Source organism: Pseudoxanthomonas sp. 68-E7, assembly GCF_057773145.1.
In genome coordinates, this window is the sequence record NZ_JBYMTI010000009.1 from 1 (window position 1) to 111,253 (window position 111,253).

At 67.9% G+C, this 111,253-nt stretch carries 107 protein-coding genes, 1 tRNA gene and 2 pseudogenes (1 of these 110 cut by a window edge); 69 read left to right on the forward strand and 41 right to left on the reverse strand.

The window, feature by feature from the left end:
• Positions 1-498 precede the first annotated feature (498 nt).
• A complete protein-coding gene (locus tag AC3DE2_RS18840) occupies positions 499-2,880 on the reverse strand; it encodes a TonB-dependent receptor plug domain-containing protein (RefSeq protein WP_488427399.1) in 2,382 nt (793 codons plus the stop codon).
• Between the two features lie 289 nt (positions 2,881-3,169).
• Here AC3DE2_RS18840 and AC3DE2_RS18845 point away from each other — a divergent pair, with 289 nt between their 5' ends.
• A complete protein-coding gene (locus AC3DE2_RS18845; protein ID WP_488427400.1) occupies positions 3,170-5,143 on the forward strand; it encodes an ABC-F family ATP-binding cassette domain-containing protein in 1,974 nt (657 codons plus the stop codon).
• Positions 5,144-5,167: 24 nt separating this feature from the next.
• On the opposite strand, the gene AC3DE2_RS18850 is transcribed toward AC3DE2_RS18845, so the two are convergent.
• Positions 5,168-6,040: a LysR substrate-binding domain-containing protein gene (locus AC3DE2_RS18850; RefSeq protein ID WP_488427401.1), complete on the reverse strand. Its 873-nt coding sequence runs from the start codon at positions 6,038-6,040 to the stop codon at positions 5,168-5,170.
• 100 nt (positions 6,041-6,140) lie between these two features.
• Between AC3DE2_RS18850 and bla the strand changes: the two genes are divergently transcribed.
• Positions 6,141-7,034 carry a class A beta-lactamase gene (bla, locus tag AC3DE2_RS18855; RefSeq protein ID WP_488427402.1) on the forward strand — a complete coding sequence of 298 codons (894 nt, stop codon included), beginning with the start codon at positions 6,141-6,143 and terminating at the stop codon, positions 7,032-7,034.
• An 83-nt stretch (positions 7,035-7,117) separates the two neighbouring features.
• Complete coding sequence (locus tag AC3DE2_RS18860) at positions 7,118-7,426, forward strand: FmdB family zinc ribbon protein (protein WP_295383250.1); 309 nt, start codon at positions 7,118-7,120, stop codon at positions 7,424-7,426.
• Between the two features lie 48 nt (positions 7,427-7,474).
• Here the strand turns inward: AC3DE2_RS18860 and AC3DE2_RS18865 are convergent, their stop codons facing one another.
• The gene (locus AC3DE2_RS18865; RefSeq protein WP_488427403.1) at positions 7,475-8,425 is read right to left on the reverse strand and encodes a DUF3011 domain-containing protein; all 951 of its coding nucleotides are present in this window, start codon (positions 8,423-8,425) and stop codon (positions 7,475-7,477) included.
• Between the two features lie 141 nt (positions 8,426-8,566).
• On the opposite strand from AC3DE2_RS18865, the gene aspS reads away from it, so the two are divergent.
• From aspS to AC3DE2_RS18965, 20 genes are all read left to right on the forward strand, one after another.
• Positions 8,567-10,327 (forward strand): aspartate--tRNA ligase, encoded by a 1,761-nt coding sequence (gene aspS / locus AC3DE2_RS18870; RefSeq protein WP_488427404.1) that lies wholly within the window; start codon positions 8,567-8,569, stop codon positions 10,325-10,327.
• A 117-nt stretch (positions 10,328-10,444) separates the two neighbouring features.
• Entirely contained in the window at positions 10,445-10,723 is a 279-nt protein-coding gene (locus AC3DE2_RS18875; RefSeq protein WP_488427405.1) for a DNA primase, read from the forward strand.
• Between the two features lie 2 nt (positions 10,724-10,725).
• Complete coding sequence (locus AC3DE2_RS18880) at positions 10,726-11,241, forward strand: GNAT family N-acetyltransferase (RefSeq protein WP_488427484.1); 516 nt, start codon at positions 10,726-10,728, stop codon at positions 11,239-11,241.
• Positions 11,242-11,302: 61 nt separating this feature from the next.
• Positions 11,303-12,025, forward strand: a complete 723-nt coding sequence (locus tag AC3DE2_RS18885; protein ID WP_295383244.1) for an esterase/lipase family protein — start codon at positions 11,303-11,305, stop codon at positions 12,023-12,025.
• Positions 12,026-12,063: 38 nt separating this feature from the next.
• On the forward strand, positions 12,064-12,795 hold the full coding sequence (locus AC3DE2_RS18890) for a YebC/PmpR family DNA-binding transcriptional regulator (RefSeq protein ID WP_295383242.1): 732 nt from the start codon (positions 12,064-12,066) through the stop codon (positions 12,793-12,795).
• A gap of 108 nt (positions 12,796-12,903) precedes the next feature.
• Positions 12,904-13,425 carry a crossover junction endodeoxyribonuclease RuvC gene (ruvC, locus tag AC3DE2_RS18895; RefSeq protein ID WP_141455742.1) on the forward strand — a complete coding sequence of 174 codons (522 nt, stop codon included), beginning with the start codon at positions 12,904-12,906 and terminating at the stop codon, positions 13,423-13,425.
• A gap of 112 nt (positions 13,426-13,537) precedes the next feature.
• A complete protein-coding gene (ruvA, locus tag AC3DE2_RS18900; RefSeq protein WP_488427406.1) occupies positions 13,538-14,122 on the forward strand; it encodes a Holliday junction branch migration protein RuvA in 585 nt (194 codons plus the stop codon).
• 49 nt (positions 14,123-14,171) lie between these two features.
• Positions 14,172-16,109 (forward strand): potassium transporter Kup, encoded by a 1,938-nt coding sequence (locus tag AC3DE2_RS18905; protein ID WP_488427407.1) that lies wholly within the window; start codon positions 14,172-14,174, stop codon positions 16,107-16,109.
• Between the two features lie 90 nt (positions 16,110-16,199).
• Positions 16,200-17,240, forward strand: coding sequence for a Holliday junction branch migration DNA helicase RuvB (ruvB, locus tag AC3DE2_RS18910; protein ID WP_295383237.1), 1,041 nt, complete (start codon positions 16,200-16,202; stop codon positions 17,238-17,240).
• Between the two features lie 38 nt (positions 17,241-17,278).
• On the forward strand, positions 17,279-17,725 hold the full coding sequence (gene ybgC, locus AC3DE2_RS18915) for a tol-pal system-associated acyl-CoA thioesterase (protein ID WP_488427408.1): 447 nt from the start codon (positions 17,279-17,281) through the stop codon (positions 17,723-17,725).
• Positions 17,726-17,752: 27 nt separating this feature from the next.
• Positions 17,753-18,520, forward strand: coding sequence for a protein TolQ (tolQ, locus tag AC3DE2_RS18920; RefSeq protein ID WP_295383235.1), 768 nt, complete (start codon positions 17,753-17,755; stop codon positions 18,518-18,520).
• Between the two features lie 12 nt (positions 18,521-18,532).
• Positions 18,533-18,973: a protein TolR gene (gene tolR / locus AC3DE2_RS18925; protein WP_295383233.1), complete on the forward strand. Its 441-nt coding sequence runs from the start codon at positions 18,533-18,535 to the stop codon at positions 18,971-18,973.
• Positions 18,963-19,973 carry a cell envelope integrity protein TolA gene (gene tolA / locus AC3DE2_RS18930; RefSeq protein ID WP_295383266.1) on the forward strand — a complete coding sequence of 337 codons (1,011 nt, stop codon included), beginning with the start codon at positions 18,963-18,965 and terminating at the stop codon, positions 19,971-19,973. Before tolR ends, tolA begins: the two co-directional genes overlap by 11 nt.
• Positions 19,974-20,074: 101 nt before the next feature.
• The gene (gene tolB / locus AC3DE2_RS18935; RefSeq protein WP_295383232.1) at positions 20,075-21,394 is read left to right on the forward strand and encodes a Tol-Pal system beta propeller repeat protein TolB; all 1,320 of its coding nucleotides are present in this window, start codon (positions 20,075-20,077) and stop codon (positions 21,392-21,394) included.
• Positions 21,395-21,446: 52 nt separating this feature from the next.
• Complete coding sequence (gene pal, locus AC3DE2_RS18940; RefSeq protein ID WP_295383230.1) at positions 21,447-21,962, forward strand: peptidoglycan-associated lipoprotein Pal; 516 nt, start codon at positions 21,447-21,449, stop codon at positions 21,960-21,962.
• Between the two features lie 12 nt (positions 21,963-21,974).
• Complete coding sequence (gene ybgF, locus AC3DE2_RS18945; RefSeq protein WP_295383264.1) at positions 21,975-22,781, forward strand: tol-pal system protein YbgF; 807 nt, start codon at positions 21,975-21,977, stop codon at positions 22,779-22,781.
• Positions 22,782-22,895: 114 nt separating this feature from the next.
• Complete coding sequence (gene queE / locus AC3DE2_RS18950; RefSeq protein WP_488427409.1) at positions 22,896-23,570, forward strand: 7-carboxy-7-deazaguanine synthase QueE; 675 nt, start codon at positions 22,896-22,898, stop codon at positions 23,568-23,570.
• A 126-nt stretch (positions 23,571-23,696) separates the two neighbouring features.
• Positions 23,697-24,362: a 7-cyano-7-deazaguanine synthase QueC gene (queC, locus tag AC3DE2_RS18955; protein ID WP_440470308.1), complete on the forward strand. Its 666-nt coding sequence runs from the start codon at positions 23,697-23,699 to the stop codon at positions 24,360-24,362.
• A 67-nt stretch (positions 24,363-24,429) separates the two neighbouring features.
• Positions 24,430-24,505: transfer RNA gene (locus AC3DE2_RS18960), tRNA-Lys, on the forward strand.
• A 157-nt stretch (positions 24,506-24,662) separates the two neighbouring features.
• Positions 24,663-24,989, forward strand: coding sequence for a hypothetical protein (locus tag AC3DE2_RS18965; RefSeq protein ID WP_295383225.1), 327 nt, complete (start codon positions 24,663-24,665; stop codon positions 24,987-24,989).
• Between the two features lie 152 nt (positions 24,990-25,141).
• On the opposite strand, the gene AC3DE2_RS18970 is transcribed toward AC3DE2_RS18965, so the two are convergent.
• Positions 25,142-26,218, reverse strand: a complete 1,077-nt coding sequence (locus AC3DE2_RS18970) for a hypothetical protein (RefSeq protein WP_488427410.1) — start codon at positions 26,216-26,218, stop codon at positions 25,142-25,144.
• A 183-nt stretch (positions 26,219-26,401) separates the two neighbouring features.
• Positions 26,402-27,100, reverse strand: a complete 699-nt coding sequence (locus tag AC3DE2_RS18975) for a class I SAM-dependent methyltransferase (RefSeq protein ID WP_488427411.1) — start codon at positions 27,098-27,100, stop codon at positions 26,402-26,404.
• 170 nt (positions 27,101-27,270) lie between these two features.
• On the opposite strand from AC3DE2_RS18975, the gene AC3DE2_RS18980 reads away from it, so the two are divergent.
• The gene (locus AC3DE2_RS18980; protein ID WP_295383221.1) at positions 27,271-27,894 is read left to right on the forward strand and encodes a glutathione S-transferase family protein; all 624 of its coding nucleotides are present in this window, start codon (positions 27,271-27,273) and stop codon (positions 27,892-27,894) included.
• A 63-nt stretch (positions 27,895-27,957) separates the two neighbouring features.
• Here AC3DE2_RS18980 and AC3DE2_RS18985 read toward each other — a convergent pair whose 3' ends face one another.
• From AC3DE2_RS18985 to AC3DE2_RS18995, 3 genes are all read right to left on the reverse strand, one after another.
• A complete protein-coding gene (locus AC3DE2_RS18985) occupies positions 27,958-28,431 on the reverse strand; it encodes a hypothetical protein (protein ID WP_295383219.1) in 474 nt (157 codons plus the stop codon).
• Between the two features lie 304 nt (positions 28,432-28,735).
• Positions 28,736-30,529 carry a DNA helicase RecQ gene (gene recQ / locus AC3DE2_RS18990; RefSeq protein ID WP_488427412.1) on the reverse strand — a complete coding sequence of 598 codons (1,794 nt, stop codon included), beginning with the start codon at positions 30,527-30,529 and terminating at the stop codon, positions 28,736-28,738.
• A gap of 182 nt (positions 30,530-30,711) precedes the next feature.
• Positions 30,712-31,248, reverse strand: coding sequence for a Dps family protein (locus AC3DE2_RS18995; protein ID WP_488427413.1), 537 nt, complete (start codon positions 31,246-31,248; stop codon positions 30,712-30,714).
• Between the two features lie 85 nt (positions 31,249-31,333).
• Here AC3DE2_RS18995 and hrpA point away from each other — a divergent pair, with 85 nt between their 5' ends.
• The 3 genes from hrpA to AC3DE2_RS19010 all read left to right on the forward strand — a co-directional run bounded on the left by hrpA (position 31,334) and on the right by AC3DE2_RS19010 (position 39,231).
• Entirely contained in the window at positions 31,334-35,362 is a 4,029-nt protein-coding gene (hrpA, locus tag AC3DE2_RS19000; RefSeq protein ID WP_488427414.1) for an ATP-dependent RNA helicase HrpA, read from the forward strand.
• 99 nt (positions 35,363-35,461) lie between these two features.
• Positions 35,462-37,624 (forward strand): bifunctional (p)ppGpp synthetase/guanosine-3',5'-bis(diphosphate) 3'-pyrophosphohydrolase, encoded by a 2,163-nt coding sequence (locus AC3DE2_RS19005; RefSeq protein ID WP_295382553.1) that lies wholly within the window; start codon positions 35,462-35,464, stop codon positions 37,622-37,624.
• Positions 37,625-37,644: 20 nt separating this feature from the next.
• On the forward strand, positions 37,645-39,231 hold the full coding sequence (locus tag AC3DE2_RS19010; protein WP_488427415.1) for a hypothetical protein: 1,587 nt from the start codon (positions 37,645-37,647) through the stop codon (positions 39,229-39,231).
• Here AC3DE2_RS19010 and AC3DE2_RS19015 read toward each other — a convergent pair.
• Both AC3DE2_RS19015 and AC3DE2_RS19020 read right to left on the reverse strand, forming a co-directional pair.
• Positions 39,203-40,516 (reverse strand): glycosyltransferase, encoded by a 1,314-nt coding sequence (locus AC3DE2_RS19015; RefSeq protein ID WP_295382555.1) that lies wholly within the window; start codon positions 40,514-40,516, stop codon positions 39,203-39,205. The genes AC3DE2_RS19010 and AC3DE2_RS19015 overlap by 29 nt on opposite strands.
• Before the next feature lie 15 nt (positions 40,517-40,531).
• Positions 40,532-41,719, reverse strand: a complete 1,188-nt coding sequence (locus AC3DE2_RS19020; protein ID WP_488427416.1) for a glycosyltransferase family 4 protein — start codon at positions 41,717-41,719, stop codon at positions 40,532-40,534.
• Between the two features lie 198 nt (positions 41,720-41,917).
• Between AC3DE2_RS19020 and mrcB the strand changes: the two genes are divergently transcribed.
• Genes mrcB through tsaB form a run of 4 tightly spaced genes read left to right on the forward strand, consistent with a single transcriptional unit; the run spans position 41,918 to position 47,665 of the window.
• Positions 41,918-44,335, forward strand: a complete 2,418-nt coding sequence (mrcB, locus tag AC3DE2_RS19025; protein WP_488427485.1) for a penicillin-binding protein 1B — start codon at positions 41,918-41,920, stop codon at positions 44,333-44,335.
• Positions 44,332-44,940, forward strand: a complete 609-nt coding sequence (locus tag AC3DE2_RS19030) for a hypothetical protein (RefSeq protein WP_488427417.1) — start codon at positions 44,332-44,334, stop codon at positions 44,938-44,940. The genes mrcB and AC3DE2_RS19030 overlap by 4 nt, the downstream gene beginning before the upstream one ends.
• Positions 44,941-44,942: 2 nt before the next feature.
• On the forward strand, positions 44,943-46,943 hold the full coding sequence (gene yoaA / locus AC3DE2_RS19035) for a DNA repair helicase YoaA (RefSeq protein ID WP_488427418.1): 2,001 nt from the start codon (positions 44,943-44,945) through the stop codon (positions 46,941-46,943).
• Complete coding sequence (gene tsaB / locus AC3DE2_RS19040) at positions 46,940-47,665, forward strand: tRNA (adenosine(37)-N6)-threonylcarbamoyltransferase complex dimerization subunit type 1 TsaB (RefSeq protein ID WP_488427419.1); 726 nt, start codon at positions 46,940-46,942, stop codon at positions 47,663-47,665. The genes yoaA and tsaB overlap by 4 nt, the downstream gene beginning before the upstream one ends.
• 55 nt (positions 47,666-47,720) lie before the next feature.
• Here the strand turns inward: tsaB and AC3DE2_RS19045 are convergent, their stop codons facing one another.
• Positions 47,721-48,089 carry a helix-turn-helix transcriptional regulator gene (locus tag AC3DE2_RS19045; protein WP_488427420.1) on the reverse strand — a complete coding sequence of 123 codons (369 nt, stop codon included), beginning with the start codon at positions 48,087-48,089 and terminating at the stop codon, positions 47,721-47,723.
• 368 nt (positions 48,090-48,457) lie between these two features.
• On the opposite strand from AC3DE2_RS19045, the gene AC3DE2_RS19050 reads away from it, so the two are divergent.
• Together AC3DE2_RS19050 and AC3DE2_RS19055 are read left to right on the forward strand one after the other, a co-directional pair.
• Entirely contained in the window at positions 48,458-48,622 is a 165-nt protein-coding gene (locus AC3DE2_RS19050; protein ID WP_488427421.1) for a class IIb bacteriocin, lactobin A/cerein 7B family, read from the forward strand.
• A gap of 72 nt (positions 48,623-48,694) precedes the next feature.
• Positions 48,695-49,396 (forward strand): hypothetical protein, encoded by a 702-nt coding sequence (locus AC3DE2_RS19055; RefSeq protein WP_488427422.1) that lies wholly within the window; start codon positions 48,695-48,697, stop codon positions 49,394-49,396.
• Between the two features lie 118 nt (positions 49,397-49,514).
• Here the strand turns inward: AC3DE2_RS19055 and AC3DE2_RS19060 are convergent, their stop codons facing one another.
• Both AC3DE2_RS19060 and gshB read right to left on the reverse strand, forming a co-directional pair.
• Positions 49,515-50,390, reverse strand: coding sequence for an energy transducer TonB (locus AC3DE2_RS19060; RefSeq protein ID WP_488427423.1), 876 nt, complete (start codon positions 50,388-50,390; stop codon positions 49,515-49,517).
• Position 50,391: 1 nt separating this feature from the next.
• Positions 50,392-51,339, reverse strand: a complete 948-nt coding sequence (gene gshB / locus AC3DE2_RS19065) for a glutathione synthase (protein ID WP_295375348.1) — start codon at positions 51,337-51,339, stop codon at positions 50,392-50,394.
• 229 nt (positions 51,340-51,568) lie between these two features.
• Between gshB and pilG the strand changes: the two genes are divergently transcribed.
• The 8 genes and pseudogenes from pilG to AC3DE2_RS19105 all read left to right on the forward strand — a co-directional run bounded on the left by pilG (position 51,569) and on the right by AC3DE2_RS19105 (position 63,108).
• On the forward strand, positions 51,569-51,970 hold the full coding sequence (gene pilG, locus AC3DE2_RS19070) for a twitching motility response regulator PilG (RefSeq protein ID WP_141455768.1): 402 nt from the start codon (positions 51,569-51,571) through the stop codon (positions 51,968-51,970).
• Positions 51,971-52,013: 43 nt separating this feature from the next.
• On the forward strand, positions 52,014-52,547 hold the full coding sequence (locus AC3DE2_RS19075; protein WP_295375344.1) for a chemotaxis protein CheW: 534 nt from the start codon (positions 52,014-52,016) through the stop codon (positions 52,545-52,547).
• Positions 52,548-52,584: 37 nt separating this feature from the next.
• On the forward strand, positions 52,585-54,621 hold the full coding sequence (locus AC3DE2_RS19080; RefSeq protein WP_295375342.1) for a methyl-accepting chemotaxis protein: 2,037 nt from the start codon (positions 52,585-52,587) through the stop codon (positions 54,619-54,621).
• A gap of 89 nt (positions 54,622-54,710) precedes the next feature.
• Positions 54,711-58,839 (forward strand): annotated as a pseudogene (locus AC3DE2_RS19085) (Hpt domain-containing protein); the annotation flags it as partial.
• Between the two features lie 773 nt (positions 58,840-59,612).
• Positions 59,613-60,848 (forward strand): annotated as a pseudogene (locus tag AC3DE2_RS19090) (response regulator); the annotation flags it as partial.
• Positions 60,835-62,139, forward strand: coding sequence for a chemotaxis protein CheB (locus AC3DE2_RS19095; protein ID WP_488427424.1), 1,305 nt, complete (start codon positions 60,835-60,837; stop codon positions 62,137-62,139). The pseudogene AC3DE2_RS19090 and the gene AC3DE2_RS19095, both read left to right, overlap by 14 nt.
• 9 nt (positions 62,140-62,148) lie before the next feature.
• Positions 62,149-62,616 (forward strand): chemotaxis protein CheW, encoded by a 468-nt coding sequence (locus AC3DE2_RS19100; protein ID WP_295375335.1) that lies wholly within the window; start codon positions 62,149-62,151, stop codon positions 62,614-62,616.
• Positions 62,617-62,757: 141 nt separating this feature from the next.
• Positions 62,758-63,108: a hypothetical protein gene (locus tag AC3DE2_RS19105; RefSeq protein ID WP_295375333.1), complete on the forward strand. Its 351-nt coding sequence runs from the start codon at positions 62,758-62,760 to the stop codon at positions 63,106-63,108.
• Between the two features lie 36 nt (positions 63,109-63,144).
• Here AC3DE2_RS19105 and AC3DE2_RS19110 read toward each other — a convergent pair whose 3' ends face one another.
• Positions 63,145-63,882 carry a 16S rRNA (uracil(1498)-N(3))-methyltransferase gene (locus tag AC3DE2_RS19110; RefSeq protein WP_488427425.1) on the reverse strand — a complete coding sequence of 246 codons (738 nt, stop codon included), beginning with the start codon at positions 63,880-63,882 and terminating at the stop codon, positions 63,145-63,147.
• Entirely contained in the window at positions 63,873-65,246 is a 1,374-nt protein-coding gene (bioA, locus tag AC3DE2_RS19115) for an adenosylmethionine--8-amino-7-oxononanoate transaminase (protein WP_488427426.1), read from the reverse strand. The genes AC3DE2_RS19110 and bioA overlap by 10 nt, the downstream gene beginning before the upstream one ends.
• 89 nt (positions 65,247-65,335) lie before the next feature.
• On the opposite strand from bioA, the gene nudE reads away from it, so the two are divergent.
• From nudE to AC3DE2_RS19140, 5 genes are all read left to right on the forward strand, one after another.
• Positions 65,336-65,890, forward strand: a complete 555-nt coding sequence (gene nudE / locus AC3DE2_RS19120) for an ADP compounds hydrolase NudE (RefSeq protein WP_488427427.1) — start codon at positions 65,336-65,338, stop codon at positions 65,888-65,890.
• A complete protein-coding gene (gene cysQ / locus AC3DE2_RS19125; RefSeq protein ID WP_295375322.1) occupies positions 65,887-66,708 on the forward strand; it encodes a 3'(2'),5'-bisphosphate nucleotidase CysQ in 822 nt (273 codons plus the stop codon). Before nudE ends, cysQ begins: the two co-directional genes overlap by 4 nt.
• Complete coding sequence (mazG, locus tag AC3DE2_RS19130) at positions 66,692-67,519, forward strand: nucleoside triphosphate pyrophosphohydrolase (RefSeq protein WP_488427428.1); 828 nt, start codon at positions 66,692-66,694, stop codon at positions 67,517-67,519. Before cysQ ends, mazG begins: the two co-directional genes overlap by 17 nt.
• 34 nt (positions 67,520-67,553) lie before the next feature.
• The gene (locus AC3DE2_RS19135) at positions 67,554-67,877 is read left to right on the forward strand and encodes a YnfA family protein (RefSeq protein WP_295375317.1); all 324 of its coding nucleotides are present in this window, start codon (positions 67,554-67,556) and stop codon (positions 67,875-67,877) included.
• 81 nt (positions 67,878-67,958) lie between these two features.
• Positions 67,959-68,261, forward strand: a complete 303-nt coding sequence (locus AC3DE2_RS19140; RefSeq protein WP_488427429.1) for an Mpo1-like protein — start codon at positions 67,959-67,961, stop codon at positions 68,259-68,261.
• Positions 68,262-68,271: 10 nt separating this feature from the next.
• On the opposite strand, the gene AC3DE2_RS19145 is transcribed toward AC3DE2_RS19140, so the two are convergent.
• Positions 68,272-68,883, reverse strand: coding sequence for an NAD(P)H-dependent oxidoreductase (locus tag AC3DE2_RS19145; RefSeq protein ID WP_488427430.1), 612 nt, complete (start codon positions 68,881-68,883; stop codon positions 68,272-68,274).
• 77 nt (positions 68,884-68,960) lie between these two features.
• Here AC3DE2_RS19145 and AC3DE2_RS19150 point away from each other — a divergent pair, with 77 nt between their 5' ends.
• On the forward strand, positions 68,961-69,602 hold the full coding sequence (locus AC3DE2_RS19150) for a TetR/AcrR family transcriptional regulator (RefSeq protein WP_488427431.1): 642 nt from the start codon (positions 68,961-68,963) through the stop codon (positions 69,600-69,602).
• A 9-nt stretch (positions 69,603-69,611) separates the two neighbouring features.
• Here AC3DE2_RS19150 and AC3DE2_RS19155 read toward each other — a convergent pair whose 3' ends face one another.
• Positions 69,612-69,950: a DMT family protein gene (locus AC3DE2_RS19155; protein WP_488427432.1), complete on the reverse strand. Its 339-nt coding sequence runs from the start codon at positions 69,948-69,950 to the stop codon at positions 69,612-69,614.
• A 126-nt stretch (positions 69,951-70,076) separates the two neighbouring features.
• Between AC3DE2_RS19155 and AC3DE2_RS19160 the strand changes: the two genes are divergently transcribed.
• The 7 genes from AC3DE2_RS19160 to AC3DE2_RS19190 all read left to right on the forward strand — a co-directional run bounded on the left by AC3DE2_RS19160 (position 70,077) and on the right by AC3DE2_RS19190 (position 76,867).
• Positions 70,077-70,778 carry a response regulator transcription factor gene (locus AC3DE2_RS19160; protein ID WP_079724910.1) on the forward strand — a complete coding sequence of 234 codons (702 nt, stop codon included), beginning with the start codon at positions 70,077-70,079 and terminating at the stop codon, positions 70,776-70,778.
• 37 nt (positions 70,779-70,815) lie between these two features.
• Positions 70,816-72,084, forward strand: a complete 1,269-nt coding sequence (locus AC3DE2_RS19165) for a sensor histidine kinase (RefSeq protein ID WP_295375308.1) — start codon at positions 70,816-70,818, stop codon at positions 72,082-72,084.
• A gap of 127 nt (positions 72,085-72,211) precedes the next feature.
• Complete coding sequence (locus AC3DE2_RS19170) at positions 72,212-73,732, forward strand: efflux RND transporter periplasmic adaptor subunit (RefSeq protein WP_295375306.1); 1,521 nt, start codon at positions 72,212-72,214, stop codon at positions 73,730-73,732.
• Entirely contained in the window at positions 73,729-74,478 is a 750-nt protein-coding gene (locus AC3DE2_RS19175) for an ABC transporter ATP-binding protein (RefSeq protein WP_295375303.1), read from the forward strand. Before AC3DE2_RS19170 ends, AC3DE2_RS19175 begins: the two co-directional genes overlap by 4 nt.
• Before the next feature lie 70 nt (positions 74,479-74,548).
• The gene (locus tag AC3DE2_RS19180; protein ID WP_295375301.1) at positions 74,549-75,784 is read left to right on the forward strand and encodes an ABC transporter permease; all 1,236 of its coding nucleotides are present in this window, start codon (positions 74,549-74,551) and stop codon (positions 75,782-75,784) included.
• A gap of 42 nt (positions 75,785-75,826) precedes the next feature.
• Positions 75,827-76,459: an RNA polymerase sigma factor gene (locus tag AC3DE2_RS19185; protein WP_295375299.1), complete on the forward strand. Its 633-nt coding sequence runs from the start codon at positions 75,827-75,829 to the stop codon at positions 76,457-76,459.
• A gap of 30 nt (positions 76,460-76,489) precedes the next feature.
• On the forward strand, positions 76,490-76,867 hold the full coding sequence (locus AC3DE2_RS19190) for a VOC family protein (RefSeq protein ID WP_295375297.1): 378 nt from the start codon (positions 76,490-76,492) through the stop codon (positions 76,865-76,867).
• A gap of 65 nt (positions 76,868-76,932) precedes the next feature.
• On the opposite strand, the gene AC3DE2_RS19195 is transcribed toward AC3DE2_RS19190, so the two are convergent.
• Both AC3DE2_RS19195 and AC3DE2_RS19200 read right to left on the reverse strand, forming a co-directional pair.
• Positions 76,933-77,406 carry a VOC family protein gene (locus tag AC3DE2_RS19195; protein ID WP_488427433.1) on the reverse strand — a complete coding sequence of 158 codons (474 nt, stop codon included), beginning with the start codon at positions 77,404-77,406 and terminating at the stop codon, positions 76,933-76,935.
• Positions 77,407-77,511: 105 nt separating this feature from the next.
• A complete protein-coding gene (locus tag AC3DE2_RS19200) occupies positions 77,512-78,216 on the reverse strand; it encodes an SGNH/GDSL hydrolase family protein (RefSeq protein WP_295375365.1) in 705 nt (234 codons plus the stop codon).
• Positions 78,217-78,433: 217 nt separating this feature from the next.
• Here AC3DE2_RS19200 and AC3DE2_RS19205 point away from each other — a divergent pair, with 217 nt between their 5' ends.
• The 5 genes from AC3DE2_RS19205 (at position 78,434) to AC3DE2_RS19225 (ending at position 81,823) form a co-directional block, all read left to right on the forward strand.
• Positions 78,434-78,826 (forward strand): diacylglycerol kinase, encoded by a 393-nt coding sequence (locus AC3DE2_RS19205; RefSeq protein WP_488427434.1) that lies wholly within the window; start codon positions 78,434-78,436, stop codon positions 78,824-78,826.
• A 21-nt stretch (positions 78,827-78,847) separates the two neighbouring features.
• On the forward strand, positions 78,848-79,597 hold the full coding sequence (locus AC3DE2_RS19210; RefSeq protein ID WP_295375288.1) for a TerC family protein: 750 nt from the start codon (positions 78,848-78,850) through the stop codon (positions 79,595-79,597).
• Between the two features lie 160 nt (positions 79,598-79,757).
• Positions 79,758-80,414: a LemA family protein gene (locus AC3DE2_RS19215; protein ID WP_488427435.1), complete on the forward strand. Its 657-nt coding sequence runs from the start codon at positions 79,758-79,760 to the stop codon at positions 80,412-80,414.
• 21 nt (positions 80,415-80,435) lie between these two features.
• Positions 80,436-81,335 carry a TPM domain-containing protein gene (locus AC3DE2_RS19220; RefSeq protein ID WP_488427436.1) on the forward strand — a complete coding sequence of 300 codons (900 nt, stop codon included), beginning with the start codon at positions 80,436-80,438 and terminating at the stop codon, positions 81,333-81,335.
• Positions 81,335-81,823, forward strand: a complete 489-nt coding sequence (locus tag AC3DE2_RS19225; RefSeq protein ID WP_488427437.1) for a TPM domain-containing protein — start codon at positions 81,335-81,337, stop codon at positions 81,821-81,823. Before AC3DE2_RS19220 ends, AC3DE2_RS19225 begins: the two co-directional genes overlap by 1 nt.
• 83 nt (positions 81,824-81,906) lie before the next feature.
• Here the strand turns inward: AC3DE2_RS19225 and AC3DE2_RS19230 are convergent, their stop codons facing one another.
• Entirely contained in the window at positions 81,907-82,506 is a 600-nt protein-coding gene (locus AC3DE2_RS19230) for a hypothetical protein (protein WP_295375278.1), read from the reverse strand.
• Between the two features lie 83 nt (positions 82,507-82,589).
• Between AC3DE2_RS19230 and AC3DE2_RS19235 the strand changes: the two genes are divergently transcribed.
• The 4 genes from AC3DE2_RS19235 (at position 82,590) to AC3DE2_RS19250 (ending at position 85,531) form a co-directional block, all read left to right on the forward strand.
• On the forward strand, positions 82,590-83,270 hold the full coding sequence (locus AC3DE2_RS19235) for a helix-turn-helix transcriptional regulator (RefSeq protein ID WP_488427438.1): 681 nt from the start codon (positions 82,590-82,592) through the stop codon (positions 83,268-83,270).
• A gap of 76 nt (positions 83,271-83,346) precedes the next feature.
• Positions 83,347-84,225 (forward strand): prolipoprotein diacylglyceryl transferase, encoded by an 879-nt coding sequence (gene lgt, locus AC3DE2_RS19240; RefSeq protein ID WP_295377715.1) that lies wholly within the window; start codon positions 83,347-83,349, stop codon positions 84,223-84,225.
• Positions 84,222-85,016 (forward strand): thymidylate synthase, encoded by a 795-nt coding sequence (locus tag AC3DE2_RS19245; RefSeq protein WP_488427439.1) that lies wholly within the window; start codon positions 84,222-84,224, stop codon positions 85,014-85,016. The genes lgt and AC3DE2_RS19245 overlap by 4 nt, the downstream gene beginning before the upstream one ends.
• Positions 85,013-85,531, forward strand: coding sequence for a hypothetical protein (locus AC3DE2_RS19250; RefSeq protein WP_488427440.1), 519 nt, complete (start codon positions 85,013-85,015; stop codon positions 85,529-85,531). The genes AC3DE2_RS19245 and AC3DE2_RS19250 overlap by 4 nt, the downstream gene beginning before the upstream one ends.
• Here AC3DE2_RS19250 and AC3DE2_RS19255 read toward each other — a convergent pair.
• On the reverse strand, positions 85,528-86,529 hold the full coding sequence (locus AC3DE2_RS19255; RefSeq protein ID WP_488427441.1) for a hypothetical protein: 1,002 nt from the start codon (positions 86,527-86,529) through the stop codon (positions 85,528-85,530). The two genes, AC3DE2_RS19250 and AC3DE2_RS19255, sit on opposite strands and share 4 nt — an antisense overlap.
• A 78-nt stretch (positions 86,530-86,607) precedes the next feature.
• Here AC3DE2_RS19255 and AC3DE2_RS19260 point away from each other — a divergent pair, with 78 nt between their 5' ends.
• The gene (locus AC3DE2_RS19260; protein WP_295377726.1) at positions 86,608-87,123 is read left to right on the forward strand and encodes a dihydrofolate reductase; all 516 of its coding nucleotides are present in this window, start codon (positions 86,608-86,610) and stop codon (positions 87,121-87,123) included.
• A gap of 19 nt (positions 87,124-87,142) precedes the next feature.
• Here the strand turns inward: AC3DE2_RS19260 and AC3DE2_RS19265 are convergent, their stop codons facing one another.
• From AC3DE2_RS19265 to AC3DE2_RS19310, 10 genes are all read right to left on the reverse strand, one after another.
• A complete protein-coding gene (locus tag AC3DE2_RS19265; protein WP_488427442.1) occupies positions 87,143-87,826 on the reverse strand; it encodes a DUF1287 domain-containing protein in 684 nt (227 codons plus the stop codon).
• A 95-nt stretch (positions 87,827-87,921) separates the two neighbouring features.
• A complete protein-coding gene (locus AC3DE2_RS19270) occupies positions 87,922-88,770 on the reverse strand; it encodes a symmetrical bis(5'-nucleosyl)-tetraphosphatase (RefSeq protein ID WP_295377732.1) in 849 nt (282 codons plus the stop codon).
• Positions 88,770-89,147 (reverse strand): Co2+/Mg2+ efflux protein ApaG, encoded by a 378-nt coding sequence (gene apaG, locus AC3DE2_RS19275; RefSeq protein WP_295377734.1) that lies wholly within the window; start codon positions 89,145-89,147, stop codon positions 88,770-88,772. The genes AC3DE2_RS19270 and apaG overlap by 1 nt, the downstream gene beginning before the upstream one ends.
• Before the next feature lie 61 nt (positions 89,148-89,208).
• Positions 89,209-90,006: a 16S rRNA (adenine(1518)-N(6)/adenine(1519)-N(6))-dimethyltransferase RsmA gene (gene rsmA, locus AC3DE2_RS19280; RefSeq protein ID WP_295377736.1), complete on the reverse strand. Its 798-nt coding sequence runs from the start codon at positions 90,004-90,006 to the stop codon at positions 89,209-89,211.
• Positions 90,007-90,045: 39 nt separating this feature from the next.
• Complete coding sequence (gene pdxA, locus AC3DE2_RS19285) at positions 90,046-91,056, reverse strand: 4-hydroxythreonine-4-phosphate dehydrogenase PdxA (RefSeq protein WP_295377739.1); 1,011 nt, start codon at positions 91,054-91,056, stop codon at positions 90,046-90,048.
• Between the two features lie 2 nt (positions 91,057-91,058).
• Entirely contained in the window at positions 91,059-92,438 is a 1,380-nt protein-coding gene (locus AC3DE2_RS19290; protein ID WP_488427443.1) for a peptidylprolyl isomerase, read from the reverse strand.
• Positions 92,435-94,879: an LPS assembly protein LptD gene (lptD, locus tag AC3DE2_RS19295; protein WP_488427444.1), complete on the reverse strand. Its 2,445-nt coding sequence runs from the start codon at positions 94,877-94,879 to the stop codon at positions 92,435-92,437. Before lptD ends, AC3DE2_RS19290 begins: the two co-directional genes overlap by 4 nt.
• A gap of 135 nt (positions 94,880-95,014) precedes the next feature.
• Positions 95,015-95,923 carry a histone deacetylase family protein gene (locus AC3DE2_RS19300; RefSeq protein ID WP_488427445.1) on the reverse strand — a complete coding sequence of 303 codons (909 nt, stop codon included), beginning with the start codon at positions 95,921-95,923 and terminating at the stop codon, positions 95,015-95,017.
• 4 nt (positions 95,924-95,927) lie between these two features.
• A complete protein-coding gene (locus AC3DE2_RS19305) occupies positions 95,928-96,488 on the reverse strand; it encodes a cob(I)yrinic acid a,c-diamide adenosyltransferase (protein WP_141455809.1) in 561 nt (186 codons plus the stop codon).
• A 16-nt stretch (positions 96,489-96,504) separates the two neighbouring features.
• Positions 96,505-97,113 carry a hypothetical protein gene (locus AC3DE2_RS19310; RefSeq protein ID WP_295377748.1) on the reverse strand — a complete coding sequence of 203 codons (609 nt, stop codon included), beginning with the start codon at positions 97,111-97,113 and terminating at the stop codon, positions 96,505-96,507.
• Positions 97,114-97,226: 113 nt separating this feature from the next.
• Here AC3DE2_RS19310 and ubiH point away from each other — a divergent pair, with 113 nt between their 5' ends.
• Entirely contained in the window at positions 97,227-98,438 is a 1,212-nt protein-coding gene (gene ubiH, locus AC3DE2_RS19315) for a 2-octaprenyl-6-methoxyphenyl hydroxylase (RefSeq protein ID WP_488427446.1), read from the forward strand.
• On the forward strand, positions 98,435-99,613 hold the full coding sequence (locus AC3DE2_RS19320; protein WP_488427447.1) for a UbiH/UbiF family hydroxylase: 1,179 nt from the start codon (positions 98,435-98,437) through the stop codon (positions 99,611-99,613). The genes ubiH and AC3DE2_RS19320 overlap by 4 nt, the downstream gene beginning before the upstream one ends.
• A gap of 33 nt (positions 99,614-99,646) precedes the next feature.
• Here the strand turns inward: AC3DE2_RS19320 and AC3DE2_RS19325 are convergent, their stop codons facing one another.
• The 6 genes from AC3DE2_RS19325 to AC3DE2_RS19350 all read right to left on the reverse strand — a co-directional run bounded on the left by AC3DE2_RS19325 (position 99,647) and on the right by AC3DE2_RS19350 (position 105,208).
• Positions 99,647-100,369 (reverse strand): hypothetical protein, encoded by a 723-nt coding sequence (locus AC3DE2_RS19325; protein WP_295377756.1) that lies wholly within the window; start codon positions 100,367-100,369, stop codon positions 99,647-99,649.
• 105 nt (positions 100,370-100,474) lie between these two features.
• Positions 100,475-101,389 (reverse strand): SMP-30/gluconolactonase/LRE family protein, encoded by a 915-nt coding sequence (locus AC3DE2_RS19330; protein WP_488427448.1) that lies wholly within the window; start codon positions 101,387-101,389, stop codon positions 100,475-100,477.
• Positions 101,390-101,398: 9 nt separating this feature from the next.
• Entirely contained in the window at positions 101,399-101,734 is a 336-nt protein-coding gene (locus AC3DE2_RS19335; RefSeq protein WP_295377759.1) for a hypothetical protein, read from the reverse strand.
• A 76-nt stretch (positions 101,735-101,810) separates the two neighbouring features.
• Positions 101,811-102,857 carry a 23S rRNA (cytidine(2498)-2'-O)-methyltransferase RlmM gene (gene rlmM, locus AC3DE2_RS19340; protein WP_295377761.1) on the reverse strand — a complete coding sequence of 349 codons (1,047 nt, stop codon included), beginning with the start codon at positions 102,855-102,857 and terminating at the stop codon, positions 101,811-101,813.
• Positions 102,858-102,890: 33 nt separating this feature from the next.
• Positions 102,891-103,451 (reverse strand): nucleoside deaminase, encoded by a 561-nt coding sequence (locus AC3DE2_RS19345; RefSeq protein WP_488427486.1) that lies wholly within the window; start codon positions 103,449-103,451, stop codon positions 102,891-102,893.
• 2 nt (positions 103,452-103,453) lie between these two features.
• Positions 103,454-105,208, reverse strand: coding sequence for a glutamine--tRNA ligase/YqeY domain fusion protein (locus tag AC3DE2_RS19350; protein ID WP_488427449.1), 1,755 nt, complete (start codon positions 105,206-105,208; stop codon positions 103,454-103,456).
• A gap of 107 nt (positions 105,209-105,315) precedes the next feature.
• Here AC3DE2_RS19350 and AC3DE2_RS19355 point away from each other — a divergent pair, with 107 nt between their 5' ends.
• Both AC3DE2_RS19355 and AC3DE2_RS19360 read left to right on the forward strand, forming a co-directional pair.
• The gene (locus AC3DE2_RS19355; RefSeq protein ID WP_488427450.1) at positions 105,316-105,984 is read left to right on the forward strand and encodes a glutathione S-transferase family protein; all 669 of its coding nucleotides are present in this window, start codon (positions 105,316-105,318) and stop codon (positions 105,982-105,984) included.
• 44 nt (positions 105,985-106,028) lie between these two features.
• Positions 106,029-106,298: a putative signal transducing protein gene (locus tag AC3DE2_RS19360; protein WP_295377768.1), complete on the forward strand. Its 270-nt coding sequence runs from the start codon at positions 106,029-106,031 to the stop codon at positions 106,296-106,298.
• Between the two features lie 252 nt (positions 106,299-106,550).
• Here AC3DE2_RS19360 and AC3DE2_RS19365 read toward each other — a convergent pair whose 3' ends face one another.
• Positions 106,551-108,137 carry a peptide-N4-asparagine amidase gene (locus tag AC3DE2_RS19365; protein ID WP_488427451.1) on the reverse strand — a complete coding sequence of 529 codons (1,587 nt, stop codon included), beginning with the start codon at positions 108,135-108,137 and terminating at the stop codon, positions 106,551-106,553.
• Between the two features lie 217 nt (positions 108,138-108,354).
• Between AC3DE2_RS19365 and msrA the strand changes: the two genes are divergently transcribed.
• Positions 108,355-109,005, forward strand: a complete 651-nt coding sequence (msrA, locus tag AC3DE2_RS19370; RefSeq protein WP_488427452.1) for a peptide-methionine (S)-S-oxide reductase MsrA — start codon at positions 108,355-108,357, stop codon at positions 109,003-109,005.
• A gap of 167 nt (positions 109,006-109,172) precedes the next feature.
• Here the strand turns inward: msrA and AC3DE2_RS19375 are convergent, their stop codons facing one another.
• The 3 genes from AC3DE2_RS19375 to rnk form a co-directional block, all read right to left on the reverse strand.
• Positions 109,173-109,814 (reverse strand): hypothetical protein, encoded by a 642-nt coding sequence (locus AC3DE2_RS19375; protein ID WP_295377772.1) that lies wholly within the window; start codon positions 109,812-109,814, stop codon positions 109,173-109,175.
• Positions 109,811-110,791: a transaldolase gene (locus tag AC3DE2_RS19380; RefSeq protein ID WP_488427453.1), complete on the reverse strand. Its 981-nt coding sequence runs from the start codon at positions 110,789-110,791 to the stop codon at positions 109,811-109,813. Before AC3DE2_RS19380 ends, AC3DE2_RS19375 begins: the two co-directional genes overlap by 4 nt.
• 65 nt (positions 110,792-110,856) lie before the next feature.
• Positions 110,857-111,253: the 3' portion of a nucleoside diphosphate kinase regulator gene (gene rnk, locus AC3DE2_RS19385; protein WP_295377777.1), read on the reverse strand. It continues 35 nt past the right edge of the window; only the last 397 of its 432 coding nucleotides appear in the window; its start codon lies off the right edge, out of view; its stop codon occupies positions 110,857-110,859.

Sequence of the window (111,253 nt, forward strand, 5' to 3'; positions counted from 1 at the left end):
TTCGGCGCTCGCCCCCTTTTGCAAAGGGGGCTACCAGCGTCGATGCCCCTCCTGATCCAGGGCCCCGCTTTTTCCTCCCCCTTTGAAAAAGGGGGACCGAGGGGGATTTGCTTTTCAGCACCAAGCGTAAATCCCCCGTCGCCTTCGGCGCTCGCCCCCTTTTGCAAAGGGGGCTACCAGCGTCGATGCCCCTCCTGATCCAGGGCCCCGCTTTTTCCTCCCCCTTTGAAAAAGGGGGACCGAGGGGGATTTGCTTTTCAGCACCAAGCGCAAATCCCCCGTCGCCTTCGGCGCCCGCCCCCTTTTGCAAAGGGGGCTACGAGCGTTCGGTGCCTTTCGTGATCCAGAGACCTGCTTCTTCCTCCCCCTTTGAAAAAGGGGGACCGAGGGGGATTTGCCTTTCCGCACCTTGGGCAAGCACGTTCAACAGTCCGAGACGGTTCAAACGGCCATCAGGAGGCAAGCCCGCGACAACGCCCGGGACGCGTGATCACGCGCTCACCACTTGTAGCCGATGCGTCCGTACACATAGGCGCCATTGAAGCCGCCCGGCGACTGGCTGCTGTAGGGGAACTGGCCGCTGTTGGAGTTCGGGAAGATGGTGCGGTCCGGGTATTCGTCCAGCAGGTTGTCCGCGCCCAGCGTGAAGGTCCAGCCATCCAGGCGGTAGCTGGCCGACGCATCCACGGTCCAGGTCGCGCCGTACTTCTGGTCGTTGACCGGATTGCCGGTTTCGCTGACCCGGGTGGTGAACTCGCCATAGCGGGTGGTGCCCAGGGCGAAATCCCACGACGCCAGGTTCCACACCGCGTTGAGGGTGAACTTGTCGCGCGGATAGCCTTCCTCGATGCGGCCCTGTTCATCGCGACCCACGCGCCACAGGTTGGCGCCCAGCGCGGTCAATTCCGGTGGGTTCGGGGCGATGCGGGTGATCTCGGTCTTGTTGTGGTTGTAGCCGGCGGTGAGGTTCAAGGTGCTGGCGGTCAATGGAATCGAGTAGGTGCCGACCACGTCGATGCCGCGGGTGCGGGTGTCGATGGCGTTGTTGAAGTAGCGCGCGCTGGTCACCCCGTTGATGCCCAGGCTGGCCAGCAGCGCCTGCGCGGCGGCGTTGTCGCCCAACAGCAGGTTGGACGACAGCACGATGCGGTCGTCGATGTCGATCTGGTACGCATCGATGGTCACGTACAGACGGTCGACCGGTTGCAGCACCAGGCCCAGGCTGTAGGACAGCGAGGTTTCCGCCTTCAGCGCCTCGGCGCCCAGCGCCTGCGCGACCGCGCTGGTGGCCGGGAAGGTGCCGGACTCGAAGAAGCGATCCACGCTCGCGTTGTACTGCGAGGTCACCACCTGGTAGTACTGCTGGGCCAGCGCCGGGGCGCGGAAGCCGCTGGCGACGGTGGCGCGCAGCGCGACCTTGTCGGTGAAGGCGTAGCGGGCCGACAGCTTGCCGGAAGTTTCGCTGCCGAAATCCGAATAGTCCTCGTAGCGGGCGGCGATGCCGGCGGAGAACCTGTCGCTGAAATCCGCTTCCAGGCCGACGTAGGCGGCATAGCTGTGGCGATCCTCGTGCACGGCGTTGGCGGGCGTGAAGCCGCCGAAGCCCTGGGCGCCGCCGTTGGCGTAGGAGTTCGGATTGCCCGGCGACTGGTTCCATTTCTCGCTGCGGTACTCGGCGCCGAACGACAGCGTCGCCGGATAGGCCAGGCCCCAGTCCAGGGTCTTGGTGAAGTCGGCGTTGAACAGGTTCTGGGTGTACTCCAGCGCGCCGTCGTAGAAGCGGTGCGGGCTGTTCACGCCGAGGCTGTAGTTGATGCTGTTCCGGGTGTAGAAGAACAGTTTGTTGTAGCCGTAGTTGTAGCTCACATCCCAGGTCCAGCCGCTGTCGGTGCCGCCCTTGAGGCCGGCGACCAGCGAACGGTCCTTGGAGACCTGGTTGATCTCGGGCACATAGCCGTTCGGATAGACCTGCGGCACCAGCGCGTTGTGGCCCGGCGAGCGGTAGAACGCGAACGAGGTGATGTCGCGGTTGCTCAGGATCGTCGTCGCGTAGGCACTGAGGTTGTCGCTGAACTGGAAGCCGGCGTTGGCCGACACGGCCTCGGCTTCCACTTCCGGATCGCCGTAGACGTAGGCGACCTCGCCGATGTCCGGATTGTTGCCGACGTTGGGGGAGGTACCGCGATAGGGGCCGGCGCGATCGGTCTCGTCCTGGCGGGTCACCTGCCCGGCGACATGCACGAAGCCGCGGCCATCGCCGAAGCCGACGCCGGCATCGCCGGCCAACTGGTACTGGCGGCCGTCGCCGGCCGAGTACTGGCCCACGTCCAGGACCAGGCTGCCGCCTTTCTCCGAGCCCTTGAGCACGATGTTGACCACGCCGGCGATGGCGTCGGAGCCGTACTGGGCCGAGGCGCCGTCGCGCAGCACTTCCACGCGCGCGATCGACGACACCGGGATGGCGTTGAGATCCACCGCCGAAGAGCCGCGGCCGATGGTGCCGTTGACGTTGACCAGGGCGGACAGGTGGCGGCGCTTGCCGTTGACCAGGATCAGCACCTGGTCCGGGGACAGCCCGCGCAGCTGCGCCGGGCGCACGCCGCTGGTGCCGTCAGTGATGGCCGGGCGTGGGAAATTCAGCGAGGGCAGGGCGCGCGCCAGCGCGGTCGCCAGCTCGGTGGTGCCGGTGGCCTGCAGCGCCTCGGGGGTGAGGATGTCGATGGGCGACTGGGATTCGGCCGCCGTGCGGTCGGCGACACGCGTACCGGTGACAATAAGGGTGTCCAGGGTCTGCGGCTTCTGTTCGCTCTGGGCGAAGGCGGGGGCGGAGGCGAGGGCCAGGACGATGGCGGCGGACAACGGAGAAAGCGTGCGGATCATGGGTACTCCAGTGCTCGGAACGGGATGTAACGGCCGTGATGCAGCGGTCGCTGGCGGGGCAGCGGCGGCACGCCCGGAGGCATGCTGCACCACAACATAACGTCAATTATTCGTTAACGAGTAGAATCGCGTCGCAGAACTTCTGCTTATGTGCTTATGCCCGTCGGTGCGATCCGAAGGTCGTGATAACCGCTGGCGGCACCTGCGTCAATGAATTTTTAACAAATGTGAGACCCGGCACCGCTCCTTAGGGAAGCCTGCCCGGTTTCCGGCAACGGACTTTTTCATCGTGATTTCCCTGCGTAATTTCGCTCTCCGGCGCGGCGAGCGCCTGCTCCTGTCCAATGTCGATCTGGCCCTGCACGCGGGCTACCGCGTCGGCGTGGTCGGCCGCAACGGCACCGGCAAGTCCAGCCTGTTCGCGGCCATCCGCGGCGAACTGGAAGCCGACAAGGGCGATGTCGATCTGCCCGGCAAGGTGCGCATCGCCAGCGTGGCCCAGGAAACCCCGTCGCTGCCGGATCCCGCCATCGACTTCGTGCTGGGCGGCGATACCGAGGTCGCCGCCGCGCTGAAGGCCGAAGCCGACGCGCTGGCCGCGGAGGACTGGGAAGCGGTGGCCGCCGCGCATATCCGGCTGGAGGAAGTCGGTGGTTACGACGCCACCGCCCGCGCGGGCAAGCTGCTGCATGGCCTGGGCTTTCCCGCCGATACCCACCAGCGTGCGGTGTCCGCGTTCTCCGGCGGCTGGCGGGTGCGCCTGAACCTGGCGCGCGCGCTGATGATGCCCAGCGACCTGCTGCTGCTGGACGAACCCACCAACCACCTGGATCTGGACGCAGTGCTGTGGCTGGAGCAGTGGCTGCTGAAGTATCCGGGCACGCTGCTGCTGATCTCACACGATCGCGAATTCCTCGACAACGTCGCCACCCATACCCTGCACCTGCATGGCGGCGGCGCGAAGCTGTACACCGGCGGCTACACCGATTTCGAGCGCCAGCGCGCCGAACAACTGCGCCAGCAGCAGATCGCGTTCGAGAAGGAACAGGCCGAACGCGCGCACCTGCAATCGTTCATCGATCGCTTCAAGGCCAAGGCCAGCAAGGCGCGCCAGGCGCAGAGCCGGATGAAGCGGCTGGCCAAGCTGGCCGGCACCGAGGCGGTGCGGATGGAACGCGAGTTCCGCATCGAATTCGCCCAGCCCAACCGCCTGCCGCATTCGCTGATCCGCATCAACCATGGCGAAGCCGGTTATCCGCTCCCCCCGCTTGCGGGGGAAGGTGCTCGCAGGGCGGATGGGGGCAAGACTCCGGAGAGCGGCCCCCACCCCAACCCTCCCCCGCGGGCGGGGGGGGGAGCGATGCCGCCTGCGGGGAGCGGCGCGACGATCATCCTGCATGACGTGGGCTTCGGTCTCGAGGCGGGCGATCGCATCGGCCTGCTCGGCCCCAACGGCGCCGGCAAGTCGACCCTGGTGAAGACCCTGGTGGGCGAGCTGCCGCTGGTGGCCGGCGAGCGCAGCGCGCATCCGGATCTGCGCATCGGCTACTTCGCCCAGCACACGGTGGAATCGCTGCACGAGGGCCAGTCGCCGATCGATCACTTCCGCGAACTGTCGCCCGACGCATCGACCCAGTCGTTCCGCGATTTCCTCGGCAAATGGAATTTCCCCGGCGATCGCGCGTTCGAGTCGGTGGACGGATTCTCCGGTGGCGAGCGCGCGCGCCTGGCGCTGGCGCTGATCGCCTGGCAGCAGCCCAACGTGCTGCTGCTCGACGAGCCGACCAACCACCTGGATCTGGAAATGCGCGAGGCGCTGGCCGAGGCGCTCAGCGATTTCGACGGCGCCATCGTGATGGTCTCGCATGACCGCCATCTGATCGGCCTGGTCTGCGACACCTTCTGGCGGGTGGCCGACGGCCAGGTGGAACCCTTCGCCGGCGATCTGGACGAATACGCGGCCTGGCTGCGCACGCGTCCGGCCGCGCAGGGCACCAAGACGCGCATGGCCGAAGCCGCGCCCACGCCGCCGCCCAAGCCGGCGCCGGCGCGCAAGCCGCCGAATCCGCACAAGCTGGCCCAGGCCGAAGCGCGCATGACCGAACTCGAAGAGCAACTGGCGGCGGTCGATGCGGAAATGGCGGATCCGCGCAGCTATGCCGACACCGCGCGCGCGGCCGAACTGGGACAGCAACGGACCCGCCTGCAACAGGAACTGGAACAGGCCGAGCAGGCCTGGTCGGCGTTGTACGAAGCGGGTTGATCGGGCGGGGGATCAAGTGCTCCGTCAGCCCACCCCGCCTTCCGCTTCCAGCCATCCGCGTAACCGCGTCGCCGCTTCGGACTCGCGTCGCGAACGCAGCCGGGTCAGCCAGTAGCGGCCGAGATCCAGCGTCTGCGCGAAGGGTTGCAGCAGGCGGCCGGCCGCGAGTTCGTGTTCGAACATCGCCAGCGGCAGCAACGCCACGCCCGCGCCGCGCGAGACCGCGCCGGCGAGGGTGAGTGACGAGTCGAACTGCGGCCCGCGCGCCTGCAGGCCGGTGAGGCCGGCCGCGGCCAGCCAGCGCGGCCATTCGTCGGCGCGGAACGAACGCAGCAGCGGCACGTGGGCGAGATCGCGCGGTTGCCGCAACGCCTCGGCCAGCGCGGGCGCGCACACCGGCGCGAACGGGGTCGCCCACAGCGGGGTGCAGACTTCGCCCGGCCAATCGCCATCGCCAAAGCGGATCGCCATGTCCAGGCCCTCGCCGGCCAGATCGGCGCGATTGTTGTGGGTGGACACGCGCAGTTCGATGTCCGGGTGGGTGGCCGCGAACGCCGGCAGCCGCGGCAGCAGCCAGCCGATGGCGAAGGTGCCGACCACGCCGACCGTCAGCACCTCGCGGGCATCGCCGCCGGCCAGCCGGTCCAGGCTCAGGCCGATGCGGTCGAACGCCTCGCTCAGCACCGGCAGCAGCGCCGCGCCTTCGTCGGTCAACGCCACCCCGCGGGGCAGGCGCTGGAACAGGACGGTGCCCAGCCGCTCCTCCAGCGCCTTGATCTGATGGCTCAGCGCGGCCTGGCTGACGCACAGCTCATCGGCCGCGCGGGTCAGGTTCTGGTGGCGCGCCGCGGCCTCGAAGGCGCGCAGCGCGTTGAGCGGCAATTGGGGCCTGAGCATGAGGCGTCATGAGGCTGGCTAATGGATGGCATTGAATAACCTCGCTGGCGGCCCCCGGTCAACGCGGGAACAATCAGGTTTTCTCACAGGAAGCCACCTGATGATTGCCCGCCGCCAGTTCCTGCGGATGACCGCCTCCGCCTTCGCCGTCCTGCCTGCCGCGTGCGTGCTCGCCGGCGAGGAGACCATCGGCAGCGCCGACGCCGGTTTCGCCGAGACCCTCGGGGCGCTGGAGCGTGGCAGCGGCGGGCGCCTCGGGGTGTGCCTGGTCGACACCGCCAATGGGCGGCAGTGGGGGCGCTGCATGGGCGAGCGCTTCCCGATGTGCAGTACGTTCAAGTTTCCGCTGGCGGCGGCGGTGTTGCGGCGGGTCGAGCACGGTGGGTTGACCCTGGACCGGCGCGTGCCGATCCGCCGCGAGGACATGATTCCGCACGCGCCGGTGACCGAAAAGCACGTCGGCGGCCACCTGAGCGTGGAGGAGCTGTGCCAGGCGACGATGATCTGGAGCGACAACCCGGCCGCCAACCTGCTGCTGCCGCTGGTGGGAGGCCCCGCCGGCGTCACCGCGTTCCTGCGCGCCAGCGGTGACGCGGTGACCCGCAACGACCGCGACGAACCGGACGTCAACCGCTTCCATCCCGATGATCCGCGCGACACCACCACCCCCGAAGCGATGGCCGGGACCTTGCGCCGGCTGCTCCTGGGCGAGGTGCTTGGCACCGACTCCCGCCAGCGCCTGGCCGGTTGGCTGGTCGACAACCGCACCGGTGACCGTCGCCTGCGCGCCGGGCTGCCGGCCGGCTGGAAGGTCGGCGACAAGACCGGCAGCAACGGGCAGGACACCACCAATGACATCGCCATCGTCTGGCCGGATCGCGGGCGGGCGCCGTGGCTGTTGACCAGCTATCTGCAGGGCGCGAAGGTCGACGCGGACGCCCGCGATCAGGTGCTGCGGCAGGTCGGGGCGGCGGCGGCGCGGTTCATCGCCTGAGGACGAGGCCGGTCCCCGACCGTTGAATCCCCGGCGCCAGGCCCCAGAATAGGGGCCTGCGTTTCCCTCATTGCGTTTCCGTCATGCCGATCTATGCCTTCGAGTGCGCCGAATGCGGCCACGCCTTTGACCGACTGCAGAAGCTGTCCGACCCGGATCCCGATGCTTGCCCGTCCTGCGGACGGCCGGCGGTCAAGCGCCAGCTGACCGCACCCGCCTTCCGCCTGGCCGGCGGTGGCTGGTACGAGACGGATTTCAAGAAGGATGGCGACAAGAAGCGCAACCTGGCCGAGGGCGGCGGCTCCGGCGGGACCGGCGCTTCATCCTCCGCAGACAGCGCGACGCCCGCCAAGACCGAAGCCAAGCCGGCGAGCCCGTCTTCCGCTAGCTGAGCCCGACCGGGGGCGGAACCTTCCCGCCCCTGGCCTGGAACCGCTCGCCTAGCGCGCGCCGAAGCGCGCGTTGCAGCCGCCGCGTACCCAGATTTCCTGGCGATTGGCGTCATAGCCCCAGCCGCGTCCTTCCGCGCCGCAGATCCGCTGTGAATATTCCTGCTGCAGGCGCGGGCGCCCTTGGCGGCCATCCCAGCGGCACCAGTTGAGCCGCGGATCTCCCGGCTTGCTGGCGCACTGCACGCCATAACCGGGATTGCCACCGCCCCAGTCGCCGCCGCTGCCGCCGGCCACGCCGAAACGCGCGCGGCAACCATGGTTCACCCAGATGGCGTTGCGCTGGTGGCCCCAGTTGCCGCCCTCCTGGCAGCGGGCCTTGGAGAGGTTCTGCACCACCACCGGACGGCCGCGGCGATCGTCCCAGGCGCAGGTGCGGTAGCGGGCGTCCTCGCTGGAACACGTCACCGTGTAGCCGGCATTGCCGCCGCCGTTGCCCCAGCCCTGCGTGGTTTCCGTGAACTCGCCCCGGCAGCCGTTGCGGACCCGGATCACCCCGGGCTGCTGCTGCCAGGACTGGCCCTCGACGCAGGCGCCGCTGGACAGTTGGCGGGACAGCCGGGCGCGGTTGGCGAAACCGGTCTGGCAGGTGCGCTCGCGCTGGTCCTGGCTCTCGCAGCGCACGGTGCGCCCCGGCGCCGGATCCGGATTCCAGCCACCGCCGCCGCCGCCCAGCGAGGTGGCGATGTCCTGCTTGATGCGGCTGAAGGGCCAGCCCGACAGGCGCACCTGGTCCAGGTAGAAACGCAGCTGGTCGTCCGGGATGCGGCGACCGCGTGATTGCTCGCTGTACTCCAGGCCGATGACCCGGGTCTGCTCGGCCACGGTCAGGGTCCGCAGGTTTTCCGGGGCGTAGGCCCGGGTCTGAGCCTGGGCCAGGGCAAGGCTGGCCGGCAAGGCCAGAAAGAGTGCGCACAGCAACTTCATCACGGCCTTGTTCATGGTGGTCTCCCGTCGGGAGCGGCAAGCTTAATCCTCCCGGGGGAGGGCTTGGGAAGGCCCCGGCGGCGGGGTGGGGGAAGCCCGTACGGGTTAGACTATGCGGCTTTCCGGCACTCGCCGGATGCAACTCGCGGAGCCCCCATGCGTACCCATTATTGCGGCCTCATCAACGAGGCCATGATCGGCCAGACCGTCACCCTGTGCGGCTGGACCGACGTTGCCCGCAACCTCGGTGGCGTGTGCTTCATCGACCTGCGCGACCACGAAGGCATCGTGCAGGTGACGGTGGAGCCGGACAACGCCGACGTGTTCGCCGTGGCCGCGGATCTGGGCTACGAGGACGTGCTGCAGGTGGAAGGCGTGGTGCGCGCGCGCCACAGCGTCAACGAGAAGATTCCGACCGGCAAGGTGGAGATCGTCGCCACCCGCATCAGCGTGCTCAACAAGGCGCAACCGCTGCCGTTCCATGCCCATGAGAACGCCGGCGAGGACACCCGCCTGAAGTACCGTTACCTGGATCTGCGTCGTCCGGAGATGCAGCGCATGCAGCGCACCCGCATCCGGCTGGTGCAGGCGCTGCGTCGCTGGCTGGATGCGCGCGGTTTCCAGGACATCGAAACCCCGATCCTGACCAAGGCCACGCCGGAAGGCGCGCGCGACTTCCTGGTGCCGGCGCGCCTGCATCCGGGCGAGTTCTACGCGCTGCCGCAGTCGCCGCAGCTGTTCAAGCAGATCCTGATGGTCGCCGGCTTCGACCGCTATTACCAGATCGCGCGCTGCTTCCGCGACGAGGCGCTGCGCGCCGACCGCCAGCTGGAATTCACCCAGCTGGACATGGAGTTCGCCTTCGTTCGCGAGCGCGACGTGCAGGACACCGTGGAAGGCATGATCCGCGACATCTTCAAGGAAGTGATGTCCGTCGATCTGGCCGATCCCTTCCCGCGCATGACCTGGGCCGAGGCGATGCGCCGCTACGGCTCGGACAAGCCGGACCTGCGCATCGATCTGGAACTGGTCGACGTCGCCGGGCTGGTCAAGGGCAGCGAGTTCGCCGTGTTCTCGGCCGCCGCCGCCGATCCGGACGGCCGCGTCGCCGCGCTGCGCATCCCCGGTGGCGCCAGCCTGTCGCGCAAGCAAATCGACGAGTACGCCGCGCATGCCGCCAAGTACGGCGCCAAGGGCCTGGCCTACATCAAGATCGCCGACAACGGCGAAGTCAGTTCGCCGATCCAGAAGTTCTTCGGCGAGGACGCTTTCGCGGCACTGGTCGCGCACGTCGGCGCCGGCCACGGCGACATCGTGTTCTTCGGCGCCGGTGGCTACAACAAGGTGTCCGACTTCATGGGCGCGCTGCGGCTGAAGGCCGGCCGGGACTTCGGCCGCGTCGCCGAGGGCTGGCGTCCGCTGTGGGTCACCGACTTCCCGATGTTCGAATGGGACGAGGAGGCGCAGCGCTATGTCGCCCTGCACCATCCGTTCACCGCACCGGCCGTGGACGACATCGCCGACCTGCGCGCCAACGCCAAGACCGCGGTGTCGCGTGGCTATGACATGGTGCTCAACGGCAACGAGATCGGCGGCGGTTCGATCCGCATCCATCGTCCGGACATGCAGAGCGCGGTGTTCGAGCTGCTGGGCATAGGTGCGGAGGAGGCGGAGGCCAAGTTCGGCTTCCTGCTGGACGCGCTGAAGTTCGGCGCGCCGCCGCACGGCGGCATCGCCTTCGGCATCGATCGCATCGCCGCGCTGATGGCGGGCACCGAATCGATCCGCGACGTGATTCCGTTCCCCAAGACCACCACCGCGCAGTGCCTGATGACCGGCGCGCCGTCGCCGATTCCCGACGAGCAACTGGCCGAACTGCACATCCAGGTGCGGCCGGTCGCGCCCAAGGCGCAGTGATCCGCCGCCCGGCTCCGCGTTCCGGGGCCGGGGGCTGCGCATCCTTTTTTAAATCGTCCGGCGGCAATCGCCGCCGGATTCCCCGCCAGGGGTTTTTCTTTCTTACGGAGTATTGGCATGACCGAGTTTGCGTTCGCGCTGCAGTGGGAAAAGCTGGGCAATGAAGGAACCGACGCCGGCCTGATGACCGAGCGCGCGCGCGTGTTCGGTGGCTGGGTGGTGCGGATCGGCACCTCGCCCGCCGCGATGGCGCTGACCTTCGTGCCGGACGGCGAAGGGCGCTGGGACGGCGAGGACTTCGGCGAGGACGACTACGAGTACGAAGACGAGGAAGAGGGCGAAGAGGACGAGGACGCCGACGAGGAAGAGGCGGACGAGGACGACGAGGAAGAGTGAGCGTGCACATCCGCCGCGCCACGCCGGCCGATGCCGAGGTGCTTTCGGACCTGGCCGCGCGCACGTTCACCGAAACCTTCGGCCATCTGTATCCGGCCGGGGATCTGCAGGCGTTCCTCGCGGACGCCTACGCGGTGGACAAGCAACGCATCATCCTGGCCCACCCCGACTATGCGGTGTGGCTGCTGGAAGCCGATGGCGTGGCCGTGGGCCATGCCGCGGCCGGCCCCTGCGGGCTGCCGCATCCGCAGGTCGCCGCCGGCGACGGCGAACTGAAGCGGCTGTACGTGCTGGCCAGCCACCAGAACGGCGGCTGGGGCGCGCGCCTGTGCGACACCGCGCTGGCCTGGCTGGAACGCGACGGCCCGCGCACGCTGTGGATTGGGGTGTGGTCGCAGAACTTCGGCGCCCAGCGCTTCTATGGCCGTTATGGCTTCGAGAAGGTGGGCGACTACGAGTTCCCGGTCGGTCGCGTGCGCGATCACGAATTCATCCTGCGGCGCGGTGCCGCGCGCTGAACCGCGGATACGCCAGTCCCGCGGGTTGGATTGCCGCGCCCGATTCGGCCAGACTGGGGCCATGGCGCCTTCCCCTCCACTCCGCCCCCGCGTCCTCATCCTGCATGGCATCTGGAACGCCCGTTCCTGGGTGGCCCCGCTGGCCTGGCGGCTGCGCGCGGAGGGATTCGATGCCGAAGTGTTCGGCTATGACAGCGTGTTCGGTGGCCCCGAGGCCGCGATTCCGCGATTGATGGCCCACCTGCGCGCCGGCGGCGGACCGACCAGCCTGGTCGGACACAGCCTGGGCGGCATCGTGGCCCTGGAAACCCTGAGACAGGCGCCGGAACTGCCGGTGGCGCGGGTCGTCTGCCTGGGATCGCCGCTGCGCGGCAGCCTCACCGCGCGGAATCTCGCCAGTCATCCGTGGAGCGTGCATGCGCTCGGCCGCAGCGGCCCCCTTCTGCTGTCCGGCTGCGCGCCCTGGGAAGGAACGGCGCAGGTGGGCGTGGTCGCCGGCAATGTCGCGCGCGGATTCGGCCGCCTGCTGGCGAGGTTCGAGGGGGATTCCGACGGCACCGTGTCGGTGGAGGAAACCCGGTTGCCGGGGTTGAGCGATCACTGCATCGTCGCCGCCAGCCACACCGGACTGGTGTTCTCCGCCGAAGCCGCCCATCAGGCGGCCTGTTTCCTGCGGCATGGCCGCTTCACCCATCCGCAAGCGCGTGAAACCGGCGCCGCCGACGCTCCCGGAACAAGCCGTGGAACCCGGACGGGTAACGGCCGGGCCGGCACGATGGAGTAGAATCGCGGCCCCGTCAGCAGCCTTGTTCCGGAAGACCCATGGGTAGAGGACCCTCGATCGAAGCCCGCAAGAACGCCAGCGACGCCAAGCGCGGCAAGATCTTCACCAAGATCATCCGTGAAATCGGCGTGGCCGCGAGGGCGGGCGGGGGCGATCCCAACAACAATCCGCGCCTGCGCGTGGCGATGGACAAGGGCCTGGCCGCCAACATGTCCAAGGACGTGATCGAGCGCGCGGTCAAGAAAGCCACCGGTGAACTGGAAGGCGTGGTCTACGAGGAAGTGCGCTACGAGGGCTACGCGCCCGGCGGCGTCGCGGTGATCGTCGACTGCCTGACCGACAACCGCGTGCGCACCGTGGCCGATGTCCGCCATGCGTTCAGCAAATGCGGCGGCAACATGGGAACCGAAGGCTCGGTCGCGTTCATGTTCAAGCGCCTGGGCGTGCTCAGCTACGCGCCCGGCGCGGACGAGGAGAAGATCACCGAGGCGGCCATCGACGCCGGCGCGGACGACGTGGTGGTGTATGCCGATGACGGCTCCATCGATGTCATCACCGCACCGGACAGTTTCCAAGCGGTCAAGGACGCCATGGACGCGGCCGGTCTTTCCGCCGACCAGGCCGAAGTGACCTTCCGCGCCGACAACGACATCGCCGTGCAGGGCGACACCGCCAGGCAGGTCGTCAAACTGCTCGACATGCTCGAAGATCTGGACGACGTGCAGAACGTCTACTCCAACGCCGAGCTTGGCGCGGATGCATATGCGTGAGGACGGGATTGGGGATTCGGGATTGGGGATGATGTACTTCCCGATGCCGGCCCCATACCGTGCGCCATGCCTCCAATCCAGCATCCCCCATCCCGAATCCCGGCAAAGATGACCCGCATCCTCGGCATCGATCCGGGTTCGCAGCGCACCGGCGTCGGCATCATCGACGTGGACGGCGCCGGGCGGACGACGCATGTGCACCATGCGCCGTTGGTGCTGCTGGGCGCCGAGGATTTTCCGCAGCGGCTCAAGTGCCTGCTGACCGGCCTGGCCGAAATCATAGAGACCTGGCGGCCGGACGAGGTCGCCATCGAGAAGGTCTTCATGGCCCGCAACCCCGATTCGGCGCTCAAGCTGGGCCAGGCGCGCGGCGCGGCGATCTGTGCGGTGGTGCTGCGTGATCTGCCGGTGCACGAATACGCCGCCAAGGAAGTGAAGCTGGCCGTGGTCGGCAAGGGCAGCGCGGAAAAGCACCAGATCCAGCACATGGTCGGGATCATGCTCGGCCTGCACGGCAAGCTGCAGGCCGACGCCGCCGACGCGCTGGCCGTGGCCATCACCCATGCGCACGTGCGCGCCACCGCCAACCGCCTGGGCGTCAACGCCCGCCAGGCGTGGAGTCGCAAATGATGTCCGGGATTCGGGATTGGGGATTGGAGATTCGCAACGGCGCGACGCGGCGGAAGGCCGCATGTCGCCAATCCCCAATCCCCAATCCCCAATCCCGTACCCGGAGGGCCAAATGATCGGACGACTGCGCGGCATCCTTTCGCACAAGCAGCCCCCGTGGCTGATCATCGACGTGGGTGGAGTGGGCTATGAACTGGAGGCGCCGATGAGCACCTTCTACGACCTGCCCGACATCGGCCGGGAGGTCACCCTGTTCACCCACTACGCGCAGAAGGAAGACAGCGTCTCGCTGTATGGCTTCCTGCGCGAGGGCGAGCGCCGCCTGTTCCGCGACGTGCAGAAAGTCAGCGGCATTGGCGCCAAGATCGCGCTGGCCGTGCTGTCCGGGGTCAGCGTCGACGAGTTCGCGCGACTGGTGCAGGCCAGCGACGTGACCGCGCTGACCCGCATCCCCGGCATCGGCAAGAAGACCGCCGAGCGCATCGTGGTGGAACTGCGGGATCGCGCCGCCGATCTGGGCGGCGGCGGCGGCATGAGCGCCAGCCTGCCGGTGGATCCGCAATCCGAGGCCACCATCGCCTTGCAACAGCTCGGCTACAAGCCGGCCGAGGCCGCCCGCATGGCCCGCGATGCGACCGGCAGCGGCGACGACGCGGCCACCATCATCCGCAAGGCACTGCAGTCGGCCCTGCGCTGAACTGTTTAGAGCCTTTCCTCACTTCACGCGCGCTAGCCTGTATCCCGCCATGTCCGCATCCGCTTCCTCCCCTTCGGCCGCTTCGTCCTCAGGCGGCCACGGCCACGGCCATTCGCACGGCACGCCGCAGGGCCTGCCCGGCCTGGTCATCGCCGCCGCCGGCGTGGTGTTCGGCGACATCGGCACCAGCCCGCTGTACACGCTGAAGGAAGCGTTCTCCGAACATTTCCACCTGCAGGCCAACCACGACACCGTGCTGGGCATCCTGTCGCTGGTGTTCTGGGCGATGATGATCGTGGTGACGGTGAAGTACGTCTCCATCATCATGCGCGCCGACAACGAGGGCGAGGGCGGCATCATGGCGCTGATGGCGCTGACCCAGCGCACCCTCAAGAAGGGCTCGCGGACCGCCTACGTGGTCGGCATCCTCGGCATCTTCGGTGCCTCGCTGTTCTTCGGCGATGGCGTCATCACGCCCGCCATCACCGTGCTCGGCGCTGTCGAGGGCCTGGGCGTGGCGGCGCCCCGGCTGACCCACTTCATCGTGCCGATCACCATCGTCATCCTGCTATCGGTGTTCATGGTGCAGCGGTTCGGCACCCAGAAAGTCGGGCGGGTGTTCGGCCCGATCATGATGATCTGGTTCCTGTCCATCGGCGCCATCGGCATTGCCAACATCGTCGACGCGCCGGAGGTGCTGAAGGCGCTCAACCCGCTGTGGGGCGCGCGCTTCTTCGCCCAGCACGGCTGGCAGTCGGTCCTGATCCTGGGCGTGGTGGTGCTGGCGGTGACCGGCGGCGAGGCGCTGTATGCGGACATGGGCCATTTCGGCATCAAGCCGATCCGCTATGCCTGGTACATCCTGGTGCTGCCGTGCCTGTTCCTGAACTACCTGGGGCAGGGTGCGTTCGTGCTGGAACATCCGGCGGCGGTGGTGAATCCGTTCTACGAGGCGGTGCCGCGCTGGGCGCTGTACCCAATGATCGTGATGGCCACCCTGGCGGCGGTGATCGCCTCGCAGGCGGTCATCACCGGCGCGTTCTCGGTGGCGCGCCAGGCCATGCAACTGGGCTACATCCCGCGCATGCAGATCAAGCACACCTCGCACGACACCATCGGCCAGATCTACATCCCCGGGATCAACTGGATCCTGATGGTGGCGGTCCTGGCCGTGGTGGTGATGTTCCAGGATTCCACCCGCCTGGCCGCCGCCTACGGCATCTCGGTGTCGGCGACCATGCTGATCGACACCCTGCTGCTGGCGCTGGTCGCGCGCGCGCTGTGGCCGAAGGGCAGCGGCGTGGTCATCGCGCTGTGCGTGGTGTTCTTCGTGGTCGACGTGGGCTTCGTGTTCGCCAACGGCGCCAAGTTCTTCCAGGGGGCCTGGTTCCCGGTGGTGCTGGGCATCGTGGTGTTCACCCTGCTGCGCACCTGGCGCCGCGGCCGCGAACTGCTCAGCGCGGAAATCCGCAAGGAAGGCATCCAACTGGATACCTTCCTGCCCGGCCTGATGCTGGCGCCGCCGGTGCGGGTGCCGGGCACGGCGGTGTTCCTGACCGCGCAGACCGGCATGGTCCCGCATGCGCTGCTGCACAACCTCAAGCACAACAAGGTGCTGCACGAGCGCAACGTGTTCCTGACCGTGGAAACTTTGCCGGTGCCGTTCGCACCGATGGAAAAGCGCCTGAAGATCGAATCCATCGGCGACGAGTTCTACCGGGTGATCGTCAAGTTCGGCTTCATGGAGACGCCGGACGTGCCGCAGGCGCTGATGCGCTCCTGCGATCGCGGCGGCATCTATTTCGATCCGATGGAGACGACCTATTTCGCCAGCCGCGAGAGCATCGTCGCCACCGCCCACCGCGGCATGCCAGTCTGGCGCGACAAGCTGTTCGCGGTCATGCACCGCAACGCGGCGCCGGCGACCGGGTTCTTCCGCATTCCGGGCAACCGCCTGGTCGAACTGGGCGCGCAGGTGGAGATCTGAGCCGCGGCCGGCGCGCGGGCATGTCCGAAGGGGCCGGGCGGCGTCAGCCTCCGGCCCTTTTTCCATGGCGGTTTGCCCCATAATGGCGGCATGACCGAAGACCGCATCATCGCCTCCGGCGCGACCCGGGAAGACGAAGCCATCGAGGCCAGCATCCGGCCCAAGCGACTGGACGAATATCTCGGCCAGAAGCCGGTGCGGGAACAACTGGATATCTACATCCAGGCGGCCAAGGGGCGCGGCGAGGCGCTGGATCACGTCCTCATCTTCGGGCCGCCCGGTCTGGGCAAGACCACCCTGAGCCACGTCATCGCCAACGAACTGGGCGTCAACATGCGGGTGACCTCGGGGCCGGTCATCGAGAAGGCCGGCGACCTGGCCGCGCTGCTGACCAACCTGCAGCCGCACGACGTGTTGTTCGTGGACGAAATCCATCGCCTGTCGCCGGTGGTCGAGGAAGTGCTGTACCCGGCCATGGAGGATTTCCAGATCGACATCATGATCGGCGAGGGCCCCGCGGCGCGCTCGATCAAGCTGGATCTGCCGCCGTTCACCCTGGTGGGCGCGACCACCCGCGCCGGCCTGCTGACCGCGCCGCTGCGGGATCGCTTCGGCATCGTCCAGCGGCTGGAGTTCTACAGCACCGAGGAGCTGACCAGCATCGTGCGCCGCTCCGCCCGCATCCTGGACATTCCCTGCGAGCCGGAGGGCGCGGCGGAGATCGCGCGACGCTCGCGCGGCACCCCGCGCATCGCCAACCGGCTGCTGCGGCGGGTCCGCGACTATGCCCAGGTGCGTGCCACCGGCCATATCGATCGCATGGTCGCCGACGCCGCCATGCAGATGCTGAAGGTCGACCCGGAGGGCTTCGACGAGCTGGATCGGCGCATGCTGCGGACCATCATCGACAGTTTCGATGGCGGGCCGGTGGGCGTGGAGTCGCTGGCCGCCGCGCTGTCCGAGGAACGCGGCACCCTGGAGGATGTCATCGAGCCGTACCTGATCCAGCAGGGCTACCTGATCCGCACCGCGCGTGGCCGCATGGCCACCTCCAAGGCCTACCGCCATCTCGGGCTCAAGCCGCGCCGGGAGCAGGAACAGGGCGGCGCCGGCAGCGAAGCGCTGTTCTGACCCGATGGCCCGATCCCCCGTTCTTTCCGGAGCCGCCCTTGAGCGCCCAATCGCAGACCAATGACGCCGTTTCCCGGCTATTCAGTTGGCCGACACGCGTCTATTGGGAAGATACCGACGCTGGCGGCGTGGTCTACCACGCGCAGTACGTGGCGTTCCTGGAACGCGCGCGGACGGAATGGCTGCGCGCGCGCGGCCACAGTCAGGAACGGCTGCGCGGGGACCATGATCTGGTCTTCGCGGTCCACGCGATGACGCTGGATTTCCTGAAACCGGCGCGCCTGGACGACCTGCTGCGGGTGGAACTGGCGTTGCGCCAGTGCAAGCGGGCCAGCGTCGTCTTCGCCCAGCGCATCCTGCGCGGCGAGGAGGTCCTGCTGACGGCGGAGGTGAAGGTGGCGGCGCTGGGCGCTGCGGGATTCAGACCCAAACCGCTGCCCGATGCGTTGTACGAAGAATTCAAGCTGTTCGAAACACCGAACTGACCAATCCGAAACATCGAGGAATACCGGATGATCGCACCGCTCCTGGCCGCCGTGGTCGAAGCCCTGCCCGAGGACACCGCCGCCGCCGCCGTACAGGCGACCGCCGCCACCGCCCACAGCGGCATCAACTACCTGGAGCTGATGCTCAAGGCCAGTCTGCCGGTCAAGCTGATCGTGGTGCTGCTGCTGGTCGGCTCGCTGATCAGCTGGATCATCATTTTCCGCAAGGCGCGCGTGTTCAAGGCCGCCAATCGCGACGCGGACGACTTCGAGAGCCGCTTCTGGTCCGGCGCCGAGCTGAGCAAGCTGTACGCCAGTGCTGCCGATCGCAACCGGGTGGTGAGTGGCCTGGAGGCCATTTTCGAGGCCGGCTTCCGCGAATTCGCCCGCCTGCGCGACAAGCGCAAGCTGGACCCGCGCGCCCAGCTGGAGGGTGCCCAGCGCGCGATGCGCGCGACCTATGCGCGCGAAGTCGATCAGCTGGAAAGGAATCTGGAACTGCTGGCCAACATCGGCTCGACCGCGCCCTATGTCGGCCTGGTCGGCACCGTGTTCGGCATCATGGTCACCATGCACGACATGCTCAACAGCGGTGAACAGGCCGGCATCGCCTCGGTCGCACCAGGTATCTCCGAAGCCCTGTTCGCCACCGCCATCGGCCTGTTCGTGGCAATTCCGGCGGTGTGGGCCTACAACCGCTTCACCACCCGGGTCGAGCGCATCTCGGTGCGGTATGAAACCTTCGCCGAGGAGTTCAGCTCGATCCTGCAGCGCCAGTCCTCGGGCGACGAATAAGCGGAGTCCGCCATGACCGCCGCCATTTCCCGCGTGCGCAAGCGCCGCAAGCTCAAATCCGAAATCAACGTCGTGCCTTACATCGACGTGATGCTGGTGCTGCTCATCATCTTCATGGTGACCGCTCCATTGTTGACCCTCAGCGTGGACGTGGATCTGCCGAAATCGAACGCCCGTTCGGTCGAGAGCAAGAAGGATCCGATCATCGTCAGTGTCGGCGCCGATGGCGCCTACACGCTGACCCTGGAAAGCGGCAAGCCGGAGCGCCTGGATGGCCCGACCCTGGCCGCCAAGCTGAAGGCCTTCGTCAGCCAGAACCCGGAGGCGCCGGTGTTCGTCGCCGCGCCGGGCGCCTCGGATTACCAGCGCGTCATGGACACGATGGTGATGCTGCAGCAGGCCGGGGTGAAGAAGGTCGGCCTGATGAGCCAGCCGGGTGGCAATGCACGCTGACGCGCTCCCGCCCCGGCATCGGCCCGACCAGGACGATCTCGCCGTTCCGATCGCACTGGCGATCGGCGTGCATGTACTGATCGCGCTGCTGTTCCTGGCGGCCTACCTCTGGTCGCCCTCGCACAACTTCGAGGCGGCCGCCGGTTCGCCGGTAATCGAAGCCTCGCTGGAAATCTCCAGCGCCGACATCCGTGCCGCCCAGCGCGCGATGGAGAATGCGCCCAAGCCGGAGCCGATGCCGACGCCGATCGAGGAAACCGCCGAGGAAGAGACGGTGCCGCCACCGCAACCGTTGCCCGAGCCGCGTCCGCAGGACTCGCCGGTGGCGCCGCAGCAACAGGCCCAGGAGCGCATCCCGGTGCCGGATACCGAGGATCAGGATGCCGCCAGCCGGTTGGCCATTTCCCAGCAGAAGGCGCTGGAGGAGCAGGAAGAAAAGCGTCGCCAGGAGCAAATCGACCTGACCGAGCGCGAGCGCCAGCAGGAAGCGGAGCGCAAGCAGCGACTGGCCAAGCAGCAGGAAGAGGCCGAGCGCGACAAGAAGCTGGCCGATCTCCGCCGTCGCCGGGAACAGGCCGCGCGTGAGGCGCAGATGGCCGAACAGAAGCTGCGCCAGTTGCAGAACGTGCAGTCCCAGCGCGCCGCCGCGACCGCAAGTGCGGCCACCCCGGCCACCAGCCGGGCCAGCGGCCAACCGGGGCAGGGCGGCACCAGCAACGACTTGACCGCCCAGTACGCGGCGGCGATCCAGCGCGCCGTGAGTGACAAGTGGAACCGACCCGATACCGTGCCGCTGGGCCAGCGTTGCCGTATCACCATCCGCCAGTTGCCGGGCGGCGAAGTCATCGACGCCAAGGTCGATTCCAGTTGCCCTTACGACGAGGCGGGACGGCGGTCGATCGAAGCCGCGGTCCTGCTGGCGCAACCATTGCCCTACCGGGGTTTTGAAAGCGTGTTCTCGCGGACCTTGTTTTTCACATTCGAAGCGCAGGAACGCTGACAGAATCGCGAACCTGAACGGCTTCGTTCATGATTGCGAAAACGTTCACGCGCAAGCTGGTATCCCTTCCGTTCAGACAGACCGAGAATCCCCGACCTGCCATGAAAATGTTGCCACGCTGGCTTTCCGCCCTGACCCTCCTGCTGCTGTCGTTCGCCGCCGCCGCCCAGGAGCGCGGCCTGGACATCGACATCATCGGCGGCAACGCCTCGGCCTTGCCCATCACCGTCGTGCCGATGCCCTACCAGGGTTCCGCCGGCGCACCGCAGACCGACGTCGCGGGCGTAGTGCGTGCGGACCTGGAGCGCTCCGGCTCATTCCGGACCTTGCCGGAGGCCAGCATCGTCGAGCGCCCGACCCGGGGCGGTGAAATCCAGTACCCGACCTGGCGCGCGCTCAAGCAGAACTACCTCGTCGTGGGACGCGTGGTGGACGCCGGCGACGGTGGCTACCGGGTGGAATACGAACTGTTCGACGTCGCCAAGCAGGAGCGCCTGCTCGGGCTGGCGATGACGGCGCGCGCCAACGCCATGCGCGACGTCGCCCACCAGATGGCCGATGCCATCTACGAGAAGATCCTGGGCATTCCGGGCGCGTTCTGGACCCGGATCGCCTACGTCACCGCCAGCGGCGCTGGCAAGGGCGCCAGGTACGCGCTGATGATCGCCGACTCGGACGGTTTCAATCCGCAGACCGTGGTGCGGTCCTCCGAGCCGCTGCTGTCGCCGTCCTGGAGTCCGGACGGCCGCCGCCTGGCATATGTGAGCTATGAAGGCGGCAACTCGGCCATCTTCATCCAGGACATCACCACCGGCGCGCGCCAGAAGGTCTCAGGCTTTCGCGGCATCAATGGTTCGCCCTCGTTCTCGCCCGACGGCGGTCGCCTGGCGCTGACCCTGTCGCGCAGCGGCAACCCGGAAATCTACGTGATGGACATCGCCAGTCGGCAACTGCGCCAGTTGACCAACCAGTCCAGCATCGACACCGAGCCGGTCTGGAGCCCGGACGGCGCCACCCTCTACTTCACCTCCGACCGCGGCGGTCGCCCGCAGATCTACCAGGTGCCGGCCAGCGGCGGATCCGCGAGCCGGGTTACGTTTGAAGGCAGCTACAACGCCTCGCCCAAGATCTCCTACGACGGCAAGAAAATTGCGGTCGCGCAGGGCAGCGGCAACACCTACCGCATCGCGCTGATGGATCGCAGCCTGGGTTCGCCGCGCTGGTCGACCCTGTCGCCGGGCTCGCTGGACGAGTCCCCGAGCTTTGCACCCAATGCCAGCATGGTCCTCTATGCCGCCCGCGAAGGGGGAAGAGGCGTACTGTATGCGGTCTCCGCCGACGGCCGGGTCCGCCAGCGGCTGGTGCTGGCCGATGGCGACGTACGCGAGCCGGCATGGTCTCCGTACCGTGCAAAGCGTTAAGATGACGTCTACGGTTTTACCCCCATCCCTGCGAGAAGCCGAAGGAATGACGATGAACAAGACTGCCCGTGTTTTGATGCTGTCCCTGATGTCCGTGGCCGTGCTGGCCGGTTGCAAGAAGGCGGTCAAGGAGACCCCGCCGACCGATACCACCACCACCGCGCCGACCACCCAGCCCGAACCCACCACGTCCGGCGTCTATGGCCCGAACGACCTGGACACCGACGCCTGCCTGCGCCAGCGCGTGGTCTACTTCGACCTGGACCAGGATTCGCTGAAGCCCGAATTCCAGGCGATCATGGGTTGCCACGCCAAGTACTTGCGTGACCGCCCGTCCTCGCGCATCACCCTGGAAGGCCATGCCGACGAGCGCGGCAGCCGCGCCTACAACCAGGGCCTGGGCGAGCGCCGCGGTAACGCCGTGTCGTCCGCGCTGCAGGCCAATGGCGGTTCCGGCAGCCAGCTGAGCGTGGTGAGCTACGGTGAAGAGCGTCCGATCTGCACCGAGTCCAACGAGTCTTGCTGGGCGCAGAACCGTCGCGTCGAGATCGTCTACACCGCGAAGTAAGCGATGAGCGCGATGTCGATCGGCAAGCGTTTCCTGCTGGTCACGGCGGCGGCCCTGGTGGCCGCCGCTCCAGCCTGGGCGCAGCGCCAGAGCCTGGCGGACCGCGTCAGCGCCCTGGAGGCCAAAGCCAACAATTCGCAGGCCAACATGGACCTGCTGAACCGGCTGAGCCAGCAGGAAGGCGAAATCCGCGAACTGCGCGCGCAGCTGGAAAAGCTCCAGCACGATCTGCAGGAACAGCAGCAGCGCAACCGTGATCAGTACCTGGATCTGGACGGCCGGCTGAACCGCATGGAAGGCGGCGGCATCCCACCGGTCACCGCACCGGCTGGCACCCCGGCGCTTCCGGCAACGCCGCCGTCGGCGGCGACGAAAGTCGTCGAACCGGCGCCGTCCGTGCATGGCGACCCGGGCTCCCTGGCGCAGGCGGGGGACGAGCGCACCGCCTACAATCAGGCATTCGACAAGCTGAAGTCCGGCGACTACGTCGGTTCGGCGCAGTTGTTCACCGCCTTCCTGCAGGCCTACCCCAGCGGTGTGTATGCGCCGAATGCGCTGTACTGGCTGGGAGAAAGCTACTACGTCACCCAGAACTACGCCCTGGCCGCGGAGCAGTTCCGCGCGCTGATGGACCGCTATCCGACCCACGACAAGGCGCCCGGCTCGCTGCTCAAGCTGGGCCTGTGCGAATACGGCCTGGGCAAGGTCGACGCGGCCGAACGGACCCTGGCCGACGTGGTCAACCGCTATCCGGGCAGCGATGTGGCCCGCACGGCCGATGACCGCCTGAAAGCCATCCAACTCGGCCGGCTGCGCTGAACCATCCGGGGCACGGCCCCGGCGGGCGGTGCCCGCCGCCAAGCCCGCCCTTTCGCTGAACCCCTCCCGGAATCGCCCGACGGCCATCACGTCGGCAGGCGATAATGTGCCGCCATGAACGCTGTCCCCACGTCCGAGCCCGTCGCCCAGGAACGCCTGAAGTTGACGGAGATCTTCCTGTCCCTGCAGGGCGAAGCCAATGCGGCCGGCTGGCCCACGGTGTTCGTGCGCCTGACCGGCTGTCCGCTGCGCTGCCAGTACTGCGACACCGAATACGCGTTCTATGGCGGCGAGTGGTGGGACATCGACGCCATCCTGGCCGAGGTCGCCCGCCACGGCGTCCGCCATGTCTGCGTGACCGGCGGTGAGCCGCTGTCGCAGAAGCGCTGCCTGATCCTGCTGCGCCGCCTGTGCGATGCCGGCTACGACGTTTCGCTGGAGACCTCCGGCGCGCTGGACATCGCCGAGGTGGATCCGCGCGTGTCGCGCGTGGTCGATCTGAAAACACCGGGATCCCGCGAGATGGCGCGCAACCGGCTGGAGAACCTGCCGCTGCTGACCCCGCGGGATCAGGTGAAGTTCGTCCTGTGCGGCCGCGCGGACTACGAGTGGGCGCGCGGAATGGTGGCCGAGCACGGCCTGGCCGGGCGTTGCGACGTGCTGTTCTCGCCATCCAAATCCGAACTCGAACCGCGCCAGTTGGCCGACTGGATCGTCGAGGACCGGTTGCCGGTGCGTTTCCAGATGCAACTGCACAAACTGCTCTGGAATGACGAGCCGGGGCGGTAGCGGCAGGCGGATGCCTCGCCGCGGTCACGTCCACGCATGAATGCCTCGCGGTCCTTTCGCGAAGGGCGCGAAAGCCGGAAGCTGTTTCCCGATTCCCGATTCCCGATTCCCGATTCCCGATTCCCCATGAAAAAAGCCGTCGTCCTTCTCTCCGGTGGCATGGATTCCGCCGTCGTCGTCGCCATTGCCCGTGAACAGGGATACGCGGTGCATGCATTGAGCGTGCGCTACGGCCAGCGCCATACCTCGGAACTGGAAGCGGCCGACCGTGTCGCCCGATCGCTGGGCGCGGTCGCCCACAAGACCGTGCACGTGGACCTGCGCAGCATCGGTGGCTCCGCCCTGACCGATGACATCGACGTACCCGAAGCCGGCGGTGGTGGCATTCCGGTCACCTACGTGCCGGCCCGCAACACCATCATGCTGTCGGTGGCGCTGGGGTGGGCCGAGGTACTGGGCGCGGCCGACATCTTCTGCGGGGTCAATGCCGTCGACTACTCCGGTTATCCGGATTGCCGGCCGGAATTCATCGACGCGTTCGAGAAGCTCGCCAACCTGGCCACCAAGGCCGGGGTGGAAGGCGCGGGCCTGCGGATCCATGCCCCGCTGATGTCGATGGGGAAGGACGCCATCGTTCGCGAAGGCATCCGCCTGGGCGTGGATTTCGCCGAGACCGTGTCCTGCTACCAAGCCGACGAACAGGGCCGTGCCTGCGGCCATTGCGACGCCTGCCGCCTGCGTGCACAGGGCTTCGCCGACGCCGGCGTGGCGGACCCGACCCGTTACGCTTGAACCCCGGATTTTTCAGCTGCCCCCAAGCTGGGTTAGAATTCGCACCCCGGCGCAATGCCGGGTGCATGGGCCGTTAGCTCAGTCGGTAGAGCAGAAGACTTTTAATCTTTTGGTCGAAGGTTCGAATCCTTCACGGCCCACCATTTGAAGCTGCCAGGGATTCCCTGCCAGAAGCGTTGCCGATATGCGTCGTGCCGGCTCGCTCACCATGTCCGGCGTTCCGGCACCCCTGTCTTCCCCGGGAAGCCCGGGACGAACTGGGTTATCGTCCTTGCAGAATGAACTTCCACGCCAGGTGGTATGCAAATTTTCGAAGTCATCCGCTGGGGGAATGATTGCGCGGACCCGGTGACGGGTGGGCCCAATGGCCCCGACACCTGTTTTCTCGTGCGTGCGGGTACTGTCGAGGAAGCCGCTGATCTCGTGGACGCACGGCTGGCCATGCTCACCCATGAGCAGGTCCAGCCGTGGTCACATGCGATCTATCTGATGGGCGAGGACCTGGCTTCCCGGGAGGACGCCAGGATTCTCCGTGGCCCTTACATCCAATCGGCTTATTGCCACGGATGGCGCCAGTGGCATCGCGACGAGAAGGGCGAGCCCTGGCAGGAAAAAACGGTTCGGTGAGGTCGGTGGAGTCCGGCGCGGGACAGGCGATGACCCGATGCCGCCTCACGGATGGAACGCGGGCAGCCATCGGCCCCCTGCCGGTCGAAGCGGGAGCGGGCCATTCCGGGCATCGCTGCACCGAACTATCTGCCCATCCTCGAGTGGCGGCGCTACAACACCACCCGATACAGGCCACCGCCGAAATAAACGTACCAGCTGCCTTGCAGCCAGGCGCTGCCTGTACCTTCGGCGAAAGGTGAGACCAGCTCGGGCGCGGCGCCGGGCCGGCCCAGGTAGAGATAGCCCTTGCTGACGAACATCACCTGCCCGCCCCACATCGCGTTGATCGATGCATCCTCGCCCGTAGGGGAGACGGCGGTCAGCTGGCCCTGGGGCGAACGCAGCCATACCTGCCGGACGGTCTGGCCTTCGACGGTATTCAAGCGGGTAAAGCCAACCCAGCCATTGCTCGGGAAGTAGTCGACCCGCGGGGTGAAGAAATCACCACTGGCATCGCGCAAGGTGACTTCGCCGAGGTTGTCGTTGTACATGACGATCCGCGAAGCCGTATCCGCAACCTGCTTGCGGTAGACGATGTTGATGCCGTCGGTCAGCGGATTGAAATTCGAATAGGTCAAATCGTGGGTCAACTGCACGGATTGCCCGGCGCGGTAGCGGAACACGTTGTAGGGCGCGGGTCCCTCGGTGTACACGACTTCGCCACCATCGCCGACGTCGGCCAGATCGGTGACACGACCGTTGCCTACCAGGGTGTCCTTGTAGAGCATCACGTCGCGCAGGTTCAGGTAGCGTCCCGGGCGCCAGGTCGGCCAGATGACATAACGCTTGTTGTTCGGACTGACACGCATGCCGCGTGGGGTTCCATCGTTCCAGATGGGTGCCGCGCCGCCGTTCCATTCGTACACCGAGGTTTCATCGTCTTCCGTGATGCCGTACACCGCGCCACGCGCGGTCAGCTTCTCGTAGCCCGGCGTATGGCCGGTCGGATCCGGGACCACGCGCAGGCTTCCGGTCGCGCGGTTGTAGACCTTCAACAGCGGCCGTCCGTCTTCGATCACGAAAAACAGGATGCGCTGCGGCGTGACGTCGGTGATGGTGCCGCCGACCTTGGTCACGTACTCCAGGTGCGCGGCCTGGCCGGCGAAAGAGGTCGTGGCGGCGAGCACCGCGAGTGCGGCGCGCAGGAACAACGAGGGGAACGGCCGTTCGATGAAGTGCATTTCCATGGCGGACTCAGCAGCATCGTTGGATGGAAATCGAGCGTGCGAGCGGGTCCGTGAAACGGATGTCAAACGGATTCAGGAAGGCAGGATGACAACCGCAGCGTCCGCAGGAGGCGGGTGCACCGAACGAAAAAGCCCGGCTTGTCGCCGGGCCTTTTCATTTGGGTGATGGCATCGCCATGGCTGTCAGGTGTCGTAACCCACCTGGCCCTGGGTAAAGCCATGGGTCTTGCGGATCGCCAACTGGTTGGTGACACCCAGCAGTTCGTAATGTCCCGCCAGCGTGGCCAGCAGTCCGTCGACGCCGAGCTTGGGGCTTTCCGTGGGCGCGACCGCGATCTGGCGTTCGAGCGCTTCGCGGCGCCAGTCGCGTCCGCGCAATTTGGCCCAGTTCCGGGCCAGCATGTTCGGGCGCCGCGGGGCTCCCTGCTTCGGCGGTACCCACAGGTAGTCATCGAAGATCATCACGCCGCCCACCTTGAGCAACGGCCAGGTCATCACGCCGTCGGCGAGCGCGCCGAAGGCCGAGTGCCAGCCGTCGATGTAGATCAGATCGAACTCGCCACGGATGCGGCGCAACGAATCGAAACTGTAACCGGGATGTTCGGTAATCCGGGTGGCGTAGGCCGCGGTGTTCTGGCGGAACCGGGCGTGATAGTCGCCATAGACGGGATCCGGCGCGAACAGATCCACGCAGTCGATATGCGCATCGGTACCGGTGAGGATGTTCTGGCAAAGCCATAATGTGGAGCGGCCCTCGAAGCTGCCAATCTCCAGCGCGCGAACGCCGGCCCGATCCCGGAACCCGCCCAGCCATTGCTGCCAGTGCGGGATGTTGTGGTCGAACCAGTTTTCGCTGTAGGGCGTCTGTGAATGTTCGGGCATTGTGTCCTGTGGCGCGCCGGATGGTTCCCCTGGCCCACGCGGTCATGGGCAGAGTGATTCTAATCAGATTTTCTCCTGCGGGAAGGCGTGTGAAGCGGGGTGCGGCCCGCGCCGCGGGGCGCTAAGGTAACGTGCCCATTGATGGGCCGTCCTGGTCCAAGAACCACCGCATGCTGAAGATCCTCGGAAAATCCACCTCCATCAACGTCCGCAAGGTGCTCTGGCTATGCGATGAACTCGCACTGCCGTACACGCTGGAGGAGTGGGGGAGTGGCCACCGTTCGACCCGGGAACCCGCATTCCTGGCATTGAATCCCAATGCGCTGGTACCGGTGATCCGGGACGGCGATCTGGTGTTGTGGGAGTCGAATACCATCTGCCGCTATCTGGCGGCACGCCAGGGGCGCACCGATCTGTTGCCGGCGGAGCCGGCCGCACGCGCACGGGTCGAGCAATGGATGGACTGGCAGGCCACGGAACTCAACAACGCCTGGCGCTACGTGTTCATGGCACGGGTAAGGCAGAGTGCCGACCACACTGATACGGCGCAGATCGAAGCCAGCGAGCGGGAATGGAACCAGCGGATGCGCCTCCTCGACGATCAACTCGCGAAAACGGGCGCCTACGCGACCGGTGCGGCTTTCAGCTTGGCCGACATCGTGCTCGGCCTGTCGGTGAACCGCTGGCGGATGACACCCATGGCGCATCCGCAGCTTCCCGCCGTGGCGGCCTATCTGCACCGGCTCGAGGAACGCCCGGGTTTCCGGCGCCACGGCGCCAACGGGGTGCCCTGAGCGGTTTCCGGTGCCCGGAGACGAAAGAGGCGCCATCAGGCGCCTCTTCTGCTTCGTCCTGCGTCAGGGACGCATTGGCGAACCGCCGAAACCGCGGGGAGGCGGCGGGCCGACATCGCCAGGCAGGCGGCGGTAGCCGTGGAAACCGGGACCGTCATACCGGCTCACGCCGATGTTGAGGTTGAACGCGCGCGATTCGCCTTCGTCGTTGTTGTACGACTTGCACAGGTTGATGTTGGCGGCGTTCCAGTGGCTGCTGCCATATCCCTTGGTGTAGCCGATGCCGGTGGCGACGCTGCCGGAGACATCGACCTTGCCGTCGTCCTCGTCGACCGGCGTACCGCAGGCGTTGCGGGCCACCGGGGCCGGACGCAGCGCGCGGGCCGGGCGTCCACTGGTGTCGCCGTAATAGGTTCCGGGAGGATCGGATCCGTAGAGGGCCGGGCGGGGCAGGGTCAGGTCCAAGGATTCCGCCGACTGGGCGAAGGCGCCGCCGGAGGCCAGCAGACTCAGCAGCAGCGGTGCGATTGCCTTCATGTGGGCCTCGGTCGGGATGCGGGATTCTCGCGCGATCCGTGCGCCAGTCGCCAGACGCTAGCAGCCGCAGCTTGAACCCAGGCTGGCTTGCGCCGAGAACTTTCCGGTTAGGACAAAGGTCATGATGACTTGATGGCGTCGCCGGCTCCCGTCTGGACGGGGGATGATGCTGCCGCTGGACCGCGCCGGTGGATCCCCTCGTTGTTCGCCGGCCGGTTCCCCGCATAACAACTACAACATCGCTGTGCTCTCTCATCGCGGTCGCAGGGGTTCCTGCGGCCGCATTTTGTCAGGGCTTTCCGCTTCAACCTGCCGCGCGGATCGCTTCCAGCACCTGTTCGCCATAACGGGCCAGCTTGGTGCCGCCGATGCCGCCGACCTGGGCCAGTTCGTCCAGGGTGCCCGGGCGGTGTTCGGCGATGTTGCGCAGGGTGCTGTCGTGGAAGATCACGTAGGCCGGGACGTTCTGCTGTTTGGCCAACTGGGCGCGCAGATCGCGCAAGGCGCCAAACAGGGGCTGGTCGGAGGGCGACACCACCACGCCGGTGCGCGGCGAGCGCTCGCGTTCACGGGGCGGGGCCTCCTTGCGCAGCAGCAGCCGGCGCTCGCCCCGCAGCACGGCCCGGCTGGCCTCGGTCAGGCGCAGGCTGCCATAGCCCTCCGCGTCGACTTCCAGCAGGCCCGAAGACACCAGCTGCCGGAACACGCTGCGCCAGCCGCCGGCGTCCAGGTCCCGGCCGATGCCGTAGGTGGTGAGGCGGTCGTGCCCGCACTGGCGGATCTTCTCGCTCTCGCTGCCGCGCAGGACGTCGATGATATGGTTCACGCCGAAGCGCTGGCCGCTGCGGTACACGCAGCTCAAGGCCTTCTGCGCGGCCTCGGTGGCATCCCAGGTGGCGGCCGGGTGCAGGCAGTTGTCGCAGTTGCCGCATTCCTGGGGATAGGTCTCGCCGAAGCTGGCGAGCAACACCTGCCGGCGGCACTGCATGGATTCGCAGTAGCCCAGCAGCTGGTCCAGCTTCCGCCGTTCCAACCGCTTGCGTTCCTCGCCGGCCTCGGACTGTTCGATCATCTGCTTCAGCAGCACGACATCGCCCAGGCCGTAGGACAGCCATGCGTCGGCGGCCTCGCCGTCACGACCGGCGCGGCCGGTTTCCTGGTAGTAGCCTTCCAGCGACTTGGGTAGATCCACATGGGCGACGAAGCGGACGTCGGGTTTGTCGATGCCCATCCCGAAGGCAATCGTCGCCACCATCACGATGCCTTCCTCGCGCAGAAAACGACGCTGGTGGTGCGCGCGCACCTCGGCGTCCAGGCCGGCGTGGTAGGGCAGCGCGTTGAAGCCCTGTTCCAGCAGGTAGTCGGCGAACTGCTCCACCCGCTTGCGCGATAGGCAATAGACGATGCCGGCCTCGCCCTTGTGGGTCTGGAGGAAGTCGCGCAACTGCCGCTTGGCATTGTCCTTCTGGGTGACCGTGTAGCGGATGTTGGGGCGGTCGAAGGAACTGACGAAACGGCTGGCCTCGGTCAGTCCCAGGCGCTCGGCGATCTCGCGCTGGGTCGGCGGATCCGCGGTCGCGGTCAGGGCGATGCGCGGCACGTCCGGCCAGCGCTCGTGCAGGATCGTCAGTTCCAGGTACTCGCGGCGGAAATCGTGGCCCCAGGCCGAGACGCAGTGCGCCTCGTCGATGGCGAACAGCGCAATCCGGCTGCGCTCCAGCAGGGACAGGAAACGCGGGGTGAGCAGTCGTTCCGGCGCGACGTAGAGCAGGTCCAGTTCACCCTTCAACAGCGCCCGCTCCACATCCGCCGCGGTGGCGGCGTCCAGGGTCGAGTTGAGGAAGGCGGCACGGACGCCGAGCTGGCGCAGCGCCTCCACCTGGTCCTGCATCAGGGCGATCAGCGGCGACACCACGATGCCCACGCCTTCGCGCAGCAGGGAGGGAATCTGGTAGCACAGCGACTTGCCGCCGCCGGTCGGCATCAGGACCAGGGCGTCCTGGCCGGAGACGAGCTGTTCGACGATGGCCTGCTGGTGGCCGCGGAAGCGGGAGTAGCCGAAGACCCGCTGCAGCAGGTCCGTGGGACGTTCTGACATGGGCGATAGGGTAGCAGGCCGGCGGGACCGGGCGTTCGGACAAGGGCCCGGACGGGTGTCCGTGGAGACGGGGACAGCGTGTCGGTCTTTTCCGCACACCCGTCGGGCAGGAGCCCCCTTGCCACGAAAAAACGCCCGGACGGAGCCGGGCGCTTGGGTCGATCAAACCGCCGGTTGCCGGCTCATTCCAGCAGCGAGCGCAGCATCCAGGCATACTTCTCGTGGGTCTGCAGGCGCTGGGTGAGCAGGTCCACGGACGGATCGTCACCGGCATCGTCGGCGGTCTTCAGGACCTTGCGGGCCGTCCGGCACACCGCTTCGTTGCCCGATACCAGCTGCTTCACCATGCCCTGCCAGCCGGGCACGCCATCGGCGCCCGATTCCTCCTGGATGGAGGACAGGCGCACGAACTCGCCATAGGAACCCGGTGCGTTGTAGCCCAGCGCGCGAATCCGCTCGGCGATCTCGTCCAGCGCCGTCCACTGCTCGGTGTACTGGGTTTCGAACATGGTGTGCAGCGAGTTGAACATCGGCCCGGTCACGTTCCAGTGGAAGTTGTGGGTCTTCAGGTACAGCGTGTAGCTGTCGGCGAGGAATCGCGACAACCCTTCGGCGATCTTCTTGCGGTCGCCGGTGGTGATCCCGATGTCGATGTTCGGGGAGGTGGCCGCGGGCGCGGAAGCGACGGCCTGCTTGGTCTTTGCCTTGGTCTTGGACATCTGCACTCTCCTTATGGGGGTCAATGGCCCACAATAACTACCCTAAACCCGTTTGGGTAATAAAACGTTTCACCCGATTGGATTGATGAACGCTATCGAACCTTCTCCCGAGCACGAACTCCAGGCCGCCCGCCGCGCCATCGATGGCGCGCTCAGCCGGGATCGTGGACGACTGCATGGATTGTGGTCGCGCTGGCAGTCCCGCCCGCGTGACGTTGCCGCGCGCGAGGCCTTTGCCCAGGCGCTGGCCGGCTCGGTGTCGCGGCGCGAGGCGCGCGCGGCCTCGGTGCCGGAGGTGAGTCTGGACGAAGCCCTGCCGATCGCCCGTGAAGGGGAGCGCATCGTCGAATTGATCCGCCGCCATCCGGTGGTGGTCATCGCCGGCGAAACCGGCTCGGGCAAGACCACCCAGTTGCCCAAGCTGTGCCTGGCGGCCGGGCGCGGCGTGGCCGGCATGATCGGCTGCACCCAGCCGCGCCGGATCGCCGCGCGCGCGGTGGCCCGGCGGGTGGCCGAGGAACTGAAGACCGGCATCGGCGACGCGGTCGGCTACCAGGTCCGCTTCACCGACCAGGTCGGCGACAACACCCGGGTCAAGTTCATGACCGACGGCATCCTGCTGGCCGAGATCGCCAGTGATCGCTGGCTGTCGGCCTACGACACCATCATCGTCGACGAGGCCCACGAGCGCAGCCTCAACATCGACTTCCTGCTCGGCTATCTCAAGCAGTTGTTGCGCAAGCGCCGCGACCTGAAGGTCATCGTCACTTCGGCCACCATCGACACCGAGCGTTTCGCCCGCCATTTCGAGGACGCGCCGGTGATCAGCGTGGAGGGGCGGACCTACCCGGTGGAGGTGCGCTACCGTCCGCTCGAAGGCGAGGGCGAGCAGCAGGGCGAGCGCACCGTCAACGACGCCATCGTGGCGGCGGTGGACGAGATCACCCGCCAGGACCCGCGTGGCGACGTGCTGATGTTCCTGCCGGGCGAGCGCGAGATCCGCGATGCGCACCAGGCGCTGGAGCGCCGCAAGTACCGCGAGACCGAGGTGCTGCCGTTGTATGCGCGCCTGTCCGCGCGGGATCAGGACCGGGTGTTCAGTCCCGGCCCGAAGCGCCGGCTGGTGCTGGCGACCAACGTGGCCGAAACCTCGCTGACCGTGCCGCGCATCCGCTACGTGGTCGATCCGGGCTACGCGCGGGTCAAGCGCTACAGCCCCCGCCAGAAGCTGGATCGCCTGCACATCGAGCCGATCTCGCAGGCCAGCGCCAACCAGCGCAAGGGCCGCTGCGGGCGCATCGCCGAAGGCATCTGCTATCGCCTGTATGGCGAGGCCGACTTCCAGGCCCGCGCGGAATTCACCGATCCGGAAATCCGGCGTTCCAGCCTGGCCGGGGTGATCCTGCGGATGCTGCAGCTGGGGCTGGGACGGATCGAGGATTTCCCGTTCCTGGAACCACCGGACGAGCGCGCCATCGCCGATGGCTGGCAGCAGCTGACCGAACTGGGCGCGGTGGACAAGGATCGCAAGCTCACCACCATCGGCCGGCAGATGGCGCGCCTGCCGGTGGACGTGAAGCTGGCACGCATGCTGGTGGCGGCCCAGCAGCACCGCTGCCTGCGCGAGATGATCATCATCGCGGCGTTCCTCGGCATCCAGGATCCGCGCGAGCGGCCGCCGGAAGCGCGCGAAGCCGCCGACAACGCGCATGCCGTGTTCGCCGACACCCGTTCGGAGTTCCTCGGCATCGTCAAACTCTGGGATGCCTATCGGCAGGCCCACGAGGATCTCACCCAGTCCAAGCTGCGCGACTGGTGCGAGCGCCATTTCCTCGGCTTCCTGCGCATGCGCGAATGGCGCGAGCTGCACCGCCAGCTGCTGTTGCTGTGCGAGGAGCTGGGGTGGACGCTGGAACCCTCGCCCGCGCCCAATGCCGACACCGTTCCGCGCAAGGCACCGCAGCGCGCGCGAAGGGGCACCGGAGCGAGCGCGATCACGGTCACCACGGATGCGGAAAGCGTCACCGACAAGCAGCGCCAGGCCGCCTACGTCGCCCTGCATCGCGCGCTGATCGCCGGGCTGCCGACCCAGGTCGGGCATCGCGGCGAAAAGGGCGACTTCCAGGCGCCGCGCCAGCGCCGCTTCCAGATCTTCCCGGGCTCGGCGCTGGCGAAGAAACCGCCGCCATGGGTGCTCAGCGCCACCCTGCTCGACACCCAACGCGTGTGGGGCCTGACTAACGCGGCGATTGAGCCGGACTGGGTCATCGCCGAAGTCCCGCACCTGCTGATGCGCAAGCACTTCGATCCGCACTGGTCGCGCGCGCAGGGCCATGTGCTGGCATCGGAGCAGATTAGCCTGTTCGGACTGGTGCTGGCGCCGAAGAAACCGGTTCACTACGGCCGCATCGCGCCGGTGGAGGCGCACGACATCTTCGTGCGCCAGGCGCTGGTGACCGGCGAGATCAACACCCGCGCCGGCTTCATTGCCGACAACCTGAAGACCCTGGAACAGGCGCGCGAAGAAGAAGCCAAGCTGCGCCGGGCCGGCATCGTCGCCGACGAGGACTGGCAGGCGCGCTGGTATCTGGACCGGATTCCGCCGGACATCCACTCCGCCGCTGGCCTGGACGCATGGTGGAAGGGGCAGTCGCCGGAGGCGCGCCGCCGCCTGGCCTGGACGCTGGCGGATCTGTTGCCGGGCGAAGGCAGCGAGGAGGATCGTTTCCCGAGGTATTTCGCCCTGGGCGACGCACGGCTGCCGCTGCATTACCGTTTCGAACCGGGCGCCGCCGACGACGGCGTGACCCTGGAGGTGCCGTTGCACCTGCTCAACGCCCTGGACCCGGCGCGGCTGTCGTGGCTCGCGCCGGGCTTCATCGGCGACAAGGCGTCGGGACTGATCCGCAGCCTGCCCAAGGCGATGCGGCGCAATTACGTGCCGGCGCCGGACTTCGGGCGTGCGTTCTTCGAAGCCCATCCGCAACCCACCGCCGACGACATCCGCGGCGAGCTGGCGCGGTTCCTGTCGCGTGCGACCGGCGCGGCGGTGACCGCGCTGGATTTCGACGAATCCGCGCTGGAGCCGCACCTGCGCATGAACCTGCGCCTGCGAGAGGATCCGCGCAAGGGGGGCGAGGGGCGCGTGTTGGCCGAATCGCGGGATCTGGATGAGTTGCGCGCGCGCTTCGGCGAGCGCGCCGGCCAGGCGTTCGCGGCGCGGGCCGGGCGGGCGATGGCGGCAAGCGGGCTGCGCGAGTTCCCGGCCCAGCCGATTCCCCTGCAGGTACCGGGGGAAGCGGGCGTTCCCGCGTTCCCGGCGCTGCGCGACGACGGCGACAGCGTCGCCCTGCAGGTGTTCGCCGACCGTGCCGAGGCCGAGACGGCCCATCCGGGCGGCGTGCGGCGCCTGCTCGAGATCGCCCTGGTCGATCGTGTCCGCCAGGCACGCAAGCAACTTCCCGTGTCGCCGAAAGTGGGGCTGCTCTACGCCGCCATCGAGCGTTTTGGCGAAGGCGACAAGGCGGGTGAAAAGGAACGGCTGCGGGCGGACATTGTCGGCGCGGCGCTCAATGCGGTGCTGGCCGACGGGCTGGAAGGCATCCGTGACCGCGCCACATTCGAGCAGCGGCGCGAGGAAGCCGGCCGCAACCTGTTTGGTGAAGCGATGGAACGGCTGAAGCTGGCCGAGTCCATCCTTTCGGCCGTGGCCGAGCTCAAGCCGCACCTGGAGTCGTCGTTGATGGGCTGGGCGCGCGGCAACCTCGACGATCTGCGTGCACAGCTGGAGGGCCTGGTGCATCCGGGTTTCCTGCGCGATACCCCCGCATCCGCACTGGCCGACCTGCCGCGCTATCTCAAGGCCATGCGCCTGCGCGCCGAGCGCGCCCTGCGGGATCCAACCCGCGATCAGGCGCGCATGCTCGAGATCAAACCATTCGCCGATGCGCTGGAAGACGCGGCGCGGCTGGGCGTGGCGCGACAACCCGGCTGGCAGGCGTTGCGCTGGGAACTGGAGGAACTGCGCGTTTCGGTGTTCGCGCAGGAACTGGGGGCACGCGGCGGAATTTCACCGAAGAAGCTGGCCCAGCGCCTCCAGGCCTTGCGTGGTTAGCAGCACACAACCGGTGGGCATGAACGGAATGCGCGGTGAGGCTGTTCGCCGGCCGTGCGTGCGGGTAACGTACTGACATCCCGCCCTCAGGATCCGATCGTGTTCCCCGTCCCGCGCGAAGCTTTGCTGGAACTGCTGCAACGGCCCTCGGCCGCGGTGCTTCCAGTGGCATCGCGGGAACTCGTCGCCATGCGCATCGCGGCCTGGCCCGAGCCGGAACTGCCGTTGCAGGATCCACCGACGGTGCTGGCCGACACGCTGGAAACGCTGGTGGCGCTGTCCGCCGATGGCGAGGTGATCGCCGCGGCCTGGCTGTTCGCGTTGCCCTCTCCGGAACCCGCACCGGGCGGCAAGCCCGCCGTGCTGCCCGCGGGCATCGTCGATCTGCTGGAGGGACAGCAGGCGGCCGCGCAAGTGTGGGCACTGCACGCCGAACAGCATCGCGGCGCGAACAATGAAGGATTGCGCCGCCTGCTGCTGGCGATCGTGCGCGATCTGCGTGTCGTTCCGATCCTGCTGGCGCGGCAGCTGGCGCGGATGCGCAACGCCGGCTTGCTGGAAGAATCGCAACGGCGCGCGCTGGCGCGCCTGACCCGCGACATTCATGCACCGCTGGCCAACCGGCTCGGCATCTGGCAATTGAAGTGGGAGCTGGAGGATCTGGCGTTCCGCTACCTGGAACCCGACACCTACCGGCAGATCGCCGCGCAGCTGGACGAGAAGCGCGTCGGGCGCGAGCGCTACATCGAAGCGGTCAAGGCGACCTTGCGCCTGGAACTGGCGGGGCACGGCATCGCGGCTGAAATCAGCGGCCGCCCGAAGCACATCTACAGCATCTGGCGGAAGATGCAGCGCAAGCAGGTCTCGTTCGACGAACTCTATGATCTGCGCGCGGTGCGGGTGACCGTCGACGACATCGCGGCCTGCTACGCCGCGCTGGGCGTGGTGCATGCGCTATGGGCGCCGGTACCGAGCGAGTTCGACGACTACATCGCCCGGCCCAAGGCCAACGACTACCGCTCCCTGCACACCGCCGTGGTCGGCCCGGAAGGACGCACGCTGGAAGTGCAGATCCGGACCCACGAGATGCATGCCCAGGCCGAACTGGGCGTGGCCGCGCACTGGCGCTACAAGGAAGGCGGCGGCGATCGCGCTTTCGATCGCAAGATCGCCTGGATGCGACGCCTGCTGGACCAGTCCCAGGAGGGCGGCGAAGGCGCCGGGCTGGCCGGCGATCTGGATTCGGAACTGGTCGAGGATCGGGTCTACGTCCTGACGCCGAAGGGCGAAGTCATCGACCTGCCGCATGGCGGCACCGTGCTGGATTTCGCCTACCACGTGCACACGATGGTCGGCCACCGCACCCGCGGGGCCAAGGTCAACGGCCGCATCGTGCCGCTGAACCATGCCCTGCGCAGTGGCGATCGGGTCGAGATCATGACCTCCAAGACCGGCGAGCCACGCCGCGACTGGCTGCTGCCAGCCAATGGCTTCCTGGCTTCCGGCCGCTCGCGCGACAAGGTGCGCGCGTGGTTCCACAAGCTCGATCGCGCACGCAACCTGCAGGCCGGCCGGGAGTTGCTGGAAAAGGAACTCAAGCGCCTCGGCCTGCACCACGCGGATCTTTCCGGCGTGGCGAAGAAGTTCCACGCCGAGAACGTGGAGGAACTGCACATCCAGGTCGCGTTGGGCGATGTCGGGCCCAATCAGGTCGTGCGCGCGCTGCACGAGGAACAGCGCGCCGCCGCGCAGCCGGCCACGCCGTCGTCGCTGCCACTGCGCAAGCCGGGCGGACGCAAACCGGCGCCGCCCTCCAAGTCCCGTTTCACCGTCGAAGGCGTGGGCAACCTGCTGGTGCAGTTGGCCCGCTGCTGCCAACCGGTGCCGGGCGAGGCGATCAGCGGCTACCTGACCCGTGGCCGGGGCGTAAGCGTGCACCGGACCGATTGCACCGCCTTCCAGCGCCTGGCCGCGGCCAACCCGCAGCGCGTGCTGCCGGTGGAGTGGGGCCAGACCGGGGGCGGCTACGAGGTGGACGTGCAGGTGCGGGCGATCGATCGCAAGTGGCTGCTCAAGGACATCACCACCCTGATCGCGCAGGAAGACGCCCACGTGCTGGGCATCAACAGCGACCAGGCCGGCGCCAGCGGCCGGGTGCACCTGCGCCTGCGGCTGAAGGTCGCCGACTTCGGCCAGTTGTCGACTCTGCTGGGTAAACTGGATGCGCTGCCGGGGGTCGAGGAAGCGCGACGTTCAGCCTGAGTGGTTATGCTGGGCCGGTGATGCCCGAGCACAACCACGAGCAGCCCCGCCAGGACGGCCGTATCGAGCCGATCGCCGACTGGGAACACCTGCGTTTCCGCAACGAGCCCGGGCCGCCGCGCCACGGTCCGCCATTGTGGCGGGCACGACGGACCTGGCGTTGGGGCGCCCTGGTCGTGGTGGCGTTGGTGATCCTGCTGACCGTGTTCCGGCAACCGCTGGCGAACCTGTTCTGGCCGGATACCCGCATCCAGCAATTGCTCGACCAGGGTCATGCCGCATTGCGCTCCGATCGGTTGAGCGCGCCCGACGGCACCGGCGCGCGCCAGTATTTCGAGGCGGCGCAGGCGCTGGACGGCGACCGCGCGGAAGCGCGCGACGGGTTGGCGCAGGTGGCCAGGGCCGCGCTGGAGCAGGCCCGACGCGCGACCGCCCGCGATGATTTCACCGCCGCGCACGCGGCGCTGGCGCTGGCCAACGAATTGCAGGTGCCGCGCGCCGAGGCCGCCGCGGTGACCGAACAGCTGCGCCAGCGTGAAGCCGCCGACGCCGGCATCGAATCGCTGCTGCGCCAGGCCCGGACCGCACAGGCGGCGGGTCATCTCGATGGCGATCCCGCCGCCGCTTTGCCGCTGTTCCAGCGCGTGCTGGCGCTGCAGCCGAACCGCATCGAGGCACTGGAGGCGCGCGAGGACATCCTCAGCGACCTGCTGCAACAGGCCGACACGATGATGGCGCGAGGAGATCTCGCCGCGGGAGGAAGCCTGATAGCCCAGGTTCGCGGCTACGACGGCGGGCACGTGGATCTGCCGGCCGCGCAGGCGGGACTGGCGCGCGCGATCGATCAGCGCCTCAAGCGGGCCGATGCCGATCTGCGCCGCCGACGGTTGGCCAGCGCAGCGGAAGGCTATCGGGTGGTGCAGTCCGCCGCGGGCGAGGACGCCCGCGCACGGCAGGGCATCGAACGGGTGGCGACCGCACTCGCGGAAGCCGCCCGACGCCAGGCCGGCGACTACCATTTCGAACAGGCCGAAGCCGCGCTGGCGCGGGCGCGGGAACTGTCGCCGCAGTTGCCGGCGGTTCGCGAGGCATCGCAGTACCTGGAGCGGGTTCGCGCGTCCCATGCCAACCTGCCGCCGTCGCTGCCACCGCGTGAAAGGCAGCGGCGGATGGAAAGCCTGCTGGCCGGCATGGCGCAGGCCGAGGCACGCGGCGACTGGATGACGCCGCCGGGCGAAAGCGCCTATGACAGGCTGCGCGCGGCGCAGGCGCTGGCGCCGGATGACCCGCGTGTCCGGCGTGCCGCGAGCCGCGTGCTGGCGGCGGCGCAGCAATGTTTTGAACAGGAATGGCGCGGCAACCGGGTACGCCGCGCGCAGTCGTGCCTGTCGGCCTGGCAGACCATCCGTCCGGGTGACCCGGCGCTGGTGGAAGCGCGCCGGCGCATGGCGCAGAAATGGATCGCGGTGGGTGATGAGCGCCTGGGCGCCGGCGATGTCGTTTTCGCCGCGCAGGCGCTGGACGAAGCGCGCGGCATTGACGGACGCGCGCCCGGACTGGCGGATTTCGCCGAGCGGGTCAGGCTGGCGCGGCAGGCGCAGCGCTAGCGGGTTGTCGCAGCACCTGTTCCGCGATTGCCTCCAGGCGCGCCGCAAGCGCAGGCCAGCTGTAGCCTTCGACGGATTCAGGACCCAGGTCGAGGCCTTGCTCCAGCCTGTTGGCCGACTTCAATTCGATTGCCTGATCGAACCAGCGCTGCAACGAAGGCAAAGAGCCATCACTGACCCATCCGCGCCGCAGGCTGGCGATGAGTTCGGCGCTGGTGTCGTGCTGGCGGGCGATGTGCAGGATGGGCCGGCCCGAACCCAGGTATTCGTAGAGCTTTCCGGGTACCTGCCCAGGATCATCGTTGGCGATGTTGATGAGCACGTCGGCGGATCCTTGCAGTTGAAGAATACGTCGATGCGGGAGGAAGCCGAACAGCCGAACCTGCCCCGGCAGCGCTTCCGCGGCTCGCAGCAATGATTCCGGAACGGTGACCGAAGCAATGTTGAGCCTCGCCCCGGGATGCGCGGCAATCGCGGCCACCAGATCGTCCGGCTTGCGGAAGTGATAGAAGCTGCCGGTGTAGAGCAATTCCAGGCGACGGGGATCGAACGGAGTATCCGTGGGGGGGGGCGCCGATCCCGATGCATGGCCCTGGGAGATGACAGTGACGCCGGATCGCGGGCCGTGGCGGTTCGCAAGCAGGCCGGCGGCACCGGAATGGGTGACGATGAGGTGATCGGCCCCGCGGCATGTTTCGCGTTCCACCCGGAGTGCACGGGCATGCCAGCGTGCGGGTGTATAGGGCGCCAGCACGGGATCTCCGAGGTCCGCGATCCAGCGGTATCCCCTTGCCTTGGCAATCAACCCCAGTTCCAGCGATGTCGCCGGTTCGTGGGAACTGATGACGATGTCAGGATGGAATTCCTCCAGGCACCGGATGAGCGCCCGCCTGGCCCAGGGAAACCATTCACCGCGCACATCCGGAAACACGAAGCGGGCGGCGAAGCCCTGCGCGGCTTCCGAGAGCGATTGTTTCCAACTGCGAGGCGGGCGCAACGGCGAAACGGCCGCGGCGTGCCCGTTGTCTGTCGACGCGGGTGCGGGACGTGACTGCCTGCGATCACGCAGGTGGGCCAGCAGTCCCCGCACGGGACCGGCGAAGGTGCGATGCGTTTCCAGGGCAGGCGGAAGTTCCGGCAAGCCGGGCGTTTCGCCGCCCAGATGGATGGTCAGGACCTTGACCCGATGGCCGCGTGCCACCAGTTCGCGCGCCAGGTATGCCCAGCGAAGCGATTGGGGCGAAGGACTTGGCGGGAACTCGTAGGCGATCAGGAGAAATCGCATGTCATCGTTTTTCTTTCATTGACGCGGTGGATGGGTGGAAGAAGGGAACGTGCGCAGGATGGCCGGCATCATCGCTTCCTCGGAAAAATGGCGCGCCACGCTGGCCAGCGCGTTCAGGGACATGCGTTCCCACAGATCCTGGTCCGCGTGGAGCCGTTCGATTGCGGCGGCAAAACCGGACTCGTCATCCGCTAGCAGTACGTCGTTTCCATCGCTCAGGTACATGGCCTCGGCGGCGCACGATGTCGCTACCGTCGGCAGTCCGTGCGCCATGTACTGGTTGATCTTGCCCTTGACTCCGGCTCCGAATCGCAGCGGCGCCACGCCAACGCGGCATTTTCCGAGCAATGGTGAAAGATCCGGTACATGGCCGTGCACGTGCACGCAGGCCGGCAAGTCCAGGCCCGCCAGCGCTTCCTGCAGGCCCGCGCCCACCAGATGGATGTCGATCTCAGGTTCCGTGCCGCGTGACAACCGCGGCAGGATGCCGGAAACCAGCCACCGGACCGCGTCGGCATTCGGCGGATGCCGTCCGCCACCCACGAACAGCACGCCCTGCCGCTGCGCGAATGCGCATACCTGCGAGCTGGGACGGTGGATGTTGGAAACGACTTCAATCCTTGCAGCGGGCACCAGCTCCGCCAGGAGCTGGCGCTCCACCTCGCTGACCACCCAGGTGACGTCGGCGTTCCTGATCTGGCAAAGCTCCTGCTTCCGGGTTGCGCGTGCCAGGCGCGCCAGTGCGGGCTTGCCCAGCAGTTCCGCCTCCCGGCCTTCGCGCAGGAAATGCAGATCGACCGTGTCGAGAACCAGGCGGGTCGATGATGCGTGTTGTCGCAACAACGGGAACCAGTAGCGGGCCAGGTGATACCTGCACACCAGCGCGCCGGCGTACGGCGCGGAACGCAGCAGGCGGCGCGCGGGAGAGATTGCCCAGCGCCGTCCCAGGACGCGGACGCCCATTGCACGCAGCGCATCGGCATCGGGACCATGTTCCTGCCCGTCCTCTGGAAGGAAATCGACCTCCAGCCCCGCCTGCCTCAGGAGGCGCAGGATACCGAGCATGCGCACGGAGCCCGAGTCGCGGTCCGGGCGCGGCAGGCTTCCGTCAATCACCAGCAGGCGGTCCCGCGGGTCGAGTGTCTGCGCGAACGGCGGTTCCGGCGGCAACCGATGGACGGATGGTGCGACAGTGGAGTCCACTCCCAGTCTGCCTGCCAGCCCACCGAACCCCCGGGATGCCAGCACCAGGCGCATGCGATGCAGCCTGGAAAGCAGGCGATGCCAATGGAAAGCCGTCAATGGGAACATGGGTAGCTGGGTGGACACTGAATTCGCGGGCGTTCGGGGCCCTTGGGTTTGCCGGGACTGCGCTAGACTGCCCGGAATTCCCATTGTCGCATCCCCGTGGCCCATACCGACTACGACGACGAAGACGATTACGAGTACGACGAGGACGACACCGAAGGCCGCCCGGTCTGGCGCCAGCGGCTGATCACCTGGGGCCTAGCAGCGCTGGGCCTGGGGCTGGGATTCCTGATTCCGTATACGTTGTACCTGAACCACCAGGTCACCCAGCGATTCGGGGAACTGCGCTGGCAGGTACCCACGCGTGTCTATGCGCGCCCGCTGGCGCTGTCGCCGGGCGTGGCGATGGATGCCCAGACCCTGAACACCGAACTGGCCGCCGCGTCCTACCGCGAGGACGGCACCGGCAAGTTGCCGGGCACCTATGCCCGCGAAGGCGGTCGCTTCACCATCTCCAGCCGCGGCTATGTCGACGTCGATGGACAGGTGGCGCCGCGCCGGGTCCAGGTCAGCCTGTCCGGTGGCCGGGTCGCCGGGGTACGCGACGTCGATCGCCGGCAGAACCTGAAGGCGGCGCGGCTGGATCCGGCACGCATCGCCACCCTGTACGGACAGAAGCAGGAAGAACGCCGGCTGGTCCGGCTGAAGGAAGTCCCGCTGCTGCTGGTGACCGGCCTGCAGGCGGTCGAGGATCGCGACTTCAAGGATCACCACGGCATCGATCTGAGCGGCATCGCGCGCGCGGTCTGGGTGACCCTGCGTTCCGGCGGCGAGACCCGCCAGGGCGCCAGCACGTTGACCCAGCAATTGGCCCGCAGCGGCCTGCTGGGCATCGGCAAGGAAGTCACGCCCTCGCGCAAGTTCAATGAAATCCTGTTCGCGCTGATCCTGGAGGCGCGCTACGACAAGAGCACGATCCTGGAGGCCTATTTCAACCAGGTATATCTCGGCCAGCGTGGCAGCCAGGCCATCCACGGCGTTGCCGCGGGCGCCGAGTTCTGGTTCGGCCGGGATCTGAATTCGCTGACCACCGAACAGGTCGCGCTGCTGATCGGCATGGTGAAGGGACCTTCCTATTACGATCCGCGCCGCAACCCGGAGCGGGCGAAGGGGCGTCGCGATTTCGTGCTGGGCAAGCTGCTGGAAACGCAGCTCATCGACGAGAAGGAATACAAGCGCGCGCTGGCCGCGCCGCTGGGCGTCACCCAGACTCCCGGCATGGCGGCGGCCAACCGTTTCCCCGCCTATGTGGACCTGGTCCGCCGGCAACTGGCGCGCGACTATCCGGAAAGCGCGCTGCAGGGCGCCGGCCTGAGCGTGTTGACCGGCATGTCGCCCTCCGCGCAGGCTTACGCCGAAGGCGCGGTCACCCGCACGATCAAGGCGCTGGAGAACAAACGCCGGCCGCCGCTGCAGGCCGGCGTGGTGGTGACCGACGTGCATGACGGCGACGTGTTGGCGGTGGTGGGAAGCCGCGATGTGTCGCAGCCGGGTTTCAATCGCGCGGTGGAAGCGCAGCGCCCGGTCGGTTCGCTGCTCAAGCCGTTCGTATACCTGCTCGCGCTTGCACAACCGGATACCTATTCGCTGGCCAGTTGGGTCGATGATTCGCCGGTCACCGTGCAACTGGGGCGCAACCGGCGCTGGACGCCGGGCAACGCGGACAACCGCAGCCACGGCACCGTGCGCCTGATCGATGCGCTCGCGCGCTCGTACAACCAGGCCACCGTGCGCATCGGCATGAAGGTGGAGCCGGAACGGCTGGCCGAACTGCTGCGCGTGCTGGCCGGCGTCAAGGCCGACGCCAATCCGGCGCTCATCCTCGGTTCGACCGATCAGAGCCCCTATGCGATTGCGCAGCTGTACCAGTTCCTCGCCTCGGGTGGCGAAATCCAGCCGTTGCACGCGGTGCGCGGCGTGCTGGATCCCAACGGCAAGCTGCTCAAGCGCTACGACAAGACACCCGCGCCCGCGCAGGAAGGTGATTCCATCGCCGCCAACCTGATCAGCGTGGCGCTGCAGGAAGTGGTGAGCAACGGTACCGGCCGGCGACTGCTCGGCGACGGCCTGGGTCGCTTGCAGTCGGCCGGCAAGACCGGCACCAGCAACGATGGCCGTGACAGCTGGTACGCCGGCTATACCGGCGATCACCTCGCGGTGGTCTGGATGGGCAACGACAAGAACGAACAGACCGGCCTGCAGGGCGCCACCGGCGGCATGCGGGTGTGGTCGAACCTGTTCGCGCGCCTGCCCAGCGCGCCGCTCAACGTGTCCGGCAAGGGCCTGGACTGGCAATGGGTGGTGGGTTCCAACACCACCGATCCCGGCTGCCCCGGCGCGCGCCAGTTGCCGTTCGTGGCCGGCTTCGCGCCCGCCTACAGCGCCTGCGTGATCGAAACCCCGATGCCGGAAGAAGAAAGCGGCGGCTGGCGCAGCTGGTTCGGCCTGGATCGGAAACCCGACGAGGCGCCTGCCGCCGAAGACACTCCCCCACCCGCATCACCGCCATGAAGATGAAGTTGTTGTTCCCCCGCACCACCGTCCTGGTCATCGCCATGTTTTCATTGGCCGCCTGCGTCACCGCGCCACCGGAACCCGAAGCACCCGCAGTCGCCGTGCGCACGCCGGCGCAGATGCTGGCGGCAGTGCACAAGGCCGCGCAGGGCGGCGATGATCGCGAGCTCAACGTCCAGCCGCTGCGCGATCCGGAGGTCGAGGATCTGCGCGCGACCGCGGACAAGGCCATGACGGCGGGCAATCCCGCCGCCGCCGCCGCCGCGCTGGACCTGGCGCTGGGCATCGTCGCCGACGATCCGGCGGTGCTGCAGGAACGCGCCGAAGTCGCGCTCGCACAGGGCGAGCCCGACCAGGCCGAGCAGTTCGCCGCGCGCGCGACCGGGCTGGGTTCCGCGGTCGGTCCGTTGTGCCGGCGGCATTGGGAGACCGTGCGCCAGGTGCGCGAGCGTCGCCGCGAACTGGCGTCGGCGCCGCTGAAGCGGCCCAACCAGGCACAACTGGACGAACAGGCGGCGAAGCTGGCCGCGCTGGATCGCGCCATTGCCGAAGCCGGCCAGCAGTTCGACGCCTGCACGGTACCCGGCATCAATAGAATGTAGGCATGTCACAGCTTGCCCAAGCCAGTTGCGAAGCCCTCAGCGAGGGCGGCGCCCTGGCCAGCCGTCTCGATGCTTTCGTTCCCCGCGAGGCGCAGCAGCGCCTGACGCGTGCGATCGCCGATGCCTTCGATCAGCGCGACGTGCTGATCGCCGAGGCCGGCACCGGTACCGGCAAGACCTTCGCCTATCTGGTGCCGGCGTTGCTGTCCGGCCTGAAGACGATCGTCTCCACCGGTACCCGCGCGCTGCAGGACCAGCTCTATCACCGGGATCTGCCGCGCGTGCGCGACGCGCTCGGTGTCGGCCTGAAGTCCGCGTTGCTGAAGGGACGTGCCAACTACCTGTGCCGCTACCGGCTGGAGCAGGCCAAGGGCGAGCCGCGCTTCACCTCGCGCGAGCAGGTCGACCAGTTCCAGCGCGTCGTGGCCTGGGCCGGACGCACCCAGTTCGGCGACATGGCCGAAATGGCGACCCTGCCCGATGACTCGCCCCTGCTGCCGATGGTCACCTCCACGGTGGACAACTGCCTGGGATCGGACTGCCCGTTCTGGGAGGACTGCTTCGTCGTGCAGGCGCGCCAGCGCGCGCAGGCGGCCGACCTGGTGGTGGTCAACCACCACCTGTTGCTGGCCGACCTGGCACTGAAGCAGGAGGGTTTCGGCGAGATCCTCCCGGGCGCGCAGGCTTTCGTGATCGACGAGGCGCACCAGTTGCCCGAACTCGCGGCGAACTTCTTCGGTGAAGGCTTCGGCATGCGACCGCTGCAGGAGCTCGCGCGCGACTGCCTGGGCGAATGCAAGGACGTGCCCGGCGCGCTCGCGGCGATGCAGGCGCCGGTCCAGCGGCTGGAACAGGCCCTGCGCGACCTGCGGCTGGCGATGGAAGGCCTGCCGGTGCGCGGCACCCGCGAGCGCGCGCTGGGCAAGGTCGAGGTAGGCGAGGGATTCGACAACGTAGTCGAAGCGCTGGCGGATCTGTTCCAGTGCGTGGTCGGCATGGCCGAGGCCTCGATCGGCCTGGATGCCTGCGCCGCGCGCGCGCGCGAACTGTCCACGCGGCTGTCACGCTGGCTGGGTGAAGGCGAGGGCGAGGCGATCCCCGGCTTCGAGGACGATGACGACGGAGCACACGACGACGCCGGCGATGTGTTCTGGTACGAGCTCACCCAGCGCGGCTTCCGTTGCCAGCGCACGCCGCTGGACGTATCGGCGCCCCTGCGACAGCACCGCGAGCAGTCGCGCGCCGCCTGGGTGTTCACTTCGGCGACGCTGGCGGTGGGCGGGCGCTTTGAACACTATGCCGAGCGCCTGGGCCTGGAGGATCCCCCCACGCTGCTGCAGCCCAGTCCGTTCGACTGGCCGCGACAGGCGTTGTGCTATCTGCCCGGCAACCTGCCGGACCCAGGCTCGCGCGATTTCGGCCGAGCCGTCATCGATGCGGTGAAGCCGGTGCTGCAGGCGTCGCAGGGACGCGCGTTCCTGCTGTTCGCCTCGCATCGTGCGCTGCGCGAGGCCGCGGAGCTGCTGAGTGGCGGACCGTGGCCGCTGTTCGTGCAGGGCGAAGCACCGCGCGCGCTGCTGCTGCAGAAATTCCGCGAATCGGGCAACGGCGTGTTGCTGGGAGCGGCCAGTTTCCGCGAAGGCGTGGACGTGGCCGGCGATGCCCTGTCGGTGGTGGTGGTGGACAAGCTTCCATTCGCCGCCCCGGACGACCCGGTGTTCGAAGCCCGGCTGGACGCGATCCGCCGGCATGGCGGCAACCCGTTCCGCGACGAGCAGCTGCCGCAGGCGGTGATCGCGCTCAAGCAGGGCGTGGGCCGGTTGATCCGCAGCGAGACCGATCGCGGCGTGCTGGTGCTGTGCGACCCGCGCCTGCTGGGCAAGTCCTACGGCCGGGTGTTCCTGGATTCGCTGCCGCCGTTCGCGCGGACCCGACGGGTGGAAGACGTACAGGCGTTCTTTGCGCCAGAATCGGTCGGCCAGAGGGAGATGGACCTGTCATGAAGCTGCTTGCGTTCGAGACCGCCACCGAAGCCTGTTCGGTCGCGCTGTACCTGGATGGCGAGGTGCGCGAGCGCTTCGAGATCGCGCCACGCCGCCACGCGGAGCTGGCGCTGCCGTGGGCGGAGGCGCTGCTGGCCGATGCCGGTGTGGCGCGCTCGGATCTGGACGCCATCGCCATCAGCCGCGGCCCCGGCGCATTCACCGGCGTGCGCCTGGCGATCGCGCTGGCGCAGGGCATCGCGATGGCGCTGGACAGGCCGATCGTGCCGATCTCCACCCTCAAGGTGGTGGCGGCGTCGCTGGTGTTGCCCTACGCAACCGAGCCGCCCGGTTCGAAACAGCGGATCCTGGCGGCGATTGATGCGCGCATGGGTGAAGTCTATGCGGGCGCGTTCATGCGTGACGGCGCGGATCTGATCGCGTTGTCGGAAGAAACCGTCTGCGTGCCCGATGCGGTCACGCTGCCGGACGAGGACGGTCGCTGGCATGGCGCCGGTACCGGTTTCGCCGCGCTCGATGGTGCGCTGCAGGCACGCCTGCAACCGCACCTGGCCAGCCTGGACGCGCAGGTCCTGCCGCATGCCTCGGATCTCGCGCAGCTGGCATCGCTGGCCTACGCGCGCGGGGAAACCGTCGTGCCGGAGCGCGTGGAGCCCGCCTACCTGCGCGACAATGTCGCGTTGACGCTGGCCGAGCAGGAAGCCCTGCGGGCATCCAGGTAGAAACAACGGTCCGCACTCGGCGCGCCCGCACGAGAATGCGGGCACGCGGGTGGAATCACGCCTGCCGCTTGCGCGCGTGCACCTCGACGACATCCAGCAGCAGCGGACGCTGCCGCTTCGGCACTTCGCGGAACAACTGCAGCAGCCAGCGCTCGTCGCCGTCACGGACGACGTCGCCCGCCGGCCGATCATCGCCGGAGGCACTTTCCGCAGCGGTCATCGCCCCCTGGCCGGTAGCCAGCCATTCGAAATTGACGCCGGTCAGGCGCGCCAGTTCCAGCATGTGGGCCACCGTCGGCGCGATGTCGCCGTGCGATTCCCAGTTCGCCACCGCGCCACGGGTGACCCCGATGCGTTCGGACATTTCCTGCTGGGAAAAACCGGCGTGATGACGTGCCTGGCGAATGCGCGAAGTGAGTTTCATATCGTTTTCTCAAGAGTGGAGGAACGATAGCGAGGCTAGTCCTTGTTTGCGCAATGATGCAATTAACATTGACGTTCAAGCTGAAACAACTGTTTGCCATTCATCCATTCTGATTGCCTGTTGATGGCGATATGAAGTCGATTTTTCTCGGGGGAAAATGCCAAGAATATGTATTTATAAGATTTCCGTGATGGCGGATTTGGAGTTTCAAGAGCGGCGCTTGTCGACTGTTGATTCGTGGGTCAAATTTCAATGTTAATTGACGTTTCGATGAACGACACGGAAAAGAGGGTCCTTGGTCGGCGCGAATGATGGTTCGCGGTCTTGGTCAAAGCCCGGGCGCAGGGTTTGCGCCACTCGAAAGGAACATGGAAATGCGTGAATTGACAACGAAAGAAGTCGAAGAAGTCGGGGGTGGTTTCTTCCCCGCCTTGATCGCGATTGGCATTGCGCTGGCGACCGGCGGGTGCGCTACCACCGGCGGGCTGCGAAAGGGGGAGACGCCCTCGGATACCAAGGTCGTTCCTGAGTAAGCAGGTCTTCTGTCCGCGTTCCATCCTTGCCATGTCTTTCGCATGGCGGGATGGTCTTGCATGGGGGCGGAAATGAATTTCTATCGAATGTTTTACGTCGTCGCGGGATTTACCACCATCTTGGTCGGGGCATGCATGTTCGACGGGCCCCAAAATGCAAAGATCGCCCTGATGGCGTGCGGCTTCCTGGGACTGGCGGCCTGCGCGCTCCTGACCCTCGGGTTCTGTCGAAAGTGGAAAGATGGCCGTGTCAGCCCGTTGCTGGTCGCAGGAATCGCATTCATCGTTGGGGGAGCGGTCTTCGACGTTTGCGCGACCCTAGTTCATTCCCCGGATCTGGAGCATGAAGCCAACCCGTTGGCGCGCACGCTTCTGGATGCGGGAATCAGCGTGGATGTGGTTCTGCTGCTTGGGGGGAGCGCCCAGGTCTTTCTCGTGTTCACATCAGTCATGATCTGGATGAATCTGATAATCAGGCTGAGGTGGTATGAAGACAGGGTGCGCGAGCCTGGGCCTTCGGGATTGCTGGGGCGGTTGTTCGGCGTCCCCGGGCGCGGGTTCCGCTTCCTGATGGGAAGGCGGAATGATCCGGAAATCGCGATATGCGGTTTGGGCTTCTTGATGGTTCCGATTTTTGCCTATCGTTGGTATCTGGGGCTTGAGTGGTTTGAAGTCGTCCCGGTGTCGCGAATCTTCGTTCCTGTTGCGATGCTTGTCGCGACCCTGGCATTCCAGTGGTTCTGGGCGCTTCGGCTTTCGAAAAAGCCAGCCTGAGGGCGCGCCCGTAACCAGGCCTATCGTGGATTTACCGCGAATCATCCCTGGTGAATCAGATTCGCGGCGGTGATTTCAGGTACCGCCAGCGTCCGACGTGGTGTATGCGGCATGTGGATCACTCATCCCGCACTTCACCACCCGGCAGGAAATTCCAGGTGCGGGTGACGTGCAGGATGTCGATGTGCTCGTCGGTTTCCGGGAGCGGCGGAAACGGTTCGGCCATGCGCACGATGCGCAGGGCGGTGGAGTCGAGCAGGGGGATGCCGCTGGACTGGATGATGCGGGTCTGTTCGACCGAACCATCGCGGCGCACGGCGACGCTGATGACCAGTTGCCCGGCCAGGCGCTTGCGGCGCGCTTCGTCCGGATAGTTCAGGTTGCCCACGCGCTCGGCGCGATCGACCCAGGCGCGCAGGTAGTTGGCGTAGGCGTATTCGCGGGTGCTGGCGGAAACGAACTTGCGTTTGGGTCGCTTGGCGTACAACTCGGAACGCAGGTGGATCTCGGCGGCCAGCCGCGCCATCTCGGCATCGTGTTCAATCTTGCGGTCGCCCCGGGGCAGATCGGGACGTTCGAGGGGGGGCGTGGATTCGGCGGGCGGCACCTGCTGTTGGCTGTCACGGGTGGCGATGACGCGCGCTTCCGGTGGCGGTGCGGCGGTAGGCGACTGCGCGCGCAGCGGCTGCGGCGCGAGGCCGGTTTCCTGCTGGGGAACCCAGCCGGCCTGGCTGTCGCGTGGCCGGCGCGCCTTGTCGTGATCACCGCCCCCCTGCTGGTTGGCGGCGGCCAGGAAGTCGGCTTCCTTCGGGGTCAGCGGGGTCTGGGTCTGGCTGAGCACCACGTCCAGGGTCGGCACCACCGGCGCGGCCTCGTCCAGGGTGAAGCCCACGCCCAGCACCAGCATCCCGTGCAGGATCAGCGACAGCGCCAGAGTGGCGCCGAGGCGCTCGTTCTCGCCGACGCGGGGCGGGGCAACGGCGACCGCGTTCATTTCAGCCCGCCAGCTTGCGCTCGATGACGTCGAACAGCTGGCCGGCGATGTTCAGGCCGAACTGGGCATCCAGCTCGCGCACGCAGGTCGGACTGGTGACGTTGACTTCGGTCAGGTAGTCGCCGATCACGTCCAGGCCGACGAACAGCATGCCGCGGCGCTTCATCTCCGGCCCGACCTGACTGGCGATCCAGCGGTCGCGGTCGCTGAGCGGGCGGCCCTCGCCGCGGCCGCCGACGGCCAGATTGCCGCGGAACTCGTCGCCCTGCGGAATCCGGGCCAGCGCGTAGTCCACCGGTTCACCGTCGACCAGCAGGACCCGCTTGTCGCCGTCCTTGATGCCGGGGATGAAGCGCTGGGCCAGGGCCAGGTGGCCGGGACCGACCAGGGTTTCCAGGATGACGTTGGTATTGGGATCGCCGGCGCGAACCCGGAAAATCGAGCGTCCGCCCATGCCGTCGAGCGGCTTGAGCACGGCTTCGCCATGCTCGTGGACGAAGGCCTTGAGCGCGACCGCGTCGCGGCTGACCAGGGTCGGCGGGCAGCATTGCGGGAACAGCAGGGCGGCCAGCTTCTCGTTGAAGTCGCGCAGGCCCTGCGGGTCATTGACCAGCAGGGCGCCGGCGGCCTGGGCCACCGAGAGGATGTGGGTGTCGTACAGGTACTCCGAATCCACCGGCGGATCCTTGCGCATCAGCACGACCTGGCCGGGGCCGAAGCGCTGGTCGACCGGTTCGCCCAGGGTGAACCAGCCGGCCTTGTCATCCTTGACCGCCAGCGGCGCGGTGCGCGCCCAGGCCTCGCCGCCGCGCAGGGACAGGCCGCCCGGCACCACGTAGTGGAGCCGATGGCCGCGGCGCTGGGCCTCCAGCAGCATGGCAAAGGTGGTGTCCTTGGCGATCTTGATGGACCCGATGGGGTCCATGACGACGATGACATCGAACGGCATGGCGGGGGAGCGGCGAACCGGTGCGGGAGGTGCCGCGATGGTAGCAGGCCCGCCCGCCGGGGCCGCCGGGAACGGCGACGGTCCAAATGAGACCGGGTTCGCATCGCCGTGTTCAGCCAGGGCCTTTCCGGAGCCTCAACTTGACAGTCCGCGCCCGGGCTGGAATATAGGGGACATCGCAGCGACGCCGGTTGGTCAATGAAGCGTCGCGCGCACGGGGATTCAAGTAATGACGCAGAACGCTGACCGGGCCGGGGAACTCAATGGCCTCCGGGTCATGGTTATCGATGACTCGAAAACCATCCGCCGCACCGCGGAGACCCTATTGAAACGTGAAGGTTGCGAGGTTGTGACCGCGACGGACGGCTTCGAGGCGCTTGCCAAGATTGCCGACCAGCAGCCGCAGATCATCTTCGTCGACATCATGATGCCGCGGCTGGACGGCTATCAGACCTGTGCGCTGATCAAGAACAACCAGGTGTTCAAGAGCACGCCGGTGATCATGCTGTCCTCCAAGGATGGCCTGTTCGACAAGGCGCGGGGCCGGATCGTCGGATCCGAGCAGTATCTGACCAAGCCGTTCACGCGCGAGGAACTCCTCGGCGCGATCCGCGCGCACGTCAGTACCTGAACTTCGTGACGCCGACCGCCACACCGCGCACTGGGAGCGGCCCATGAGTCGTACACCGTTCGACATTCTTGCCGAGTATGAGCGCCGCAGCCTGGCGCACGCGGTCGTATTGCCCGCCGTCGAGCAGTCGCCGGATCAGTGGCGCGGCGTCGGTTACCGGGTCGGCCAGCGCCGCCTGGTCTCCAATTTCGCGGAAGTGGTGGAAATCGTGCCGCTGCCGCCGATGACGCAGGTGCCCGGGGCGCAGCCCTGGCTGCTGGGCATCGGCAACCTGCGCGGCAACCTGTTCCCGGTGGTCGACCTCAAGCAGTTCCTGGAGGGCGAGCGCACGGTGTTGCACGAGGGACAGCGGGTGCTGGTGATGCGCCAGCCCGGCGGGGACGTCGCCCTGACCATCGACGAGTTGTACGGGCAGCGCAGTTTCAACGAAGCCCAGCGGACCGAGCCGGGGAGCCTGGCCGAAGGGCGTTACGCATATTTCGTCGACCGTGCCTATCACGGCGACGAGCACGATTGGGGGGTGTTCGCGCTGTCGTTGCTGGCGCGGACGCCGGAGTTCCGACAAGCCGCGCTCTGACGCGGACGACAACTAGAAACAGCCAGGGGTTTGGAAGATGAGCACTGCGGCGGATTCCCCCAACACCAGCAAGCTGGGCGGCCTGGGCAGCACGTCCTGGCTGGTCCTGCTGGTGATTGCGGTATTGCTGTTCGGCGCCAATACGGGCGTCGCCACCTGGCAGGGCAGTCGCCTGTCCGGCGCCAGCACCGGCGCATCGGACATGCGCGTGCTGTCGCAGCAGCTGGCCAACTACGGTCGCGAGGCCGTGGCCGGCAACGCGGAGGCGTTCAAGTCGTTCCGTTCGACCAAGGAACGCATCGACAGCACGGTCAGTGAGCTGGAAGGCCGGTTCGGCAAGGAAGGCGCCATCGTCGGCCCGTTGACCCAGTTGAAGACGACCTGGGCGCCGCTGGACAAGAGCGCCGACCAGATCATCGCCAGTGAAGCCGCCGTGCTCGCGCTGTCGGGCAACGCCGACCGCTTCGCCGGCCAGATTCCGCAGTTGCAGGCGCAGTTGAACGAAGTGGTGCGCGCGATGTCCGCCAGTGGCGCGCCGTCCTCGCAGATCTACAGCGCCCTGCAGCAGGTCGTGCTGGCCGGCACCATGGCCCGTCGCGTCACCGAAATCCGCGCCGGTGGCGCGGGCGCGGCAATGGCCGGCGACGCGCTCGGCCGCGACGCGGTGCTGTTCGGCCAGGTGCTCGACGGCCTGCGCAACGGCAATCCCGACCTGGGCATCGCCGCGGTCCGCGGCCCCGGCGCGCTGGCCGCGCTGGACCAGTCGCAGGCGCTGTGGAACAACATGAAGAAGGACCTGGACGCCATTCTCGGCAGTTCCAAGAACCTGTTCGGCGCGCAGTCCTCGGCCGCCGCGCTGACCAATGGCGCCGGCAAGATGCTGCAGGACAGTACCCGCCTGTTCGAGGCGTTCACCGCGTTCGGCTCGGTGCGCGACACCCGCCTGTTCCCGAACTTCTGGATCTCGGTCGGCGCCGGCGCGCTGCTGCTGGTCTCGATCGCCGGCTTCCTGTTCAGCCTGTACCGCAACCGCCAGCGCGAGCAGGAAACGCGCTACCAGACCCAGGTGGAATTCAACAGCCGCAACCAGCAGGCGATCATGCGGCTGCTGGATGAAATCAGTTCGCTGGGTGAAGGCGATCTGACGGTGAAGGCTTCGGTGACCGAAGACATGACCGGCGCGATCGCGGACGCCATCAACTACGCCGTGGACGAGCTGCGCAACCTGGTGACCACCATCAACGACACCTCGGTGCAGGTGGCGGCCTCGACCCAGGAAACCCAGGCCACCGCGTTGCAGCTGGCCGAGGCGGCCGGCCACCAGGCCGACCAGATCACCACCGCGTCCGAGCGCATCAACGAAATCGCGGTCAGCATCGATCAGGTGTCGCGCAACTCCACCGAATCGGCGGACGTGGCGCAGCGCTCGGTGCAGATCGCGACCGAGGGTGCCGGCGTGGTGCGCGAGACCATCCGCGGCATGGACCAGATCCGCGACCAGATCCAGGAAACCTCCAAGCGCATCAAGCGGCTGGGCGAGTCCTCGCAGGAAATCGGCTCGGTGGTGGAACTGATCAACGACATTTCCGAACAGACCAACATCCTGGCCTTGAACGCGGCGGTGCAGGCCGCCTCGGCGGGCGAGGCCGGCCGTGGTTTCGCGGTGGTGGCCGACGAAGTGCAGCGCCTGGCCGAACGCACCTCCAACGCGACCCGCCGCATCGAGTCGCTGGTGCAGGCGATTCAGGCCGACACCAACGAGGCGGTCAGTTCGATGGAGCAGACCACCGCCGAAGTGGTCTCCGGTGCTCGCCTGGCCGAGGACGCCGGCACGGCGCTGGGCGAAATCGAACGCGTGTCCAGCGATCTGAACGACCTCATCAAGAACATCTCCGGCGCGGCCCAGCAGCAGTCCGCCGCCGCGACGGACATCACCGAAACGATGGGCGTGATCCGGCAGATCACATCGCAGACCTCGCTGGGCGCCAAGCAGACCGCCGATTCGATCGGCCACCTGGCGCAACTGGCGGCGGACCTGCGCCGCTCGGTCGCCGACTTCAAACTGCCGGGCTGAGGACGGAACGCACGGATGAAAGCCCGAATTTCCACCGCATGGCACCTGTTCCCGACGGGTTGCCGCTCGCTTGCTGACGGAGCGTGCCGATGAGCGCGTTGCGCGAGGCCATGAGCCATGCCGTCCTGGGATGGGTCAAGCCCGAACTGGACGAAACCCTGCGCCTGGCGCGCGGCGAGATCGAGGCGTTCGTCGAGACGCCGGCCGATACCGGCCGCATGCGTTTCTGCGCCGGTTACCTGCACCAGGTGCAGGGCACCCTGCGGATGGTGGAGCTGTATGCCCCGGCGATGGTGGCCGAGGAACTGGAACAACTGGCGCAGGCGTTGCAGGAAGGCAGCGTCGCCGACCGCGACGAGGCGTGCGCCACCCTGATGCGCGGCGCGGTGCTGCTGCCGGACTATCTGGAGCGCTTGCAGGACGGCCATCGCGACATCCCGATCGTGCTGCTGCCGCTGCTCAACGAGATCCGCAATGCACGCGGCGCCTCGGGCCTGAACGAAAGCATGCTGTTCCCGCCGGGAACACAGGCGGCCGCGGCGCCGCAACCCAGCGCCGAGGAGATCGATCACGCGCGCAGCAGCATCAGCGGCCGCAACCGCGAACTGCTCGACACGGTCGGCAATGCGGTCAAGGAGGAACTGCTGCGGGTCAAGGACGCGCTGGATCTGCACCTGCGCACGCGCGGCGACGCCGCTTCGCTGCAACAGCAGGTGTCGGAGCTGGGCAACGTCGCCGACACCCTCGGCATGATGGGCCTGGGCGTGGCGCGCGACGTGGTGCAGCAGCAGCGCGACGCACTGCGCGACGTGGCCGAGGGTCGCCGCGAAGCGGACGAGGGCACCCTGCTGGACATCGCCGGCGCGCTGCTCTACGTGGATGCGTCGCTGGACGACCAGGTCGCGCGCCTGGGCGGGCCGACGGACGAAGGCCAGCAGGATCCCAGCGCGGTCGAATCGCAGCGCACGGTCGAGGTGCTGGCCCAGGAAGCGATCATCAACTTCGCCTCCGCACGCGAGAAGTTCGTTGCCTTCATCGAAACCAATTGGGATCACGCCGAGCTGGCCGAAGTGCCGCGCCTGCTGGACGAGGTCGCGGGCGCGATGCGCATGCTGGAGCTGGATCAGGCGGGCGACTACCTGCTGGGTGTGCGCCGCTATGTCAGCAACGAACTGATCGGCAAGCGCCGTGTGCCGGGCGGACAGCAGCTGGACACGCTGGCCGACGCGCTGGCGAGCCTGGAGTATTACCTGGAGGCGCTGCGCGAGCGGCGCCCCAACCGTGACGACATCCTGGAAATCACCCGCAGCAGCCTGGAAAACCTGCGCTACTGGCCCCTGCCGGACGAAGCGCCGGTCGCCGCATCCGTCGAAATGCCGATGGATGCATCCCCGACGGTCGCATCGGTCGACGAGGTCGCGGCGCCCATGGTTGCCGCTGCGGCTGGAGACGCCACGGCCGAGGCCCATCCCTTCGATCCGGTGGGTTTCGAATTCACCGAGGAAGCGCCGCTGCCGGCAAGCAGCGTGCCGGTCAACTGGGAACCGGTCGAACGCGAAGCCGAATCCGCTGCCGATGGCGAAGACGCCGGGCTGGCCGCGGTGATGGCCGACATCGATGCCGCGGCGAGCGCGCTGGCTCCGACGGCCGACGCGCACGCATCGCATCCGGTCGCCCACATGCCGTCCGCGCCGTCCGCACCCTTGCCGGCTGCGGCGGTGACGCCGATGGCGGGTGGCTTCGAAGGCGATGCGGGCGATATCGACGACGAGATCCGGGAAGTGTTCCTGGAGGAATTCGACGAGGAAATCGTCAACCTGCGCCAGCTGCTGCCGGCCTGGCGGATGGTGCCGGAAGATCTGGAGCGCCTGCGCCCGATCCGCCGGGTGTTCCATACCCTGAAGGGCAGCGGCCGGCTGGTCGGCGCCAAGGTGCTGGGCGAATTCAGCTGGAAAGTCGAAAACATGCTGAACCGCGTGCTCGATCGCACGCGCGCGCCAAGCATGGCGGTGGCCTTGCTGCTGGAGCAGGCCTGCGAAACGCTGCCGCAGTTGAACGCGGCGCTCCGCGGGCAAGCGCCGGTCACCGCGGATCTGGAAGGCATCAAGGCCGTGGCCGATCAGGTCGCGGCCGGCGAGGAAGTGTTCTATTCGAAGGATGGCCGCAGGGCAGCTTCCGAAGAGGCGGCGCAGGACGACGGTTTCGACGAGTCCGCCGGATCGCTGGATCCGATGGGCGACGCGGCCACGCCGCAACCGGAACCGGAACCGGAACCGGAAATCCTGGACGGCACGCCCGCATCGGTGGATTCGGTCCTGCGCGAGATCCTGGAGGCCGAGGTCGGCACCCATCTGGAAACCGTGAATGGCTGGCTGTCCGCGGCCCGGATCGCGCCGCGGCCGGCGACCGATCCGCTGCTGCGCGCGATGCACACGATGAACGGTGCGTTCGCGATGGCGGACGTGCCCGAGATCATCGAGGTCACCGCGCCGGCCGAGCAGTACATCAAGCGCCTGCTGGCCGCTGGCGACACCCCGGTGCCGGAGGGCGTGCAGGCACTGGCCGACGCCGCTGCCGCGATCACGCGCAGCATCACGGCGCTCAAGGCGCCATCGCCGCGCATCCCGGTGTTCGCGGAACTGTCGGCGCGGCTGGCCACGCTCCGCGACAGCCTCCCGGAGGTGCGTGCAGGTGCGCAGACGGTGAACGACAGCGCGCAGGGCACGTATGTCGAGACCTTGTCCGCGATCGCGCCTCCCGCGCCGCTGGAGGACGTGCAACTCGCGCCGCATGATCTGTCCCGGTTCATCGAGCCGGCCCAGGCCGAAGCGCTCGGCGCCACCGGCTGGACCGACTCTTCGCAGGTGGTGCTGGACACGGTGCCAGCCGAAGAAGCATCCGCAGAAGCGTCCGCGCCGGACGTCGTGCTGGAGACGCCCACGGTGGCGGAACCGGTGGCCGCGGTCGCCGTGGATGGAACAACCGGCTCCAAAGGCGCGGACGGCGTGCCGGCCACTGCGGGAAGCATCGATTTCTACGATGCGCATGACGTGCGCACGTCGTACGCCTACACGCCCTGGGCCGATGCCGCCACCGTGGCCGCCGGCACGGGTTCCGGTGCGGCAACGCCCGCGCAGGCCGGGACGGACGGCTTCATCCCGGAATCGGTCGAGGACCTGTCCGTTACCGCGTCCGACGATGCGCTGGTGATCGAGGAAGCCGGCTTCGAAGTGACGGGCGAAATGGGCGACGGCGATATCGGCCTTGAGTCCGATGGGATCGCGCAGGCCGGCAGCGAAAGCGCGACGGCTGATGTACCGGCCGACGATGCCCTGGTATGGGAAAGCATCGCGCTGGAAAGCGGCGCTGCCACAGCGGCCACCGCCGCATCCGACCTTGCCGAAGACCCGGGCGAGACGCCGACGGAGGCAGTTGGCGTCGAGCAAGCGATCCCGGCCACGCAGGAACCGGAAGCTGTTTTCATCGTGGACGAAATCGCGGCACCGGAGGCACAGGCGGACGATGCCGCCACTTCCGGAATCGAAGCGGGTTCCGATGTGGAGGCCGTTGCCGCCGACGCAGGCGAGGCTGGCGACGCGCTGATGCCGCAGGACGGGGAACCGGCCGTCGAGACCGAGGCCGGCCTTGGCGAAGCCATTGCCGATGAAGCCGTGACCGTTGTGGAATCCGAAGCCGGAACGCAAGTCGAAGAGCAAGCCGAAGAACACGCCGAAATTCCCGTCGAAGTCTCCATCGAAACAGATGCGGAAGCCGTGGTGGATGCCGAGGTCGATGAAGTCCCCATGGCCGGCGACGCGCCGGCGATGGTGGACGCATCGGCAGAGGAGACCGCGATACCGGCATCCGACGAGGCCTTGCCCATGGAAGAGCAGCCCGAAGACGCCCTCGATCTGGCCGGCCTGGATCTGGATCTGGTCGAGATCTTCATCGAGGAAGGCAACGACCTGCTGGATCACTCCGACGACCTGCTGGCGCGCTTGCGCGAAACGCCGGAGGACCGCAGCCTGGTGACCGGCCTGCAGCGCGATCTGCACACGCTCAAGGGTGGCGCGCGGATGGCGGGCATCCACGCGGTCGGCGATCTCGGCCACGCGATCGAGTCGATGCTGGAATCGATCGTCGCCCAGCGCACCGAGCTGGATCGGCGCGGCGTGCAGTTGCTCGAGCGCGGCTTCGATGCCCTGCATGAGCAGCTCAAGCGGGTATCCGCGCGCCGTACCGTGCGGATTCCCGACGGACTGATCGCCGAGTTCACCGCGCACGCGCGCGGGCTCGAGGCGCCCGTGGCGCAGGAACGCCGGGCCGAACCGCCGCGCGCGCCGGTCACCCTCACGCCGTTGTCGGCGCCGGTGGAAACCGAGTTCGCGCAGGACGAGGAGTTCTTCCCGCACAGCCAGCAGGAGCAGGTGCGCGTACGCGCGGACCTGCTGGACCGCCTGGTCAACCACGCCGGCGAAGTGGCGATCTACCGCGCCCGCCTGGAACAGCAGCTGGGCGCGTTCCGTGGCGCCATGGCCGAGCTGGAGCGCACCAACATCCGCTTGCACGACCAGTTGCGTCGTCTCGATCTGGAGACCGAGGCGCAGATCGTCGCGCGCTACCAGCGCGAACAGGATCACCAGGACGCGACCTTCGATCCGCTGGAGCTGGACCGCTTCTCCACCCTCCAGCAGCTCAGCCGCGCCCTGGCCGAATCGGCCGCCGACATCAGCGGCCTGCAGGGCGTGCTGGATGACCTGGCGCGCAACTACGACAGCCTGCTGCATCAACAGTCCCGCGTGAGTTCGGAACTGCAGGACGGCCTGATGCGCGCGCGCATGGTGCCGTTCGAGGGCATCGTGCCGCGCCTGCGACGCGTACTGCGCCAGGCCGCGACCGATACCGGCAAGCAGGTCCGCCTGTTGCTGGAAGGTACCCACGGCGAAATGGATCGCAACGTGCTGGAACGCATGACCGCGCCGCTGGAGCACCTGCTGCGCAATTCAGTCGCGCATGGCCTGGAATCACCCGACCAGCGCGCCGCGGCCAGCAAGCCGGAAGAAGGCACGGTGCAGGTCAACCTGCGCCGTGAAGGGTCGGAAATGGTGCTGAGCGTACGTGACGACGGCGCCGGCCTGAACCGTGCGGCAATCCGCGAGCGCGCCGAGCAGCGTGGCCTGCTGCAGCCGGGCGCGGTGATCGACGACATCGATCTGGACCGCCTGATCCTGGAATCGGGCTTCTCCACCTACGACAGCGTCAGCCAGCTGGCGGGCCGCGGCGTCGGCATGGACGTGGTCTACAACGAGGTGCGCCAGCTCGGCGGTTCGCTTGACATCGCGTCGCGCCAGGGCGAGGGCGCCGAGTTCACCCTGCGCCTGCCGCAGACACTGGCGGTGACCCAGGCCGCGTTCGTGCAGATCGGGGAGACCCAGTTCGCGGTGCCGGTGGCATCGGTCAGCGGCATCGGCCGGATCAGCCACGAGCGCTTCGAATCCGGTGTCGGCGGCTATCTCTACGGCGGCGAGGAATACACCCTCTACAACCTCGGCCACCTGGTCGGCCATGCGCCGGCGCGCGCCGAGGGCGAGGCGCAGGTTCCGCTGTTGCTGATTCGCGCCGGCGACATGCGCGCGGCGGTCGCGGTCGATCACGTGCTGGGCAACCGCGAAATCGTGGTCAAGGCGGTCGGTCCGCAGATCGCGTCCGTCCCCGGCATCTACGGCGCGACCATCACCGGCGACGGCAGCGTGGTGGTCATCCTCGACATCGCGCCGCTGGTGCGCCGCCAGTTGGCCCAGCCGCAGCAGCCGGCATCGGCGGCGCCGGTGCAGGAGCAGCGGCGCGTGCCGCTGGTGATGGTGGTCGACGACTCGCTGACCATGCGCAAGGTCACCGGCCGCGTGCTGGAACGCCACAACTTCGAAGTCACCGTGGCCCGCGACGGCGTGGAAGCACTGGAGAAACTGGAAGACCGGGTGCCGGACCTGATGCTGCTGGACATCGAAATGCCACGCATGGACGGCTACGAGCTGGCCACGGCGATGAAGGCCGACCCGCGCTTCAAGGACGTGCCGATCGTGATGATCACCTCGCGTACCGGCGACAAGCACCGCCAGCGTGCGTTCGACATCGGCGTGCAGCGTTACATGGGCAAGCCGTACCAGGAACTGGATTTGATGCGCAACGTCTACGATCTGCTGGGAATCGCACGTGTCCGTGAATGAAGCCAAGCGTGTCGCGCTGCTGGCGCGTCCCGGGCCGGCGAGGGAACGCCTGCGCAGCACCCTGCATGAAGTCGGCGCGGAGATCGTGCTGGAAGATGATCCCGGCGCGGTCGACGTGCAGGCGGTCGGCGACGCCGCGCCGGAAGTCGTGCTGGTGGCGCTGGAACCGGCCATCGAGGACAGCCTCGCGCGTTTCGACGTGCTGCTGGGCGATCCGGGCATCGCGGTGATCTTCGAGGAAGCCGAACTGGCCGCGCGCCGCGACGGCTGGGAGGCGCGCCGCTGGGCGCGTCACCTCGCGGCCAAGATCAACGGCCATGACGACGTACTGCCGCCCGGCCGCGAAGAAGATGCTTCGCTGGCGCTGGAACCGGGCCTGCCGCCCACCCCCGCGCAGATGCACGCCGATGCCGTGATCCAGCCGCACCTGCATGAAGCGGTGGACCGGGCCTGGGAACTGCCCAACGATGATTTCGCCTATCGCCCGCCATCCACGGCCGCCCAGTCGGCGGTGATCGATGCGGACGAATGGCTGCGCAACGCGGCGCCGAAGGCGGAGCCACCCATGGACGCCGTGGACGGTCCCGCACCGCCGTCGGCCATCGCGCCGGTGTGGGATCTGGCGCTGGAACCGGTGACCTCCGAACCCGCGCCACCGTCTGCACCCAAGCCGTCCGCCGAGGCAATCGCCGACGCGCCGGTCGCCTCGAAGTGGGAACTGTCCCTGGAGCCGCTGGATCACGCGGTCTCCGCCGCCGGCGGTGCGCGCGCACCGGGCGCGGTGCTGGTGTTTGCCGGCATTGGCGGTCCGGACGCGATCCGCAAGCTGCTGGCCGAACTGCCTTCGGAGTTCGGGCGTCCGCTGATCATCCACCTGAAACTGGATGGTGGGCGCTACGACAATCTGGTGCGGCAGATGGCAAGGGTCTCGACGATGCCGGTGATGCTGGCCGAGGCCGGGCATGCGGCCGAGCCAGGGCATGTGTATGTGCTGCCGGGCGACGTCGGTATCGGTGTGGAGCAGGGCGCGGTGGACTTCCGCGCGCAGGGCGCGCTCGATGCCGCGATCCTGCAACTGCCGCCGCGTGACAGCGCGGTGTTGCTGCTCAGCGGCAGCGACGGCCAGTGGGTCGATGCGGCATGGCCGCTGGCGGAGCAGGGTGCCTGGGTGACCGGACAGGCGCCGGAGGGGTGCTACGACCCGACCGCATCGCACGCGTTGGCCGCGCGCGGCGGGCAACTGGCGACGCCCATCGACATGGCCAGAGAACTGACCCAACGCTGGAGCTGAGGAGACTTCATGGCACATTCGAACGACGAAATCCGCGGGGTCCTGGTGCAGTCCGGCGATGATCGCCTGCTGCTGCCGAACGCCACGATTGCCGAAGTGCTGTCGCGCGCGCCGATCATCCCGATCGAAGGCGCTCCCGCCTGGCTGGCCGGCGCCATCGACTGGCACGGCTGGCGGGTGCCGCTGGTGGCCTTCGCGCGCCTCACCGGGCTGGGGAGCGACGTCGCCCCCGTCGGCAGCAAGATCGTGGTGCTGAAAGCCCTGGAAGGATTGGCGGAACTGCCTTACTACGCCCTGCTGACGCCTTCGTTCCCGCGCCTGGTGTCGGTGCCGCGCGACGGCCTGCTGGCCGACGCGACCGAGGAGGAGTTGCCGGCAGGAGTGCAGGTGCGCGTGCTGCTGGGCGACGAAGTGGCGATCCTTCCGGATCTGCAACTCGTCGAGCAGCGCATCCACGAGGCCCTTCAAGCTGCCTGAGCCGCGCGCATTCACGCGGTTTCCACCGGGCTGAATTCCCTCCTGTTCCACGCCGGCCGGTTCACGCGCCGTTGGAGCCGACGGTGACAGCGTGACCGGGCTGCCAGATGCAGTGTTTCCACCGTGAACCGGAGGCCCCTCATGAAAGCCTGGATCCTTCTTCCCCTGTTTCTGCTGGCATGGCATGCCGACGCCCAGCAGGTGTCCCCGCAACCGGTGCGCACCGAACCCTTGACCGCCTACCAGGGCGGTGGACAGAGCCGTCAGCTGCAGGAACAGAGCGGGCCCGTCACGGTGCGCTGGGGACAGCCGGAAGCCCTTCCCAATGCCTCCGATTACCGCGTGACCATCGGTGATCTCGATCGCAACGGCGATGGCGTGCTGACCCGCGACGAGGTACCGGAAAGCCATGCGCTGTCCAGCGAGTTCAAGCTGGTCGATGGCAACCATGACGGCCGCATCACCGCCGAGGAGCTGGCGGCCTGGCGTTGAACCGACGGCGCCCGCCGCATCGGTGATGGACGCCGGTCAGGCGAGATCGCCGTAGCGCGATTGCAACGCCGCGATGGCGGCCAGCCCCGCCGTTTCGGTGCGCAGGATGCGCGGACCCAGGCGCAGGCCGAGGAATCCGGACGCCAGCAGGATCTCGCGATCGCGTGGCGACCAGCCACCCTCCGGACCGATCGCCACCACGATGCCGGCGCCGGCCGGCGGCGACAGGCCGGCGAGTGAAAGATCGCCAACCGGATCCAGCAGCAGGCGCAGGTCCGCGGCATTGCAGGCCTGTGCCGCCGGCATCAGCGCCGTCGGCATCGACACTTCCGGAACCCGTGCCCGTCCGCTCTGCTCGCAGGCCGAGACCACCACGCTGCGCCAGTGCGCGACCCGCTTGTCCAGGCGCTCCGCATCCAGTTTCACCTCGGTGCGCTCGGCGTTCACCGGCTGGATCCGCGCGATGCCGAGTTCGGTGGCCTTCTGCAGGATCAGGTCCATCTTCTCGCCGCGCGCGATGCCCTGGATCAGGGTCAGGTGCAGCGGTGACTCGCGATCGACCGCGAGCGAGGACACCACCTCGACCTGGACTTCGCGCTTGCCCACGCTGAGCAGGCGGGTCACATGATCCTGGCCGTCGCCGTTGAACAGTACGCACTCGTCGCCCTCGCGCAGGCGCAGCACCCGGGTGAGGTGGTTGGCCGCCGCTTCCGGCAGCGTGAAGGTCCGCGCGGTGGCCAGCGGCAGATCGACGTGGCAACGGGTCAGGCGCATGCGACGGCTTCCTCGATGGCGGCGCGGGTGGTGGTGGCGAGCAGTTCCAGTTGCGCCTCGTCCACGCAGTAGGGGGGCATCCAGTACAGCACGTCGCCCAGCGGGCGCAGCACCACGCCGCGCGCCATCGCGGCGCGATAGGCGTGCAGGCCGATGCGCCGGCCCGGATCGAACGGATGGCGGCGATCGCCGTCGCGGGTCAATTCGACGGCCAGGATCATCCCGGCCTGGCGCACGTCGGCCACCCACGGCAGTGCTTCCAGCGGCGCGGCCAGTTCCGCCATGCGCGCGGCGGTCGCGCGGTTGCGGACCAGCACATCGTCCTGCGCGAAGATATCCAGGCTGGCCAGGGCCGCCGCGCAGGCCAGCGGATTGCCGGTGTAGCTGTGCGAATGCAGGAACGCGCGTTCGCGCGAATCGTCCAGGAACGCGTCGTAGATGGCCTGGGTGGCCAAGACCGCGGCCAGCGGCAGGAAGCCGCCGGTCAGGCCTTTGGACAGGCACAGCAGATCCGGCATGACCCCGCTCTGCTCGCTGGCGAACAGGGTGCCGGTGCGGCCGAAGCCGACCGCGATCTCGTCGGCGATCAGGAACACGCCGTGCGCGTCGCAGAGTTCGCGTGCGCGTCGCAGATAGTCGGGGTGATGCATGCGCATGCCGCCGGCGCACTGCACCCGCGGCTCCAGGATCAGCGCGCAGACTTCGCCGGGATGCCGGTCGAGCAGATCCGCCAGCGCATCGGCGGCGCGCGCCGCGACCTCCGCGTCGCTCTGGCCGGGTTCGGCCTGCCAGGCGTCGGGCGAGGGGGTGAACAGCGCCTCGGCCAGCAATGGCGCGTAGATGCGCCGGTACAACGGGATGTCGCCGACCGCGAGTGCGCCGAGGGTCTCGCCGTGGTAGCCGTTCTCCAGCGCGATGAACCGGGTCCGCCGGGATTCGCCACGGTTGTGGAAATAGTGGAAGGCCATTTTCAGCGCCACTTCCACGCCCGCCGAACCGTTGTCGGCGTAGAACACCTTCGCCAGCGGCGCGCGTCCCGGCTGGCGCGGCGCGACGGCGAGCAGGCGCTCGGCCAGTTCCACCGCCGGCGGATGGCTGAAGCCGGCCAGGATCACCTGCTCCAGCTGTCCGGCCTGGCGGGCGATGGCGGCGGCGATGCGCGGTTCGGCATGGCCGAACAGGTTGGTCCACCAACTGCTGACCGCATCCAGGTAGCGGCGGCCGTCCTGGCCGATCAGCCAGGCGCCTTCGCCCCGGGCAATCGGAACCAACGGCAAGGTATGGGGATGCTCGCGCATCTGCGTGCACGGGTGCCACAGCACCGCGAGATCGCGCGAACGCCAGGCGTCCGCCTCTGCTAGCATTCGGGTTTCATGATTCGTCGCCACCATCCCGCCATGATATCGGCGTGCCTGCCGTCCCGTCGCCCGGTTCCTGCCGGCGGGGAGCGGCCATGAGCCGTCGCCTGCCGATCATCCACCGCGTGACCGAGCGCAGCGGCGGCCCGCTGGAGCGCAACGTCGAAGAGCTGGATCTGGAGTTCAGCAACGGCGAACGCCGGCGCTTCCACCGCGTCCGCGCGGAAGGCCACGGCGCGGTGGTGGTGGTTCCGCTGATCGACCCGGACACCGTGCTGCTGGTGCGCGAATACGCGGCCGGCGTGCACCGCTACGAGCTGGGCCTGGTCAAGGGCCGCATCGACGCCGGCGAGACGCCGGAGCAGGCCGCGGACCGGGAACTGAAGGAAGAAGCCGGTTACGGCGCGCGGCGCGTGGACGTGCTGCGCAGTCTGACCCAGGCGCCGTTGTACATGAGCCACCAGTCCTGGCTGGTGGTCGCACGTGATCTGTATCCGGAGCGCCTGCCTGGAGACGAACCCGAGGAGTTGGAAGTAGTGCCGTGGAAGCTTGATGCCCTCGACCAGCTGATGCTGCGCGAGGATTTTTCGGAAGGCCGTTCGCTGGCGGCGTTGTTCATCGTCCGCGAATGGTTGCGTACCTCGGCATGAGTCGGATGACCTCGGACCTGCACGAAGCCGTACTCGTCATCGCCCGCGAAGCCGGCGACGCGATCATGGCGGTGTACGAACAGGGTTTCGACGTCACCCGCAAGGCCGACGACAGCCCGCTGACCGCAGCCGACCTCGCCGCGCACCGGGTGATCTCCGAAGGCCTGCGGCGATTGACGCCGGAGTGGCCGGTGTTGTCGGAGGAAGCGGCCGACATTCCCTGGCAGACCCGCTGTGCCTGGCCGACCTACTGGCTGGTGGATCCCCTGGACGGCACCCGCGAGTTCATCAAGCGCAATGGCGAGTTCACCGTCAACATCGCGTTGATCGAACAGCACATTCCGATCTTCGGCGTGGTGCAGGCGCCGGTCACCGGCGAGATCTGGCACGCCGAGCGCGGCCGCCATGCCTACCGGCGGCGCGGCCAGGTGGACGAACAGCTGCGTACCCGCGCGCCGGCCAGGCCGCCGTTGCGGGTGGCGGCCAGCCGCTCGCACCGCGACCTGCGCACCGAATCGGTGCTGGCGCGGATGGGCGACATCGAACTGGTGGGACTGGGTTCCTCGCTGAAATTCTGCCGCATCGCCGAAGGCACGCTTGATGTCTATCCGCGATTCGGCCCCACCTCCGAGTGGGACACCGCCGCCGCGCAGTGCGTGCTGGAAGCGGCCGGCGGCGCGCTGCTGGCGCCGGATGGACGCGCGTTCCGCTACAACCGCCGCGAGACCCTGCTCAACGGCGATTTCGTCGCCCTGGGCGATCCCGCGCTGCCGTGGCGCGAATGGCTGGAGGATGGCGCCGTTGAACAGACCGCCTGAGCCGCGCGACATCCGCGAGCTGCTCGACATCATGGCGCGCCTGCGCAATCCCGACGGCGGCTGTCCGTGGGATCTGGAACAGGACTTTTCCACCATCGCGCCGTACACGATCGAGGAAGCCTACGAAGTCGCCGACGCGATCGACCGCGGCGACCTGGACGATCTGAAGGATGAACTGGGCGATCTGCTGCTGCAGGTCGTGTTCCATGCGCAGATGGCGAAGGAACAGGGCGCGTTCGCGTTCCCGGACGTGGTCGCGGCGATCTGCGACAAGATGATCCGTCGCCATCCGCACGTGTTCGGCGATGACAGTTTCGCGGACGCCGAAGCGCAGACCCGCAACTGGGAAGCGATCAAGCAGGCCGAGCGCGCCGCCGCCGGCAACGCCGATACGTCCGCGCTGGCCGGCATCTCGCGTGGACTGCCGGAATGGCAGCGCGCGGTGAAGCTGCAGTCGCGCGCCGCCCGGGTCGGTTTCGACTGGCCCGGCCCGGCGCCGGTCATCGACAAGCTGCACGAGGAAATCGGCGAGGTCCAGGCCGAACTGGCGCACGGTGACGTGGCGGCCAACCACGACCGGCTGGAGGACGAGATCGGCGATCTGCTGTTCGTCGCCGCCAATCTCGCCCGCCACGCGAAGGTTGATCCGGGTGCGGCGCTGCGCCGCGCCAACCTCAAGTTCGAGCGTCGCTTCCGCGCCATGGAAGCGCAGGCCGCCGGACGCGGGGAGGCGCTCAAGGATCTGTCGCTGGAGCAGCAGGAAGCGCTGTGGCAACACGCCAAGCAACAGGAACGCGGCGCGGTCGGATGAACTGCGCGCGGCGCTGCCGGCAAGGAGGACGCGGATGAAGACCCTGCTGCTGTTCGTCATTACCGCGCTGGCGGAAATCGTCGGCTGCTACCTGCCGTATCTATGGTTGCGCAAGGGCGGCAGCGCCTGGCTGCTGCTGCCGGCGGCGGCGAGCCTGGCCCTGTTCGCCTGGCTGCTGACCCTGCATCCCACCGCTTCCGGCCGGGTCTATGCGGCCTATGGCGGCGTCTACGTCACCATCGCGATTGGCTGGCTATGGCTGGTGGACGCGGTCAAGCCGAGCCGCTGGGATCTGCTGGGCGCGGGCCTGTGCCTGCTCGGCATGGCCGTGATCATGTTCGCGCCGCGACCGGCGTAATCGCCGGCGCGGCGTTGCGCCGATGCGCGCGCGGGGCCATCATCCCGCCTGTCAGCGCATTGAAGGACGGGAGAGCGATCGATGGGCCGATTCGCCAGTTTCCGCGAGTTCTATCCGTTCTACCTGAGCGAGCACAGCAATCGCACTTCCAGGCGCCTGCACTTCATCGGCAGCTGCGGCGTGGTGGTGCTGGTGGCGTGGACGTTCGTCTCGGGCAACCCGTGGTGGTTGCTGGCGGCGCTGTTCTGCGGCTACGGCTTTGCGTGGGTCGGGCACTTGTTCTTCGAGAAGAACCGCCCGGCCACCTTCCGCCATCCGTTCTACTCCTTCGCCGGCGACTGGGTGATGTTCAAGGACATCCTGACCGGCCGGATCCGCTTCTGAGCCGGCGGGCTCAGGCGACCTCGGCCCGGCCGTGTTCGCGCCTGGCGGCGAGCATCCGGCGGCCGATGTCGAAGGTCGTCGCCAGGTGGCGTTCGCGCGCATCGTCTCCCAGCGGCGCCAGCAGTTCGGAGGTGGACACCCGCGCGCCGCAGTATTCGAAGATGCCGTGATCGATCTGGGTGCGCATGGCGCCGAAGTAGCCATGCCGCGCATAGGTCCGCATGTCCGCGCCGCCAATCGCGAGCAGGTGCACGGCCAGATGGCCCAGCCTGCGTTCGTCGCGCCCCTCCCGTTCCTGGTACGCCCAGCCCTGCGAGAACACCCGATCGATCCAGCCCTTGAGCAGGCCGGGCATCGACCACCAGTAGACCGGGTACACCAGGGCCAGCGCGTCGGCGTGATCGATGCGCGCCTGTTCGGCCCGCACGTCGGCATCGGCAGGCCCCGATTGCTGGAAGCGGGCGATGTCCACCGCGGTGAAACGTGGATCGAATCCTTCCTGGGCGAGGTCGGCGGTCTCGCTGGTGTGTCCGGCATCCTCCACGCCCTCGGCCAGCCGGCGGGCCACGGCATGGGTGAAGGAGTGGGGCAGGGGATGGGCGGTGACGATCAGGGCATGCATGGGGGGCTCCGGAGTGGGGCGAGGGCGTATATACTTCAAGTAACTTACGAACAGTAACTTACTTTTGGTATATAGCGATGTCAAGCCGCCGCAATGCCACCGAAGCCCCCGCCACCGTCGAGTCGCCCGCGCCGCGCCGGCGGCTCGCGCGCGAGCAACGCTACCGGCAGTTGCTGGACGCGTCCTGGCGGCTGATCGGGGAAGAGGGAACCGAAGCGCTGTCGCTCGGCCGGCTGGCCGAGGCGGCGGGCGTCACCAAGCCGGTGGTGTATGACCACTTCGGCACCCGCGCAGGCCTGCTGGCGGCGCTCTACCAGGATTTCGACGCGCGCCAGTCCGCGTTGATGGACGAGGCGCTTCGCCAGGGCGCCGGGGATTTGCCGGCGTGCGCCCGGGTCATCGCGACCTGCTACGTCGATTGCGTGCTGTCGCAGGGACGCGAGATCCCGGGCGTGGTCGCCGCCTTGGCGGGCTCGCCGGAAATGGAGCGGATCAAGCGCGAGTACCAGGGCGCCTTCATGGCCAAGTGCCATGGCCTGCTGGCGCCGTTCGCGCCGCGACGCGAGCTGCCGGCCGCCAGCCTGTGGGCGTTGTTGGGCGCGGCGGAATCGTTGTCCTACGCCGCGGCCGCGCAGGCCATCGAGGCGGCGCAGGCGCGGCAGGCGTTGGCCGATCTCATCGTCGCGATCGTGCGGCGCGGCGGCGACGCGGCGAGCTAGCGCGCCGGCCTATTCGTAGAACATCAGGAACGCGGCGCCGACGATCAGGGCGAACGCGGCGTAGTGGTTCCATTTCAGCGGCTGGCCCAGGTACCAGGTGGAGAAGCCGGCGAACACCACCAGGGTCAGGATTTCCTGGATGGTCTTCAGCTGTACCACCGAGTAGACCGTGCTGCCGAGCCGGTTGGCCGGCACCATCAGGCTGTATTCGAAGAAGGCGATGCCCCAGCTGGCGACGATCGCCAGCAACAGCGGAGCGCTGCGGTATTTGAGATGCCCGTACCAGGCGAAGGTCATGAAGACGTTGGAGCCGAGCAGCAGCACGAGGGGCAGGACGCGGGCGAGCATGGGGCGGGACCGGATGGAGGACGCGCCAGCCTAGCTTCACTGCGGGCTGAATGGCAGCCGGGGCCTTCACGCGACCTCAACTTGGAGCCGGGTAGCTTCACAAAGCTGAAGCACAAGGGAGCACGTATGCGCCACTCACAGGAAACCGCGGGTCTGGTTCTGGTCGTCGAGGACAACCGCAATATTTCGGAAATGGTTGGTGAATATCTGGAGGGCCGGGGATTCGAGGTCGACTATGCCTCGGACGGGCTGGACGGTTACCGGCTGGCCACCGAGAACAGTTACGACGTGGTCGTGCTGGACCTGATGCTGCCCCGCATGGATGGAATGGAGGTCTGCAAGAAGCTGCGCAACGAGGCGCGCAAGTCCACGCCGGTGCTGATGCTGACCGCCCGCGACACCCTGGACGACAAGCTGACCGGCCTGAGCTCCGGCGCCGACGACTACCTGACCAAACCCTTCGCGATCCAGGAACTGGAAGCGCGCCTGCGCGCGCTGATCCGGCGTGAGCGCCGCCAGGTCGGTGCCGAGGTGCTGAAGGTGGCGGACCTGGTGCTCGACCCGGTCAGCATGCGCGCGACACGCGGCGGCAACGAGCTGATGCTCTCGCCGATCGGCCTGCGCCTGCTGACCATCCTGATGCGCGAATCTCCCCGGGTGGTCACCCGGCAGGAGATCGAGCGCGAAATCTGGGGCAACGGGCTGCCGGATTCGGACACCCTGCGCAGCCACCTCTACAACCTGCGCAAGGTGATCGACAAGCCGTTCGACAAGCCGCTGCTGCATACGGTCCAGAGTGCCGGCTACCGGATCGCGGACATCGGCTGACGACCACGGCATAATCCGGCCGGGGAGAGGAGCCGCCATGCCGCAGGGGTTGCCGCGCAAGCTACGCATTGCCTTCATCCTGCAGGCGGTGATGGTCAGCCTCGCCATCGTGCTGGGCGTCTACCTGATCTCGGCGGTCATCAAGCACAGTCTGATGAACACCGCGCTGCAGGAGGAGGCCACCCATTTCTGGGAGCTGTACGACGCCTCCACCGCGCAGCCGCCGCCGAACACCCACAACCTGCGCGGCTACCTGGTGGTCAAGGGCCACTCCAACCTGGTGCTGCCGGACAACCTGCGCGGGCTCAAGCCGGGATTCCACGAACTCAAGGACGACGACATGCTGGTGCTGGTCGACGAGCAGCCGGCCGGTCGCCTGTACCTGGTGTTCCTGCGCTCGCAGGCCGAGCGCCTGGCGTTCTATTTCGGCACCCTGCCGATCATCCTGACCCTGATCGCGATCTACGTGGTGTCGTGGCTGACCTATCGCGCCTCCAAGCGACTGGTGTCGCCGGTGAGCTGGCTGGCGCGGCAGGTCTCCGAATGGGATCCGCGCCGTCCCGACGTCAGCGGCCTGGCGCCGGATCGGCTGCCGGCGGAAGTGCAGGGCGAAGCGCGCCAGCTGGCGTCGGCCCTGCACGGGCTGGCCCAGCGCGTGGCCTCGCATGTCGCGCGCGAACGCGACTTCACCCGTGATGCCAGCCACGAACTGCGCACCCCGCTGACCGTGATCCGGGTGGCCAGCGACATGGCGATGGCCGAGGAGGCATCGCCGCGGGTGGTGCGTTCCCTCCAGCGCATCCAGCGCGCCGGCCGCGACATGGAAGCGGTCATCGACGCCTTCCTGATCCTGGCGCGCGAAGCCGAGGTGGAGCCGCAGCGCGAGGATTTCGACGTGGCCGACATCGTGCTGGACGAAGCCGAGAACGCCCGCGCGCTGCTGATCGGCAAGCCGGTCGACCTGGAGGTCAGTTGCCACGCCAAGCCGCGCCTGCATGCGCCGCCGCGGGTGTTCCAGGTGGTGGTCAGCAACCTGCTGCGCAACGCGTGCAGCTATACGGATGCCGGGCGCATCGACGTGGTGGTGGAGGCGGATCGGGTGGTCGTCCGCGATACCGGCATCGGCATGTCGGCCGAGTCGATGGAGCGGGTGTTCGAACCCTTCTATCGCGCCGATCCCTCGCGTCCGCGCGGAAGCGGGTTGGGCCTGTCGATCGTCAGCCGGCTCTGCGACCGGTTCGGCTGGAAGATCGAATTCGAGAGTGAGCTGGGCAAGGGCACGGCCGCGACCATCCGTTTCACCTGAGCGTCCTGGAAGGGAAAGATGAGTGGCAGCCCAACGGGAACGGGTGTCGTTCCCCAGCTGTCAACCGACTCACCTGGCATGCGTTAATGCGCCCAGACCTCCCTCCCGACATTGCCGACTCGACCGCATGAGCCAGCCGTCCCGCCGTCGTTCCTCCCTCATCCCCCGCATCGTCCTCGGCATCGTCGTCCTCGCCCTCCTGGGCGCGGGCGCCTGGTACTGGAAGGGCCGCCAGGCCAAGGCCGAGGAGGGCGCCTACCGCACCGCCGAGGTGGAGCGCGGCAACATCCGGGTGGCCATCTCGGCCACCGGCACCCTGAGCGCCATTTCCACCGTCACCGTCGGCAGCCAGATCTCCGGCCAGGTCACCGACGTGCTGGTCGACTTCAACAGCCCGGTGAAGAAGGGCGACGTGCTGGCGCGCATCGATCCCAAGACCTACGAGGCGCAGATCGAGCAGGGCACCGCGCAGATCGCCGCCGCCCGCGCCTCGCTGGCGCAGGCCCAGGCGACCCTGCACAACGCCGAGCTGGACTATCGCCGCAAGGCCGATCTGGGCCAGCAGAAGCTGGTCGCGCAGAGCGATGTCGACCTGGCCCGCGCCGCGCTGGACCAGGCCCGCGCCCAGTTGAATTCCGCGCAGGCGCAGATCCGCCAGCAGACCGCCTCCACCCAGACCACCCGGGTCAACCTGGAGCGCACCGTGATCCGTTCGCCGGTGGATGGCGTGGTGCTGACCCGCAGCATCGAACCCGGCCAGACCGTGGCCGCGAGCCTGCAGGCGCCGGAGCTGTTCACCATCGCCGAGGACCTGCGCAAGATGAAGATCGAGCTGGCGGTGGACGAAGCCGACATCGGCCAGGTCAAGGTAGGCCAGGGCGTCTCCTTCACCGTCGATGCCTTCCCGGATCGCCAGTTCAAGGGCCTGGTCGAGCAGGTGCGCCTGGCCGCCACCACCACCAACAACGTGGTGACCTATCCGGTGGTCGTCACCGTCGACAACGGCGACGAAATCCTCCTGCCGGGCCTGACCGTCAACGCCGAAATCGAGGTCAGCAAGCGCGACAACGTGCTCAAGGTGTCCAACGCGGCGTTGCGCTACAAGCCGACCAGCGAGGACGCGCAGGCGCCGGGCGCACCGCAAGTGGCGCAGGTGCGTGGCGGCGGGGTGACCGAGGATCTGGAACGGATCGCCGGCAGCCTCCAGTTGAAATCCGAACAGCGCGCCGCGTTCGATGCGGCGGTCAAGGCCGTGCGCGATCGCCAGGCGGCGCGGATGGCGCAGGTCCAGCAGGGCGGCGGCAACCGCCTGTTCGGCGGTGGTCCCGGCGGCGGCGGTCCGCGCATGGTGACGAGCGGTGGTGCAGGCGGTGCGATGCAGGCGCAGCAGCGCCAGCGCATGGCCGAGCGCTTCCAGCAGGATTTCGCCGGGTTCCGTGCCACGCTGGAACCCGCGCAGCAGCAGCGCTGGGACAACGAACTCAAGGCCCTGCTGGCGGCCAAGCGCGCCCCGCTGTACAAACTGGTGGCCGGCAAGCCGGAGCGGATCATGGTGCGGCTGGGCGCCAGCGATGGCAGTGCGACCGAGGTCGCGGGTGACCTCAAGGCCGGCGATCAGGTCATCGTCGGCGAGCGCGCCAGGGAATGAATGCCGTGACCGCCACCGCAGGCAGCGTGCCGGTGATCCAGACCCAGGCGCTGCGCAAGGTGTACTCGCCGGGCAGCGAGGCCGAAGTGATCGCGCTCAAGGGCGTGGACGTGCGCATCGAACGCGGCGATTTCGTCGCGATCATGGGGCCCTCGGGCTCGGGCAAGTCCACCCTGATGAACCTGATCGGCTGCCTGGACACGCCGTCTTCCGGCACCTACCACTGCGACGGCGTCGACGTGGCGACGCTGGATGCGGAAGAACTGGCGGTGCTGCGCCGGGACAAGATCGGCTTCGTGTTCCAGGGCTTCAACCTGCTGCCACGGATGAGCGCGCTGGAGAACGTGGCGATGCCGCTGGGTTACGCGCAGGTACCGCCGCACGAGCGCACCGAGCGGGCGCGCAAGGCCTTGGCGGCAGTCGGGCTGGCCGAACGCGGCGGGCATCGTCCCAGCGAACTGTCGGGCGGCCAGCAGCAGCGCGTGGCGATCGCGCGCGCGCTGATCAACGAACCGCCGATCATCCTGGCCGACGAACCCACCGGTGCGCTCGATAGCCGGACCGGCGAGGAAATCCTGGCGCTGTTCAAGCGCCTGCGCGACGAAGGCCACACGGTAATCCTGATCACCCACGACGCCGACGTGGCGGCCCATGCCGATCGAATCCTGGTGATGCGCGACGGCGAGTTGCATGAGGAGCCGGGATTCGGGAGACGGGATCCGGGATTGGGAGGAAGCACTCCATGAAACTTTCCCTGATCCCCTTGATGATCGATCCACGCGCTCCGCGAATCCCCAATCCCGAATCCCGAATCCCATGAATTTCACCGACATCCTGCGCACCGCGATATTCGCCCTGCGCGGCAACTGGATGCGCAGCGCGCTGACCTCGCTGGGCGTGATCATCGGCATTGCCGCGGTCATCGTGATGGTCTCGGTGGGCCAGGGCACGCAGGCGGAAATCGACAAGCTGGTGTCCGGCCTTGGATCACAGCGGCTGGACATCAACCCCGGTGCCGGCCGCGGCGGCGGTGGCGTGCGCATGAGCGGCAGCAGTTTCTTCACCCTGCGCGAAGGCGACGTCGACGCAATCCGCAACGAAATCCCGGAAGTGCAGTACGTGGCCGGCGCGCTGCGCGGCAGCAGCCAGGTGGTGTATGCGGAGAACAACTGGCAGAGCAGCTGGCAGGGCGTGCAGGCGGACTATTTCGACATCAACAGCTGGACGATCGCCAATGGTGAGGGCTTCGATGCGCAGGACTACAGCAGCGCCGGCAAGGTGGTGATTCTCGGCGAGACCGTGCGCCGGGAACTGTTCGGCGAGGAGACCGGCATCGGCCAGAGCGTGCGCATCGGGCGCGTGCCGTTCACCGTGGTCGGCACCTTGGCGCCCAAGGGGCAGGGTGGTTTCGGCCAGGACCAGGACGACGTGATGATGGTGCCGCTGGAAACCGCGCGCCGTCGCCTGATGGGTTCGATGGGCCTGCCGCCCAGCGCGGTGATGCAGATCGCGCTGACCGTCGGCGATGCCAAGGACCTGGGCTACGTGCAGGGTGAGGTCGAGGCGCTGTTGCGGCAGCGCCACAGGATCGCGCCGGGCGAGGACGACGATTTCAATGTCCGCAACATTTCCGAGATTGTCGCCACCCGCACCGCCACCACCCGCCTGATGTCGCTGCTGCTCGGCGCGGTCGCGACGATCTCGCTGATCGTCGGCGGCATCGGCATCATGAACATCATGCTGGTGTCGGTGACCGAGCGCATCCGCGAAATCGGCCTGCGCATGGCGGTCGGCGCCGGTCCGGGCGACGTGCGTCGGCAGTTCCTCGCCGAGGCCATGCTGATCTCGCTGATCGGCGGCGTGCTGGGCATCGCGATCGGCATCGTCGGCGCGCTGCTGGTCGGCAAGTTCAGCGAACTGCCGGTCGCCCTGAATGGCCAGGTCATCGGGCTGGCGGCCGGGTTCTCGGTCGCCACCGGCCTGTTCTTCGGCTACTACCCGGCGCGCAAGGCCTCGCAACTGGATCCGATCGAGGCGCTGCGCTCGCAGTGAGGTCGTCCGCCGTCGTCCACGCTTCTGCGGCATCATCGGCGCATGGACCTGGAGACCTACCGCCAACTGCAATCACAGGCGCGCCGGCTGGCGCGCCATGCGGCCGATGTGGAGGACCTGGTGCAGGACACCCTGGTCGCGGCCCTGGAAGCGGATCGCGCCGACGCGCCCTGGCTGGCCGGGACGATGCGCAACCTCGCCGCGATGCAGGCACGCACGGCGGGCCGTCGCCGCCGGCGCGAGGCCGCCAGCGCGGCGGACGAAGCCGCTGAAGCCGCTGTCGTCGGGGGCCCGCCGGCGCACGCCCTTCCTTCCGCAGGCTGGCTGCGGGATTGGCCTACCGGCCTGCGGCGGGTGGCGGTGCTTGCATTGCACGGCCTGTCGGCGGAGGAAATCCGCTGGATCCTGGCGCTGTCACCCGAAGCGTTCCGGCAACGCCTGAGCCGCATCCGCAAGGCCCTGGGCGCACTGCCGCCCGAAGCGCGAGCCGAGAGCCTGGCGCTGGCCTACGTGCGTGACCCGGCGCGCAGCGCCGACCTCGAGTTCGGCCTGATCCGCCGTCGCCTGCGCGCCGCGCTGGGCGGCAGCGCCGGCCTGGCCACCCATGACGCCGACGGCCATCTGCTGGTGATCCGCCGGCCCGGTCACACCTGGCGTCCCGGCGGCAACGGATAGACGGAACTACAACCACAAGGAGGATTTCCCATGCTTTCCCAATGCAAGGTTGGCGCCATCGTGTTCTTCGTCAGTGATCTGGCGCGTTCGATGGCGTTCTATCGCGACACCCTCGGCCTGCCGGTCAATGCCATCGACGGCCACGACGGTCCGTTCGCCCTGGCCGAGGTCGGCGGCCTGACCCTGGTCTTCATCGTCCAGCCGGTCCGGCCCGGCGATTCGCCGGTGGTGGTGTTCAGCCTGGATGGCGGCATCGACGACTACGCCGAAGCGCTGGCGCAGCGCGGGGTGGAAATCGTCGTGCCGGTCAGCGAGTCGCCGGACGGCGGACTGTCGCTGGATTTCGTCGATCCGGACCGCAACCTGCTGAGCCTGCACCAGGACGCGGGGCGGTCGCGGCGCAAGTAGCCGCCCGGAGCCCGGTCATCGATGGTTCCCCTCCGGAATGGGTTCCGGAGGGGAACGAGGATGGGTCAGGAAGAAGCCTGCTGCTGCGACCACGCTTCCATCCGCCGCTGCATCTCCTCCGGCGCGACGTCCTCGACGTGCGTGGACAGCGACCACTTGTGTCCGAACGGATCCACGACCGTTCCGATGCGATCGCCCCAGAATTCCTGCTTGACCGGACGATCGGCGCGCGCGCCGGCCTTGACCGCGCGCGCGTAGGCGGCGTCGGCGTCCTCGACGTAGATCATGAAGCTCGACGTGGCGCCGCCGCGGCTGTTCGGCGACAGCGTGTTCATGTCCGGCCACTCGTCGGACAGCATGAGCACGGTGTCGCCGATGCGGGTTTCGGCGTGGCCGATCCGATCGCCCATCGGCAGCCGGTACATTTCCTCGGCGCCGAAGGCGTCGCGATAGAAATCCAGTGCCTTGGCGGCGTCATCGACGATCAGGTAGGAAGTGACGCTGTGGTAGCCCTGTGGACGGTAGGTGGTGGTGGCCATGACGGGTCTCCTCTGCGGGAGGCCGACCCTACGCCCGCCCGGGTTACGTTCCCGTCTAGGCGGGGACGGGAACGCCGGGAAGAATGAGGCTGTGACGCCGCGCGCTCAGTTCACGTACGGCGCGAGCAGTTCGCGCCAGATCGCGTAACCGGCCGGGTTCATGTGCAGCCGGTCGGCCAGGAACAGATCCTCCCGCGGCTTGCCGCCGGCATCCAGCATCGGCGTGAACACATCGATGTAGACGAAGCCGCGGCGGGCGGACTCGGCCTTGATCAGGGCGTTGGCCTGGCGCTGCGCATCGAGCAGGTGCGCGCGTGACGGGCTCGGCTTGGTGGAGATGTAGATCAGGCGGGTGGCCGGCAGTCTGCGGTGGAGGAGGTCGGCGAAGGCGACGAAGTCGTCATGCAGCTGCCGCGGCGTGCGGCCGCTGGCGATGTCGTTGTCGCCGGCGTACAGCACCACCGTTTCGGGTTTGTAGGGCAGCACGATGCGATCGGCGTACCAGGTGCTGTCGCGGATCTCCGAGCCACCGAAGCCGCGGTTGATGACCTGCGCGCCGGGAAAATCCCGGGCCAGCGATTCCCACATCCGGATCGAGGAGCTGCCGACGAACAGCACCGCGTGCTTGGGTGGCGGCGTGGCGGCGTCCTCGGCCGCGAACCGCTGCATGTCCTTTTCCCACTCGGCATTGGAGACCTCGGCGGGTATGGCGGGCGCCGGTTTCGCGCCGGGACCGGCGGGCGAGGTGGCGCAGGCGGACAGCGCCAGCAGGGCCGGCAGCAGCAGGCAGGCCAGGCGGCGGACGGACAGCGGGAAGCGGGGCATCGGCGGGGCTCCGGACGGCGGGGGGAAGGGCCAGTGAAGCAGCCGGGACGGCCAAAGGCAAACCGATACGTGCCGGGAAGGTGTCCCGATATGGCAAGATCAGGACCTTCTCCGACCCTCCGCATTCCATGCCCGCTGACGTGATGACCCGTTTTCCGACCTGTTCGCCCGCCTTCGTCGCAGGCTGAGCGGAGATCCCGGAATGGCGGACGAAATCGGACACATGCCCCGGGGTCCGGGGCGCATCCTCAAGGCGGCGGTCTGGTCGATGCAGGGACTGCGCGCAGCCTGGCTGCACGAATCCTCGTTCCGGCTGGAGGTCTACCTGCTGGTGGTGCTGGCGCCGCTGGCCCTGTGGCTGGGCCAGACCCCGGTCGAGCGCGTGCTGCTGATCGGCAGCTGCCTGCTGGTGCTGGCCGCCGAACTTCTGAACTCCGCGATCGAGGCGGTGATCGAGCGCTACGGCCCGGAGCACCACGAACTGGCCGGGCGCGCCAAGGACATGGGCTCGGCGGCGGTGTTCGTGCTGATGATGAACGTATTGCTGTGCTGGGGCCTGATCCTGTGGCCCCGCCTGTCCGAACTTTTTTCCTGATCAAGCAAGGTTGCAAATCGAATGAGTCTCGAGTTCCTGGCCGACCCCAACGTCTGGCTGACCCTGGTGACGCTGAGCGCGCTGGAAATCGTGTTGGGCATCGACAATCTGGTGTTCATCTCCATCGCGGTGAGCAAGCTGCCGGCGCACCAGCGCCCGAGCGCGCGTCGCTTCGGCATCGCGGTGGCCTGCGTCACCCGCATCGCGCTGCTGGTCTCGCTGGCCTTCCTGGCACGGATGCAGAACGACCTGTTCACCATCGCCGGGATGGGCATTTCCATCCGTGACCTGGTGCTGATCCTGGGCGGCATCTTCCTGCTGGTGAAGGGCAGCATGGAAATCAAGGAGCTGATCACCGGCGGCGAGGACGAGGATCCATCCACCACCAAGGCGTCCGCGGTGTTCGGCCTGGTGATCGCGCAGATCGCCATCATCGACATCGTGTTCTCGCTCGACTCGGTCATCACCGCGGTCGGCATGGCCCAGCACATCCCGATCATGGTCGCGGCGATCCTGCTGGCGGTGGCGGTGATGCTGCTGGCGGCCAACCCGCTGGGCCGCTTCATCGATGCCAATCCGACCATCAAGATGCTGGCGCTGGCGTTCATCGTGCTGATCGGCGTGGTGCTGATCCTGGACGGCCTCGAGATCCATGTGCCCAAGCCGTATGTCTACTTCGCCATGGGCTTCTCGGTCATGGTCGAATGGCTGAACCTGCTGATGCGTCGCCGTGCGGCGAAGAAGCACATCCCGGGCGCCGGCAACTGGTAGGCCAAGGCCGCCGCTCCCGGTTCCAGCGACGCCCGGCTTGCGCCGGGCGTCTGCTTTCCGGGGCCGGGCGGCAACGGCGGCGGCGCCGAGCCGGAGGCGCGGTTGCATCCTTCATCGGCGGGTGCTGCAATGCCGCCGTCCCTGCCGAAGGAGTGGTGCCATGCGTCTGTTCGTCCGTTCGCTCGTGCTGGTCGCGCTGGCCGTATTGCTGTCCGGCTGCGGCTACAACGCCATCCAGCAGAAAGACGAGGCGGTCAAGGCCGGCTGGTCTGAAGTCCTGAACCAGTACAAGCGCCGCGCCGACCTGATTCCCAACCTGGTCAAGACCGTGCAGGGCTACGCCCAGCAGGAGCGCCAGGTGCTGACCGACGTGACCAACGCGCGCGCCCGGGTCGGCCAGATCCAGGTCAACGCCGACGATGCGGCGTCCCTGCAGCAGTTCCAGCAGGCCCAGGGCGAACTGTCCAGCGCGCTGTCGCGCCTGCTGGTGGTCACCGAGAACTATCCGAACCTGAAGTCCGATCAGTCCTTCCGCGACCTGCAGGCGCAGCTGGAAGGCACCGAGAACCGCATCACCGTCGCCCGCGGCCGTTACATCCAGACGGTGCAGGACTACAACACCTATATCCGCTCGTTCCCGCAGGTGATCACCGCCAAGATCTTCGGCTACAAGGAAAAGCCGAACTTCACGGTCGAGAACGAGGCGCAGATCCAGCAGGCGCCGCAGGTCGATTTCGGCACCGCGCCGCCACCGCCGGCCGCGCCGCAGCCCTCTGCGCCGCCGGCTTCGCAGCCTGCGCCCGCGCCGGCCAACTGACACCCCGTCGCGATCGCGCCGATGCTGCGCCGCGCGCTGGCCTGTGTGCTGCTGTGGTGCTGCCTGCTGCCGGTGGCGGCGCAGCAGCTGGCGGCCATTCCCGCGCTGGATTCGCCGGTGGTCGATACCACCGGCACGCTGGACGCCGCGCAGAAACAGCAACTGGAACAGCAGGCGCTGGCGCTGCAGCAACGCAAGGGCAGCCAGTTGCAGGTGCTGATCGTACCCACCACCGAACCGGAAGCCATCGAGCAGTACACCTTGCGGGTGTTCGAACAATGGAAGCTGGGACGCAAGGGCGTGGATGACGGCGTGCTGCTGCTGGTCGCCAAGGACGACCGGCGCGTGCGCATCGAACCGGGCTACGGGCTGGAAGGCGCGATTCCCGACGCGATCGCCAACCGGGTCATCCAGGAGTACCTGGTGCCCAGGTTCCGCGCCGGCGACTACGGCGGCGGCATCATCGACGCCACCGCCGTCCTGGTGAAACTCATCGACGGCGAGGCACTGCCCGCGCCGGTCAGCCACAATCGCCCGGAGCGCTCTCGTGGTGGCGACTGGCTGTTCGCGCTGTTCGCCGCCTTCATCATCGCCACCATCGTGCGCGGCGTGTTCGGCCGCGCGCCGGCCGGTATCCGCGGCCTGTTCACCGGTGGCGCCGCGGGCGGCACCGCCTTCCTGTTGTCCTCGCTGCTGCCGGTGGCCGGCGTCGCCGGCGTGTTCGGCCTGATCTACGGCCTGCTGTCGGTCTCCAGCGGCGGAGGTGGCGGACGCTATGCGCGCCATCGCGACTGGGGCGGTTGGGGCGGCGGCGGCTGGGGAGGCGGTGGAGGATTTGGCGGCGGTGGCGGCTTCGGTGGAGGCGGTTGGGGCGGCGGTGGCGGCATGTCCGGAGGCGGTGGCGCCTCGGGGAGCTGGTGATGCGGCTGCTGCGCCATCTGTTCCCGCCATCCGCGCGGCGGCTGTTCCCGGCCGACAGCCTGGAGCGCATCGCTGATGCCATCCACCAGGGCGAGCAGCGCCATCGCGGCGAGGTGATGTTCGCGGTCGAACCCGACCTGCCGCTGCTGGCGGTGCTGCGCGGCATGCGCGCGCGCGAGCGTGCGCACGAGGCGTTCGCCCGCCTGCGCACTTGGGACACGGAAGCCAACAACGGCGTATTGATCTACCTGCTGCTGGCCGATCACCGCATCGAGATCGTTGCCGACCGCGGCCTGCGCGGCCGGGTCAGCGACGAGCAGTGGCGCGGGGTCTGCCAGTTGATGGAGGAACGCCTGCGGGCCGGCGAAGCCGAAGCGGCGGTGATCCGCGGCATCACCGCGGTCTCGGACCTGCTGGCGGCGTTCTATCCGCAGGACGGCAGCCTGCCGGACGAGGACGAACTGCCCAACCGGCCACATGTGTTTTGAATCCGCGGCCGTCAGGCCGCGCATGGGCGACCAGGATGGCGTCGGGCTTGCGCGGGATTACGCCGGGCCGGATGCATCCGGGATCAGAGCAGTTCCCCAAAACGCATGCTTGCCGGTTCGATCAGCGCGAGGAATGCCTCGCAGCTTGGCTGCCCCTGCCAGCCTGCGCACAGGGCCTGTGAACGTTCGCGACTGTCGGCGAGCGCGAGATCGATGAAGCTGCCGTCTTCCAGCTTGATCAGATGCTGTCGGCACCAGCCCGGCTGACCGGAAAGATGGGTCTCCACCATGGCGGAGTAGGCTTGGCGCATCGTGCTTTCATCGATGCCGGGCTTGAGGCGGAAGTGCCCGATCTCGACGCCGTGCCCCGGTACCATTTCACGAGTACCGACAGCGCTCTGGCTGTAATGCCCCATATGCACGAGCGTGTTGATTGAAGCCCGGAACTCGGCAAACTCTGGAGCATTTCCAACACGTTGCGCTGCGGCTTTCGCATCGTCGTTCGACCGCCATGCGACCAGGTCCACACGTTCAAGGGCGTCCCCTGAGGCGGTCAGTGGCGTCCATGCGATGAACCCCGGGTAGTGCTTCACCCGATCACGCGTGGAGTTTCTGGAGAGGTCGGCGGCGTGCGCATCGTCAACGCGGTAAGTGACGATTTCGTAGCAGAGAGGATTGGTCATGCCTGATGCATCCAAGGAGATAGCGGGCGCCCACGGTAGCGCGCCCTGCTGACAGAACCTGTCAGGAGGGTAAGATGAGGTCCATGAAGACACAGCGTCTGTTTGCGTTGTTGCAGCATCTGCGGGGCCGAAGACACCCGGTACCGGCAGAAGCGTTGGCGGACGAACTGGGCGTTTCGGTCCGGACCATCTATCGGGACATGACGGCATTGCAGGCGATGGGAGCGCCCATACGAGGGGAAGCCGGACTGGGCTACCAGTTGGAAAAGGGCTATTTCCTGCCACCGCTTCATTTCGATCCCGATGAACTCGATGCCCTGATGCTGGGTACGCGCTGGGTCGCGGCACGAGGGGATGCAGCATTGAGCGAAGCGGCGCGTCGGGTCTCGGCCAAGATCAGTGCCGCGCTGGGTGAAACCGGAGAGGATCGCTACCTGCGTTTGCCATTGCGGGCGGTGCCGCGTCGGACGGAAGAAAACACGAAGGCGGCCGTTCATCTCGGCGTCCTTCGGTCGGCAATCCGAAACCGATTGGTGCTCGAGATCGACTACCGGGATCTGCAGGGAAAGCGGAGTCGCCGGACTGCCTGGCCGCTGGGGTTGACCTTGTTCGAGCAGGCCTGGTTGTTGACGGTTTGGTGCGAGGTCAGGGAGGACTTCCGCAATCTGCGGGTGGACCGTATCCGGGCTGTTTGGGAGGTGGGGCGGAGATTTGAGAATCGGCGCGGAAAGCGCTTCGAAGACTACCTCCGGACTCTTCCCTGAAAGGCGCTCCCGTGAGGCGGGCACAAGCTCCCCGGCTGGGGCAAAATAGGGCATTCCCTGCCGGTCGCCGAGGCGCATGATCTACCTCCACCAGATTGACCCGATCGCCCTTTCGCTGGGGCCGCTGAAGTTGCATTGGTATGGCCTGATGTACCTGCTGGGGTTCATCGCGGCCTGGTGGCTGGGGCAGCGGCGGGTGCGCGCCGGTCGCTTGCCGGGGGTGGACGCCAACGGTTTTTCGGATCTGCTGTTCTACGCGATGCTCGGCGTGGTGCTGGGCGGGCGGCTGGGCTACATCCTGTTCTATGGGCTGGAAGGATTCCTGGCCAACCCGCTGTCCATTTTCAAGGTGTGGGAAGGCGGCATGAGCTTCCACGGCGGCCTGCTGGGCGTGATGATCGCGGCGCTGTGGTGGTCGCGCCGACAGCGCATGCATTTCTTCGACACCATGGATTTCGTCGCCCCGCTGGTGCCGTTGGGCCTGGGTTTCGGCCGCATCGGCAACTTCGTCGGCGCCGAACTCTGGGGCAAGTACACGCAGGCGGGTTGGGGCGTGATTTTCCCGACCGACCCCGCGCTGAAGGACTTTTCAGCCGCACAGTTGCAGGCGCAATATGCCGCCGGCGCGCTGGACCGGTTCGCCCGCCATCCCTCGCAGCTCTACCAGGCGTTCCTGGAAGGGCTGGTGATGTTTGTGGCGCTGTGGTGGTTCTCCCGCCAGCCGCGGCCGCGCTATGCCGTCTCCGGCCTGTTCGCGCTGCTGTATGGCGTGTTCCGCTTCCTGGTCGAGTTCGTGCGGGTACCCGACGAACAACTCCAGTACCTCGCCTTCGGTTGGCTGACCATGGGCCAGCTGCTGAGCGTGCCGCTGATCCTGCTGGGCGTGTACCTGCTGTGGCTGTCACGCCGCTCGCCCGTCCTGCAGCCCGTCGTTCCAGCCAAGGAATCCGCATGAAGCCCTATCTCGATCTGCTGCGCCACGTACTGGAGCAGGGTGCCGAGAAATCCGATCGCACAGGCACCGGCACGCGCAGCGTGTTCGGCTGGCAGATGCGCTTCGATCTTGCCGAAGGCTTCCCGCTGGTCACCACCAAGAAGCTGCACCTGCGCTCGATCGTCCATGAGCTGCTGTGGTTCCTGAAAGGCGAGACCAACATCGCGTACCTGAAGGACAACAAGGTCAGCATCTGGGACGAATGGGCCGACGCCGACGGCGAGCTCGGTCCGGTATACGGCAAGCAATGGCGGCGCTGGGCGAGCGCCGATGGCGGCGAGATCGACCAGATCAAATGGGTGGTCGGGGAGATCAAGCGCAATCCGGATTCGCGCCGGCTGATCGTCAGTGCATGGAACGTGGCGGATCTGCCGAGGATGGCGCTGATGCCCTGCCACACGATGTTCCAGTTCTACGTGGTCGACGGCAAGCTGAGCTGCCAGCTGTACCAGCGCAGCGGCGACATCTTCCTCGGGGTGCCGTTCAACATCGCCAGCTATGCGCTGCTGACCCACATGGTGGCGCAGGCCACCGGCCTGGGTGTCGGCGATTTCGTGCACACCCTGGGTGATGCGCACCTGTATTCCAACCACTACGAGCAGGCGCGCGAACAGCTGGCACGCGAGCCCCGCAAGTTGCCGACGCTGCGGCTGAATCCGGACGTGACCGATCTGTTCGCCTTCAGCTACGACGACATCGAAATCCTCGGCTACGACCCGCATCCGGCCATCAAGGCGCCGGTCGCGGTATGACCGATGGCAATGAATCGGCGGAGGTCGGCTTCCGCCGCGACGACGCTTACTTGCGCGAGCAGTACCTCAAGTGGTGGCTGTTCCGCAGTGGCTGGCGCCGCTGGCTGTGGCTGGCGTCGTTGTTGCTGGCGGTCATTGCGCTGTTGGTGATCGTGGTGACGGATGCGCCGGGCGTGCGTATGTCGGCCATGGTGGTCGCCGCGGTCGGCCTGGCCCAGGGCGTGATGCCCTGGCTGGAATACCGCCGCTGGAAGCGCGGCGCGCTGGGGGGCCTGGACACCATGCCGGACCTGCGCCTGTCGGTGGACGCCGGCGTGTTGCGGTTCGGCGCGGGGCCCAATGTGCGTTACGACGCCGGCGGCGAAGTGGTGCGCGTGGCCGGTGGACGCTTCCTTTACGAGCGCGGAAACAGCGGCCGCCATGTCTATCTGCCGGACCGCTGGTGGAACGACCCGCGCATGCAGGCGTTGTTGGCCCACTGGCGGCCCGCGTCTCCCGTGGATGTGCCGCGCTAGCGCGGGAGCGTGTCCCGGCAACCGGCAATGCAGCGGAAGTAGGCGGCCGCCCCCGGGTAATCGACGGTCATGATGAAGTGGCGGAAGGCGTTGCCGCCCAGCGCGCCATCCACGCGCGCGTCCATGAAGCTGGACATGAAATCATGGAAGTTGCGGTTCTCGCGATGGGTGAACCACACCGGACCCACCTTGTAGCCGGCGACGATCACTTCCGGCACTTCGATCATCGCCGAACCCATGCCGGCCTGTGCGTTCTCGATGACGCGCCATTCCGGATGCGCCTTGCGCCAGGCCTGGAACACGCTGTCGGCGATCATGCTGGTGGCGCGTTCCGGCGCGCCGCCATCCGCGAGTTCGGCCAGCGCCTGCGGCGTCAGCACGGTCATCGCACCGGTATCCAGCAGCAGCGAATGCGTCTTGCCGTCGATGCTGACCTGCAGGCGCGGGAAGTCGGCCACCCGCGCGCCGTATTCGTCGGTCTTGAAACCCAGTGCGACCCGGCGCAACTCCGGCGAAGGCTTCCAGTCGCCGGCCTCGCGCCGGAAACGGCGGCCGGGGTAATCCCAGGTCCAGATCCGGCCGGCGAACCACGCTTGGCCGAGGATGCCGTCGTCCTGGCTGGTGCCGGGCAACTGCGGACCGGCCAGTGCGCTTGGCAGCACCATCAGGCGTCCGTCGTCGGCCAGCGGCGCCGGGATGCCGGCGTCCAGCGCGAATGCGGGCAAACGCGTGATCCGGGCACGGTCGCCCAGCTCGCGTCGCGCGTCGGGATCCTCCAGCGGCGCCTGCGGCAGCTTCAGGCGTTCGACCGCCTCTTGCTTGAGGAACAGCCCGCCACCGGTATCGGTGTACAGGCGCAGCCGCTCGCCCTGCGCTCCTTCGGCCTGCAGGTAGACGCGATCGGATTCGAAGCTCGCGGGAAGCGGCTGGCCCGCACTGGCGGTCGCCCCCAGCAACAGTCCACCAGCCAATAGCATCGTCCTGGCTTGCGAGGGCATCCGGCCTTCCCCGAAGATGGTATGTGGCGAAAGTACGCCGCGCTCCCCACGCACGCAATACGCCGGAAGTCAGTCTGCATGAATACACCTGTTTCCCTGTCGCTGGTCGCAGCGCTGGATCGCCACTTCGCCATCGGTCGCGACAACGACCTGCCGTGGCGCCTGCCTGACGATCTCAAGCGCTTCAAGGCGCTGACCCTCGGCAAGCCGGTGCTGATGGGCCGGCGGACCGCCGAGTCGCTGGGCCGCGCGCTGCCGGGCCGTCGCAACCTGGTCCTGACCCGTAGCGGCCAGGTGCCGTTTGCCGGCATGGAGGCGGTCGGTTCGCTCGAACAGGCACTGGCCTGGGCGGCCAGCGAGGAGAATCCGGAAATCTGCGTGATTGGCGGCGGCGAGATCTACGCGCAGACCCTGTCGCTGGCCGACGCCCTCTACCTGACCCACGTCGATACGGTAGTGGAGGATGCGCACGCGCATTTCCCGCGCTTCGAGACCGGCGAGTGGGACGTGGTCCGGCGCGAACCCCACCCGGCCGATGCGCGCCATGCGCATGCATTCGAATTCGTCGATTACCTTCGGATACGGGCGCGCTGACACGTGCGTCGCACGGTCATCACGGCAGCGCCGGCCGGTAATGCCCGATGATGGAATGCCGGAACAACAGATCTTCTTCCTGCGTGCCCGCGCCGATGTTGTGCAGGATCAGCGGCACGCCTTGCGCGCTGCGCCGATCCGAGACGATGCCGATGTGCAGCAGGCCGCTGCCCTGCAGTTTCCAGGCGACGATGTCGCCCGGCGCGTAGTCCGCCGCCCGCGCACTGATTGCACGGTGCCAGCCCTGCTGCTTGAACCAGTGCATCTGGTTGGGTACCCGGCGGTGATCGATGTTGCGATCCGGACCGGACATGCCCCAATCCTGCGGATAGGTGCGGAAACGGACGCGCATGTCCTCGTGGATGGCCTGCTGGAGGTCCAGTCCCTGCGTGCGCAGGGCGCGGATCACCACGTCCGTGCAGACGCCGCGCTCCCGCGGAACATCGCCGCCCGGATAGGCCAGCCGGACATACGCCGGATCGTAGCGGCGGGTGACGCCGACCTGCGAGCGGGCCGCCGCGACCAGGGGAGGCGAAGCGGCGGAAACGACACTCGAGGGTGCGCCCGTATCGATGGAGACCGCGGTGGTCGCGGGCGCTTGCGGGGAAGCTGCCGTGGCCGGAGCACGGCCACACGCCACCAGCAGCTGGGCGGACAGCAGGACCGCGGCGAAGGTGCGCGGGGAGACCGTCGGAATGCGCATGGCCCGATTGTAGCGAAGCGGCGCGATGGCGCTTCCGTCCGGATCGCCGGATCAGTGAACTGACAACACACGCAAGCCGGGTGTTCGGGGGAGCGTCAGTCCCGGCCGGCGAAGGAAGCGGGGTCCACGTCGCGTCCGGGCACCTGCACGATGCGCAGCTCGTCGGTATCCAGTTGCAGCGCCGTGAGTTTGCCGCCCCAGACCGCGCCGGTATCGATCGCGTGCACGCCATGGCCGATCATCAGGCCCAGGGTCGACCAGTGGCCGCAGACGATCTTCAGATCGCGCGGGGCACGGCCGGGCACTTCGTACCAGGGATACAGTCCCTGCGCCTGGGTGCCGGGCGCACCCTTCTCCTCGATCGCCATGCGGCCGCGCGGTGTGCAGTAGCGCATGCGGGTGAGCACGTTGATGATGGCGCGCGCGCGATCGTAGCCGGCCAGGCCGGACGACCAGTTGGGCTTGTCGCCATACATGTTGCGGAACAGCTTGCGGTAGCCGTTGCCGTGCAGTTGCTGCTCCACTTCGCGCGCATAGCGTTCGGCGAGGCTCGTGGTCCACTTGGGAGCGAGTCCGGCGTGGATCATCATCCAGCCCAGTTCGCGGTCGGCGTGCACCAGCTTCTGGCCACGGAGCCAGTCCAGCAGCGCCCGCGCATCATCGGCCAGGACCACCCGCTGCAGATCCGGATTGACCTTGCGCTGCTCCTCCGGCGAGCGTTCGCCGATCGCCAGGAGCGAGAGGTCGTGATTGCCCAGCACCACCACGCTCTGTTCGCGCAGCGAATGCACCAGCCGCAAGGTCTCCAGTGACTGTCCGCCACGGTTGACCAGATCGCCGCAGAACCACAGCCGGTCCCCGGCCGGATCGAAACGCAGCTTTTCCAGCAGGCGCTGGGTCGCGTCGTAGCATCCCTGCAGATCGCCAATCGCCCAGACCGCCATCAGTGCAGCGTCCGCGGAATCGAAAGGGTGAACTCGGGAATGGGGGCGTCGAAGCGGGTGCCGTCGTCGGCAATCATGTCGTAGCTTCCTTTCATGGTCCCGATGTCGGTTTCCAGCACCGCGCCGGAGGTGTACTCGAAGTCCTCGCCCGGTTGCAGCCACGGCTGCTCGCCCACCACGCCGGCACCTTCGACTTCGCGGACCTTGCCGTTGGCGTCGGTGATGACCCAGTGCCGGCCCAGCAGGCGCGCGGGCGCGGCACCCCGGTTGCGGATGCGGATGGTGTAGGCGAACACATAGCGCCCGTCCTCGGGCGCGGACTGATCGTCGAGGAAGCGGGTGGCTACGTCGATATCGATGGCGTAGTCGTGTTTCATGCCGGACAGTGTATGCATTGCGGCGTGAAACAGGAATCGCCGTGCCGGCGTGGGCGCGCGATTAGCCTGCCGGCGTCGCCGGAACCTGGTTGGCGAGGCGGATGAACGCAGCCACTTCGACCTGCTCGGCACGGGCGTCGGGACTGATTCCCGCGGCCTCGATGCTCGCCCCGTCGCACACGCCGGACAGGGCATTGCGCAGGGTCTTGCGGCGCTGCCCGAACGCTGCACGCACGATTTCGGTGAAGCGCTGCGGATCGGCCACGCCGATCTCCGCGGGCGGGCGCGGCACCATCCGCACCACCGCCGAATCCACCTTCGGCGGCGGCCGGAACGCGCCGGGGGGCACCACGAACAGCGGCGTCACCGTGCAGTACGCCTGCAGCATCACGCTCAGGCGGCCATATACCTTGCTGCCGGGACCGGCGGCCATGCGATCGACCACTTCCTTCTGCAGCATGAACACCATGTCGCGGATCGACGCGGCGTGTTCGAGCGCATGGAACAGGATGGGCGAGGACAGGTTGTAGGGCAGGTTGCCGACCAGGCGCAGGCGATCGTCACCGGCCAGCTTGCCGAAATCCACCGCCAGCACGTCCTTGTGGATGATGGTCAGGCGGCCGACGCCTTCGGAGGCTTCCATCAATGGCGTGATCAGATCGCGATCGAATTCGATCGCGGTCAGTTCGCCATGGCGGCGCAGCAGCGGCATCGTGATCGCACCCTGGCCCGGGCCGATCTCGACCAGCCGATCCCCCGGCTTGGGGTCGACGGCCAGCACGATCCGCTCGATGTAGCTGCGGTCGGTCAGGAAATGCTGGCCCAGCGATTTCTTGGGCGGTGCCTTGAAGGAGGACATGGCGTGGGTCTGGGAAGGTTCGGGGATTGGGATTCGGGATCAGGACGGCGAGAAGCCACCTTGTGCGCGGGCATGGCGTGCCGGCTTCTGGCGGGCGATGCGCGCGCAGGTCCGCACGGCCGCGAACAGGCTGGAGGGATCGGCGACACCCTTGCCGGCCAGTTCCAGCGCCGTGCCGTGATCCACCGCCACCCGTGGATAGGGCAGGCCCAGGGTGAGGTTCACCGCCTGTTCGAAGCCGCTGTACTTGAGCACCGGCAGGCCCTGGTCGTGATACATCGCCAGCACCGCGTCGAATCCCGCCAGTTTCTGCGGCAGGAAGGCCGTATCGGCGGGCAGCGGACCCACCAGCCGCATGCCTTCGTCACGCAGGGCGGCCATCACCGGTTCGATGACTTCGATTTCCTCGTGCCCCAGATGGCCGGCCTCGCCGGCATGCGGGTTGAGGCCGAGGACCGCGATCACGGGATCGGGGATGCCGAAGTCGTCGCGCATCGCGGCATGGGTGATGCGCAGCACCGTGGTGAGTCCGTTGACGGTGATGGCGTCGGCTACCTGTCGCAGGGGCAGGTGCGTGGTCGCCAGGGCGACGCGGACGATGTCGTTGGCCAGCATCATCACCACGTCGCGCCGCGCGCGCGCGGCCAGCAGTTCGGTGGTGCCGGTGTAGGCGATGCCGCCGGCATTGATCGCGGCCTTGTGCACCGGTCCGGTGACCACGCCGGCGAACTCGCTCCGCAGGCAGGCATCGGACGCCTGCTCCAGCGCGGCGATGACGGCGGCGGCATTGCGGGGATCCGGCCGGCCGAAATGGGTGGGCGCGGCATTCGGCACCGCGCGCAGGCGCAGATCGCCCGGCGACCGGACGTCCTCATGCTCGTCGAGCAGGCGCAGCGGAAGGCCCAGCCCGGCCGCGGCGGCCCGCATCACTTCCGGGTCGGCGAAAGCGACCAGCCCGCAATCCTCGCGGGATTGCTGGGCAAGGTGGACGCAGAGTTCGGGCCCGATGCCGGCCGGCTCACCCGGGACCAGCGCCAGGCGGGGCAGCACGTTCAGCCGCCGGGCGTGGGGACGGGCGCTTCGGCGGGGGCGGGCGCCGGCGCGTTCGCCGGCGTACCGTCGGTCTGGGCCTGGGCACCCGTGCGGATGTCCACGAACGCCTCGCCACGCATTTCCTGGAGGAAGCGGTTGTATTCGTCTTCCAGCTTGCGGCGGCCGATGGTCTCGCGGATCTGGGCGCGCTGGTTGGCGTCGGTGACATCGCTCTGGCGCGCTTCCACGCGCTGCACGATGTGCCAGCCCGCATCCGTGCGGAAGGCTTCGGTGACTTGGCCGTCGCCGACACCGGCGACCTGTTCGCCGAAGGCCGGGCCAAAGGCATCGGCCGGGAACCAGCCCAGATCGCCGCCTTCGCCACGGCTGTTCGGATCCTCGGAGGATTCCTTGGCGACCGTGGCAAAATCCGCGCCGCCGGCGATGCGGGCGCGCAGGGTGTCGATCTTGGCCTTGGCCGCGGCGGCGTCCTGGGTTTCGGTGACGCGGACCAGGATGTGGCGGGCGTGGTACTCGGTGACGGTCCGCTTGTCGGCCTGCGAGGCGTCGCGGGTCTCCACCAGCTTGAGCAACTGGAAACCACTGGCGCCGCGCAGCGGGCCGACCACCTGGCCGGGGGACATCGTCTTGAGCATCTCCACGAAGGCAGTCGGGATTTCGTCCATGCTGCGCCAGCCCAAGTCACCACCGTCCAGCGCGTTGGGGCTGTCGGAATAGCGTACGGCCGCGGCGTTGAAATCCATCTCACCCTTGTCCAGCAGGGCCTTGATGCCATCGACCTTCTGCTGGCCGGTGCTGATCTGCTCGGCCGTGGCGCCGTCCGGCAGGGCGACCAGGATGTGCGCGAGGTGGTATTGCTGGCCCGAACCGGCCTGCATCGCCAGCGCCGCATCCACTTCACCCTCGCTGACCTGGATCTTGCTCTGGGCGAAGCTCTGGCGCAGGCGCTGGACGGTGATCTCGTCGCGCAGCGAATTGCGGAAATCGTTGAAGGACATTCCGTCCTGGGCCAGCCGTGCGCGCAGGGCGTCGACGGTCATGCCGTTCTGCTGGGCGACCGCGGCGACCGCGCCGTTGACTTCCTGATCGCCGACCTGGATGCCGCTGCCACTGGCGCGGGTCACCTGCAGCTTCATCAGGATCAGGCGTTCCATGACCTGGCGTTCCAGTACTTCGCGCGGCGGCAACTGGCCGGGCTGGCTGGCGTACTGGTTGATCACGTTGGCGACCGCGCGGTCCAGTTCGCTCTGGAGAATGACGTCCTCGTCGACGATCGCGGCGATCCGGTCCAGCGGCTGGAGGGTCTGGGCCGACAGCGGCGCCACGCAGGCAGCAGCCAGCAGGACGGCGGCGAGGGGACGGAACAACTTGATGGTCATGGCAGCATATCCGGAGCGTAGCGGTTGTCGTCGTCCGGATCCGGCGTGGTATTGCTCGGCGGGACGAGATAGAGGTCGTCTCGGTAATAGCCGAGGATACCACGGCGCAGGGTGCGCTCCGTGTCCTGGCCAGCCGAGCCCAGGCCCTTGAGGACGAATTCGACCTGGATGGAGTTGTTCATTTCGCCCTCGCGGTTGCGCACGTAGCGGCGCACCACCGCGCGCACGGCCAGGCAGCAGCTGTCCCACTGGACGCCGGCGATGCCTTCCAGCAGCTTGTTGTCCTGGAACGAGTGGTAGTAGCGGCCGACGATGCTCCAAGAGGGGCTGATCGGATACAGGAAGGAGAAGTCGCCCTGCTCCAGCAGATCGCGGCGGCTGCGATAGGTCAGGTTGACCACGCCGTCGTCGCCGATCAGGTAGCGCGCGCGGAGGCTGGACAGATCCTCGCGGCGGAACTTGGGATCCCATTGATACGACGCGCCGATGGTCCAGCGGTCGGTGGGTGCGTAGTTGGCATCGGCGATCCAGGCCGACTTGCCTTTCTGCAGCGGCGTTTCCGCGGGTGAAAGGGTGACGCGCGCATCCTCGAAATAGCGGATCTGGCCGAGGCTCATCGAGGCCCGCTCGAAACCATCGGACTGGCGCAGGAAACGGGTCGTCAACGCCATCGTCAGCTGGTTGGCATCAGTCTGGCGATCAGGTCCCGAGTAGCGGTTGTCGCGGAACATCTGCCCCCAGCTATAGGTGAAGGGTCGGGTGTCGAACAGCGGGATGCCATCCTGGTTGCGGTATGGCACGTTGAGATAGAACAGGCGCGGTTCCAGTGTATGCAGGAAGCGGCTGCCCTTGATCTCGGTCTCGCGATCGAAGAACAGGCCCATGTCCAGCGAGCCGATGGGCAGGCTACGGTTGGGTGATTCATCGTAGTAGGGCCGCATCATCGCGTCGGTGACGCTGGCGGCCGGCACGCCGAGCGCGCGTGCGGCGCGATCGGTGGCGACACCGCGGGCCAGTTCCGGGTCCAGGCGATAGTCGGTGTAGCGCCAGGCCAGGGTGGGGCGCACGTACCAGGACGGGCCTTCGAAGTTCACGCTGACGGTCGGCTTGAGATCGAGGCGGGAGCCGCCGGCATGCACATCGTGCTGGAAACGCACGGCTTCGCTGTGCAGGCCAATATTCAGCCAGCGCCCCAGCGGACGATCGTAAGTGAAGTAGGCGCGCGGCAGGCGGTTGTAAGGTAGCGACGCCTTGGTCAGATTGAAGTCCGACAATTGCCAGGCGTCGGCCATGACGCCGCCGTTCCAGAACTGGCCCACGCCGTACAGACCGGCGGTACTGGTAAGGGTACTGGCGGTCAGACCGCCGAGATTGTTCGCGAAGTCCTCGACATAGCGGGAATCGCTGACCCAGACCAGATTGGCGCGGGCCTGCCACTGCGAACTGAGGTTGTGGTAACCGTCGAAACGGAACAGACCCCGGCTGTCACCGGGTTCGGGGTTGCGCTCGGGAACGAACTCCGGTTCGCGGCTGCGCGTCTCCAGCAGGTCGTCACGGTGCATGTAGTTGCCCTGCAACTCGCCGGCGCCGCCTTCGTACAGGTAGCGGAACTCGGCGCCGAGGGCAAAGCCGCGCTTGCTCATGTAACGCGGGTTGAGGGTCATGTCGTAGTTCGGGGCCAGGTTCAGGTAGATCGGCTGGCGGTAATCCAGGCCATTGCGCCCGGAATGGCTCAGGGCCGGGTACAGCAGGCCGGTATGGCGCTGGTCGTCGATCGGGAACTTGAACCACGGCATGTACAGCACCGGCACGTGGCCCAGCCGCACGGTGGCGCCGTGCGCCACGCCCCAGCCGGTTTCGGTGTTCACGTCGATGCGCCGCGAGCGCAGTTCCCAGCGCCGATCGGCGGGATCGCAGGTCGAATAGGTGGAATGCAGCAGGCTGCCTTCCGGCCCCTTCATGTCGATGCGGTCGGCGCCGCCGTTGCCGCGTCGCGAGACCAGTTGATACTGCAGGTTGTCGATCTGGTGGCGATCGGCGTTCTGGTCGCCGCGCGCGCTTTCGGCGACCAGGCGGATGCCGGCATCCTGGTAGCGCACATGGCCTTCGGCCGAATAGGTGTCCTTTTCCTGGTCGTAGGTCAGGTTGTCCGCGCCCAGGTACTGGTCACCGCGGACCAGGGCGACATTGCCCTGGTACTCCAGGTTCTGCTCGGTGCCACCAAGCTTGTCGCCCACGATGTTGGTGTCCTGGTTCGCGCGGGCGGCGCGGGCCTGTTCGGTATTGGTACCTGCGGCTGGCTGGGGCACGCCCGCGAACGCGGGCACCGGATCCTCGATCGGGCACAGCGCCCAGCTCTGGGGCTTCTCGTCGGCCGCCAGCGCCGGCAGGCACAGGGCGATACTGAACGGCAGGGGCAGCAGGCGAAGGACTGGACGCACGCGGTACCGGGCTCCGGGACGGTTCGGTTCAGAAACGGCGGTTAGCTTGCCGGATCCCCGGCATCGCGGCAATGAAAACCCCCGGCCGGTTTCGGGTCTGGTTCATGCAGTCGCGGCCAGGTCGGGGAACGCGGTTCAGCGCAGTTCGTCGACATGGGCGGAAGCACACTCCTTCAATGCCTCCAGGTCATAGCCGCCTTCCAGCATCGACACGACCCGCCCATCGGCATGGCGCCGCGCCAGTTGCCGGAGCTGGCGGGTCAGCCAGGCGAAGTCCCCGGTTTCGAGCATCAGGTCGGCCAGCGGGTCGCGCATGTGGGCATCGAAGCCGGCGGAAATGAGCAACAACTGGGGGCGCGCTTCGTCCAGGGCCGGCAGCAGTTGATCGGCCCAGGTGTTCTGGAAGCGGAATCCCCCGCTGCCGGGGGGCAACAGGGCATTGAATACGTTGCCGGCGCCGCGCTCGTAGGGGGCGCCGCTGTAGGGGAACAGTCCGGATTCGTGGGTGCTGAAGTAGGCCACCCGCGGCTCGTCGTAGAAGATGGCCTGTGTGCCATTGCCGTGGTGCACGTCGAAATCGACGATGGCGACCCGCTCCAGGCCATGCTTCTCCAGCGCGTGGGCGGCGGCGATGGCGATGTTGTTGAACAGGCAGAAGCCCATGGCCGCGCTGGCGGTGGCATGGTGGCCGGGCGGGCGGACCGCGCAGAACACGGTGCTGGCATTTCCATGCATCACCTCGTCGACCGCGGCGATGCCGGCGCCGGCGGCGCGCAGCGCGGCCGCCCGCGAGGCCGGCACCATCACCGTGTCCGGGTCGAGCATGCGGTAGCCTTCGAAATCGACGTCCAGCACTTCACGCAGCAGGGCGTCGTCGTGCACCCGGCGCAGATCGCCCAGCTTGGCCAGCGGCGCTTCGCGCCAGTCCAGATCACCGTGGTCGCGGCGCAGGGCTTCCAGCACCACCTCCAGCCGTGCCGGCCGTTCCGGATGCTCGGGTCCGGGATCGTGCGACAGGCAGGCCGGGTGGGTGTAGATGATCACGGCGTCAGGTCGGGCGCCGCCGTTCGTGGTTCCAGAGCACTTCGCCATGACCGTCGGCGCGGGCCAGCACGCGCGCCAGCACGAACAGCAGATCCGACAGCCGGTTGAGATAACGGATGGCTTCAGGCCGCACCGCATCGTGGCGGGCCAGGGTGACGGTCTCGCGCTCGGCCCGGCGCACGATGGTGCGCGCCAGGTGGCAGCGCGCCGCGGCCTCGCCGCCGGCCGGCAGGATGAAATCCTTCAGCGGCGGCAGCGCTTCGTTGTAGTGGTCCAGGCGCGCTTCCAGCGCATCCACGTCCTCGCCGGTGATGGCGGCATGGCCGGGAATGCACAGCTCGCCACCCAGATCGAACATCTGGTGCTGGACCACGGTCAGCAGCGCGGCGACGTCCTCCGGGACATTCGGCGCGGCCAGGATCACGCCGATCGCCGAGTTGGCCTCGTCGACCGTGCCGTAGGCGTTGACCCGCGCCGAGTCCTTGCCGACCCGGCTGCCGTCACCGAGTCCGGTGGTGCCGTCGTCGCCGGTGCGCGTGTAGATCTTGGAAAGGCGGTTGCCCATCGCGGTATCCCTCCGCTCAGCGCGATGCCTTCGGGTGACCCAGGCGTGCGAGTTGTTCGACGCCGACGTGGGCGATCGCGACCAAGCCGACGTAGATGGCAGCCACGCGCAGGTAGGGGAGGAACCAGTCGCTGTAGTTCTTCCACCAGCCGGCCACGGTCGGGTTCGGCACGATGTCGCGGGCCAGCCAGTAGAAGCTGCCCTGGCTCAGCAGGTGGCAGGCCACCACCGAGGCGAACAGGCTGGCCACGGTCACCGCCAGCACGCGGCCGTGCTGGCCGGCGTGGGTGGCGTGGAAGCGGCGGACCAGCAGGCCACCCGCCCACAGGGCGAAGTAGGCCGGGACCAGGAACCAGTACGCGGCCGAGGTGCAGTAGTGGGTCCAGAAATTCATGCCCTGGCCGCTGATGACCACATAGTCGACGGCCACGGCCAGCGCCATCAGCAGCGGGAACGCCCAGCGGGTCCAGCCGCGCAGGTAGAAGCCGCCGAGGAAGAACACCGCCCACGACGCATCCGGCACCGGGCCGAAGTGGGTCAGCGTGGCCGGCAGGTGGAGGCGGGTCGACGCCATCAGCAGGGCCAGCAGGACGAGGATGGCGGCGCGTTGGGAGTTCGTGTTCATGCAGACGGATTCCGGAGGCTCAGCGCATCATTCTAGCGGACCGCGACCCGGCCCGCGCCCATGCGCCACCGTCGAGGCCGGCCGGGGACGGTCGAGCCGGTATCATGGCCGGCATGACGCAACGGCATGACGTGGTAATCGTGGGGGGCGGCCTGGTCGGCGCCAGCCTGGCCATCGCCCTGGATCGCCTGGGCATCGACACGGGGCTGGTGGAAGCCGCGCCGCCGACGGCGATGCCGCCGGTGTTCGACCAGCGCAACCTCAGCTTCGCAACCGCCACGGTGAATGCGCTGACCGCGCTGGGCGTGATGCAGAAACTGCGCACCCCGGCGGGTCCGATCCGTCGCATCCATATCAGCCGCCAGGGCGATTTCGGGCGGGTCCGCCTGGATGCGGCCGACTACGGTCGCGAGCAGTTCGGCCAGGTCGTGGTGGCGCGCGATTTCGGCGAAGCGCTGGAAGCGCGCCTGGGTGAACTCCGCCATGTCACCCGTTACCGGCCGGCGCGCTTCATCGCCCTGGAAGAAGGGGCCGCGGGCGCACGCCGCCTGCGCCTGGCCGGCGAGATCGGCGAACAGTCCGTGGAAGCCCGCCTGCTGGTGGCGGCCGACGGCACCCGCAGCCAGCTGCGTGACGCGCTGGGCATCGGCGCACAGGAACACGACTACGGGCAGACCCTGTTCGTCGCGCGCGTCCGCGCCGAACAGGCGCCCGACGGCACCGCCTACGAGCGTTTCACCGACACCGGTCCCACCGCGCTGCTGCCGCGCGGGGATCGCCATTTCGGCGCCATCCATGGCGTGCCGGCCGAAACGGCCGACGCCGTCGCCGCGCTCGACGAGGCGGCCTGGCTCGCGCGCCTGCAGGCGGCTTTCGGCTGGCGGGTCGGGCGTTTCCTCGCCAGTGGCGAGCGCAGCGCGTATCCGATCAGCCGGGTGGTAGCCGAACGCCTGGTCGCGCCGCGCGCGGTGCTGATGGGCAATGCCGCGCAGACCATCCATCCGATCGGCGCGCAGGGTTTCAACCTGGGCCTGCGCGACGCGCTGACCCTGGCCGAGCTGCTTGAAACAGGCGGCGAGGATCCCGGTGCGGACAGCCTGCTGCAGGCCTACGCGCGGCGACGCGCCGAGGACCGCGAACGCACGCTGGCGTTCTCCGACGGCCTGGCCCGGTTGACCGCCAATCCGGCACCGATGTTGCGCCCGTTGCGCAGCCTGGGCCTGGCCGCGGTCGATCTCTCGCCGACGTTGCAGGGATTCCTGGTGGGAGGCGCCATGGGCTTCCGCGGCGATGTGCCGGCCCTGTGCCGCGAGGTGGCCGCATGAGCCGGCGCGGAAAAGGGGACGTGGTGATCGTGGGCGGTGGCGCGGTCGGCGCGGCCTGCGCGCTGGCGCTGGCCGATGCCGGTTTGCAGGTGACCCTGGTCGAGGGTCGCGAACCCGCGCGCTGGTCGGCGGCGGATCCGGATCTGCGCGTCTACGCCTTCGCGCCGGACAACGCCGCACTGCTGGAATCGCTCGGTGTATTGCCCGCCATCCGCGATGCGCGCGTGCAACCGTATCGGCGCATGTGTGTCTGGGACGCGGCCGGTGGCGACGACATGCGGTTCGACGCCGACACGCTGGGCCATGCGCAGTTGGGCTGGATCCTGGAGAACGCGCTGCTGGTGGACCGCCTGTGGGCGGCGCTGCCGGCGGCCGGCGTGCGCGTGCACTGCCCGGCGCGGGTGCAGGAGGTCGAGCAGGATGAGGATGGCGTGCGCCTGAAACTGGAGGACGGCACCCGCCTGGATGCGCGCCTGGCCATCGCCGCCGATGGCGCCGATTCCAGCCTGCGCCAGGCCGCCGGCGTGGCGGTGTCGCAACACGATTATGCCCAGCGCGGCGTGGTCGCCTACATCGAGACCGCACAGCCGCACGAGGACACCGCCTGGCAACGCTTCCTGCCGACCGGCCCGCTGGCGCTGCTGCCATTTACCGAAGGACGCAGCTCGATCGTCTGGACGCTGCCCGATGCCGAAGCCGCACGGGTGCTGGCGCTGGACGACGACGCGTTCGCGCGCGAACTCACCCGGGCCTCCGCGGCGCGGCTGGGCAACGCCCGGCCGGTATCGCCGCGGGTGGCGTTCCCGCTGCGCCGGCAGCTGGCGCAGCAGTATGTATCCGGACGGATCCTGCTGATCGGCGACGCCGCGCACGTGGTGCATCCGCTCGCCGGGCAGGGCGTCAACCTTGGCTTGCGCGATGTGGCCGGACTGCGCGCGCTGATTCGCGATGCGCAGTCGCGCCGGGTGGACTGGAGCGCCCCGCACCGGCTGCTGCGTTGGGCGCGCCAGCGGCGCAGCGAGAGCACCGCCGCGGCCTACGCCTTCGACGGCATCAACCGGCTGTTTTCCAACGACGAAATGCACCTGACCCTGTTGCGCGGGCCGCTGCTCGGCCTGGCTGGCCACGTGCCGCCACTGGCCAATCTGTTCTGGCGCCGCGCTTCCGGGCTCTGACGCGGCGCGCAGGGCGGCGCCTGCTTCGCCGCGCTAACCCGGCAGGAACGGGAAGACCAGTTTCAGCAGTGCCTTCAGGCCGCCTTCGGCGGTGCTGGCGATCGCATCCGCACCCAGGCTGTTGAGGGCATTGCGGGCATCCTGCCAGCGCAGCTTGCCGACATCCTTTTTCAACAGTTCGGCCACTTCCTCCGAAGCCGGTGCCAGCTTCTTCAACTCGCCGCGGATCTGTGCCGGATCGGTCTGCAGGAAGCCCCAGCGCTCGGCAATCGCCAGCAGCGTGTCGAAGCGCACCGCCACCACTTCGCGGTTGCGCTCGTAGACCGGCAACGCGCCGACGTCCAGGATCGCCTGCTCGAACTGCTGCTGATCATCCGGATGTTCGACCCGGACCGCGAGAAAGCCCTCCTTGCGGCTGCGCTCGCTGACGTGTTTCGCCCCGGCGCGCAGGTTGGCCTCGGTCAGTACCGTGGCGACGATTCGCTGCAGCGCAGCCTCGCGTTCCTCCGGTACCAAAGCCCGCCAGCGCGCATAGCCGTCGCGCCGCAGCGCCTTCACCTTGGCGGGAGTGACCCGCAGCTTGCCGGCGACGGTGAAATTGGACTCGGCACGATCGATGGCCCCGTCGCGTTCCAGCAGCACGAAGATCAGCAGTTCCAGATCGCGCTTGGTCAGCGACTGGAAGCCCTGCAACAGGGTCAGGCGCAGGAATTCGTTGCCGAACGCGGCGGGATCCTTCAGTTCGATGGGCAGCATGGGAGGGCTCCGGGTCAGGGAAGCATCTTGCCATGCGGCCATGTCACCGCCTGAGACCCCATGCGGCGGCGCTCACAGAACCGGCACCGGGCCGATCGCGGCGCCTCAAGGGGCGCTGGGGCGCCCGTGCTCGCGGCCAGGCCGGGCGCTGCGGAAAGTCTCCACCGCGCCGCGGTCCTGCAGGGTGACGTAGACGGTGCGGCCGTCTTCTCCGCCAAACGCGACGTTGGTGGGCTTTTCGCCCTTCAGCCGCACCTCGCGCAGCTGGCGGCCTTGCGGCGAGACCACGGCCACCGTGCCGGCGCCATAGCGGGCGATATACAGGTTGCCGTCCGCGTCGGTGCGCATGCCGTCCAGTCCGTGATCCGGGAAATTCAACAGCAGGCGCTTGTTGGCCACGCCGCCGTTGCCGTCCAGGTCATACACCCACAGGTTCCGCTGCACGCTCTCGTTGACGTAAAGATGCCTGCCGTCCGGGCTCACCTCGATGCCGTTGGTGGTCCCCATGCCGGTTTCCAGCAGATGGGTGCTGCCGTCGCGGTCAATGCGCCACAACTGGCCGCTGCCGTTCTTCCAGTCGGGATCGCTGGCGTACAGGCGTCCGTCCGGCGCCAGCGCGATGTCGTTGGGTTGGTGCATGCGTGGTTCGTGCGCGAACACCGCGACGTGGCCCTGGGCGTCGATGCGCAGGATGTTGTGGCCGCTGTAGTCGGCCACGTACATCGCGCCGTCCGCCGTGAAGCGGATGCCGTTGCCGGTGCTGCCGGCCGGCAGCTCGACGAACAGTTCGGCCTTGCCGCTGCCATCGGCCTGCGCGCGCACCCGGCCGATGGTGCCGTCGCGACCGAAACTGACCAGGTACAGGAGGCCATCGGGACCCACCGCCGGACCTTCGATGCCCTGCGAGAACACGCCGTCTCCGACGTAGTCGCGGGCAACGTAGTCGGGCTCGGCGGCAAGGCTGGCGGGCGCGGTCGACGCCAGCATGGCGGCGAACAGACAATGGCGCAGGTTCACCATGTGCATCCCTCAGCGGCCCAGGGCGTAAAGCGCGGTGGCGAAGGCCAGTATCGCCACCGTGGTGGCGATCGCGGCCAGCCGGTTGGCGCGGTGCAACTGGCGTTCCATGCGATCGGCTCCGACCTGCAGCACCTCGATGGTCTTCTGCATGTCAGTGGCCAGCCGCGAGATCGAATCGGCGTTGCGGGTGGCGGCCGCCTGCAGCTCGGTGATCTGTTCGTCGATGATTGCCAGCCGCTGGACCTGGGTGGTGTCGATCGGCGGCGTGCGGGTGAACAGCGGTTTCGCCAGCCGGATGATTTCCGGCAGCGAGGACGCGGCGATGGTGATCCAGGTGGCGGCCATGGGACTCCTGCGCACCGTGGGGTGGTGCCTGATGGACGATCGGGATGGTAACCCGACCGCATCGCGCTGCGGCCGGTCAGGCGTGCCGCGGCGTCGCGAACACGGTGATCTCCTCGCGGTCGTGATAGAGCTGGCGCGCCCGCACGATCAACGGTCGCGACGCCTGCTCGGCGAACAGATCCAGGCACAGCCGGGTTTCGTCCCAGCGCTTCTTCATCGGCAGCTTGAGATTGAAGATGGCGTGCCGGCACCAGCCCTCGCGGAACCAGGCGGCCATGCGCTCGGCGACCCGGCGCGGCTGTTCGACCATGTCGCAGACCATCCAGTCCAGCGGCTGCGCGGGTTTCCAGTGGAAGCCGTCGGCGCGCAGGTGTTCGACCAGGCCGGTATCCAGCACGTGCTGGCGCAGCGGACCGTTGTCGACGCTGGTGACGCGCAGGTGCTGGCGGGTCAGCACCCAGGTCCAGCCGCCGGGCGCGGCGCCCAGGTCGGCGGCGGTCATGCCGGGCTTGAGCAGGCGCGCGCGATCGTCCGCGTCCAGCAGCACCAGCAGGGCCTCTTCCAGTTTCAGTGCAGAGCGAGAGGGCGCGTCCGGCAGCAGCTTCAGGCGCGGAATACCCTGCGGCCATGGCGAGCCGTCGCGCGGCCCGCTGCGGGTGAGGAAGGCGTGATCGCCCTGCACGAACACCACGTGCAGGCGCGGCAGGCGCGCATCGTCCTGCGTGCTCAGCACGCCGGCCTTGCGCAGGGCCGGGCGCAGCGCGTTGCCGAAGCTGCGTGCCAGGCCGGCCAGCGGTTTGGATGCATCCGAATCCGCGTGCTCCACCCACAGGTCGCCGAAACGCTGGCCTTCCAGCGCCGCCAGCATCGGGCTGATACGGTCACGCGGATCAAGCCCGCGCAGTTCGGCGATCACGCGCAGCTTCTGGCGTGCGAACACCAGATCCCGCAACGGTAAGGCGCGGTCAAGCGATTCGGCGTCATCGCTGGCGAACACCACGTAGCCATCATTGCGCTGCGCGCGCGCATAACCGGCGATGCCCGCGAGCGCCGCCCGCTCGGTCAGTTCCGCGGCGAGTTCGGGTTCGAAGCCCTGCCGGCAGAATCCCAGCAGGCCGCTCACGCGCACGCCCCGCGGCGGGGCGCGGCGGCGGTATCAGTACTTGTCGCCACCGGATTCGCCGTAGTGTTTCAGCACCGCGCGCGCATCGTCGCGGCGCAGGTCGCGCACCACCTCGATGCCGCGCTTGTTCAACTCGCCGATCCAGTCGGCGGGAAGCGGGCCTTCGTCGAACTCGGTCAGTTCCATCACGTCCTCGGCGCGCGCACCGATCAGCAGGCGGTTGATGCCGGCCCAGACGGTGGCGCCATAGCACTGGCAGCAGGGCTGCGACGAGGTGGCCAGGGTCACCGGACCGACGCGCTCGTTCAGGCGCGGCGTCTGCAGGCGCTGCTGGGCCAGCATGTAGGCCATGTTCTCGGCATGCGCCAGCGAGCAGGTATGCGGCATCACCCGGTTCACGCCGATGGCGATGACCCGATGATCCGGGCCGAACACGACCGCACCGAACGGGCCGCCGGTGTCGGCTTCGACGTTGCGCCGCGACAGCGCGATCGCCAGGCCGACCTTGTCCTCGTCGCCCGGAAACACCGCCGCGCCGTCGACGGCGTCATGCACCCACGCCGGCAGGGTCAGGTGGACCTGGGCGTACAGCATGCTCATGCCTTGGCCCAGGTGTCGCGCAGGGTCACGCTGCGGTTGAACACCGGCTTGTCTGCGGCGTGGTCGTAGCGATCGGCGACGAAGTAGCCGATGCGCTCGAACTGGAACGACTGTTCCGGCTTGGCCGCGGCGGCGGCCGGCTCCACGTAGCCCTGCACGGTGCGGCGGGATTCGGGATTCAGGTAGTCGCGATAGCTCTTGCCGTCGGCTTCATCGTCCGGATCCGCCACGGTGAACAGGCGATCGTACAGACGGATTTCCGCCGGGACGGCATGACGCGCGCTGACCCAGTGGATGGTGCCCTTGATCTTGCGGTCGGCGCCGGCCATGCCGGGGCGGGATTCGGGATCCAGCTCGCCGCGGATTTCGATGACCTGGCCATCGTTGTCCTTGATCACTCCATCGCAGCGGAAGATGCCGGCGCCGCGCAGGCGCACTTCGCCACCGGGAATCAGGCGCTTGAAGCCCTTCGGCGGGACTTCGGCGAAGTCCTCGCGCTCGATCCACAACTGGTTGGAGAACGGGACTTCACGCGAGCCGAAGCCTTCGTCCTTGGGATGGTTCGGGAACACCAGGGTTTCGCCATGGCTGTCCGGCAGGTTGGTGATGACCAGCTTCAGCGGATCGATCACCGCCATCCGGCGCGGCGCGGCGGCGTCCAGATCATCGCGCAGCGCGCCTTCCAGCACGCTGTAGTCGATCAGCGAGTTCTGCTTGCTGATGCCCACGCGATCCACCATCAGGCGCAGCGCCGACGGGGTATAGCCGCGGCGACGGATGCCCTGCAGGGTCGGCATGCGCGGATCGTCCCAACCTTCGACCAGCCGGTCGGTGACCAGTGCATGCAGCTTGCGCTTGCTCATCACCAGGTAGTTGAAGTTCAGGCGTGAGAATTCGATCTGGCGCGGCTTGCCGGCTTCGCGCGGCAGGCCCTTGTCCAGCAGCGGCGCCAGCAGTTCCGGATGATGGGCCAGGTCGACCTTGTCCACGCACCAGTCGTACAACGGGCGGTGATCCTCGAACTCCAGCGTGCACAGCGAGTGGGTGATGCCTTCCACCGCGTCGCCGAGCGAGTGCGCGTAGTCGTACATCGGATAGATCGGCCAGGCGTTGCCGGTGTTCTGGTGCTCGACGTGCTTGATCCGGTATAGCGCCGGATCGCGCAGGTTGATGTTGCCGCTGGCCATGTCGATCCTGGCGCGCAGGGTGCGCGCGCCGTCGGCGAACTCGCCCGCGCGCATGCGCCGGAACAGATCCAGGTTCTCCTCGACGGAGCGATCCCGCCACGGCGAATTGCGGCCCGGCTCGGTCAGGCTGCCGCGATACTCGCGGATCTGCTCCGGGGTCAGGTCGCACACGAAGGCATCGCCCTGCTGGATCAGCTTCTCGGCCGCCAGGTAATACACCTCGAAGTAGTCCGAGGCGTGGCGCAGGTCGCGCCAGTCGAAGCCCAGCCAACGCACGTCGTCCTGGATCGCGGCGACGTATTCGGGGTCTTCCTTGGCCGGGTTGGTGTCGTCCAGGCGCAGGTTGCAGACGCCGCCGAACTCGGCGGCGATGCCGAAATTCAGGCAGATCGCCTTGGCGTGGCCGATGTGCAGGTAGCCGTTGGGCTCCGGCGGGAACCGGGTCTTGACGGCATGGTGGCGGCCGCTGGCCAGGTCCTCGCGCACGATCTGGCGGATGAAGTCCCGCTTTTCGGGGGCGGCGTTATCCGGCTGGGTGGCGATGGGGGCGGTGGTCTCGGACATGCGGGGCTGGGCGATTCTGGGCAAACCAAGAGTTTAGCCGTTCCGGTCCCCGGCCGCGTCGCGGCGGCCTATCCTGTAGGCCCTTTTCCATCCGCTGGAACCCGTGCATGAGCCGTCCCATCCTGATCATCGGCAACAAGAACTACTCGTCCTGGTCGCTTCGTCCCTGGCTGCTGCTGCGCCAGTTCGGGGTCGAGTTCGACGAGATCCGGCTGCCGCTGGACACGCCTGAGTTCTTCGCCGAGGTGAAGCGCTATTCCCCGACCGGCAAGGTGCCGGCGCTGTGGGACGGGGAGCTTCACCTATGGGACTCGCTGGCGATCTGCGAATACGCCAACGAGCGCTGGCTGGACGGCGCCGGCTGGCCCCGCGAGCGGACCGCGCGCGCGCTGGCACGGGTGGCTGCGGCCGAGATGCACTCGGGATTCGCCGGATTGCGCACCCAGCTGCCGATGAACAGCCGCCGCCAGCCGGACGCCTACCGCTGGGATGAAACCGCGCAGCGCGACATCGACCGGGTGCAGGCGTTGTGGACGGAGCTGCGCGGCCGGTTCGGCCAGGGCGGCGACTTCCTGTGCGGCGGCTTCGGCATCGTCGACGCGATGTTCGCACCGGTGGCGATCCGCTTCGACGGGTATGGCGTGCCGGTGGACGCCGTGGCGCAGGACTACATGCAGGCGCTGTTCGCGCTGCCGGCGATGCGCGAGTGGCGCGAGGCGGGGGCGCTGGAAACCGAATCCGTGCCCGGCACCGAGGCCATGCGCAAGGCCCCGTAAAGGCCGGAAGGTGTAGCCTGCCGGCGATTGCTGGAGATTTGCCGATGCGAGTGGTCTATCTGGCCGACAACCTGTTCGACGCCCATCTGGTCAAGCATGCGCTGGAGGACGCCGGGCTACCGGCGTTCGTGTTCGGCGAATCGCTGATGGGCGGCATGGGCGAACTGCCGCTGTTCGGCGTGCTGCGGGTGTGCGTGCCGGATCCGGCCTGGCCGGAAGCGCAGGACGTGGTGGCCCGCCTGCCGTTGGCGCGACCGCCGGAAGGGGAAGACCCCGCGGCGGATTCGCCGGAAGGAAGTCCGCTGCCGGCCTGACGGGCCGCAACGCTGCGCCTTCGGTTCCCCCTTGACCAGCCATTGGGCTGTTGAAAGCGGAAAAAGGGGGCAGGGGGATTTGCTTTTCCCACTCCGCAGCAAATCCCCCGTCACCCGCTGCGCGGGCACACGCCCCTTTCCAAGGGGGCTGATGGGTTGTCCGTCGAGCGCTGGCACCCTGGCACCGAGCGCGGGGCGACGAAAGCAAAGATTGCATGGCGCGCCCGGGTGGCGCCTTGCCGGCCATTGGCATCAGCGCCCGCAGGTGGTGTCGTCTTCGGTGAAGTAGCCGTTGACGGTCGCCAGCCGGTGGGCCTGGCAGTTGCCCGCGCTGTCTGTCCTGCGGAAGTCCTGGCGGGAATGGCCGGTCGCCCGGCGCTGCTCGCGAGGCACTTTCTGGGTATAGCCGGCTTCGCCCTGGAAGCGGTTCTCCACCTTCGTCCAGGTGGCGGCGGCATCGCCCTGTTGCCGCCGGGTCGACTCGTCTGCCTGGATGACCAGATCGGTGGTCAGGCGCGGATTGCCGGCTTCGGGCGTGGTGCGGATGCCGCCGTCCAGGCTGAAGGCCAGCGTCTGTTCCTCGACCCGCGGCGCCTGGCCGGCGGCTCGGGTCGTCACCCGCTGGCGGTCGGTCCATTCGGCTTTCAGCCGGTCGTCCGACTCCTCCTTGTCCCAGTCGTGGCGGCTCTGCATGCCGACCTGGTAGGCGACTTCGATCTCGCGGCGGCCCGTGGACGTCTCGATCCAGCCCGCCAGAGCCAGCTCGCCCGCTCCTCTGGAACGCAGCACGGTGCGTCCGTTTTCCTCGGCGAAGGCATCCTCGCGCCCGGGCTTGCCCAACGCATGCGAAGTCAGCTCGCCGCGCGTCCGCATGCCCTTCGGGTCGCGCCAGATCTGCAGGTTGGGCAGCAATGTCCAGCCGGCGGCGTCGTGGGCCAGCCCGACCACGCGCACGCGCAGTTCGTGCGGCTTGCCGTCGTTGAGCAGGCCGATGAAGGGAGTCAGCTCGAAGCGTTGCGGATGCAGATCGAACGTATGCGGCGCGGGTATCACGTACCACAGGAAGGGATTGGACCAGCCACCGGTGTAGATGTGCGGATACGGCATCGCCAGCCCCGCGACCTTGCCGTCGATCAGTACCTGCAGTTCGCGATATGGACCGTATTCGCTGGGGCAGGAGTACTCCTTGCGCGGCACGCTCAGGTACCAGAACTCCTCGCAGCCACCGCCGGACCCGTTGGCGTAGACCTCGGCGACCAGACGTGTCGCGTCCGCCGGCAAGGTGAAGCCGCCGACCATGTCCGCGCCGGCCCGGTGGGCGCCGTCCAGCGGCACGATCCGTTCCGCGCTCGCCGCCGGGGCATGCGCCGGATCGGCCGGATAGAAAGTCAGGCTGGCACGGATGTCGAACACGCCGGTGTAGGTCTCATTGACCAGGTTGCCCAGTTCCATCACCACCGGTTGTTCGCGGTCGAACAGCGGCGCATAGGCGCTCACGTCCTTCTCGACCTGCCAGCGGATGCCCTCGCGGGACGGCTCGGGCGTGCTGGTGCGCAGGACGGTCACGCCGCCGATGCTGATCTGGCCCATGCGATCGTACTGGCGCCCTTTCACGCCGCCCTCCAGGTCCAGCACCACCTTGTGCCAGGGACCGGGACAGTCCGCCGGCGGGGTGAACGTCCGCCGGTACGGTTCGAAGTCGGCGAAGCCGTGGCGGACGATTTCCACCGTGCAGTGGCGGATGTCCGGCCGGACCACCTTCGGCTCGGCGGTACGCGGATCGTCCCAGTCGGCGCCGAATTCGGCGGGTGGACGGGTGTCGGCGGCGAGGGCGGGCATCGTTGCGGCTGCGGTGCAGAGGAGCAGGGCGAGACGGGGAATCATTGGTTTATATCGATCCAATTCAAGAGGCGGCGATGGGCCGGGCCAAGCGGGGGCGCAACAGGGAGGAGCGCCGCAGCCTACACGGCAACACCCGCTTGCGACAGTCCATGGTGCTTGAAAGCGGCCTGGCGAGGGCCCAGATCCCGGACATCCATCAAACGCGGGGTGTCCCATGCTCGGAATCGGTGCGCACAAACAACGCATGCCGCGCCCGGAGGAAATCCTGCCCGGCCGCGCCCATCCGCTGCCGCTGAACAACAGCCATTTCGTCCACGGCCGCCCGCTGCGCGCCGATGCCACCGGCCTGCTGCAGGTGGACTTCGGGATGGGCTGTTTCTGGGGCGCCGAACGCAAGTTCTGGAGCCTGCCGGGCGTGTACACCACGGCGGTCGGCTACGCCGGCGGTGGTACCCCCAATCCCACCTACGAGGAAGTGTGCTCGGGCCTGACCGGGCACAACGAGGTGGTGCGGGTGATCTACGACCCCAAGCGGATCGATTTCGACGAACTGCTGCGGGTGTTCTGGGAAAACCACGATCCCACCCAGGGCATGCGCCAGGGCAACGACCTGGGCACCCAGTACCGCTCGGCGATCCTGTGCCATTCGCAGGCGCAGCATGACGCCGCGATCGCCAGCCGCGACGCCTACCAGCAGCGCCTGCGCGCCGCCGGCCATGGCGACATCACCACCGAGATCCTGTATCCGGCGCCGGAGTTCTACTACGCCGAGGACTACCACCAGCAATACCTGGCGAAGAATCCGAACGGCTACTGCGGTCTTGGCGGCACCGGCGTGAGCTGCTCGATTGGGCTGGATGCCTGACAAGCGAGGGACGACGGAACCGACCTGTAGGAGCGAGGCCAGTCGCGACCGTGGCCTGGGGTCGTCCGCCGGCCCGGGCACGGCAACGAAAAGAGGCGCGCGCGAGCACGTGTTCCGGTCCGCCGATGCGGTCGCGACTGACGTCGCTCCTGCAGGGAAAGGGCGGGTTACAGCCGCGTCACCGCGCAGACGTAGACCACTTCGCAGGCACCGCCACCGCTGTCGGTGCGCGAGGTGGAACTGCGCCAGCGCCAGCCATCCGATGCCTGGGCCTCGACCAGCCAGCCGTCGATGCGCACGCGATCGTCCTTGCGGATTTCCGCCAGCGCCCGCGCCACCGCATCGCTGCCTGGAATCATGTGCATGTTCGCGCTGCTGTGCGCGATTTCGGAAGGTTCCAGCGGCGGCTGATCGCGCCAGCGGTAGTGGTACCAGCGGGAGCCCTGGCTGATGCTCAGGCCGTCGAGCACGGTGTCTTCCGACATCCGCCGCCACCCCAGCGCCAGATCCAGAGGCGAGAGATCCGACTCGCGCCCGCTGTGGTAATCCTCGCGGGAAAGCACGCGCGCATCGATGCTGAAGCCGGCGAGCGGTGTCAGTGTCGCGGCCTGCAAGGCGAAGGGACGGACGCCCGAAGGCACATCCGTCTGCAGCGGTTCCCCGCCGGCGGCGACGCGTGCCGGCAGCGGGCACTCCGGACGCAGATCCGCCGCGGCGGCCGGGGCACGGAGGCCCTTGCGTACATCCGAGAACCACCAGCCGGCGATGCCGGCCAGCAGTCCCAGGATCAGCAGGGTACGCAGGCTCAAGCGGTGGCTTCGGCCAGGCGCTGGGCGATGGTGTCGCGCAGGGCGACCAGATCCTTGGCGAAGATCTCGATGCCGGTGGCCAGCTTTTCCCTGGCCATCGGGTCGGCTTCGATCGCCGCCGCGAAACTGTCCGCGGTGATCGGCGCGGCGGTCACCGGCTCGGCTGCGACCGGCGCGAGCTTGCGCGGCAGTTCGCCGTGATCCTGATCCAGCTTCTCCAGCAGATCCGGTGAAATGGTCAGGCGATCGCAGCCGGCCAGCGCTTCGATCTGCGCGGTGGAGCGGAACGAGGCGCCCATCACCACGGTCGGCGAGCCGCGGCGCTTGAATTCGGCATACACGCCGCGCACGAACACCACGCCGGGATCGGCATCGATGTCCGCGGGCGCCTGCCCATTGGCGACATACCAGTCGAGGATGCGGCCGACGAAGGGCGAGATCAGGAAGGCGCCGGCTTCGGCGCAGGCAATCGCCTGGGACTGGTTGAAGATCAGGGTCAGGTTGCAGTCGATGCCTTCGGCCTGCAGTTGGCGTGCGGCTTCGACACCTTCCCAGGTGGAGGCGACCTTGATCAGGATGCGATCGCGGCCGATACCGCGCTCGGCGTACATCGCGACGAACTTGCGCGCCTTGGCCACGGTCGCGGCGGTGTCGTAGGCCAGGTCGGCATCGACCTCGGTCGACACGCGGCCGGGAATCAGCGCGCTGAGCATGGCGCCGACGCCGACCGTCAGGCGGTCGGCCACTTCGTTGACGATCGCCGCGCGGTCACCGTCCTGTCCACGCGCCCAGCCGAGCTCGCGCTCGATGAGTTCGGCGTAGACCGGCAGGTCGAGCGCCTTCTTCACCAGGGTGGGGTTGGTGGTGCAGTCCACCGGCTTCAGGCGCTTGATCGCCTCGTAGTCGCCGGTGTCGGCGACTACGACCGAAAGTTCACGCAACTGGGCCAGCTTGGACGGGGAAACGGGGGAATTCATCGCGATACTCATGGACGGCGAGAGGGGAGGCACAGTATGCCTCGCGCCGCCCGCCAGTTCAGCGTTCAACGATGGAATTCGCCGTTTGCTTCCGGTTGGTAGCGGATGCCGGTGACCCGCAGGCGCAGGTGGCGGCCGCCGGGTGCCTGCCAGTCGATGGTCTGGCCCACGGACAGGCCCAGCAGGGCGCTGCCGACCGGGGCGAGCACCGAGACGTAGCCCTTGTCGACGTTGGCTTCATTCGGATAGACCAGGGTCAGGTTGTGATCCTCGCCGGTCAGCTCATCGACGCAGTCGATGGTGGAGTGCATGGTCACGACGCCATCGGGAACCTGTTCCGGAGGCAGCACTTCGGCGCGATTGAGTTCGTTCATCAGGGCCACCGCGGCCGGCAGGCGGCGCAGGGCGGGGGTATCGAGCAGGGCTTCCAGCCGGTTGAAGTCGCGGCTGGAGATGATCAAC

Excerpts from the sequence above, each read along its gene's own strand:
- AC3DE2_RS18840 (WP_488427399.1), bottom strand. The coding sequence starts at position 2,880 with ATGATCCGCACGCTTTCTCCGTTGTCCGCCGCCATCGTCCTGGCCCTC.
- AC3DE2_RS18850 (WP_488427401.1), bottom strand. The coding sequence starts at position 6,040 with ATGCTCAGGCCCCAATTGCCGCTCAACGCGCTGCGCGCCTTCGAGGCC.
- bla (WP_488427402.1), top strand. The coding sequence starts at position 6,141 with ATGATTGCCCGCCGCCAGTTCCTGCGGATGACCGCCTCCGCCTTCGCC.
- AC3DE2_RS18860 (WP_295383250.1), top strand. The coding sequence starts at position 7,118 with ATGCCGATCTATGCCTTCGAGTGCGCCGAATGCGGCCACGCCTTTGAC.
- AC3DE2_RS18865 (WP_488427403.1), bottom strand. The coding sequence starts at position 8,425 with ATGAACAAGGCCGTGATGAAGTTGCTGTGCGCACTCTTTCTGGCCTTG.
- aspS (WP_488427404.1), top strand. The coding sequence starts at position 8,567 with ATGCGTACCCATTATTGCGGCCTCATCAACGAGGCCATGATCGGCCAG.
- AC3DE2_RS18875 (WP_488427405.1), top strand. The coding sequence starts at position 10,445 with ATGACCGAGTTTGCGTTCGCGCTGCAGTGGGAAAAGCTGGGCAATGAA.
- AC3DE2_RS18885 (WP_295383244.1), top strand. The coding sequence starts at position 11,303 with ATGGCGCCTTCCCCTCCACTCCGCCCCCGCGTCCTCATCCTGCATGGC.
- AC3DE2_RS18890 (WP_295383242.1), top strand. The coding sequence starts at position 12,064 with ATGGGTAGAGGACCCTCGATCGAAGCCCGCAAGAACGCCAGCGACGCC.
- ruvC (WP_141455742.1), top strand. The coding sequence starts at position 12,904 with ATGACCCGCATCCTCGGCATCGATCCGGGTTCGCAGCGCACCGGCGTC.
- ruvA (WP_488427406.1), top strand. The coding sequence starts at position 13,538 with ATGATCGGACGACTGCGCGGCATCCTTTCGCACAAGCAGCCCCCGTGG.
- AC3DE2_RS18905 (WP_488427407.1), top strand. The coding sequence starts at position 14,172 with ATGTCCGCATCCGCTTCCTCCCCTTCGGCCGCTTCGTCCTCAGGCGGC.
- ruvB (WP_295383237.1), top strand. The coding sequence starts at position 16,200 with ATGACCGAAGACCGCATCATCGCCTCCGGCGCGACCCGGGAAGACGAA.
- tolQ (WP_295383235.1), top strand. The coding sequence starts at position 17,753 with ATGATCGCACCGCTCCTGGCCGCCGTGGTCGAAGCCCTGCCCGAGGAC.
- tolR (WP_295383233.1), top strand. The coding sequence starts at position 18,533 with ATGACCGCCGCCATTTCCCGCGTGCGCAAGCGCCGCAAGCTCAAATCC.
- tolA (WP_295383266.1), top strand. The coding sequence starts at position 18,963 with ATGCACGCTGACGCGCTCCCGCCCCGGCATCGGCCCGACCAGGACGAT.
- tolB (WP_295383232.1), top strand. The coding sequence starts at position 20,075 with ATGAAAATGTTGCCACGCTGGCTTTCCGCCCTGACCCTCCTGCTGCTG.
- pal (WP_295383230.1), top strand. The coding sequence starts at position 21,447 with ATGAACAAGACTGCCCGTGTTTTGATGCTGTCCCTGATGTCCGTGGCC.
- ybgF (WP_295383264.1), top strand. The coding sequence starts at position 21,975 with ATGTCGATCGGCAAGCGTTTCCTGCTGGTCACGGCGGCGGCCCTGGTG.
- queE (WP_488427409.1), top strand. The coding sequence starts at position 22,896 with ATGAACGCTGTCCCCACGTCCGAGCCCGTCGCCCAGGAACGCCTGAAG.
- queC (WP_440470308.1), top strand. The coding sequence starts at position 23,697 with ATGAAAAAAGCCGTCGTCCTTCTCTCCGGTGGCATGGATTCCGCCGTC.
- AC3DE2_RS18965 (WP_295383225.1), top strand. The coding sequence starts at position 24,663 with ATGCAAATTTTCGAAGTCATCCGCTGGGGGAATGATTGCGCGGACCCG.
- AC3DE2_RS18970 (WP_488427410.1), bottom strand. The coding sequence starts at position 26,218 with ATGGAAATGCACTTCATCGAACGGCCGTTCCCCTCGTTGTTCCTGCGC.
- AC3DE2_RS18975 (WP_488427411.1), bottom strand. The coding sequence starts at position 27,100 with ATGCCCGAACATTCACAGACGCCCTACAGCGAAAACTGGTTCGACCAC.
- AC3DE2_RS18980 (WP_295383221.1), top strand. The coding sequence starts at position 27,271 with ATGCTGAAGATCCTCGGAAAATCCACCTCCATCAACGTCCGCAAGGTG.
- AC3DE2_RS18985 (WP_295383219.1), bottom strand. The coding sequence starts at position 28,431 with ATGAAGGCAATCGCACCGCTGCTGCTGAGTCTGCTGGCCTCCGGCGGC.
- recQ (WP_488427412.1), bottom strand. The coding sequence starts at position 30,529 with ATGTCAGAACGTCCCACGGACCTGCTGCAGCGGGTCTTCGGCTACTCC.
- AC3DE2_RS18995 (WP_488427413.1), bottom strand. The coding sequence starts at position 31,248 with ATGTCCAAGACCAAGGCAAAGACCAAGCAGGCCGTCGCTTCCGCGCCC.
- hrpA (WP_488427414.1), top strand. The coding sequence starts at position 31,334 with ATGAACGCTATCGAACCTTCTCCCGAGCACGAACTCCAGGCCGCCCGC.
- AC3DE2_RS19010 (WP_488427415.1), top strand. The coding sequence starts at position 37,645 with ATGCCCGAGCACAACCACGAGCAGCCCCGCCAGGACGGCCGTATCGAG.
- AC3DE2_RS19015 (WP_295382555.1), bottom strand. The coding sequence starts at position 40,516 with ATGCGATTTCTCCTGATCGCCTACGAGTTCCCGCCAAGTCCTTCGCCC.
- AC3DE2_RS19030 (WP_488427417.1), top strand. The coding sequence starts at position 44,332 with ATGAAGATGAAGTTGTTGTTCCCCCGCACCACCGTCCTGGTCATCGCC.
- yoaA (WP_488427418.1), top strand. The coding sequence starts at position 44,943 with ATGTCACAGCTTGCCCAAGCCAGTTGCGAAGCCCTCAGCGAGGGCGGC.
- tsaB (WP_488427419.1), top strand. The coding sequence starts at position 46,940 with ATGAAGCTGCTTGCGTTCGAGACCGCCACCGAAGCCTGTTCGGTCGCG.
- AC3DE2_RS19045 (WP_488427420.1), bottom strand. The coding sequence starts at position 48,089 with ATGAAACTCACTTCGCGCATTCGCCAGGCACGTCATCACGCCGGTTTT.
- AC3DE2_RS19050 (WP_488427421.1), top strand. The coding sequence starts at position 48,458 with ATGGAAATGCGTGAATTGACAACGAAAGAAGTCGAAGAAGTCGGGGGT.
- AC3DE2_RS19055 (WP_488427422.1), top strand. The coding sequence starts at position 48,695 with ATGAATTTCTATCGAATGTTTTACGTCGTCGCGGGATTTACCACCATC.
- AC3DE2_RS19060 (WP_488427423.1), bottom strand. The coding sequence starts at position 50,390 with ATGAACGCGGTCGCCGTTGCCCCGCCCCGCGTCGGCGAGAACGAGCGC.
- gshB (WP_295375348.1), bottom strand. The coding sequence starts at position 51,339 with ATGCCGTTCGATGTCATCGTCGTCATGGACCCCATCGGGTCCATCAAG.
- pilG (WP_141455768.1), top strand. The coding sequence starts at position 51,569 with ATGACGCAGAACGCTGACCGGGCCGGGGAACTCAATGGCCTCCGGGTC.
- AC3DE2_RS19075 (WP_295375344.1), top strand. The coding sequence starts at position 52,014 with ATGAGTCGTACACCGTTCGACATTCTTGCCGAGTATGAGCGCCGCAGC.
- AC3DE2_RS19080 (WP_295375342.1), top strand. The coding sequence starts at position 52,585 with ATGAGCACTGCGGCGGATTCCCCCAACACCAGCAAGCTGGGCGGCCTG.
- AC3DE2_RS19100 (WP_295375335.1), top strand. The coding sequence starts at position 62,149 with ATGGCACATTCGAACGACGAAATCCGCGGGGTCCTGGTGCAGTCCGGC.
- AC3DE2_RS19105 (WP_295375333.1), top strand. The coding sequence starts at position 62,758 with ATGAAAGCCTGGATCCTTCTTCCCCTGTTTCTGCTGGCATGGCATGCC.
- AC3DE2_RS19110 (WP_488427425.1), bottom strand. The coding sequence starts at position 63,882 with ATGCGCCTGACCCGTTGCCACGTCGATCTGCCGCTGGCCACCGCGCGG.
- bioA (WP_488427426.1), bottom strand. The coding sequence starts at position 65,246 with ATGCTAGCAGAGGCGGACGCCTGGCGTTCGCGCGATCTCGCGGTGCTG.
- nudE (WP_488427427.1), top strand. The coding sequence starts at position 65,336 with ATGAGCCGTCGCCTGCCGATCATCCACCGCGTGACCGAGCGCAGCGGC.
- cysQ (WP_295375322.1), top strand. The coding sequence starts at position 65,887 with ATGAGTCGGATGACCTCGGACCTGCACGAAGCCGTACTCGTCATCGCC.
- AC3DE2_RS19135 (WP_295375317.1), top strand. The coding sequence starts at position 67,554 with ATGAAGACCCTGCTGCTGTTCGTCATTACCGCGCTGGCGGAAATCGTC.
- AC3DE2_RS19140 (WP_488427429.1), top strand. The coding sequence starts at position 67,959 with ATGGGCCGATTCGCCAGTTTCCGCGAGTTCTATCCGTTCTACCTGAGC.
- AC3DE2_RS19145 (WP_488427430.1), bottom strand. The coding sequence starts at position 68,883 with ATGCATGCCCTGATCGTCACCGCCCATCCCCTGCCCCACTCCTTCACC.
- AC3DE2_RS19150 (WP_488427431.1), top strand. The coding sequence starts at position 68,961 with ATGTCAAGCCGCCGCAATGCCACCGAAGCCCCCGCCACCGTCGAGTCG.
- AC3DE2_RS19155 (WP_488427432.1), bottom strand. The coding sequence starts at position 69,950 with ATGCTCGCCCGCGTCCTGCCCCTCGTGCTGCTGCTCGGCTCCAACGTC.
- AC3DE2_RS19160 (WP_079724910.1), top strand. The coding sequence starts at position 70,077 with ATGCGCCACTCACAGGAAACCGCGGGTCTGGTTCTGGTCGTCGAGGAC.
- AC3DE2_RS19165 (WP_295375308.1), top strand. The coding sequence starts at position 70,816 with ATGCCGCAGGGGTTGCCGCGCAAGCTACGCATTGCCTTCATCCTGCAG.
- AC3DE2_RS19170 (WP_295375306.1), top strand. The coding sequence starts at position 72,212 with ATGAGCCAGCCGTCCCGCCGTCGTTCCTCCCTCATCCCCCGCATCGTC.
- AC3DE2_RS19175 (WP_295375303.1), top strand. The coding sequence starts at position 73,729 with ATGAATGCCGTGACCGCCACCGCAGGCAGCGTGCCGGTGATCCAGACC.
- AC3DE2_RS19180 (WP_295375301.1), top strand. The coding sequence starts at position 74,549 with ATGAATTTCACCGACATCCTGCGCACCGCGATATTCGCCCTGCGCGGC.
- AC3DE2_RS19185 (WP_295375299.1), top strand. The coding sequence starts at position 75,827 with ATGGACCTGGAGACCTACCGCCAACTGCAATCACAGGCGCGCCGGCTG.
- AC3DE2_RS19190 (WP_295375297.1), top strand. The coding sequence starts at position 76,490 with ATGCTTTCCCAATGCAAGGTTGGCGCCATCGTGTTCTTCGTCAGTGAT.
- AC3DE2_RS19195 (WP_488427433.1), bottom strand. The coding sequence starts at position 77,406 with ATGGCCACCACCACCTACCGTCCACAGGGCTACCACAGCGTCACTTCC.
- AC3DE2_RS19205 (WP_488427434.1), top strand. The coding sequence starts at position 78,434 with ATGGCGGACGAAATCGGACACATGCCCCGGGGTCCGGGGCGCATCCTC.
- AC3DE2_RS19210 (WP_295375288.1), top strand. The coding sequence starts at position 78,848 with ATGAGTCTCGAGTTCCTGGCCGACCCCAACGTCTGGCTGACCCTGGTG.
- AC3DE2_RS19215 (WP_488427435.1), top strand. The coding sequence starts at position 79,758 with ATGCGTCTGTTCGTCCGTTCGCTCGTGCTGGTCGCGCTGGCCGTATTG.
- AC3DE2_RS19220 (WP_488427436.1), top strand. The coding sequence starts at position 80,436 with ATGCTGCGCCGCGCGCTGGCCTGTGTGCTGCTGTGGTGCTGCCTGCTG.
- AC3DE2_RS19225 (WP_488427437.1), top strand. The coding sequence starts at position 81,335 with ATGCGGCTGCTGCGCCATCTGTTCCCGCCATCCGCGCGGCGGCTGTTC.
- AC3DE2_RS19230 (WP_295375278.1), bottom strand. The coding sequence starts at position 82,506 with ATGACCAATCCTCTCTGCTACGAAATCGTCACTTACCGCGTTGACGAT.
- AC3DE2_RS19235 (WP_488427438.1), top strand. The coding sequence starts at position 82,590 with ATGAAGACACAGCGTCTGTTTGCGTTGTTGCAGCATCTGCGGGGCCGA.
- lgt (WP_295377715.1), top strand. The coding sequence starts at position 83,347 with ATGATCTACCTCCACCAGATTGACCCGATCGCCCTTTCGCTGGGGCCG.
- AC3DE2_RS19245 (WP_488427439.1), top strand. The coding sequence starts at position 84,222 with ATGAAGCCCTATCTCGATCTGCTGCGCCACGTACTGGAGCAGGGTGCC.
- AC3DE2_RS19250 (WP_488427440.1), top strand. The coding sequence starts at position 85,013 with ATGACCGATGGCAATGAATCGGCGGAGGTCGGCTTCCGCCGCGACGAC.
- AC3DE2_RS19255 (WP_488427441.1), bottom strand. The coding sequence starts at position 86,529 with ATGCCCTCGCAAGCCAGGACGATGCTATTGGCTGGTGGACTGTTGCTG.
- AC3DE2_RS19260 (WP_295377726.1), top strand. The coding sequence starts at position 86,608 with ATGAATACACCTGTTTCCCTGTCGCTGGTCGCAGCGCTGGATCGCCAC.
- AC3DE2_RS19265 (WP_488427442.1), bottom strand. The coding sequence starts at position 87,826 with ATGCGCATTCCGACGGTCTCCCCGCGCACCTTCGCCGCGGTCCTGCTG.
- AC3DE2_RS19270 (WP_295377732.1), bottom strand. The coding sequence starts at position 88,770 with ATGGCGGTCTGGGCGATTGGCGATCTGCAGGGATGCTACGACGCGACC.
- apaG (WP_295377734.1), bottom strand. The coding sequence starts at position 89,147 with ATGAAACACGACTACGCCATCGATATCGACGTAGCCACCCGCTTCCTC.
- rsmA (WP_295377736.1), bottom strand. The coding sequence starts at position 90,006 with ATGTCCTCCTTCAAGGCACCGCCCAAGAAATCGCTGGGCCAGCATTTC.
- AC3DE2_RS19290 (WP_488427443.1), bottom strand. The coding sequence starts at position 92,438 with ATGACCATCAAGTTGTTCCGTCCCCTCGCCGCCGTCCTGCTGGCTGCT.
- AC3DE2_RS19305 (WP_141455809.1), bottom strand. The coding sequence starts at position 96,488 with ATGGGCAACCGCCTTTCCAAGATCTACACGCGCACCGGCGACGACGGC.
- AC3DE2_RS19310 (WP_295377748.1), bottom strand. The coding sequence starts at position 97,113 with ATGAACACGAACTCCCAACGCGCCGCCATCCTCGTCCTGCTGGCCCTG.
- ubiH (WP_488427446.1), top strand. The coding sequence starts at position 97,227 with ATGACGCAACGGCATGACGTGGTAATCGTGGGGGGCGGCCTGGTCGGC.
- AC3DE2_RS19320 (WP_488427447.1), top strand. The coding sequence starts at position 98,435 with ATGAGCCGGCGCGGAAAAGGGGACGTGGTGATCGTGGGCGGTGGCGCG.
- AC3DE2_RS19325 (WP_295377756.1), bottom strand. The coding sequence starts at position 100,369 with ATGCTGCCCATCGAACTGAAGGATCCCGCCGCGTTCGGCAACGAATTC.
- AC3DE2_RS19330 (WP_488427448.1), bottom strand. The coding sequence starts at position 101,389 with ATGGTGAACCTGCGCCATTGTCTGTTCGCCGCCATGCTGGCGTCGACC.
- AC3DE2_RS19335 (WP_295377759.1), bottom strand. The coding sequence starts at position 101,734 with ATGGCCGCCACCTGGATCACCATCGCCGCGTCCTCGCTGCCGGAAATC.
- AC3DE2_RS19345 (WP_488427486.1), bottom strand. The coding sequence starts at position 103,451 with ATGCTGTACGCCCAGGTCCACCTGACCCTGCCGGCGTGGGTGCATGAC.
- AC3DE2_RS19350 (WP_488427449.1), bottom strand. The coding sequence starts at position 105,208 with ATGTCCGAGACCACCGCCCCCATCGCCACCCAGCCGGATAACGCCGCC.
- AC3DE2_RS19355 (WP_488427450.1), top strand. The coding sequence starts at position 105,316 with ATGAGCCGTCCCATCCTGATCATCGGCAACAAGAACTACTCGTCCTGG.
- AC3DE2_RS19360 (WP_295377768.1), top strand. The coding sequence starts at position 106,029 with ATGCGAGTGGTCTATCTGGCCGACAACCTGTTCGACGCCCATCTGGTC.
- AC3DE2_RS19365 (WP_488427451.1), bottom strand. The coding sequence starts at position 108,137 with ATGCCCGCCCTCGCCGCCGACACCCGTCCACCCGCCGAATTCGGCGCC.
- msrA (WP_488427452.1), top strand. The coding sequence starts at position 108,355 with ATGCTCGGAATCGGTGCGCACAAACAACGCATGCCGCGCCCGGAGGAA.
- AC3DE2_RS19380 (WP_488427453.1), bottom strand. The coding sequence starts at position 110,791 with ATGAATTCCCCCGTTTCCCCGTCCAAGCTGGCCCAGTTGCGTGAACTT.